This is a genomic window from Oceanisphaera ostreae, assembly GCF_042676125.1.
GTDB classification, from domain to species: domain Bacteria; phylum Pseudomonadota; class Gammaproteobacteria; order Enterobacterales; family Aeromonadaceae; genus Oceanimonas; species Oceanimonas ostreae.
In genome coordinates this window covers 264-115606 of record NZ_JBHTJS010000014.1, presented here as the reverse complement: position 1 = coordinate 115606, position 115343 = coordinate 264, and the positions used below count along the sequence as shown (strand labels likewise).

86 protein-coding genes and 5 tRNA genes (1 of these 91 only partly in view) are annotated in these 115343 nt (G+C 48.7%); 37 read left to right on the top strand and 54 right to left on the bottom strand.

Features of this window, described 5'->3' with window-relative positions; genetic code table 11:
* The 3 genes from add to glnL all read right to left on the bottom strand — a co-directional run.
* Window positions 1-156 carry the 5' end (the start) of an adenosine deaminase gene (gene add, locus ACFQ1C_RS05155; protein ID WP_379557463.1) on the bottom strand. It extends 840 nt beyond the left edge of the window, so the window shows 156 of its 996 coding nt (coding positions 1-156); it begins with the start codon at window positions 154-156; its stop codon lies beyond the left edge, outside the window.
* 88 nt (window positions 157-244) lie between these two features.
* Window positions 245-1663: a nitrogen regulation protein NR(I) gene (gene glnG, locus ACFQ1C_RS05150; protein ID WP_379557462.1), complete on the bottom strand. Its 1419-nt coding sequence runs from the start codon at window positions 1661-1663 to the stop codon at window positions 245-247.
* Between the two features lie 9 nt (window positions 1664-1672).
* Entirely contained in the window at window positions 1673-2752 is a 1080-nt protein-coding gene (glnL, locus tag ACFQ1C_RS05145) for a nitrogen regulation protein NR(II) (protein WP_379557460.1), read from the bottom strand.
* Window positions 2753-3018: 266 nt separating this feature from the next.
* On the opposite strand from glnL, the gene slyA reads away from it, so the two are divergent.
* From slyA to ACFQ1C_RS05130, 3 genes are read left to right on the top strand one after another with little or no spacing between them, the layout of a single operon-like run.
* Window positions 3019-3447: a transcriptional regulator SlyA gene (gene slyA / locus ACFQ1C_RS05140; RefSeq protein ID WP_379557459.1), complete on the top strand. Its 429-nt coding sequence runs from the start codon at window positions 3019-3021 to the stop codon at window positions 3445-3447.
* A 21-nt stretch (window positions 3448-3468) separates the two neighbouring features.
* Window positions 3469-4518 carry an HlyD family secretion protein gene (locus ACFQ1C_RS05135; RefSeq protein ID WP_379557457.1) on the top strand — a complete coding sequence of 350 codons (1050 nt, stop codon included), beginning with the start codon at window positions 3469-3471 and terminating at the stop codon, window positions 4516-4518.
* Between the two features lie 21 nt (window positions 4519-4539).
* A complete protein-coding gene (locus ACFQ1C_RS05130) occupies window positions 4540-5556 on the top strand; it encodes a DUF2955 domain-containing protein (RefSeq protein ID WP_379557456.1) in 1017 nt (338 codons plus the stop codon).
* A gap of 150 nt (window positions 5557-5706) precedes the next feature.
* On the opposite strand, the gene glnA is transcribed toward ACFQ1C_RS05130, so the two are convergent.
* Window positions 5707-7116 carry a glutamate--ammonia ligase gene (gene glnA, locus ACFQ1C_RS05125; protein ID WP_449290060.1) on the bottom strand — a complete coding sequence of 470 codons (1410 nt, stop codon included), beginning with the start codon at window positions 7114-7116 and terminating at the stop codon, window positions 5707-5709.
* A gap of 389 nt (window positions 7117-7505) precedes the next feature.
* Between glnA and typA the strand changes: the two genes are divergently transcribed.
* The 5 genes from typA to ACFQ1C_RS05100 all read left to right on the top strand — a co-directional run bounded on the left by typA (window position 7506) and on the right by ACFQ1C_RS05100 (window position 12869).
* Window positions 7506-9332 carry a translational GTPase TypA gene (gene typA / locus ACFQ1C_RS05120; RefSeq protein WP_379557455.1) on the top strand — a complete coding sequence of 609 codons (1827 nt, stop codon included), beginning with the start codon at window positions 7506-7508 and terminating at the stop codon, window positions 9330-9332.
* A 255-nt stretch (window positions 9333-9587) separates the two neighbouring features.
* Window positions 9588-10487 (top strand): virulence factor BrkB family protein, encoded by a 900-nt coding sequence (locus tag ACFQ1C_RS05115; RefSeq protein WP_379557454.1) that lies wholly within the window; start codon window positions 9588-9590, stop codon window positions 10485-10487.
* Window positions 10487-11446, top strand: a complete 960-nt coding sequence (gene pip / locus ACFQ1C_RS05110; protein WP_379557453.1) for a prolyl aminopeptidase — start codon at window positions 10487-10489, stop codon at window positions 11444-11446. The genes ACFQ1C_RS05115 and pip overlap by 1 nt, the downstream gene beginning before the upstream one ends.
* The gene (gene dtd / locus ACFQ1C_RS05105; protein ID WP_379557452.1) at window positions 11443-11880 is read left to right on the top strand and encodes a D-aminoacyl-tRNA deacylase; all 438 of its coding nucleotides are present in this window, start codon (window positions 11443-11445) and stop codon (window positions 11878-11880) included. Before pip ends, dtd begins: the two co-directional genes overlap by 4 nt.
* A 98-nt stretch (window positions 11881-11978) precedes the next feature.
* Entirely contained in the window at window positions 11979-12869 is an 891-nt protein-coding gene (locus ACFQ1C_RS05100) for a bifunctional GNAT family N-acetyltransferase/hotdog fold thioesterase (protein ID WP_379557451.1), read from the top strand.
* 179 nt (window positions 12870-13048) lie between these two features.
* Here the strand turns inward: ACFQ1C_RS05100 and ACFQ1C_RS05095 are convergent, their stop codons facing one another.
* Entirely contained in the window at window positions 13049-15076 is a 2028-nt protein-coding gene (locus tag ACFQ1C_RS05095; RefSeq protein WP_379557450.1) for a hypothetical protein, read from the bottom strand.
* Window positions 15077-16087: 1011 nt separating this feature from the next.
* On the opposite strand from ACFQ1C_RS05095, the gene ACFQ1C_RS05090 reads away from it, so the two are divergent.
* The gene (locus ACFQ1C_RS05090; protein ID WP_379557449.1) at window positions 16088-17911 is read left to right on the top strand and encodes a putative bifunctional diguanylate cyclase/phosphodiesterase; all 1824 of its coding nucleotides are present in this window, start codon (window positions 16088-16090) and stop codon (window positions 17909-17911) included.
* Between the two features lie 1092 nt (window positions 17912-19003).
* Here ACFQ1C_RS05090 and recG read toward each other — a convergent pair.
* The 8 genes from recG to ACFQ1C_RS05050 all read right to left on the bottom strand — a co-directional run bounded on the left by recG (window position 19004) and on the right by ACFQ1C_RS05050 (window position 31157).
* Complete coding sequence (recG, locus tag ACFQ1C_RS05085; RefSeq protein ID WP_379557448.1) at window positions 19004-21076, bottom strand: ATP-dependent DNA helicase RecG; 2073 nt, start codon at window positions 21074-21076, stop codon at window positions 19004-19006.
* A 182-nt stretch (window positions 21077-21258) separates the two neighbouring features.
* Window positions 21259-22608: a CDP-diacylglycerol--serine O-phosphatidyltransferase gene (gene pssA / locus ACFQ1C_RS05080; RefSeq protein WP_379557447.1), complete on the bottom strand. Its 1350-nt coding sequence runs from the start codon at window positions 22606-22608 to the stop codon at window positions 21259-21261.
* Between the two features lie 120 nt (window positions 22609-22728).
* A complete protein-coding gene (locus ACFQ1C_RS05075; protein ID WP_379557446.1) occupies window positions 22729-24519 on the bottom strand; it encodes an aminopeptidase P family protein in 1791 nt (596 codons plus the stop codon).
* A 306-nt stretch (window positions 24520-24825) separates the two neighbouring features.
* Window positions 24826-25719 carry a DMT family transporter gene (locus ACFQ1C_RS05070; protein WP_379557445.1) on the bottom strand — a complete coding sequence of 298 codons (894 nt, stop codon included), beginning with the start codon at window positions 25717-25719 and terminating at the stop codon, window positions 24826-24828.
* A gap of 138 nt (window positions 25720-25857) precedes the next feature.
* The gene (locus ACFQ1C_RS05065) at window positions 25858-26055 is read right to left on the bottom strand and encodes a hypothetical protein (protein WP_379557444.1); all 198 of its coding nucleotides are present in this window, start codon (window positions 26053-26055) and stop codon (window positions 25858-25860) included.
* A 281-nt stretch (window positions 26056-26336) separates the two neighbouring features.
* Window positions 26337-29411, bottom strand: a complete 3075-nt coding sequence (locus tag ACFQ1C_RS05060) for a multidrug efflux RND transporter permease subunit (RefSeq protein ID WP_379557443.1) — start codon at window positions 29409-29411, stop codon at window positions 26337-26339.
* 12 nt (window positions 29412-29423) lie between these two features.
* The gene (locus ACFQ1C_RS05055; protein ID WP_379557442.1) at window positions 29424-30563 is read right to left on the bottom strand and encodes an efflux RND transporter periplasmic adaptor subunit; all 1140 of its coding nucleotides are present in this window, start codon (window positions 30561-30563) and stop codon (window positions 29424-29426) included.
* 27 nt (window positions 30564-30590) lie between these two features.
* Entirely contained in the window at window positions 30591-31157 is a 567-nt protein-coding gene (locus ACFQ1C_RS05050; protein ID WP_379557441.1) for a TetR/AcrR family transcriptional regulator, read from the bottom strand.
* A 224-nt stretch (window positions 31158-31381) separates the two neighbouring features.
* On the opposite strand from ACFQ1C_RS05050, the gene ACFQ1C_RS05045 reads away from it, so the two are divergent.
* The 6 genes from ACFQ1C_RS05045 (at window position 31382) to ACFQ1C_RS05020 (ending at window position 33401) form a co-directional block, all read left to right on the top strand.
* A tRNA-Arg gene (locus ACFQ1C_RS05045) sits at window positions 31382-31458 on the top strand.
* A gap of 47 nt (window positions 31459-31505) precedes the next feature.
* A tRNA-His gene (locus tag ACFQ1C_RS05040) sits at window positions 31506-31581 on the top strand.
* 36 nt (window positions 31582-31617) lie between these two features.
* A tRNA-Leu gene (locus ACFQ1C_RS05035) sits at window positions 31618-31702 on the top strand.
* Between the two features lie 86 nt (window positions 31703-31788).
* Window positions 31789-31865: transfer RNA gene (locus ACFQ1C_RS05030), tRNA-Pro, on the top strand.
* Window positions 31866-31909: 44 nt separating this feature from the next.
* Window positions 31910-31986 (top strand) — tRNA-Pro (locus ACFQ1C_RS05025).
* A gap of 581 nt (window positions 31987-32567) precedes the next feature.
* Window positions 32568-33401: an IclR family transcriptional regulator gene (locus ACFQ1C_RS05020; RefSeq protein WP_379557440.1), complete on the top strand. Its 834-nt coding sequence runs from the start codon at window positions 32568-32570 to the stop codon at window positions 33399-33401.
* 242 nt (window positions 33402-33643) lie between these two features.
* On the opposite strand, the gene ACFQ1C_RS05015 is transcribed toward ACFQ1C_RS05020, so the two are convergent.
* From ACFQ1C_RS05015 to gcl, 8 genes are all read right to left on the bottom strand, one after another.
* A complete protein-coding gene (locus ACFQ1C_RS05015) occupies window positions 33644-35512 on the bottom strand; it encodes an Lnb N-terminal periplasmic domain-containing protein (protein WP_379557439.1) in 1869 nt (622 codons plus the stop codon).
* A 122-nt stretch (window positions 35513-35634) separates the two neighbouring features.
* Entirely contained in the window at window positions 35635-36120 is a 486-nt protein-coding gene (locus tag ACFQ1C_RS05010) for a DUF3015 domain-containing protein (RefSeq protein ID WP_379557438.1), read from the bottom strand.
* 463 nt (window positions 36121-36583) lie between these two features.
* Window positions 36584-37825, bottom strand: a complete 1242-nt coding sequence (locus tag ACFQ1C_RS05005) for a saccharopine dehydrogenase family protein (protein ID WP_379557437.1) — start codon at window positions 37823-37825, stop codon at window positions 36584-36586.
* Between the two features lie 55 nt (window positions 37826-37880).
* On the bottom strand, window positions 37881-38984 hold the full coding sequence (locus ACFQ1C_RS05000) for a carboxynorspermidine decarboxylase (RefSeq protein ID WP_379557436.1): 1104 nt from the start codon (window positions 38982-38984) through the stop codon (window positions 37881-37883).
* A 272-nt stretch (window positions 38985-39256) separates the two neighbouring features.
* Window positions 39257-40711: a YfcC family protein gene (locus ACFQ1C_RS04995; RefSeq protein WP_379557435.1), complete on the bottom strand. Its 1455-nt coding sequence runs from the start codon at window positions 40709-40711 to the stop codon at window positions 39257-39259.
* A 576-nt stretch (window positions 40712-41287) separates the two neighbouring features.
* Window positions 41288-42205, bottom strand: coding sequence for a 2-hydroxy-3-oxopropionate reductase (gene glxR, locus ACFQ1C_RS04990; protein ID WP_379557466.1), 918 nt, complete (start codon window positions 42203-42205; stop codon window positions 41288-41290).
* A gap of 81 nt (window positions 42206-42286) precedes the next feature.
* Complete coding sequence (hyi, locus tag ACFQ1C_RS04985) at window positions 42287-43072, bottom strand: hydroxypyruvate isomerase (protein WP_379557434.1); 786 nt, start codon at window positions 43070-43072, stop codon at window positions 42287-42289.
* Between the two features lie 67 nt (window positions 43073-43139).
* Entirely contained in the window at window positions 43140-44918 is a 1779-nt protein-coding gene (gene gcl / locus ACFQ1C_RS04980; protein WP_379557433.1) for a glyoxylate carboligase, read from the bottom strand.
* An 806-nt stretch (window positions 44919-45724) separates the two neighbouring features.
* On the opposite strand from gcl, the gene phaP reads away from it, so the two are divergent.
* Window positions 45725-46363 carry a TIGR01841 family phasin gene (gene phaP, locus ACFQ1C_RS04975; protein ID WP_379557432.1) on the top strand — a complete coding sequence of 213 codons (639 nt, stop codon included), beginning with the start codon at window positions 45725-45727 and terminating at the stop codon, window positions 46361-46363.
* Between the two features lie 41 nt (window positions 46364-46404).
* Here phaP and phaR read toward each other — a convergent pair whose 3' ends face one another.
* The gene (gene phaR, locus ACFQ1C_RS04970; protein WP_379557431.1) at window positions 46405-46986 is read right to left on the bottom strand and encodes a polyhydroxyalkanoate synthesis repressor PhaR; all 582 of its coding nucleotides are present in this window, start codon (window positions 46984-46986) and stop codon (window positions 46405-46407) included.
* A 269-nt stretch (window positions 46987-47255) separates the two neighbouring features.
* Here phaR and ACFQ1C_RS04965 point away from each other — a divergent pair, with 269 nt between their 5' ends.
* Window positions 47256-47738 carry an FKBP-type peptidyl-prolyl cis-trans isomerase gene (locus tag ACFQ1C_RS04965; RefSeq protein ID WP_379557430.1) on the top strand — a complete coding sequence of 161 codons (483 nt, stop codon included), beginning with the start codon at window positions 47256-47258 and terminating at the stop codon, window positions 47736-47738.
* Window positions 47739-47841: 103 nt separating this feature from the next.
* Here ACFQ1C_RS04965 and ACFQ1C_RS04960 read toward each other — a convergent pair whose 3' ends face one another.
* The 5 genes from ACFQ1C_RS04960 to gorA all read right to left on the bottom strand — a co-directional run bounded on the left by ACFQ1C_RS04960 (window position 47842) and on the right by gorA (window position 55248).
* Window positions 47842-48297 carry an aminoacyl-tRNA deacylase gene (locus ACFQ1C_RS04960; RefSeq protein ID WP_379557429.1) on the bottom strand — a complete coding sequence of 152 codons (456 nt, stop codon included), beginning with the start codon at window positions 48295-48297 and terminating at the stop codon, window positions 47842-47844.
* An 830-nt stretch (window positions 48298-49127) separates the two neighbouring features.
* Window positions 49128-50156 (bottom strand): hypothetical protein, encoded by a 1029-nt coding sequence (locus ACFQ1C_RS04955; protein ID WP_379557428.1) that lies wholly within the window; start codon window positions 50154-50156, stop codon window positions 49128-49130.
* 609 nt (window positions 50157-50765) lie between these two features.
* A complete protein-coding gene (locus tag ACFQ1C_RS04950) occupies window positions 50766-52154 on the bottom strand; it encodes a DUF3482 domain-containing protein (protein WP_379557427.1) in 1389 nt (462 codons plus the stop codon).
* Window positions 52154-53554 (bottom strand): DUF2868 domain-containing protein, encoded by a 1401-nt coding sequence (locus tag ACFQ1C_RS04945; protein ID WP_379557426.1) that lies wholly within the window; start codon window positions 53552-53554, stop codon window positions 52154-52156. The genes ACFQ1C_RS04950 and ACFQ1C_RS04945 overlap by 1 nt, the downstream gene beginning before the upstream one ends.
* A gap of 341 nt (window positions 53555-53895) precedes the next feature.
* Window positions 53896-55248, bottom strand: coding sequence for a glutathione-disulfide reductase (gene gorA, locus ACFQ1C_RS04940; RefSeq protein ID WP_379557425.1), 1353 nt, complete (start codon window positions 55246-55248; stop codon window positions 53896-53898).
* Between the two features lie 509 nt (window positions 55249-55757).
* Between gorA and prlC the strand changes: the two genes are divergently transcribed.
* The 3 genes from prlC (at window position 55758) to ACFQ1C_RS04925 (ending at window position 59754) form a co-directional block, all read left to right on the top strand.
* On the top strand, window positions 55758-57800 hold the full coding sequence (gene prlC / locus ACFQ1C_RS04935; RefSeq protein ID WP_379557424.1) for an oligopeptidase A: 2043 nt from the start codon (window positions 55758-55760) through the stop codon (window positions 57798-57800).
* A gap of 251 nt (window positions 57801-58051) precedes the next feature.
* The gene (locus ACFQ1C_RS04930) at window positions 58052-58741 is read left to right on the top strand and encodes a class I SAM-dependent methyltransferase (protein ID WP_379557465.1); all 690 of its coding nucleotides are present in this window, start codon (window positions 58052-58054) and stop codon (window positions 58739-58741) included.
* Between the two features lie 122 nt (window positions 58742-58863).
* Window positions 58864-59754 carry an MBL fold metallo-hydrolase gene (locus tag ACFQ1C_RS04925; RefSeq protein WP_379557423.1) on the top strand — a complete coding sequence of 297 codons (891 nt, stop codon included), beginning with the start codon at window positions 58864-58866 and terminating at the stop codon, window positions 59752-59754.
* Between the two features lie 161 nt (window positions 59755-59915).
* Here ACFQ1C_RS04925 and ACFQ1C_RS04920 read toward each other — a convergent pair whose 3' ends face one another.
* The 4 genes from ACFQ1C_RS04920 to ACFQ1C_RS04905 all read right to left on the bottom strand — a co-directional run bounded on the left by ACFQ1C_RS04920 (window position 59916) and on the right by ACFQ1C_RS04905 (window position 65266).
* The gene (locus ACFQ1C_RS04920) at window positions 59916-61871 is read right to left on the bottom strand and encodes a methyl-accepting chemotaxis protein (protein WP_379557422.1); all 1956 of its coding nucleotides are present in this window, start codon (window positions 61869-61871) and stop codon (window positions 59916-59918) included.
* A gap of 179 nt (window positions 61872-62050) precedes the next feature.
* Window positions 62051-63076 (bottom strand): CobW family GTP-binding protein, encoded by a 1026-nt coding sequence (locus ACFQ1C_RS04915; protein ID WP_379557421.1) that lies wholly within the window; start codon window positions 63074-63076, stop codon window positions 62051-62053.
* Between the two features lie 170 nt (window positions 63077-63246).
* Window positions 63247-64221 carry an acrylyl-CoA reductase (NADPH) gene (gene acuI, locus ACFQ1C_RS04910; protein WP_379557420.1) on the bottom strand — a complete coding sequence of 325 codons (975 nt, stop codon included), beginning with the start codon at window positions 64219-64221 and terminating at the stop codon, window positions 63247-63249.
* A 181-nt stretch (window positions 64222-64402) separates the two neighbouring features.
* Complete coding sequence (locus ACFQ1C_RS04905; RefSeq protein ID WP_379557419.1) at window positions 64403-65266, bottom strand: carboxylate/amino acid/amine transporter; 864 nt, start codon at window positions 65264-65266, stop codon at window positions 64403-64405.
* Window positions 65267-66276: 1010 nt separating this feature from the next.
* Between ACFQ1C_RS04905 and ACFQ1C_RS04900 the strand changes: the two genes are divergently transcribed.
* Window positions 66277-67200, top strand: a complete 924-nt coding sequence (locus tag ACFQ1C_RS04900) for a LysR family transcriptional regulator (RefSeq protein ID WP_379557418.1) — start codon at window positions 66277-66279, stop codon at window positions 67198-67200.
* A gap of 42 nt (window positions 67201-67242) precedes the next feature.
* Here ACFQ1C_RS04900 and ACFQ1C_RS04895 read toward each other — a convergent pair whose 3' ends face one another.
* The 3 genes from ACFQ1C_RS04895 to ACFQ1C_RS04885 all read right to left on the bottom strand — a co-directional run bounded on the left by ACFQ1C_RS04895 (window position 67243) and on the right by ACFQ1C_RS04885 (window position 69915).
* Complete coding sequence (locus ACFQ1C_RS04895) at window positions 67243-67683, bottom strand: universal stress protein (RefSeq protein ID WP_379557417.1); 441 nt, start codon at window positions 67681-67683, stop codon at window positions 67243-67245.
* Between the two features lie 232 nt (window positions 67684-67915).
* Window positions 67916-68704 (bottom strand): potassium channel family protein, encoded by a 789-nt coding sequence (locus ACFQ1C_RS04890; RefSeq protein WP_379557416.1) that lies wholly within the window; start codon window positions 68702-68704, stop codon window positions 67916-67918.
* Between the two features lie 38 nt (window positions 68705-68742).
* Window positions 68743-69915, bottom strand: coding sequence for a methyltransferase (locus ACFQ1C_RS04885; protein ID WP_379557415.1), 1173 nt, complete (start codon window positions 69913-69915; stop codon window positions 68743-68745).
* Between the two features lie 257 nt (window positions 69916-70172).
* Here ACFQ1C_RS04885 and ACFQ1C_RS04880 point away from each other — a divergent pair, with 257 nt between their 5' ends.
* The 6 genes from ACFQ1C_RS04880 (at window position 70173) to ACFQ1C_RS04855 (ending at window position 78473) form a co-directional block, all read left to right on the top strand.
* Window positions 70173-71360: a BaiN/RdsA family NAD(P)/FAD-dependent oxidoreductase gene (locus ACFQ1C_RS04880; protein ID WP_379557414.1), complete on the top strand. Its 1188-nt coding sequence runs from the start codon at window positions 70173-70175 to the stop codon at window positions 71358-71360.
* 124 nt (window positions 71361-71484) lie between these two features.
* Window positions 71485-72306 carry a TnsA endonuclease N-terminal domain-containing protein gene (locus ACFQ1C_RS04875; protein WP_379557413.1) on the top strand — a complete coding sequence of 274 codons (822 nt, stop codon included), beginning with the start codon at window positions 71485-71487 and terminating at the stop codon, window positions 72304-72306.
* On the top strand, window positions 72296-74443 hold the full coding sequence (locus ACFQ1C_RS04870) for a transposase (protein WP_379557412.1): 2148 nt from the start codon (window positions 72296-72298) through the stop codon (window positions 74441-74443). Before ACFQ1C_RS04875 ends, ACFQ1C_RS04870 begins: the two co-directional genes overlap by 11 nt.
* Window positions 74440-75888 (top strand): ATP-binding protein, encoded by a 1449-nt coding sequence (locus tag ACFQ1C_RS04865; RefSeq protein ID WP_379557411.1) that lies wholly within the window; start codon window positions 74440-74442, stop codon window positions 75886-75888. The genes ACFQ1C_RS04870 and ACFQ1C_RS04865 overlap by 4 nt, the downstream gene beginning before the upstream one ends.
* Window positions 75889-75906: 18 nt before the next feature.
* A complete protein-coding gene (locus ACFQ1C_RS04860; protein ID WP_379557410.1) occupies window positions 75907-77319 on the top strand; it encodes a TnsD family Tn7-like transposition protein in 1413 nt (470 codons plus the stop codon).
* Window positions 77320-77348: 29 nt separating this feature from the next.
* Window positions 77349-78473 carry a hypothetical protein gene (locus tag ACFQ1C_RS04855; protein WP_379557409.1) on the top strand — a complete coding sequence of 375 codons (1125 nt, stop codon included), beginning with the start codon at window positions 77349-77351 and terminating at the stop codon, window positions 78471-78473.
* 141 nt (window positions 78474-78614) lie between these two features.
* On the opposite strand, the gene ACFQ1C_RS04850 is transcribed toward ACFQ1C_RS04855, so the two are convergent.
* The 6 genes from ACFQ1C_RS04850 to ACFQ1C_RS04825 form a co-directional block, all read right to left on the bottom strand.
* Window positions 78615-79745 carry an ISAs1 family transposase gene (locus tag ACFQ1C_RS04850; RefSeq protein WP_379557464.1) on the bottom strand — a complete coding sequence of 377 codons (1131 nt, stop codon included), beginning with the start codon at window positions 79743-79745 and terminating at the stop codon, window positions 78615-78617.
* A 380-nt stretch (window positions 79746-80125) separates the two neighbouring features.
* Entirely contained in the window at window positions 80126-80473 is a 348-nt protein-coding gene (locus tag ACFQ1C_RS04845) for a hypothetical protein (protein WP_379557408.1), read from the bottom strand.
* Window positions 80474-80569: 96 nt separating this feature from the next.
* Window positions 80570-80989 (bottom strand): hypothetical protein, encoded by a 420-nt coding sequence (locus ACFQ1C_RS04840; RefSeq protein WP_179806617.1) that lies wholly within the window; start codon window positions 80987-80989, stop codon window positions 80570-80572.
* 141 nt (window positions 80990-81130) lie between these two features.
* Window positions 81131-81394: a hypothetical protein gene (locus ACFQ1C_RS04835; RefSeq protein ID WP_379557407.1), complete on the bottom strand. Its 264-nt coding sequence runs from the start codon at window positions 81392-81394 to the stop codon at window positions 81131-81133.
* On the bottom strand, window positions 81367-81627 hold the full coding sequence (locus ACFQ1C_RS04830) for a hypothetical protein (protein ID WP_379557406.1): 261 nt from the start codon (window positions 81625-81627) through the stop codon (window positions 81367-81369). Before ACFQ1C_RS04830 ends, ACFQ1C_RS04835 begins: the two co-directional genes overlap by 28 nt.
* Before the next feature lie 631 nt (window positions 81628-82258).
* Window positions 82259-82483, bottom strand: a complete 225-nt coding sequence (locus ACFQ1C_RS04825; RefSeq protein WP_379557405.1) for a helix-turn-helix domain-containing protein — start codon at window positions 82481-82483, stop codon at window positions 82259-82261.
* Between the two features lie 108 nt (window positions 82484-82591).
* Between ACFQ1C_RS04825 and ACFQ1C_RS04820 the strand changes: the two genes are divergently transcribed.
* The 6 genes from ACFQ1C_RS04820 (at window position 82592) to ACFQ1C_RS04795 (ending at window position 89892) form a co-directional block, all read left to right on the top strand.
* Window positions 82592-83170: a hypothetical protein gene (locus ACFQ1C_RS04820; RefSeq protein WP_379557403.1), complete on the top strand. Its 579-nt coding sequence runs from the start codon at window positions 82592-82594 to the stop codon at window positions 83168-83170.
* Window positions 83167-84549 (top strand): DEAD/DEAH box helicase, encoded by a 1383-nt coding sequence (locus ACFQ1C_RS04815; protein ID WP_379557402.1) that lies wholly within the window; start codon window positions 83167-83169, stop codon window positions 84547-84549. Before ACFQ1C_RS04820 ends, ACFQ1C_RS04815 begins: the two co-directional genes overlap by 4 nt.
* 703 nt (window positions 84550-85252) lie before the next feature.
* Complete coding sequence (locus ACFQ1C_RS04810; protein WP_379557401.1) at window positions 85253-85378, top strand: hypothetical protein; 126 nt, start codon at window positions 85253-85255, stop codon at window positions 85376-85378.
* Between the two features lie 202 nt (window positions 85379-85580).
* Window positions 85581-86510, top strand: coding sequence for an ABC transporter substrate-binding protein (locus tag ACFQ1C_RS04805; RefSeq protein WP_379557400.1), 930 nt, complete (start codon window positions 85581-85583; stop codon window positions 86508-86510).
* Between the two features lie 251 nt (window positions 86511-86761).
* Window positions 86762-87832, top strand: coding sequence for a quaternary amine ABC transporter ATP-binding protein (locus tag ACFQ1C_RS04800; RefSeq protein WP_379557399.1), 1071 nt, complete (start codon window positions 86762-86764; stop codon window positions 87830-87832).
* On the top strand, window positions 87832-89892 hold the full coding sequence (locus tag ACFQ1C_RS04795) for an ABC transporter permease (RefSeq protein WP_379557398.1): 2061 nt from the start codon (window positions 87832-87834) through the stop codon (window positions 89890-89892). Before ACFQ1C_RS04800 ends, ACFQ1C_RS04795 begins: the two co-directional genes overlap by 1 nt.
* A 21-nt stretch (window positions 89893-89913) precedes the next feature.
* On the opposite strand, the gene ACFQ1C_RS04790 is transcribed toward ACFQ1C_RS04795, so the two are convergent.
* Complete coding sequence (locus tag ACFQ1C_RS04790; protein ID WP_379557397.1) at window positions 89914-90789, bottom strand: aldo/keto reductase; 876 nt, start codon at window positions 90787-90789, stop codon at window positions 89914-89916.
* A 175-nt stretch (window positions 90790-90964) separates the two neighbouring features.
* Here ACFQ1C_RS04790 and ACFQ1C_RS04785 point away from each other — a divergent pair, with 175 nt between their 5' ends.
* Window positions 90965-91282 (top strand): hypothetical protein, encoded by a 318-nt coding sequence (locus ACFQ1C_RS04785; protein WP_379557396.1) that lies wholly within the window; start codon window positions 90965-90967, stop codon window positions 91280-91282.
* Between the two features lie 186 nt (window positions 91283-91468).
* Here ACFQ1C_RS04785 and murQ read toward each other — a convergent pair whose 3' ends face one another.
* Window positions 91469-92389, bottom strand: a complete 921-nt coding sequence (gene murQ, locus ACFQ1C_RS04780) for an N-acetylmuramic acid 6-phosphate etherase (protein ID WP_379557395.1) — start codon at window positions 92387-92389, stop codon at window positions 91469-91471.
* Window positions 92390-92868: 479 nt separating this feature from the next.
* Entirely contained in the window at window positions 92869-93960 is a 1092-nt protein-coding gene (locus ACFQ1C_RS04775) for an anhydro-N-acetylmuramic acid kinase (RefSeq protein WP_379557394.1), read from the bottom strand.
* Between the two features lie 54 nt (window positions 93961-94014).
* Here ACFQ1C_RS04775 and ACFQ1C_RS04770 point away from each other — a divergent pair, with 54 nt between their 5' ends.
* Complete coding sequence (locus ACFQ1C_RS04770; protein ID WP_379557393.1) at window positions 94015-94146, top strand: hypothetical protein; 132 nt, start codon at window positions 94015-94017, stop codon at window positions 94144-94146.
* A 154-nt stretch (window positions 94147-94300) separates the two neighbouring features.
* Here ACFQ1C_RS04770 and ACFQ1C_RS04765 read toward each other — a convergent pair whose 3' ends face one another.
* The 4 genes from ACFQ1C_RS04765 to gmk all read right to left on the bottom strand — a co-directional run bounded on the left by ACFQ1C_RS04765 (window position 94301) and on the right by gmk (window position 98626).
* Window positions 94301-95356 (bottom strand): alpha/beta fold hydrolase, encoded by a 1056-nt coding sequence (locus tag ACFQ1C_RS04765; RefSeq protein WP_379557392.1) that lies wholly within the window; start codon window positions 95354-95356, stop codon window positions 94301-94303.
* 114 nt (window positions 95357-95470) lie between these two features.
* Window positions 95471-97588 (bottom strand): bifunctional GTP diphosphokinase/guanosine-3',5'-bis pyrophosphate 3'-pyrophosphohydrolase, encoded by a 2118-nt coding sequence (gene spoT / locus ACFQ1C_RS04760; RefSeq protein WP_379557391.1) that lies wholly within the window; start codon window positions 97586-97588, stop codon window positions 95471-95473.
* Between the two features lie 83 nt (window positions 97589-97671).
* Entirely contained in the window at window positions 97672-97947 is a 276-nt protein-coding gene (gene rpoZ, locus ACFQ1C_RS04755) for a DNA-directed RNA polymerase subunit omega (RefSeq protein ID WP_379557390.1), read from the bottom strand.
* Between the two features lie 49 nt (window positions 97948-97996).
* Window positions 97997-98626, bottom strand: a complete 630-nt coding sequence (gene gmk / locus ACFQ1C_RS04750; protein WP_379557389.1) for a guanylate kinase — start codon at window positions 98624-98626, stop codon at window positions 97997-97999.
* A 449-nt stretch (window positions 98627-99075) separates the two neighbouring features.
* Here gmk and ACFQ1C_RS04745 point away from each other — a divergent pair, with 449 nt between their 5' ends.
* Window positions 99076-100857, top strand: a complete 1782-nt coding sequence (locus tag ACFQ1C_RS04745; protein ID WP_379557388.1) for a hypothetical protein — start codon at window positions 99076-99078, stop codon at window positions 100855-100857.
* Window positions 100858-101142: 285 nt separating this feature from the next.
* Here ACFQ1C_RS04745 and ACFQ1C_RS04740 read toward each other — a convergent pair whose 3' ends face one another.
* The 7 genes from ACFQ1C_RS04740 to ACFQ1C_RS04710 all read right to left on the bottom strand — a co-directional run bounded on the left by ACFQ1C_RS04740 (window position 101143) and on the right by ACFQ1C_RS04710 (window position 113892).
* Window positions 101143-104331 (bottom strand): DEAD/DEAH box helicase, encoded by a 3189-nt coding sequence (locus ACFQ1C_RS04740; protein ID WP_379557387.1) that lies wholly within the window; start codon window positions 104329-104331, stop codon window positions 101143-101145.
* Window positions 104332-105168: 837 nt separating this feature from the next.
* Window positions 105169-106356, bottom strand: a complete 1188-nt coding sequence (locus ACFQ1C_RS04735) for a Wadjet anti-phage system protein JetD domain-containing protein (protein WP_379557386.1) — start codon at window positions 106354-106356, stop codon at window positions 105169-105171.
* A 4-nt stretch (window positions 106357-106360) separates the two neighbouring features.
* Window positions 106361-109798 carry an ATP-binding protein gene (locus tag ACFQ1C_RS04730; RefSeq protein ID WP_379557385.1) on the bottom strand — a complete coding sequence of 1146 codons (3438 nt, stop codon included), beginning with the start codon at window positions 109796-109798 and terminating at the stop codon, window positions 106361-106363.
* Window positions 109791-110396 carry a DUF4194 domain-containing protein gene (locus ACFQ1C_RS04725; protein WP_379557384.1) on the bottom strand — a complete coding sequence of 202 codons (606 nt, stop codon included), beginning with the start codon at window positions 110394-110396 and terminating at the stop codon, window positions 109791-109793. The genes ACFQ1C_RS04730 and ACFQ1C_RS04725 overlap by 8 nt, the downstream gene beginning before the upstream one ends.
* Before the next feature lies 1 nt (window position 110397).
* Window positions 110398-111870, bottom strand: coding sequence for a DUF3375 domain-containing protein (locus ACFQ1C_RS04720; RefSeq protein ID WP_379557383.1), 1473 nt, complete (start codon window positions 111868-111870; stop codon window positions 110398-110400).
* The gene (locus tag ACFQ1C_RS04715) at window positions 111867-112760 is read right to left on the bottom strand and encodes a WYL domain-containing protein (RefSeq protein ID WP_379557382.1); all 894 of its coding nucleotides are present in this window, start codon (window positions 112758-112760) and stop codon (window positions 111867-111869) included. The genes ACFQ1C_RS04720 and ACFQ1C_RS04715 overlap by 4 nt, the downstream gene beginning before the upstream one ends.
* Window positions 112761-113022: 262 nt before the next feature.
* On the bottom strand, window positions 113023-113892 hold the full coding sequence (locus tag ACFQ1C_RS04710) for a LysR substrate-binding domain-containing protein (RefSeq protein ID WP_379557381.1): 870 nt from the start codon (window positions 113890-113892) through the stop codon (window positions 113023-113025).
* Window positions 113893-114330: 438 nt separating this feature from the next.
* On the opposite strand from ACFQ1C_RS04710, the gene ACFQ1C_RS04705 reads away from it, so the two are divergent.
* A complete protein-coding gene (locus ACFQ1C_RS04705; protein WP_379557380.1) occupies window positions 114331-115176 on the top strand; it encodes a bifunctional allantoicase/(S)-ureidoglycine aminohydrolase in 846 nt (281 codons plus the stop codon).
* Window positions 115177-115343: the final 167 nt, after the last annotated feature.

Genomic DNA, 115343 nt, shown 5'->3' with positions numbered 1-115343 from the left:
ATTATCTAGCACCTGGACATGGGGGCGCAGCGATTCTAAATTAGTGCCAGGCAGTGACATATTAAATTGCTGCCCTAAGTCTAATATAGTGGCGGGGCGAATATTACCATCGAGATGACGATGCAGATCGAGCAGTGGCAAGCGTGAGTCGATCATAATGGCATGCTCCTGATTAAATACAGTGAGGGATGATCCCTTCTAGTATTGGTACACGTTTAGCTTATAACTCTACAAGTATCACAGCTTAGGTCTTAAGTTCCTTAAGCTTGCGCGTTAGGGTATTTCTGCCCCAGCCTAACAGTCTGGCCGCTTCTTGTTTATGTCCTTGGCTATGAGCCATGGCGCAGTCGAGCAAGATATGCTCGACTGCGGGTAAAATATCGGCAAGTAAGTCTTGCCTACCGTTAGCCAGCTGCTGCTCGGCCCAAGATGCTAACGCCTGTTGCCAGCTATTCCCGCTGTCGCTGTGCTCGCTATTAACTGCTGAGGGCGGCAGCTCGAGTATTAGCTCGGGCGGTAAGTCACCGATTAGCACGACTTGGCCTGATGCCATTACGGTCAGCCAGCGGCATAGGTTTTCTAATTGGCGTACATTGCCTGGCCAAGGTAAAGACTGTAGATAGTATTCGGTGTCCGGATGCAGGCTCTTGGCATCCACGCTAAGTTCTTGGGCGGTTTGTGCCAAAAAATGCTGGGCGAGCTTGGGGATATCTTCGCGCCTATCCTTTAAGCTCGGCATTAAAATACGGATCACGTTTAGCCGATGAAACAAATCCTCCCTAAAATCACCACTGGTAACGCTCAGCTCTAGATTTTGGTGAGTGGCGGCAATAATCCGCACATCTACCTTTAATGGCTGATGACCTCCCACGCGATAAAACTGTCCATCAGATAACACCCTTAATAGTCGAGTTTGAACATCGAGGGGCATATCACCAATTTCATCCAGAAATAGCGTTCCGCCGTTTGCCTGTTCAAACCGACCTTGGCGAATGCTGTTAGCACCGGTAAAAGCCCCCTTTTCATGCCCAAACAATTCAGACTCAATAAGGTCTTTAGGGATCGCCGCCATGTTGAGTGCAATAAAGGGCCGGTCCGCGCGAGGACTGTGCTTGTGCAACGCTTGGGCAACGAGTTCTTTACCGGTGCCGCTTTGGCCATTAATCAGCACCGAGATAGAAGATCGAGCGAGACGACCTATGGCACGAAATACTTCCTGCATAGCCGGTGCTTCGCCAATGATCTCGGGGGTATTGATCGTCGCGGAGTCGACAGGTTTTGTTGTCGGTCTGGTTTGTGCAAAATGCGCGACTGCTCTTTGCACCAGAGCTACTGCGTCGTCAATATCAAAGGGCTTGGGCAGGTATTCAAAGGCACCATGACGATAAGCGTTTACCGCACTGTCTAAATCAGAATGTGCGGTCATAATAATAACTGGTAGCGTCGGTATTTGCTCATGAATGGCGCTCAGCAAGGTGAGGCCATCTATTTCTCCCATCCGAATATCGGATACCACTGCTTTGGGCTGACCGTGGGGTAGCGCGGCCAGTAAGCTTTCTGCGTTAGCAAAGCTCTGGCAGTCGAAGCCGGCCTGAGCCAATGCTCGTTCTAGCACCCAACGAATGGAGCTATCGTCGTCCACTATCCATACTTGTTTGCTCATAAGACTTTCCTAACGCCGTAACGGCAGGTAAATAATAAATTCGGTACGCCCCGGGCGGCTCTGGATCTCTATGCGGCCCTGATGTTGGTGAATTAAATCTTGGGCGATAGATAAACCCAATCCAGTACCACCTTCTCGTCCTGTCACCATGGGGTAAAATAAGGTGTCGCGTAGTGACTCGGGAATGCCGGGGCCGCTATCAATAATGCGAATTTCGGCAGCAAGTCGATAGCGGTGGCCTTGTAGCATCACCTGAAAAGCGGTGCGAGTTTTTAATATAATATGACCGCGCCCCTGCTCATGGCGCTGTAACGCTTCGATGGCATTGCGCACTATGTTGATCAAGGCTTGTTGTAACTGTTCAGGGGCAATCTCAAACTCGGGAATACTGGGATCATAATCTCGCTCTAGACGAATATCCGACGGAAGGTCTATCGCCACCAAACGACGTACCTGTTCAAGTACCGAGTGTAGATTGGTTATCTGACGCTCGCCTAAGCGCTGTGGGCCTAGTAGTCGGTCTACTAGATTACGTAAGCGGTCTGCCTGAGCAATAATTAACTGAGTAAATTCTTTTAGCTCGGCACGAGGCAGCTCCCGCTCTAGTAACTGAGCGGCACCGCGCAAGCCTCCCAGTGGATTTTTTATTTCGTGGGCTAAGCCCCGTACTAACTCTCGAGCTGCTTGCTGTTGTGTACGCTGGTGCAATTCTTGGCTAATTTTTTTTTGCTGGTCAATGAGCCTTAATTCAATAAGTGCTTGAGTATGGCTCGACGCTGCTGCCGCTAAAGACAGAGTAATAGGAGTAACGCTAACTTCAACCCAGCGAGGGGTACCATCAATAACTAAGCGTACTTCACTATCAGTAAACCCTTGTTCGGTTGCAATGCACAGCTTGATACGGTTCATATCCAGCGAAATATCTTCGTCTGCTAGGTTGAGCGGTATGGCTTGTAGTCGGCGTTTACTAAGGGGCAGCAACTGTTCGGCGGCGGTATTTGCAAAATGTACGTGCAGATCGGCGTCAACGACTAGTACCGCAGTTAGCAAACTATCAATAATAGCGTGTGCGTTAGGTTGAGATCCCATGCTTTTAGCCGTCCCCTCTTATCTGTATTTGCACCATTGTAGTGCATTGCGCGGATGTTTCATTTGTTTCCTTAAGTGGCTCTGGGCTGTAGAAGCAAGGCCCACTGGCGTTAGCGCACGATGCATAAATATTTTCATCTATCTCCTAAATAGAAGAATGCAAAAAGCGTGCAATAAATTAACGAGGAGAGAAAAAACAGTAAAATTATTGCGAGGTATAGTTAGCAGGAATATAATTAGCTTGCTAACTAATTTGAGAGGTAGCAATGAAGACCTTGGGAATGACCTTATCTTATCTAGTTCGACAATGGCGTTGGATCAACGATGAACGCCTTAAGCCCTTGAAATTGACGCAAAGTCGCTGGATTACGCTCAGTCACCTAAAATATGAAGACGGCATGCAACAGCATCAATTGGCTCGGCTGATTGGGGTAGAAAGCCCGTCACTGGTACGCACCTTAGATGGCCTTGAGCAACTAGGATTAGTGGAACGTCGACCTTGTCCTAATGACAGGCGTGGTAAGACGGTACATCTGACGCCTAATGTACGCACGTTGATAACCGAGATGGACACTGTGTTGGACCATACACGAGATCAGGTGCTGGCGGGATTAAGTGAGCAGGACATTAAAGAATTCAGTCGAGTGGCAGAGCATATTAGTCAAAATTTGCACCAACTTTGCGAACACAAATAATCATCCCCCTTTGAGGTACCAATGACGCCAGAGCAGAGCTTTAATCGCTGGGTAAAAATTGCGCTTAGCGCTTTTTTTCTACTATTCACTTATTTTGTAATTGCCGATAATTACATGCCGATGACCACGGAAGCGCGTATTCAGCGCTATGTGGTACCGGTATCGGCGCGAGTGTCAGGCCAAGTGAGCAAGGTGTTCGTCGTTAACAACCAAGCAGTTGAACCTAATCAGGTATTGTTTGCACTAGATGATAGTGATTATGTCTTAGCCGTAACCCGTAGTGAGTTAGCACAGGGCCAGGCGCGTACCGAGGAGAAAAAGGCCAACTCTGTATTGGTGGAAGTAAAAGCCGAGTTGCATAAAAGTGAGTTGCAGGCGAAAGAGCAAGAGCGAGAAGCGGCGCGCATTGCGCGATTGCATCGCCAAGGGCACATGTCACTGCAGCAACTAGAGCAAGCTAATACTCAAGTCAGCCTCGCGCGTGAAGCTAGTGCTGTGGCACGAGCTCGCCGGCAAGAAGTCGAGCAGGGGGTCGCTGTGGCGGGAATTATGGTGCAACAAGCTGAAGTTGCACTGCGCCAGGCACGCATAGACTTAGAGCGTACTCAGGTACGGGCAGAAAGTGCCGGACGTATTGGTAACCTGCAGCTACGGCAAGGACAGCATGCCACCGCAGGCCAGCCATTATTAGCGCTTATTTCTAATCAGGGCTGGGTGAGCGCAGATTTACGAGAAAAGAGCCTGCGCCATGTTACCGCCGGTACTCCCGTTGACATTGTATTTGATGCTTTACCCGGCCAGGTATTTGAAGGTCATGTGACTAGCATTGATAGCGGGGTAAGAGAGGGGCAGCAGGCGGCCGATGGCTTGTTGGCACAGCCGGTTAACTCAGATCGCTGGGTGCGCGATGCCCAACGTCTGCGTACACACATAGCGCTAGATGAAGAATGGCCGTTGTTAGCGACGGGTGCCAAAGCCACGGTACAGTTGTATCCTGTTGATAATCCTATTTTTTATGGTTTAGCCGTGATGCAGGCGCGTGTAGTGAGTTTGCTGCGTTATTTGTACTAAGCGCGGGCTGAGGAACAAACTATGGAGTTAACATCGGATCGATTGCGGATTTGTTTTCGCATTGCCTTTGCCAGTGCTGCCGGTTTATTGATTAGCAAACTCATGAACTGGAACTTTGGCGTCTTTTTTACCGTCTACCCCATGTTATTGCTAGGCATGGTGCCGGTGTTAAATCGCTTTATCACTTTGCAATTTATTGGCTCGTCTTTGGTCACTTCACTGGAGATCATGGTGCTTCCGGGCTTGCTGCATAACTGGCCCCCCGCCTTTACCATCATCGTATTTTGCTTGTTTTTAGGCCGTTTTATGTTGATGGCCAAAGGACCGCTTATGCTATTTGGTGCATCAGGGTGTGTCAGTCTGAGCATAATGCTGCATTTCTCCAGCTATGAGCATTTTGATCTCGCCGATATGGCCATGAGTAATATAATGGCTTCTGTGTTGGCGGTGGCACTGGCGTATATTGCCTATGCTTTCTTGCCTAACAAAGAGGCGCCCGTTGCCCGAGCGTTACCTGCCAAGAGTGATAATATGATCCGCCATCAGGCGCTGTTGGGTGCCATCGTGGCCACTTTAAGCTTTACGGTGTTTCAAACACTAGATCTGGTGGACTCGCTTTCTGCTCAGGCGGCCACCGTACTGGTGTTGTTTCCCATGAGCTTTATGGGGGCGGTTCAATCGGGCCGACAGCGTTGCGTGGGTACCTTGCTAGGTTGTGCGCTGGGTTTGCTAACCCAACTGTTTTTATACAGTCACTATCACAACCTAGTGTTGTTGGGTTTGTCATTTTGGCTGTGTGTGATGGTGTTTGCGCGCTTGCATGTCAAAGAAGGGGCGCCCGGAGTGGGCTTTGCCGGCTTGACCACGGTGGGCATTCTCTTTGGCCAGTACGTGTCGGCGGAGCATGACTTAGTCTATAGCGCTCTATATCGAATGAGCTCAATGACCCTCGCCATCATGATCACCCTGTGCTGTGTTTATTTAGTACACAAGCTACTCAACCTTTTTCCTTCCACCCGCCACGAAATTATTGGTTGAGAGAGCGTCTAGCGAGATACCGGAGCAAGTCCGGCATGACGGCAAAGGATGATCAGCAACCAAATAAAAAACCCCGAGCTTTTGGCTCGAGGTTTGTTTTGTTTCAGCACTTTCTTTAACTAATGGCTGATAGCTTACCGCTGACAGCTCTTACACAGAATAGTACAGATCGTATTCTAGCGGGTGAGTCGCCATGTTAATGGTCTGAGCTTCAACACGCTTGTACTTGATGAAAGCGTCAATGAACTCGTCGCTGAATACGCCACCGCGGGTTAAAAACTCGCGGTCTTCATTTAGGCAATCCAGTGCGTTATCTAACGACACCGCTACCGTTGGAATTTCGGCCGCTTCTTCTGGTGGCAAATCGTACAAGTCTTTATCCATGGCATCGCCTGGGTGGATCTTGTTCTGAATGCCGTCAAGGCCGGCCATCAGTAAGGCAGCAAAGCACAGGTACGGGTTAGCTGCTGGATCAGGAAAGCGCGTTTCAATACGGCGTGCCTTAGGCGAGCTGACCAGCGGAATACGAATAGACGCCGAGCGGTTACGGGCCGAGTAGGCCAGCATTACAGGAGCTTCAAAGCCTGGCACCAGGCGCTTATAAGAATTGGTGGCTGGGTTGGTGATGGCGTTAAGCGCCCGCGCATGCTTGATAATACCGCCAATGTAGAACAGCGCTATTTCAGACAGGCCGCCATACAAGTCACCGGCAAACAGGTTTTCGCCGTTTTTAACTAACGACTGATGCACATGCATACCCGAGCCGTTATCACCAACGAGTGGCTTGGGCATAAAGGTGGCGGTTTTATTAAACGCATGAGCGACGTTGTGTACCACATACTTATAAATCTGAATTTCATCAGCTTTTAAGGTCAGGGTATTAAATTTACAGGCAATTTCATTTTGACCGGCGGTGGCCACCTCGTGGTGATGAGCTTCAACAGTCAGACCCATTTCTTCCATCACCAAGCACATGGCGGCACGAATGTCTTGGGAGGAGTCGATAGGAGCAACTGGGAAGTAACCGCCTTTTACGCCGGGTCTGTGACCTTTATTGCCTTCGGCATATTCACGACCTGAATTCCACTTAGCTTCAGCATCATCAATTTTAAAGAAGCTGCCGGCCATATCGGTGTGAAAGCGCACATCGTCAAACAAGAAGAACTCTGGCTCAGGGCCAATCAGCACGTTATCGGCAATACCGGTTGCGGCAAGGTATTCTTCGGAGCGACGAGCAATCGAGCGCGGGTCTCGATCGTAGCCTTGCATGGTGTTAGGCTCTAGAATGTCACAGCGAATGTTAAGTGTGGCATCTTCGGTAAAGGGATCCAGCACGGCAGTGGTGGGATCGGGCATCAATACCATGTCGGACTCATGAATGGTTTTCCAGGCGGTCATGGAAGAACCGTCGAACATTTTCCCTTCTTCAAAGAAGTCGTCGTTTACCTGATTGACCGGAAAACTGATATGCTGTTCCTTACCCTTGATGTCGGTAAAGCGCAAATCGATGAATTTAACATCGTGTTCCTTTATCATGTCCATTACGTTGTCTATTGACATGGATTTCGACCTCCAAAAATAATCATATTATGATTTGATAAGGGGTTGGAACAACCCACTCATCAGTTGCCAGCTATTAAAGCTAAACGAAATTTAAAGCACAACTTAGAGCATAACCAAAGCAAAGCGAAATCCGTGCCACAATGCTAAATGCTCGACACTATGATGTTTACTCTGGTGTTCGAGAACCAAAGCGGCTCTTTTGCACTAATTTGGTGCAATTGCGGATCCTATTGGTGCATTAGGTTGTGGTGCAAGATCATCATGGTGCATTCGGTGCCACTTGGAAAGCTAGCCTACAGTAATTTTCAATACTTCTAGGTAGATCCGTTGTGGCCGAGTAAAATGACCGACTACTTTTTACCCACCCCCGGTATTTTGAGGCAGGAATGTTAGAAAACTTACGTAATATCGCAATCATAGCTCACGTTGACCACGGTAAGACTACTCTGGTAGACAAGCTGTTGCAGCAATCTGGTACATTAGAAAGCCGCGGCGAAGCAGAAGACAGAGTCATGGACTCCAACGACATCGAGCGGGAGCGCGGCATTACCATTCTTGCCAAAAACACCGCTATTCGTTGGACTTCTCCTGACGAGCAAGAATACCGCATCAACATCGTAGACACCCCAGGACACGCCGACTTCGGCGGCGAAGTGGAGCGTGTAATGTCGATGGTTGACTCAGTATTATTGCTGGTTGATGCGCAAGAAGGCCCAATGCCGCAAACGCGTTTTGTAACGCAAAAAGCCTTTGCTCAAGGTCTTAAGCCCATCGTTGTTATCAACAAAGTTGATAAGCCAGGCGCACGTCCTGACTGGGTATTGGACCAAATATTTGACTTGTTCGATAACTTAGGTGCTTCCGACGACCAGCTCGACTTCCAAGTCATTTATGCATCAGGTATCAATGGTTGGGCTTCCTTAGACGTGGACGCGCCAGAGCCAGACATGACCACCTTGTTCCAAACCATCGTTGACCAAGTCCCGGTTCCTGATGCTAACCAAGATGGCACGCTGCAGATGCAGATCTCTCAGATCGATTACTCCTCTTATGTAGGCGTTATCGGCATTGGTCGTATCAAGCGCGGTACCGTTAAGCCTAACCAGCAAGTCACCATTATTGGTGCCGATGGTAATACTCGTAACGGTAAAGTGGGTCTGGTAATGGGCTACTTAGGCCTGCAACGTACCGAAACGAGCGAAGGCTCAGCCGGTGACATCATCGCTATTACTGGTCTTGGCGAGCTGAAAATCTCTGACACCGTGTGTGCTCAAGGTGCTGTTGAAGCTCTGCCACCACTGTCGGTTGATGAACCTACCGTAACCATGACCTTCCAAGTAAACAACTCACCGTTTGCTGGCCTAGACGGCAAGTATGTTACCTCACGTAACATCATGGAGCGCTTGAACTCTGAGCTAGTACACAACGTTGCATTGCGCGTTGAGCAAGGTTCAGACCCAGATAAGTTCCGTGTATCTGGCCGTGGTGAGCTGCACTTAGGTATCTTGATTGAAAACATGCGTCGTGAAGGCTTCGAGCTTGCGGTATCACGCCCAGAAGTTATCTTGAAAACAGAAGACGGCGTTAAGCTGGAACCTTTCGAGAACCTGACCGTAGATATCGAAGAGTCTAGCCAAGGCTCCATCATGGAGAAGCTGGGCGAGCGTAAAGCTGAAATGACCGACATGGTGCCAGACGGTAAGGGTCGCGTACGTATCGACTTTATTATCCCTGCACGCGGTTTGATCGGTTTCCAAACCGAGTTTATGACCCTGACCTCAGGTTCTGGTTTGATGAACCATAGCTTTGACCATTACGGCCCGCACAAAGGCGGCACTATCGGTGCACGTACTAACGGCGTACTGATTTCTAATGGTAAAGGTAAGGCTTCAGCCTACTCGCTGTTTAACATTCAGGAACGTGGCCGTTTGTTTATCGACCACGCGACCGAAGTGTACGAAGGCATGGTAATCGGTATTCATAGCCGTGCTAACGACCTGACAGTTAACTGCATTAAGGGTAAGCAGCTGACCAACGTGCGTGCTTCAGGTACGGATGAAGCACTGACCCTGGTTACGCCTATCAAGATGACCCTTGAGCAATCACTAGAATTCATCGGTGACGATGAACTGGTTGAGGTGACGCCGAATTTCTTACGTATTCGTAAGCGCGGCTTGACTGAGAATGAGCGTAAGCGTTCTGGTCGCGATTAATCTCGACTTGCTAAGCTAAAATATAAAGGGCGCCTAAGGGCGCCTTTTTTTATGGGTAACGTAAGGTGTGAATGGTGAGGAGTGAGGAGTGAGGCGTTAAATAATATAAACAGCTCATTTCAGATTTGGCTTGGCCTTACCCCTCACTTTTTACCCATCACCCCTCACATTTAATGCAGGCAAAGCATATCCGACTGGCACTGAGGTAGGGTAATTTGCCACAATAGAAATATTTAGGGATGAAGCGAGGTCGTTATGAATCAGGTTATTGCGCAACTTTTCCACAGACTACACTTCATTCGCAATCATGGTGGGGACTTTTCCCGCTTTTTGCTTGCGCGAATACAAAACGATCGACTCAAAGTAACAGCGGGTTATTTGGCCTACATTACCTTGCTGTCGTTGGTACCTATGCTGGCGGTTATTTTTGCCATGATGTCGGCTTTCCCCATGTTTGCCGAGTTAAGAGAAACTATTCAGCACTTTGTGTTTGCTAACTTTGTGCCTGCCGCAGGCGATGTGGTGCAAGAAAAAATTCAAAGCTTTGTTGATAACGCCTCTAAAACTACGGCCGTTGGGGTAGTCGCACTGGCGTTTACCGCCATGCTATTGATTTCAGCGATTGATCAGAACTTCAACTATATTTGGCGAGCCACTGAGAAGCGGCGGCTGTCAGTGGCCTTTGCCACTTACTGGATGATACTGACCCTAGGGCCGATTTTAGTGGGTGCTAGTTTAGTGCTTACTTCCTATATCACCACCATAAGGGTGTTTGATAACGATGTGCTGGGGCTCGGCGGTCAGCTGTTATCCATCTTCCCCTTCATACTATCTACCTTGATGTTTGTGGTGTTTTACATGGTGGTACCCAATACTCGAGTTAAATTTAGTCACGCCATTTGTGGCGCTTTGGTCGCGGGGGTATTATTTGAAATAGCCAAACGAGGTTTCGCATTTTATATTGTGAAATTTCCTTCTTACGAAGCCATTTACGGCACGCTAGCGACCATTCCGATTATTTTTGTATGGGTATATCTCAGTTGGATGGTGGCCTTACTGGGCGCCGAAATTACGGCAGGATTAGGCGAGTATGAAAGCCTGCGCGGTGAACGTTTTGAAGACATAAACCCGGATGCTGAAGAGGAGATTGATTAATGCGCACCTTGTATCCCAGTATTACTGCTTATAAGCAGCAGCGGTTGTCAGTAACCGAGCGCCACCAATTATATGTAGAAGAAAGTGGTAACCCGCTGGGTATCCCCGTTGTTGTGCTTCATGGTGGCCCAGGAGCAGGTATTAGTGACGAGCATCGGCGCTTTTTTGATCCGGAAATCTATCGCATTATCCTTTTTGACCAGCGTGGTGCGGGTCAGTCGACGCCTCATGCAGAGTTGGCAGATAATCATACCCAAGCACTCATTGCCGATATAGAGCTTGTTCGTGAGGCGCTGGGTGTAGAGTCTTGGCTGGTATTTGGTGGCTCTTGGGGATCGACCTTGGCACTGTGTTATGCCATTGAGCATACCGAGCGGGTGCGAGGTTTGGTACTGCGTGGGCTGTTTTTGGCGAGGCAACAAGATTTACATTGGCTGTATCAGCCTGACGGCGGGGCAGCCCAGCTGTTTCCTGATTACTATCGAGACTTTATAGCCCCCTTAGAAGGTGACACTCGTCATTTGCTCAATCACTATTATCGCCTATTAACCAGCAGCAATGAGCTGGCGCGATTAAACGCGGCCCGCGCTTGGGCTATTTGGGAGGGACGTATTTCTACTTTACTCCCCAGAGTCGACGCCCAAGAGTATTACGGCGAGACGCACGGCGCATTAGCGTTGGCCAGAATTGAGTGTCATTACTTTATAAATAATTGTTTTATAGAAGAAAATTATATTGTTCGCCAAATTAACAAGCTGCGACAGCTACCAGCCGTGTTGGTACATGGTCGTTACGACGCTATTTGTAAGCCTGCGGCCGCCACCGAGCTGGCCGCGCACTGGCCAGAATTAATGCTGCAAATAGTGCCGGGTGCCGGACATTCAGCCTTCGAACCGCGTATTATAGACGCCTTGGTTAAAGCGACCGATCAGATGGCGAAGGAGTTAGCACAACCATGATTGCCCTGATCCAACGAGTCAGCTCGGCGTCGGTTATGGTCGCCGATGAGACGGTGGGCGCGATAGGCCCCGGTTTGTTAGTACTGTTAGGCGTAGAGCGCAACGATAGCCAAGCCAATGCCGATAAGCTACTGCGTAAGGTACTGGGTTATCGGATATTTAGCGATGAAGCCGGCAAAATGAACCTTAATGTCGGTCAAGCTGGCGGTAGTCTATTGGTCGTCTCGCAATTTACCCTGGCCGCCGATACCAATAGCGGTTTACGGCCCAGCTTTTCTAGTGCCGGAGCGCCTGCAGAGGCCGAAGCTTGGTATCACTATTTTGTAAAGGCCGCCGAGGAGCAGGGCATTACTACGGCCTCTGGCCGTTTTGCCGCCGATATGCAGGTTAGCCTAGTGAACGACGGTCCAGTGACCTTCTGGCTACAAGCCTGATTTTATATTGCAACCCAGCTGCCGGTCTTGCTCAGGCATGACTACCTTTACCTGCCCGTCTGGGCAGGTCTTTAAAATAATAATAATAGGAGCAGACCATGTATCGTGTGGTCACCCCGCAAACGGAAGCGGAACTTGAATCTTACTACCAACTGCGCTGGCAATTATTGCGCAAGTCTTGGCAGCAGCCTAGGGGCTCGGAGCGAGACGAGTTTGATGAGTATGCCCTGCATCGCATGATGGTGGATAACACCGGCAAACTAGTCGCCGTCGGGCGTCTTTATGTGAGTGGCGACGAAGCACAAATCCGCTTTATGGCAGTCGTACCCGAATGTCGCGACTTTGGCTTAGGTACGCGCATGGTGCAGGCCCTAGAGCAAGTTGCCCGCCAGCAAGGTGTGCGCCGATTAGTGATGAATGCTCGCGAAGAGGCAGTCGCATTTTATGGCCGCTGTGGCTTTACTGTGGTCGGCGAAGGCCCCATCAGCTTTGGTAAAATACCCCATCGACAGATGATTAAAGCGCTTACGTCCATCCATCAAATCCGCCACTGCCCAGAGCTGTGCGACGATCTGCAAAGCCAATGGCACAGCCGCATTCCCGTTAGCGAAAAAATGGGCATTAAAATCATTCAGTACACCGGCAGTCGTTTTAAAACTAAGGCTAATCTTACGGCTAACCTCAACATGCATGAGTCTATGTTTGCGGGCAGTATTTATAGTCAATGCGTGCTGACCGGCTGGGGGCTTATTTGGCTACAAATGAAGGAGTTCGGTCTTAATGGCGACATTGTGCAGGGCAGTGGTGATATTAAATATTTAAAGCCGGTGTGGGATGAACCCACAGCCGAAGTAACAGGCCGACTGCGCGAGCAACTGATGCCACTACAAGCCGGCGAGCGCGTACGAGTCGACCTTGAAGTAATCCTCTACAGCGGCGAGCAAAAATCCGCCATCTTCAACGGCCGCTACGTGATTTTGCCGCACTAGCGTCCGAAAGTCCGAAGGGCAGCTTTAAGCCGTCAGCGATCAGCTATAGATAGACACCGCTCTCTGCCGTCTTACCGGGCTTGCCCCGGTATCTTTCTTTGGTTCTATGTTTTATCTGGCGGCTTACGAGCCCAATGGCTACCCTTAATGGACTGCGTAAAGCGTACGGCCTAGACCTCTTACTCCCCAAGCTTTCTTACTGCATCGATCAATGGGCCAGATAAGCCGCCGTTAGGATAGAGCACGTCGCCGCTATACCAAGGCTTGCAGGGCGTGGCCAGTTTGGGCTGATGCAAGGTGAGCTGTGGCGTGCGCCAGGTGTCAGTGAGATCAATCGCTAACTCACGACAGCCGGCATCGTTAATCGCCCCTAACTGTAATTGCCAGCCCCCCGCAAAGTCCACGTTACCGCGTAGGGCGAGTAAATGGCGCACACTTTGTAATGCGCTGCCATCTAGCTGCCAACGGCCTTGGGTTACGGGGCCCGCCAGCTTTACCTGATAAATAAAGCCATCGCTTTGAGTTAAATCCAGCGCCGCCAAGGCGGGGTCCACGGTGCGTGCACGAGCATAATCTTCCGCTAATCGTGATTTAAGCCAGCTATCCAGCCCGACCTTTTCAATAAAAATATCTTGGCCATCTATTGCTAACTGACCCTGCCAACTTTTGGCTTGCTGCAAGTCACCATCCAGTGCGGCACTGATATTGACGGTGCCCGAAAATCCGCGGTCGCCATTTATCCAGCGGCTTAGTGGCCGTAATGCCAGCGCTTGGCCTTCCAGCAGTAATTTGCCAGGGTGTGGTGCATAGCGGCCAAGGTGGCCGCTTACCGACAGCTGGCCGTCTAATGCTTCAGTGGTGAGCTGTTCTATAGTGAGTTCGGTATCATCCAGCCGCGCCTTGGCTTGCCCTTGGCGGGCAACTAGGTTGCTGAACGCAACTTCATTCCAGCTGGCTTCTAATCGTGCTTGCTCGCTTAGCGGCCGCCATTGGCCAGCAGACCATGCCAAGTCAGATATAAATAGATCAGCACCCAATATGGATAATGCCAGCTCACTATCCAGAGATAACAGCTCGGCTTGGCTGATATTAAGTTTATGCAGACGTACATCGGGTGTAGGCCAATATAAACCCGGCTGCCAAATAAGTTTATTGCCCTGTAACGCTAGGCTGTCTATATCTAGCCGCGCTTGCTGTGGAATCCAACGTAGCTCGCTGTTAAAGGCACCTTCATAGGCTTGGCCGTTAATGCTCAGCCCTAGTTGCTCGCGGCTGCTCAGTAGCTCGCCGCTGTGTTTGTCGAGGCGCAGCCAGTCTAGCACTGCCTCATCGGCTTGCCATTGGCCACGGGCGTCGGGTAGGCCACCTGCTTGCCACTCAAGATAGCGAATGTCGCCCTTGATACCGTTACTGGTCAGTTTTGGGCTAGTAATGCTGACATCGGTGAATTGAGCGCGACTCAGCAGCAGCGTCCAGTCGGAAGCCAATTGCGGTAACTCATCGAATTGCACGCGGTTATGGCTAAACGCTGGCGCCGTTAAGGTAATTTCTTGCCTGGGGATATCTAGTGTGAGACCTGAGTCAAACAAGCCGTCAAACAGGCGGCTTTGAATACGCTCTAACTGTAATTGTTGCTGCGTTACCTGGCCATGAAAACTAATTTGTGCCATGGCTAGTGCGGGGTGGGTTAGCTGGCGCAGTTGACCATTAAGTGTAAAGTCAGACCACCACTGCCAAGCGCCATCTTGCCTAGGTTGCCAGTGTTTAATGGTGATATCGGTGCCTTTGGCCTCCCAGCCTTGCCAGTTTAGGCTTAAATTGGTGCTAGTGAGTTCATCAAGGGTGATATTGGCTAAATTATCGGGCAGCGTCAGCTCGGTGGCGTTATCCAGATCTATGTTGGCGTCAATAATATCGAGGGTGGCAATGCGTGTGTGTCCCGAAAGTGGCGATAGGCTGGCCAGCTGTACATACACTTTGCGAGCGCTAAACCAATCACCTAGCTGCACATCTTCGGCCAGCAGGGTGTAAGGGTGCAGCGGATTAAACTCTAGGTTGCCTACCGTGAGCTCAATATCGGTGTGTTCGTTAAGCCAGCCTAACACCGGCTTTTTCAATTGGTTAGCATCAAATACGCTCAGCAGCAGCCAGCCGGCTAGCAGCAGTATCAGCACTAACCCCAACAAATATTTGGCCAGCTTCTTCATCGCACTATCCCTTAATTATCCGAGACTTACATCATACATAGCCCATAGGCCGGTGGGAAACAAAGCCGTGACTAGAAATAGCGGTAAAGCGTGTGAAGGGTAAACATAACACCAGTACCAAAAACGTAGAGACTAAATATTTTTGCCACGGAATATACGGAAGTAGAGCTAGTTAAAATACGACAAAGAAAAAATATTTGTATGTAAAATCTTACAGAAATCAGTGCAAGCGCCAAGCTAAACAAAGAGCGGTACTTGTCGCGGATCTAGAAAGGCCGAAAAAGGGTCCACTTCACCGACACGCTTAATTCGCATCCGAAGCACTTAGCTTAGATGACCAAAAGTCAGTCTATGCGATTCTAAAAGAGTTGCTAGTCTAACTAAAAATGCCTGTGATCGCTGGCTGAGCTAGCTCTGCTGTCTGGGGGCATTCGTAAAAGGCCGAACAAAGGGCCTACCCCATCGACACGCTTAACCCGCATCCATGCGGCGCTCAAACACATGACGTCCCTGTCATGTGATGGTCGGTGAAGCAGGCTCCTTCATCCGACCCTATGCTACGGAGTTACCTGTTAGCATGGCTTACAAACAACAGCCGTACTTGGTCAACGCGCATAATGGGTTTTCATCTGTGCAAATTTAAGATTTGAGGTGTCAGGGTAGGGGAGAAGCGGGTTTTTGTCAGCGCACTAGGGCCTAGTGCGCTGTTTGAACATAACGCCGTATTGTCAGAAGTGCACTTGCTGGCAATCTTTGTTGGGTTATGGATCGAATATACCGTGAATATCCCCCTCTAGAGTAGACAGTGTTTGGCTGGCAAAACCAATAAAACCGGACTCACGAATTATATCGTTTGGTATGTTCAGCTGATAGTTATGGGCAGCGTTATCGTCTCAGGTTCTTAATCTCAGGCCACAATGAATTTATATTTATTTCATACTCTTATCGTTTAGGATGCAGATCGTGAAGCAGGAAGTTTCTGTATCTTTTTTATAATGGATTCAAGTTTTTATGAAACAAGAACTCCACGCTCTTGCCGCGCAACAGAGCATTCATAACCAAATAGCCCACCGTGCCCCCTTTGGCGATATCCTGTCGGCCACTATCGATATGGTGACTCAACAACTGCCCGATGCACTGGTGTCCTTCATGCGGCTGGATCCTGAGGATAATACCCTCAGTATCGTGGCCAGTAACGGCCTGTCCGACTCTTACCACCAGAGAATCCAGAAAGTACCGGTCGGCCCCACTTCTGGAACCTGCGGGGTGAGCGCCTATCGTAGAGAGATAGTGATCACCGATGACATCGAGCAGGATATCAACTGGATTCCTTTTGTTGAATATGCCCGCCTGGAAGGATTGGTTTCCTGCTGGTCGGCCCCGGTGCTGACCGCCGATGGCGAACTGTTGGGCACGTTTGCTACCTATTATCGCTATCCCAGAATGCCGACGCACAAAGAGCAAACCAGACTAATTCAGGCTGCAGGACTGCTGGCCCTAGCCATTGCGCATCAACGCGACCTGCAACAACTGAACTTTCAGCGCACTCACGATCAGTTGACCGGCCTGCTGAACCGAACGGCCTTTGAAACGCAGCTGGCATATAATTATCAGCTGTTTAGCCATCAGTCCCGGCGCATTACGGTGCTGGTGATTAATCTGGACGGATTCAAGAGTGTCAACGACGGTCTCGGCCATCATATTGGCGACCGTTTGCTGCAGGCCGTTGCCGAGCGGCTGCTCGCCTGGCTGCAACCCCAAGATATGGTTGCCCGGCTAGGCGGCGACGATTTTGGCCTGCTACTGCTAGACCGAGAGCAAGAAGATATTATTCAAGCGGCGGAGAGCCTACTCACCCTGTTGTCTCGGCCCTTTACTATTGACGAACACCAACTACATATCAGCGTCAGTATTGGCATTACGACCAGTGGCGAGTCAAGTCGGGAGAGTTGGGTCTTTATTCAGCACGCCCACTTTGCCATGCGCGAAGCCAAACTTCAGGGACGCAATACTTGGCAGTTTTACAGCGGCGACATCCGCTCGCAGATTTGCGATCATATTGCCCTGCGTCGGGAAATACTGGAAGCGATAGAAGGCGAGCAGTTCGTTGTTTACTATCAGCCATTGGTGGATGCACGTACCGGTAAGGTGCGAAGCATCGAGGCTTTGGTGCGCTGGGATCATCCGCAGCGGGGCATGGTGCCACCCAATGATTTCATTCCCCTAGCGGAGCAGACTGGGCAAATCATCGGCATCGATCGGTGGGTATTACGTCAGGCCTGTCTGGATACTGTGGATATTAACGCCAGCCGGCCAGCATCCCTACGGATTGGGGTGGCGGTCAATATCTCCCCAGTACACTTTCGCCGTGCCGGATTTTTTCTGGAAGTACAGCGAGTGCTGGAAGAAACAGGTTTGGAGCCATACCTGTTGGAGCTAGAAGTGACCGAAGGGGTGCTGATGTCGGGTGCCGATAAGGCTATCGAACAACTGAAAGCTCTGCGCCACCTTGGCGTGCTGGTGACTATCGATGACTTTGGTACTGGTTTTTCCAGCCTCAGCTATCTGCGTAAGCTACCGATTAACAAGGTCAAGCTGGATCGTAGCTTCATCCAGAGTATCGACCATAATCGAGATAATGCCGCTATCGTCCAAGGCGTTATCACCATGGCGCACCACTTAGGTCTGCAGGTAGTGGCGGAAGGAGTGGAAACCGTGGCCGAACAGGAGTATTTGATAAAGCGTGGCTGCGATCTGTTGCAAGGTTTTCATTTCTCTAGGCCGGTGCCGCTGGCTGAATTTATGGCACTACCCGCCATACTGACAGCCGAGTAATGCTCCCACAAACTACCATTATGTGAGGGGTAATAGTTGGAGTTCTGGCTCCAAATTAAAAGGAATAAATCTGACTTTAAAGGCGGCTCTAAGCGGTAACACCATTCAGTTAAGCGTGTTTAGACCGAATGGTGTATCTCGTTTTTGACATTCGAACGGTTGTAGTGCTCGCACCTCGTCAGAAGTTTTAACTCCCTCGGCTGCACATTGGGACTTGATGGCCCGAGCAGGCTTTCAGAGATATCAATAGTTAGGTGTTTAGTTACTTGAGGGTATCACAGCCGTTTATTCTTTGGTGTTGGCTTCGTCATAATTTAAGCCTAAGACGTAAGTCGAGAACACTCCTACTTAAAAAAGTTGTCAACAAAACACCGGCAACTCAGATGTTGACGGGGAAGGTAGAGGGCGTCTGCTCAGCCGACCATCTGCGCCAAGGATGGCGCGGTTGAGCCTACATGGAGGTATTCACGGCGAGTCGGAGGAGTAGTGCCCTCTGCCCGACTATTGCTACCTATTCCAACAAACACTCCCCCTTCGGTATCGGTAAGACTGCTGAAAACTTGGTGTTTTTCCTTAGCTGATCGCTGATCGCTGACGGCTTCAAGCTTAACTCTGCCCGAAGGGCCCGCTCTTACCATCAAGATCCCTTTCAGATCTGATCGCTATTTTTCCGTGTATTCCGTGGCGAGAGAGTCTTTAAGTTTTTGTTCCGCCTTCGGCGTAATGCGAGAGCAAGCGTGCGCCTACAAGTGCCAAAGCCAAGAGCAGATACCGGAGCAAGTCCGGCAAGACGGCATAGAGATAACGCCAAGCTCAACAAAGGGTAAGATACCGGGGCTGTCATGCCGGTACTGAATCAAGTTCAGCATGACGAAGCCCCGATACCGGTAAGGCGGCCTAAAGATTACACCCAAACCAGCCTAGATATTCAGTCTCTTTTTCGCCTGTCACTTTTGCTTAGGTCTAATCCCAGCTCTTACCACCATCAAGATCCCTTTCAGATCTGATCGCTATTTTTCCGTGTTCTTCCGTGTATTCCGTGGCGAAAGGGTCTTTAGGTTTTTCTTCCAGCTTCTAGCTTACCGCTGTGTTTTAAACCTTCCCATAATGATCTCGCTCGCCTAGCCAGCGGCGAATGAGCGGTGCGACTACTTGGGGGTGGGCGTCTACCAGGTATCGGGCCAAGCGTTGTACTTCGGGTAATAGATGTTGGTCGCGTATGAGGTCGGCGATTTTTAGATCTGCCAAGCCGGTTTGCTTGGTGCCGAGCAGTTCGCCGGGGCCGCGAATTTCTAAGTCTTTTTGCGCAATAATAAAGCCGTCGTTAGTATCGCGCAGCACACCGAGGCGCTGGCTGGCGGTTTTGGTTAGTGGCGCGTGATACAACAATACGCAATGTGATGCCACCGCCCCTCGGCCGACGCGGCCACGTAATTGGTGTAACTGAGCTAGGCCTAAACGCTCGGGGTTTTCGATAATCATTAACGAGGCATTAGGCACATCCACGCCCACTTCTATTACGGTGGTGGCTACCAGCAAGTCTAACTTGCCGGACTTAAAGTCCGCCATTACCGCCTGCTTTTCTGCCGCCTTCATCCGCCCGTGAACTAAGCCAACGGCCAGCTCGGGTAATTGCGCGGTAAGTTCGGTGGCAGTATCTTCTGCCGCTTGGCATTCCAATACTTCAGACTCATCAATTAGAGTACATACCCAATAGGCTTGGCGGCCTTGTTCGCGACATACCTCGCGTACTCGGGCCACTATATCTTCGCGGCGAGTGTCGGGCATGGCGACCGTCGTGACGGGGGTGCGGCCCGGTGGTAGCTCGTCGATAATAGAGGTGTCGAGATCCGCATAAGCGGTCATGGCCAAGGTGCGTGGAATAGGGGTCGCCGTCATAATCAGCTGATGCGGATAAAACTCCCCTTGGCTGCCTTTTTCGCGCAAGGCCAAGCGCTGATGCACGCCAAAGCGGTGTTGCTCATCGATGATCACCAGCTCTAGCGCATTAAACTTTACTTGTTCTTGAAATAGCGCGTGAGTGCCGACGATCATGCCCACTTCACCGCTGGCCAAGCGCTCTAGCTGCTCGAGGCGCGCTTTGCCTTTTACCTTGCCCGCCAGCCAGCCTACCTGAATGCCTAACGGTGCCAGCCAAGCAGCAAAGTTATTGGCATGTTGTTCGGCAAGCAGTTCGGTGGGAGCCATTAATGCCACTTGACCCTGATTACCAATCACCTGCAAGGCCGCCAGTGCCGCCACTAGTGTTTTACCTGAGCCCACATCCCCTTGTACGAGCCGCATCATGGGCACATTTTTTTGTAAGTCGGCGTTAATCTCGCTTACTACCCTGTGCTGGGCTCCGGTAGGGGTAAAAGGTAGCTGTGCTAGAAAGTCATCAATTAATGCTTTGGGATAGTTTAAGCCGCGGGCTTGGTGCGCCTGACTGTGTTCGCGTACCTTGAGTACCGACAGGTTATGAGCCAGCAGTTCTTCCATTACCAAGCGTTGTTGGGCGGGGTGCGTGCCTTGTTCAAGCTCAAACAGCACCACATCAGCCGGTGGCCGATGTAACAATCGCACCGCGTTATTGAGGCTCATTTGCCGATCGTACAAGCCATCGGGTAACCACTCTTGCAAAGGCGTTTGCTCTAGCAAAGCGAGCGCTTGATCGGTGAGCTGGCGCAGGGTGATTTGGCGCAAACCTTCGGTGGCGCCGTAAACCGGAGTGAAGCAGGTTTCGCTGGCAACCGGCAACTCACCTTGCTGCAAGCTGTACTCTGGATGGATGATTTCTAGACCGTGTTGGCCGGGGCGTATTTCGCCAAAAGCACGAATTTGCGTGCCCGCAGTGAGGCCGTTTTTTTGAATAGCAGAAAAGTTGAAAAAGCGCAGTGTCAGGCTACCGGTGTTATCGCGCATGCGGCACAGCAGCATCCGTTTGCGGCCATAGCTAATATTGCTATCGACTATTTCACCGATCACCGATACATGCATGCCGGGCATGAGCCCTGCAATGGGATAAACCTGCGTGCGATCTTCGTAGCGCAATGGCAGATGAAACAACAAGTCTTGCACGGTTTCTAAACCCAACCGTTGCAATTTTTCCAGCATCTTGTCGCCCACGCCCTTGAGCAAACTCAGGGACATCTTGTCCAGATTCATAACGGCCCCACCCTGTAAATATATACAGAGAATAGCAAAGCCCGGAATAAAAAGGGAGCAAGAGCCGCGGTAAGCCTTCAGCTGTCAGCGATCAGTTAAAGAGAAAACACCAAACTCGCAGAGATTGGTGTTTTTAGTTTGGTTTTATCTGACGGCTTAAAGCTTACCGCTTATAGCTGTCTTTAAAGCAGCCTTTTAAGCAACACATTGGCTCGGGTGCGTTGTACGCGTTTCAGTAGGCGCTGTACTGGGGCGGGATAGTCGGCTATTTCTTCAATCTCTGAGAAATGTTCAACGCGCTGGCAGTGTTCAAGGATATTGGCTTTTTCTGCCATAAAGCTGGGCTGCAATAGGTGCTCGGGATCTTGCAGCAAGAGGCCATTTTCCAAATCCAGCCCCCACGCGCGCGGGTTAAGGTTATTGCCGGTAATCACCGCCAAATCGTCATCCACAAACAGCCCTTTAAGGTGGTACGAGTTGCGATCGTGACGCCACAGCATAATGTTCAGCTTACCCTGATAAATTGAGGTTTGGTGAGCGCGGGCAAAACGACGCAAGTTAGTTTCATATAAATAGGGCAGGCCGCCTATAGTACGAAATGGCTCTTCGGGCGCAATATAAAAGTCGTTGGCGGTCTTATCACCAATGACTATCGTTACTGCTACCCCTTTCTTAAGCAGGCCGCGAATATCTTTCGCTAGCGGTTTAGGCAAGTTGAAATAAGGAGTGCATACAAATAACTGCTGTTTTGCGCTGCGTAAGGTAGTACGAATAGCGCGATTGAGGCGATTGCCAATTTTTCCTAAACCTGCCAGCGGCGTCACCGAAACCTGACCTGAGTGTCGCGTTTCGCTGGTAAATTGATACTGGGCACGCTTCATTTGTTGCTTAAACTGGCGAATAACGGGGCGTAGCTGGCGCGCGGTAGGAATGGGCTCAGCAGTGAGTAGTGGTACCGCCGGATTATCGAGAAACAGACGCGCCATGTAGTCGACCATGGTATCGGCTAATTTAGCGTCGTTAAACTGATGATAGCGATCAAAGCGGTAGCGGTCTTGCTGGTGCAGGTAAATATCGTTGAGGCTGGCGCCGGAATAGAGCAGCGTATCATCAAACACGAATCCCTTGAGGTGCAAAATACCCAACACTTCTCGGCCTTTTACCGGTACACCGTAAATATCAATGGGTTCGGCATAGCGCTCGCTAAATTCTTGGTACATTTTGTGGTTGCCGCCTTGGCCTTTATGGCCAATTAAACCGCGTTGTGCCCGATGAAAATCGACAAACAAGCAAATTTCCAATGCTGGATTCGCCTGTTTCGCCTCATAAAGAGCAGTCAAAATTTCCCGACCGGCGGCGTCATCTTGCAAATATAGGGCAACCAGATAAATGCGCTGTTGAGCGGCACTAATCAGTTCTAGCAATCGCTGTTTAAAGCCGAGGGCTGAATGCAGAATGCCCATTTGCTCGGCATTGATGGCCAGCGCAGGTAAACGCTGTAGCAAGGCTCGGTAGTTATGAACTAGTGGCATAAATCAATCCGGTTAATAAGTTGTCGCCCAAGACCATACTTAAGCGACAATATTTGCAGGCAGTTTACCGAATTTTAGCGGGGGGCGGCAAATTACCGTCGTTCTGGCTATAATCCTGCCTTAAATAGGGCGGGTAGCCTGTTCTAACCAGGCTAAATCATCACCTTCAAGTTGTGGGCTAATGTTTTCCCATACTTGGGCGTGATATTGGTTAAGCCATTGAATGTGCTTGTCTTCTAGCCAGTGGTTATCAATTAAACGTCGGTCGAAGGGGACAAAGGTGAGCGTTTCAAATTCAAACACCGGAATATCGCCGCCCAAGTCTGCGGGCTGCACCACCTGCAGGTTTTCACAGCGAATACCAAAACCATCTTCGCGATAATAACCTGGCTCGTTAGACACTATCATGCCCGTTGTTAAAGGGACTATGCTGCCTTTAGGCGAAATACGCTGCGGACCTTCATGCACGCTTAAATAATGACCTACACCATGACCGGTGCCATGATCGAAGTTGTAGCCTTGTTGCCACAGTGGCATACGAGCCAAGGCATCCAGCTGCTGGCCACCGGTTCCCGCTGGAAAACGTGCATCGGCCAAGTCGATATGGCCGCGCATTACCAAGGTAAACAGCTTCTGCATTTCGGCATCGGGCTCGCCCACCGCCACCGTGCGCGTGATATCTGTGGTGCCGTCTAAGTACTGACCGCCAGAGTCGACTAAATAGATAGCATCTTGGCCCAAGGTGCGGGGCGTACCGTTAAGGTGATGGTAGTGACACATGGCTGCATTGGGGCCTAATGCCGAAATAGTACTAAAGCTGGGTTCAACAAATTCGCTGTTAGCAGCGCGAAAACCTTCTAGCTTATCGGCCAATGTACCTTCGTGTTCTAGCTCGGGGTTGGCTTGATTTATACGTCTATCTAACCAGGCTAAAAAACGGCTTACGGCGGCACCGTCACGCAGATGGGCGGTGCGACTGCCGTTTACTTCTACAGGATTTTTGCAGGCTTTAGGCAGCATACAAGGATCATCGTCATAGACCAGTTCGGCACCGGCTTCGCTTAATACCAGTGCGCTCCATGCGTTGGCCGTAGTTGGGTCGAGCTGTACTCGCGCGCCTTGTTTACCCAATGCTTGCAAGGCCGTCGCCAATTCATTAACCGGCAACAGACTCACGTTGTTGCCACTGTGCGCCTGCAAGTCTAAACCAGCAAACTTGGCAGGATCGGCAAATAATTGCACGCTGCCATCTTGATGTAATAGGGCGAAGCTCAGCACCACCGGCAAGCAGCTAATGTCGCGGCCGCGAATATTCAACAACCAGTTAATGGGCTCGGCTTGAGTAAGTAACTGAACATCTACCTGCAAGGCTGCCAAGTCTTGTGCAATACGGCTGCGTTTAGCTTCACTATGTTGGCCGCTGTAATCTTGGCTTAGCAATAGCGCAGCATGACAATCAGGCACGGGACGGTCGTGCCACTGTTCGTCAATCAAGTTATTACTCACCGGCACTAGCGTAATATGGTGTGCCGCCAGCTTTTCCTCGGCATTCTGATACCAGCTCTGACTGTGCAGGTGCGGGTCAAAGCCCACCTTATCGCCGGCGTTTAGCTCAGTTAGCAGCCAATCTAGATAAGGTTCGCTAATGAGGTGATGGTAACCAAACAGTGTCGCATCGCACTGCTGGCGAACTTGTACCGTGTAACGCCCATCCACAAACACCGCCGCCTTGTCGGTTAGCACCACGGCGGCACCGGCGGAGCCAGTAAAGCCGCTTATCCAAGCCAACCGTTCGGCATAAGGCGGAATATACTCCCCTAAATGCTCGTCGTCGTGGGGCACAATAAAAGCGTTAATGCTGTTTTCGGCCATAGCGCAACGAACGGCCGCTAGACGATTGGCGTGGGACATGGGGGCTCCTTAACGAGAATAAATACTGCGGTCAGCTACAGACTATACCAAAATATAAAAAATATTTTTGCCACGAAATCCACGGAACTGTGAAGAGAAAAGAAAGCGGTACGTCTTACGCTATACGCTAAAGACAAAACCAAACTCACCTGCATATTTAGTTTCTACTTCGTCTGTCACTGTTGCTTATGTCTAGTATCAGCTTTTACCATCAAGATCCCTTGCCGGTTTGATCACTATTTTTCCGCGGTTTTCGTTGCGAAATATGTTTTGGCCTGCTGTGGCTGATCGCTTAAAGCTGAAAGCTTACCGCTTTATCTTCAGCTGCTGGATTAGCAGCGCGGCGACTATCATCGATAGGCCGACTAGGGTGGCGGGGTAAATTTCTTCGCCTACCAAAAAGTACAGCAGCAAGAGCGACACGAAAGGCGAGATAAAAATAAGATTCGAGAGACGTGCAGTGTGCTCGGCATAACGCATGGCCAGCAGCCACAATACGAAGGCGAAGCCCATCTCGAAGAACCCAATATAAATGGCGCCCACCCAACCTTGCCACGCGGTTAACTGGAAATCAGACCACAGGGCGGTGGCGATAACGACTAACGGCAAGGCCAGTAAGAAGCTTAAGGTGAGGGTAACCAGCGGATCGCCTTGATGGCGGGCATTTAGAATCCAATAACCGGCCCACAGCAAGGTGGAAAATAACGCCAGCGCCACGCCGAACGGGTCTTCAAAATTTAAACTCAGCAAGTCGCCTTTGGTGGCGATCACCATGGCTCCTAAATAGCCCAGCAATATGGCTATCCAGTCTTGCTTGCGAATGGTCTGCCCTAAAAATGGCACCGCTAATAAGGTGAGGGTAATTGCCCACGTATAATTCAGTGTTTGTGCCTGTTGCGCCGGTAATCGGTCGTAAGCCTGAAACAACACCAAATAATACAGCGTAGGATTTATCATCCCCAGCAGCAGATAATAACGGGGATGTGCTTTAAAACTCTGGACTAATAAGACCAATTTTCTTTGCCACGCCAAAATACTCAGCAATAACAGGGCTGAAGTTACGGTGGCCACCAGTAATAACTGTGCCGGTGAAAAATAGCCCAGCGATAGCTTAAAAGCGGTGGCGACGGTAGACCAACAAGCCACGGCACCTAAGCCGTAAATATAGGCTTTTCTTTGATTTTTTATCTGCTGCTTCATTTGCTGCTTCATTAACTGAGAGTAGGCCCGCGCAAGGGCAAAAGAGCAGTCTAGGTAGTGCGGCTAGCAGGATCAAGCCCAGTGCTCTTAACCTGAGGAGTAAAGCGTGAGATGTGATGGGTGTTTACTGCAACATGGTTATTTGAGGTCATTAAACGGACGTTGTTTTTCTTTTTCCAGTACCAACTCTTCTAATACCTGCACTCGCTCGCGTAGCTGAAAATTCTGAGTCTCTAATTGCTGTACCCGCAGTGTTATCTCGGTGTGGCCACGCCCTTGGTTAACTACCAAGAGTACGGCGCCGATGGCTAACCCCAATAATAATATTCCCAGCATCGCTTTCTCCTCGGTTATTTTTATCTCCTAGCTAAATTAAGCTAGCACACCGCCTTCCACGATACGCCATAACCCCATTCTGCTCCACAGGAACGCCAGCTAAAGCGACGGGCTACAAAGGGTTTCTGTTATCTATAATGTTTCCAACCGACGGCTTAGGTGCCTCTGACTCGACTGCAAGGTTGTGGTTAAAGGATAGGCTTACCGATATCCCTAAATCCTATCCAATAAAAAGGGCTGCGTTAGCAGCCCTTTATTCATGTTATGGCATATAAACCAGATTAGTGGTTGTCTACCATCTTAGGTGCTTGGTCTTCATCAAACACCGGCAGTGGCTTGTGTTTTGATGCCAAGAAGGTGTAAATAACCGGCAACACAAACAACGTAAACAAGGTACCAATACTCAAGCCAGACACAATAACAATGCCCATGCCAAAGCGTGAAATCGCACCAGCACCTACAGCAAATAGTAGCGGTACTAAGCCTGCTACCATGGCTGCGGTGGTCATCAAGATTGCGCGCAGACGAATACGAGCCGCGATGCGGATTGAATCGGTGCGGCTGGCGCCGGCAAGCTGCTCTTCTTTTGCCACTTCACACATCAAGATACCGTGCTTGGTAATGACCCCCACCAGCGTAATTAGCCCCACCTGAGTATAAATGTTCATGGTGGCTAGTCCCCACGCCAAGGCAATTAAGGCGCCAGAAATAGCCAACGGCACCGACACCATGATAACCAAGGGGTCACGCACACTTTCAAACTGCGATGCCAACACCAAGAAGATGATGAACAAAGCCAACAAGAAGGTCATGTACAGCGCGTTACCTTCAGTAACAAACTGGCGAGCACCACCTAAGTAGTCGTGGCTATAGCCTTTGGGTAAGTTGGCTGACACATCTTGCTCTAAGAAGTTAATCGCATCACCCATCGATATCCCCGGCGTAAGCACGGCACCAATGGTTGCCGAGTTCAGCTGGTTGTAATGGGGCAGGGAGCGAGGCTGAGCTTCCATAGTAATAGAAACGAGGTTAGACAACGGCACCATGTCGCCATTGCCCGCACGCACATAGTAATCTCTGATAGAGTCCGGGTTGAGTCGATCTTTACGATAAACCTGTGGGATCACCTCATAGCTGCGGCCATCTAAGTCCACGCGGTTAACGTAGCCATCACTCATCATGGTCGACAAGGTCGTGGCAATATCTTGCATAGTGATACCATAAGCACCGGCTTTATCGCGGTTTACCTTAATTTTCATGGTGCCCGAGTCAAAGGCCAAGTCCAGCTCGCTATACACGAACATCGGGCTTTGACTGACTTTTTTCAGCACATCGGCCGCCACTTCATATAGGCTTTCAAACGAGTTAGGCGTAGTCAGTACATATTGCACCGGCAAACCACTAGAAGCGCCGGGCAACTCAGGGAACTCAAAGGCGCTGATCGCCACCGATGGGATGGCCTTCAGTTGTGGCGTAAGGCGGTCGATAACCGCTTTTTGGCCATCACGCTGGCTCCACGGTTTAAGCACCGCGACCGCTAGGCCTTGGTTGGCGTTAGGCACACCGGCAATGGTCAGAGAAGTGGCTAGGCCATCTTCTTTATCCAATACCTCAACCGCTTTACGCATGTTGTTTTCGATGTAATCGAGGTTGGCTGAGTTAGGGGCTTTAGCCATCATCAAGAAGGCACCCTTATCTTCACTCGGAGCCAATTCGCTGGGGATAAAGCTAAACAGCACCGGCATAGAGGCAAACACCAATACTGCAAAGGCAATCACCACGGGGCGTTTCGCCAATACCGCATCCAACATACGAGAATAGTTGTGGGTCAGCTTATCGAGCGTGTTTTCTACGCCGCGTTCAAAACGGTTGGGATTGGTGTGCGGCTTAAGCAGCTTAGAGCACATCATAGGTGACAGCGTAAGCGCTACTATGCCTGAGATAAACACCGCACCGGCCAGTGTTAACGCAAACTCTTTAAACAAAGAGCCAGTAATGCCGTCCATCAGGGCAATAGGCGCATACACCGCCGCCAAGGTGATGGTCATGGTAATGACCGGCACCGCAATTTCACGGGTGCCAATAATGGCCGCTCGATAGGGTTCTTCGCCCGCTTTAATATGCCGGTCGACGTTCTCTACCACCACGATGGCGTCATCCACCACCAAACCGATAGCCAATACCATGGCGAGCAACGTCATGAGGTTGATACTAAAACCAAATGCGCTCATTAGTATCGCGACACCAATCAGTGACAGAGGAATAGTAATAATCGGGATTAATACTGCACGAAACGAGCCCAAGAACAGCGTGATCACGATAACTACGATTAACGACGCTTCTAGTATGGTTTTAATAACCTCACTAATAGACTCGTTAATGGCATCGGTCGCATCGTAAAGCAGTTGCATCTTGATGGTGTCAGGCATGTTGCTTTCTAGCTCAGGCAACATGTTACGCACGTTTTCAGCCACACTTAACGGGTTAGCCGAAGGCGTAGGATCCACACCAATCACCACGGCGGGTTGACCATCGGCCAGCGCACGCACTACGTCATGACTTTTTTCTAGTGACACTTGAGCAATATCGCGCAAACGCACTACCGCATCATCACGGGTGGCCACCACCAAAGATTCTAGTTGTTCGGGGTTCTCTATCTGGGTGTTGATATCACTGTTATACACCATGAAATAGCCAGTCGCCTGGCCGGCTGCTGCTTGGTAGTTGTTAGCTTGTAATACTGACAGTACCTCGGCGGCGGTGAGCTTGTGCGCCGCCATGCGCAGCGGATCTATCCAAATGCGTAGCGCAAACTTAGCGCCACCAAATAGGTTGATCTTGGCCACGCCATCTACCGAGTAAAACTGCGGCCGTATTACGCGCTCTAAGTAGTCGTTGATCTGCGGGGCACTTAGCTCGTCACTACTAAAAGCGATATACATGATGGACGTTGAAGCACCTGTGGTCATCTCTAGGCTGGGATCTTCGGCTTCTTGAGGTAGCTGCGAGCGCACCGAGTTGACCCGAGCCAAAATATCGGACAGGGCGGCATTAGAGTCGGTATTCAACTTCATTTGCACGGTAATGCTTGAGCTGCCGTTACTACTGTTGGAGCTCATAAAGTCGATATTATCAGCCTGTGCTATGGCCTGCTCTAAGGGTTGAGTAATAAAGCCCTGAATGAGGTCGGAACTAGCACCGTAATAGCCGGTACTGACCGTGATCACGGTATTGGTCATTTCTGGGTATTCACGCACCTGCATTTTTTGCAGTGCTTGTAAGCCGAGCAGCACGATCAGTAAACTGATCGAAATGGCTAACACCGGCCGTTTAATAAAAATATCAGTAAAACGCATCAGATTCTCCGCTTACAGCTGGGGCGCTGACTCAGGGGTGTCTAGCGCATCGTTTTCTACCGGCTTCACATGACTGCCGTTAGATAAACGTACCTGACCCGAAGTCACGATAATTTCGCCGAGCTTTAGGCCCTTTACTACGCGCGCATAATCATCTTCGCGTTCGGCGACCTCAATCACTCTTTGCGTTGCCACCAGCACGGATTCATCGTCTGCTTTCGCTTTACCTTCTTCTGGCTGTTGCTCTTCAACTACATATACAGTTTGGCCATAAAGCGTGAAGTTAATCGCATGCTGCGGTACTAATATTTGCTCAGTTTGAGTGGGTAACTGCACATCTAACTTAGCAAACATGCCAGAGCGTAGCTTACCGTCTTTATTAGGAATGCTGGCTTGTACCTGTACTACGCCTGAACCTGGATTGACCTGCGGTTCAATCGCGGTGATCTCGCCTTCAAATGGCGTAGTTGGGTAGGCATCAACAAAAATATTTAACGACTGTCCCACTGCTATATCGGCAATACGCGTTTGCGCAATGGTAAAGCGAATACGGAACTGGCTGATGTCTTCTAAGCGTGCAATATCGCTACCCGCGTTCAAATATTGACCCAAAAAGGCGTTACGAATACCCATTACACCGTCAAACGGTGCACGAATAGTGCGACGCGCTATGGTGGCTTTTAACGAGTCAACCTGACCTATCAACTCTTGATAGTTAGCTTGGGCTTCATCAAGTTGGCCTTTAGACACAGAGCCACGAGTAAATAGCTGGCGCATCCGTTTCAAATTAGCTTCTACCGCAGGCACTCGACCTTGAGCACTGCGCAAGTTGGCCTTTTCTACATCGGCGTCTAATTCCAGCAGGGTGTCACCGGTTTTTACTTGTTGGCCAGATTCAAAGTGAATCACCCTAACAATGCCAGCGGATTCATTGCTTACATTAATGCCTTGAATAGGCTCAATAAAACCAATGGCAGCAATGCGGGGAGTCCAATCCTTGGGTGTTATCTCGGTGGTGGTGACCGGAAAGCTAGGTACCGGCATATTAGCGAAGTATTCGCCCATCATCTTTTGTTTAAACAAGTTAAAGCCGATGACGCTGCCGAAGATGAGAATCACCAGCAACAACATGGACAGAGTCCATTTTTTCATTAGTTTACTCCCGCAACTTTATAATAATTAACGTTTAAGAATAGCGTTCCAGCTGGCATCAAGCAGTTGCTGATACATAGCATCATCAAGCTCAATACAGCCTTTAGTGCACTTTTGTGTAAGTAACATCAAATTTTCGAGGGCCAAAAAAACCAATAACTCGGCTGGTATATCACGGAATAAACCGCTGATACGACCGCACTCAAAAAACTCATGCACCGGTTTAAAATAGCGTTCATCCATTTTCCGCTCTTCTTCTCGGTTGAACAGAGGAGAGGCTTCATACTGCACCCGATAGCACAGGCCATCGGGACTGGCTTGCAAATAATGCATAGTGTTAAACCAAAGCGTACAAAATTGCTCATAGTTTGGCTGTTCGGCATTCACACCTTGCAAGATAGCAACCGAGGCACCGCGCAGTCGCTCTTCATGCAGGCAGCGCAATAGCGTTTCTTTATCAGCGAAATAACGATAAATAGTGCCGGTGGCCACTTTGGCTTGCTTTGCGACTTGTTGCATCGAGATGCCATGAAAACCCCGGCGAGCGATAAGAGCCTCGGCCGAGCTTAAAATACGTTCACGTTTATCTGGCATAACTTTACCGCCATCAGTGTAAAAGACCTGTGAATGAACGTTCATTCATTTTGTGGGATTTTAGGTGTTTTCACCTATAAGTCAATTACCCAACAAGGGGACAACATGTCTACCAGGCAAAAAAACAGCACTTTGCTGGCAAAGTGACCAGGTGAGCATTTATTATAAAATAGTGCTGGACAAGAAGGTGGCTGGGTCTTAATATTCGCCTCGTCCAAATGCGAGCGCCCGTAGCTCAGCTGGATAGAGCGCTGCCCTCCGGAGGCAGAGGTCACAGGTTCAAATCCTGTCGGGCGCGCCATCTAGTGTATGAGGACAAGCTTAGTAACATAAGCAATAGTAATAATGGTGATTGTAGCTCAGTTGGTAGAGTCCCGGATTGTGATTCCGGTTGTCGCGGGTTCGAGCCCCGTCAGTCACCCCAGTTTCAGGTTACGGCCTGGAAGTAGTAAAGAAATGTGCGAGGGTGGCGGAATTGGTAGACGCGCTAGCTTCAGGTGTTAGTGCCTTCGGGTGTGGGGGTTCAAGTCCCCCCCTTCGCACCACTACTTCAATAAGTTGTAATTGTACTCTAACGGAGTACAATGCAGAGCGGTGAAAAGGCTTAGGCCTTAAGAATAAAGAAGTATTTCGGCGTTTAGCGCAGCTTGGTAGCGCATCTGGTTTGGGACCAGAGGGTCGCAGGTTCGAATCCTGCAACGCCGACCAATTCCAAAACTAGCGTAGCTAGTTTGAAAGTAGTAAAAGTTTTACGGCGTTTAGCGCAGCTTGGTAGCGCATCTGGTTTGGGACCAGAGGGTCGCAGGTTCGAATCCTGCAACGCCGACCAATTAAGAAGCCAGCTCATGTAGCTGGCTTTTTTCTGTCTAAAATTCAGTAAACACGAGACACCTTAGCGCAGCTTGGTAGCGCATCTCATCCCTTAGGAATAAGTTGGACCAGAGAGGGTGTTTTCGCAGGTTCGAATCTTTTAAGTGATGTGAGGGGTAAAAACAACCCATCGAATGCCACCAGAATAAACACCGCCCTTTGCCGTCTTACCGGACTGGCTCCGGTATCTCGCACTTATATCATTCTGTAAAATTAACTGGTTAGATTTAGCCACTTTTGGGAGCTCATGTGTGTTGTGAATAAGAAATAGGAGCATCCAAGACCTAAACCCAACCAGCGCAGTCTTTTGTAGTGTGCCGCTTTAGCTGGCTCTCCCGTCTCAGCGGGAATGTTTAAACTATCCAGCCTCGCAGGACCCACAGCTAAAGCGTGGGACTACAAGTGCGGTGCCTACCTTTATAGCTCGCTGGAATATACTCTGGTTTCCCCTCACGCCTCACCGTCCTTTAAACACAAACAGGACTTAGCGGCTAAATAGCCATACAATGGTCATAAGTCTCTGTAGATCATGGCAATATCATGACCAAAGAAGTAATGCCTAAAACAACAAAAGCCACCAAACCAACTAGCGCCACCCAAGTGCAGTCGCTTTCGCGTGCCTTATTGCTACTGGAGTGCTTGGCCGCCTCGGATATGGGAATGTCACTCACCGAAGTCGCCAATAGCCTAGGGCTAGCACCTTCCACGACGCACCGCTTACTGAACAGCTTGCGCAGCCACGACTTTGTAGATGTGGATGACACCCAAGGCTTGTGGAGCATCGGCGTAAAAGCCTTTGCGGTAGGTAACGCCTATCTGAAAAAGCGTGATGTAATTGCCCAGTCACGGCCCTTTATGAAGCGTTTAGTGGCCGACACCGGTGAAACCTCTAACCTCGCTATTTTAGAGCAAGGCAGAGTCGTCTATGTTGGGCAGGTGGAGTCACCGCAAACCATGCGCATGGTAGTGTCATTGGGTAGCAGCTCACCGTTGCATGCCTCTGGCGTGGGCAAGGCGCTGTTATCGGTCGTGCCGCTTAAAGATGCTATGGCGTTAATTAAACAAACCAATATGGTAGCGTTTACCGAGCACACCATTACCAGCGCCGACCAGTTTGCGAGCGAGTTGCAGCATATCAAGCAACAAGGTTACTCGTTAGACGACGAAGAGCAATTTGAAGGCCTGCGTTGCATTGCCGCCAATATTTATAACGAATATGGTGAGGCCGTAGCGGCTATTTCTATTTCTGGCCCCGCCGTCCGCGTAAAGCGCGAACGCTTAGTGCCGTTGAGCCAGTTAGTAATGGATGCAGCAAAAGAAGTGACCTTAGTGATTGGTGGGAAGCAGCCTGCTTCGCGGAATGTTGAATGCTGAATTGTTAATGTTGAATAAATAGCAGTATAAAAAGGGGTCGTTCATCACCTAGACCTGTGGTGGCAACCTATTGTGCAACCCAGTAACTTACCGCATTTATTGATGCTAAATTTACTGTCAGTATGGCGGAGTTTAGTGGGTAATCAGTAATCAGTAATCAGGTACGTCTTACTCGGTTGCTAAATAGGTTTGGTTGTTAGGCTCTGTCGTCCTCATTACCCTCAACGCCTCATCAAGCGCCGTTAATAATAAAAATACGCGGTGAGTTTTGCTGCCATATCTTCCGTATACCAGTGTTGGTATTGAACTTGGCTACGCAGTGCTAAGTTGCGATTAAAGGTCCAGTGCCAGCTTACCGTCATTGATGAATCTTGACTGGCCTGCGCATCAATTAGCGCTAGATATTGCCCTTGTATACCGACACGGTGCTGGTCCGCCACTTGATAGATCAAACCTGCCTCTGCACCTAAGGCTAAAGTAATGTCATGATCCGTCAGCTCACCGTGACTTACTGCAGTAGAAAATAATGAATAAACATGAAGAGTATCCGCACTGCCCCAGGCTTTTCCGGTGCCACCTTGAGCAAACCAACGACCGGCTTGTTTTTCGGCCATTGGTTTTCGATCAAAACCTGCTCTTATATTCCAGGCGAGACTATTAAACACCTGATTACTCGGTGCTAACGCCATCGTATCTAAGAAATAGAGACGATCAAGCTGAGCATGACGATCGCTATCCATGCTCAATTGAGTATCTAAAAAACTGATCTGAGCGCCAGGAATAAAGCCCGCTTGCGAATCCAGCACATCATGGTAGGTCGCTCGCCATTCTAGGGTCATTTTATCAGGCGAATTTTTATTCGTTTGTAGCCCCGTACCTATTCTAGCCGAAGCATGCCCTTGCTCAGGTGATACTTTAGGAACAGGAACCGGTGAGAAAGGAGACTCTACGGTGATTTTACTGCGCTGAAGCAGTAACTGAGTTAAGCGCTTTGCCGTGCTGTCTCGCTCTAACGCCTGATCGTACAGCTCGAAGTTGAGCCACTCATAAGCAAGCTCCAAAATAGCGGCACGTTGGGTGGGTGTAAACTCGTCCGCAGCAGGATAATTTCCCTGCTTTGCTTTTATTGCCGCATCAAACAGTGCCGGTTCTATTTCATGGGCTTGATGCAATAATCGCGTTCCAAAAGCGGCGCGATACTTTGGTGCTTCTAATAGACCATTTTTTTCCAGCGTCTCAACGGTATCGGATGGAATGGCTTGTAGAGGAAAATCCTTTATAAGAGATAAATCATCTCTTGCTAACTCAAGTAGAGCGAGCAATTGATAAGAGCAGTTTTCATCTAAAAAATAATAATCAAATTCAGCATGGCGCATTTCCCATAAATGCAATAATACACGGTTAACTTCGTCTTCACTTAGGTTAAGTTGATATTCCCAAATATCTCGCGACTCCATATCATTATACTCGCGAACCTTTCGATAATAAGGCATCACCGTGAACCGACCTGGATAGCTGCCTATTAACCCTTTGAGCGCAAATAAAGCGGGGGTGTCCTGCTGGTCGGGTTCGGCTGCAAAGTTAATCGCAAAGGCCACCAGCTCTTTATTACGAGTTTGATCTTTTGCGTCCACCCTTAGCAAAGTATGGCCAAACATGGATGAGGGGTTATTCATAAATGCGGTTGGAAACACCAGCGTCATTCCCTCCGGATCCAATGCGTCGCGCCATTTTTCTAATTCAGGACAGTCGAGCTCTACGCTTCGGCCATGTAATGATTCTAACCAAGCGTAGCGTGCAGGATATTGACACTGAGTGATTTGAGCGACCGCAATATCTGGGTTGTACAACTTATTAATGGTCGTGACAAGCTCTGAATGTGGATCCACCTTTCCATCGGGTGAGAGAAAAAAGTCGCCTTGCCTGACGGTGCTAACAGAGCCACGTAACGGTTTTGCAAGGTAATGTCCCAGCTTAATCCAGTAGGGGCTTTGGGATAGCTCTACAACACTAAACTTATCATGATTAAAGGTTGAGGCACCGATTGCGAGAGGAGAAAAAGCAGAGCACAAACTGATAATGGAAATGAAACCGACCGTTGAAAACTTCATGAGATACCGTTATTTTTATACTCTTTATATTTAATCAGTCAATTGACACTAATTAAATATAAAGAGAGTTACAAAAAAGTGCCCCCGAAGGAGCACTTTAGACGTTACTCGATATCTTTATATTAGATACTGTAACCAGTCAGTGTTGCGTCTTGTGCGAGCAACGTATTTAAGCTAACCAATACTTCTTGAGACGTCACATTTTCTGAACCAAAAATATCTGCAAAGTTTGCTTGAGCAACAGCATTAAACTCTGATTTGTCTGCTTGTTGGATTCCCCAAACTTCAGAAAGAGTTGCCAGAGTTTCGCCTTCGCCCTTTGCCATATCGCGAGCCAAGTTATCCATGTTGCCATCGATGAACATAGCCAGTTTCTCTGATGAAGTCACAGGGCCGGTACCGTCACAACCTAGAGTACCAAAAGTGATACCAAAGGTTTGGTTACCAGAAGAGCCATTGGTTGTTGCCCCAAGAACTTTAGAGACTTTGCCAGAGTTTCCAGCAAATACCATAGAGCCTAGACCACAACCAATATCTTGGTCGGCTAGTGCAACATTAGATAAAGGAAGGGCGACAACCAATGTTACTACTGCAAGAATTTTTTTCATCATATGTCCTTATAATCATTAAGGCCGTAAATTAGCCAGTTGCAGTGTATCTCATATGGGAAGATAAATTAATATTCACTATGGCTATTTTATTTATATGAAAATAAAACATTCAGTTTTTTATGATGTAACGCAATGTTTTTGGTTAAATAGTGATCATTAAGTCTATGCAGCATTACTTACCAATAAGGTTTTTTGAACTTTTCGTTCTTATCTCAGTTTAGTTTTTCCGTGTTCTTCTGTGGCTAGCTTATCTTTATCGTCGCCCTCGCGAAGGCGGGGGCCAGTGCCTTTGCAACCACATCTGTTAAGCGGCATTACTTAGAATAAAGTGTAGTGCGAAGCTTATTTCTCAACGACATACAGCCGCTTTTCAGCCATAAATAAGGCCAGTCCGTGGGACTGGCCTTATTAGCTTTCGCTTATTATTTATGCTTAAACGACTTGGCTTAGAGGCTCGAGCTTAAAAGCTTAGCGGGCGATCGCCTTGCTCGTCTTTAATGCGCGTTGGCAAACCCATTTCATTCAACAGATTAATGAACGGGCGATGCGGTAGCTCTTCTACGTTAACCATGTGCGACACATCCCACTCGCCACTAGCGATGAGCAGGGCGGCAGCAACCGGTGGCACGCCAGCAGTATAAGAAATACCTTGGCTGCCTACTTCGGCATAAGCTTCTTCGTGATCGGCTACGTTATAGATAAAAATTTCTTTATCTTGACCGTCTTTCTGGCCTTTTACCAAGTCACCGATACAGGTTTTTCCGGTGTAGTTAGGCGCCAGTGAAGACGGATCAGGCAGTATCGCTTTAACAACTTTAAGCGGCACCACTTCTTGGCCTTCAGCGGTTAGCACTGGTTGCTCAGACAACAAACCTAAACTATTAAGCACGGTAAACACATTAATGTAGTGTTCACCAAAGCCCATCCAGAAACGCACGTTAGGCACATCTAAGTTATGTGACAAAGAGTGTATTTCGTCGTGGCCAGTCATGTAGCTAGTTTGGCTGCCTACTACCGGTAGATCGTCGGTGCGCTTCACCTCAAACATCTTGTTTTTCACCCAGGCATTGTTCTGCCAAGACCAAACACGACCCGTAAACTCACGGAAATTAATTTCTGGATCGAAGTTGGTGGCAAAATAATGGCCGTGGCTACCGGCATTAATGTCGATGATGTCGATGGACTCAACGCGGTCAAAGTAGTCTTCTTTTACTGCGGCGGCAGCATAGGTATTCACCATGCCCGGATCAAAACCAACACCTAGAATGGCGGTAATGCCTTTATCGGCACAGCGCTGCTTGCGCTTCCACTCGTAGTTGGCGTACCAAGGTGGGGTTTCGCAGATTTTTTCTGGATCTTCGTGAATGGCGGTATCTAGATAAGCTACACCCATTTGTATACAGGCTTCTAATACCGACATATTAATGAAAGGAGAACCAACATTGATCACCATTTGCGACTGTGTTTTGTCAATTAACGTCTTGGTGGCTTCAACATCTAGCGCATCCAATGCGTGAGCTTGCAATTCACCAGCAGTTTTCAAACTGCCTTTTTCCCGTACGCTGTCGACAATTTGCTGACACTTTTCGACAGTGCGTGAAGCGATGTGGATGTTACCCAGAACATCATTATGCTGTGCGCATTTGTGTGCAACAACTTGGGCGACACCACCGGCACCAATAATTAGAACATTTCTTTTCATCAATACATATCCTGTCATCGCCCGTTAAATAGCGACATATGGGTAAGTTAATGCCTCAGGAGAGGCTGTTTACAAAGTCGTCGAAACCGAATTCCTTAACCAGCTCTACGCTGCCGTCGAGCTGACGTATAGCAATGGCGGGCATCTTGACCCCATTGAACCAATTCTTTTTCACCATGGTGTAACCTGCCGCGTCAATAAAAGAGAGGCGATCCCCAACCTTAAGCTCTTGTTCAAAGTTGAATTCACCAAAAATATCACCTGCCAAGCAAGACTTTCCGCATACCATATACTCAAACTCCCCCTCGTTGGGTGCCATTCTCGCCGTCTCGCGATAAATCAGCAAATCCAGCATATGTGCTTCAATGGAACTGTCGACAATAGCCAACTGCTTACCATTATAGAGGGTATCCAGCACGGTGACTTCGAGTGAGGTGGTCATGGTAATAGACGCTTCACCCGGCTCAAGATAAACCTGCACGCCGTAGCGCTCAGCAAAGGCTTTAAGGCGGGCGCAAAAGTGGTCTATTGGGTAGCCGTCACCGGTAAAGTGAATACCGCCGCCTAAACTGACCCAAGTGATATTAGAGTGTGTTAATAAATCACCAAACTTGGTTTCTATGTCACTGAGCATCTGATCGAACAGCGAAAAGTCGTTGTTCTCACAGTTATTGTGGATCATAAAACCCGAAATTTGATCGATAACGTCGGTTACCTTACCGGCATCCCACTCGCCTAAGCGGCTAAAGGGACGCGAAGGGTCGGCAATTAAAAATGCCGAGCTAGACACGCCGGGATTTAAACGCAAACCACGCACATGATGAGCGGATGCATCGGCAAAACGATTAAGCTGGCCCACAGAGTTAAAGATAACTTTATCGGAGTGCGCCAAAACCTCTGCCATTTCGTCATCGGCATAGGCCACGCTGTAAGCATGAGTTTCGCCGCCAAACTTGAGCTTACCCAGCTTCACTTCGTTAAGTGAAGACGAGGTAGTCCCGTCCATGTATTGACTCATTAAGTCGAACACCGACCAAGTGGCAAAGCATTTTAGTGCCAGCAGCGCCTTAGCGCCCGAGTGTTCGCGCACATAGGCAATCTTTTCCATATTGCGCAAAAGTGCGGCTTTATCGATGAGATAGTACGGCGTTTTAATCACTGGAGTGAGACCTTCTTACTCGGTTTAACCACCCGATTGGATCACGGGAAATTTGAAGCGCATAATTATAGTAGAAATGGCGGAAGGCTTCGAGCAAAAATTAACCTTAGGGAGCCGTAAGCGTTAAGCCGTCAACGGTCAGTCAAGATCAAGCACTTAAATTCAGTGCAGGGGAGAAGAAAAAAGTGAAGGATAAAAGAAGGGGGGCCAGCGGCCTATTATGAAACAGGCTTCCCGAAGGAAGCCTGTTGTCGTTCTAATGGTGAATACGGTTAACCAACCCACTGGGTGACTTGAGCAAAAATCAGAAAGCCCATGGCAATGCTAATCCAGACGGCGAACAGGGGTAAGAAAAACTTGATCCACTTATTCCAAGATACGCCAGCCAAGGCCAGAGTTGCCATAAAGTAACCAGAGGTGGGGTACAAGATGTTGCCGAGTCCGTCACCTAGCTGGAAGGCCAACACGGCGGTCTGGCGGGTTACACCAACCAAGTCAGACAGTGGCGCCATGATGGGCATGGTAACCAATGCCTGGCCGCTGCCCGATGGGATCACAAAGTTGAAACCCAGTTGGGCGAAGAACATGCCAATAGCCGAGAACATGGCCGGAAAGCCACCCACCAGGTTACCCAGGTTATACACCAGCGTATCCATGATCTGGCCATCTTCCAATATCACGGCCACCGCTCGGGCGATACCGCAGATCATGGCGCCGACCAGCACGTCTCGGAAACCTTCGTTGAAGCCTTCACTGATCTCTTCGGTTTTAAGACCAGCAATCAGACCGACCACCACACCCATGATGATAAATAGACCGGCCATTTCCATCATGAACCAGCCACGGGTCATTACCCCCCACACCAGCAGAGCAAAGAAGCCGAACGCTGCGAGAGATGCCCATTTCTGGCGCGTGGTGGCAGTAAGAGCCGCCTCGCTGGCACTGTGCAGGTAACGCGCCCGCTTGTCATTTTCCTTGGCGTCATCGGCCATCAGGCTTAACGCCGGATTATTACGCACCTTGAGCGCATAGCGGGTAACGTAGAAGATGCCGACCAGCAAAATGGCAGCGAACGCCAGCACCCGCAGCATCAGCCCGGAATAGATCGGCAAGTCGGCCAACTGTTGGCCCAGACCGGTATTAATGGGGTTAAGTACCCCTGCGGTAAAACCGGCAGTGGTGGCACATAGTGCAACGGCGGCGGCGGTCATGGAGTCGAAGCGCAGAGCTATCATCAGCGGCAGTATCACGGGCACATAGACCAGTGCCAGTTCCTGGGTGCCGATAAGCGTGGCGATCACCGCGAACGTGGTCATCAATACCGGAATGATCACTATGGTGTTATTGGCAAAACGGCGGGTTAACTTGTCGACGCCGATTTCGATGATGCCAGTACGGCGCAGCACCATAAACATGCCACCGATCATAAAGGTGAAGAATACCACTGCGCCCGCATCCATCAATCCCTTGGGAATGGATGTCATAAAATCGACCAGTCCGACAGGGGTGGACTCGATCACCTGGTAGGAGCTGGGGTCTATGGTAGTACGGCCGCTGGGCCCTGGCACTCGATCATATTGGCCGGCGGGTACTATATAGGTAAGCACGGCGGCAATAGCGCTGAATACAAACAAGATTACGTAAATATGCGGCATTTCGAATGATTTTTTACTCTTGGCGCCGGTTTTTATCGACTGCTGATCTATCTGAGAAGTGGGTATCGTCATAGTATTTTTCCCTGCATTAAGCGCAGTAGTAAGCCTGTTTAGCGTTAAGAAGGCTGCTAAAAATCATCATCCTTAACTCATCCATCAGCGAACATGGTTCCCATGTACGCTGACTCGCGAGCCTTTATAATGTTTTGTTAACAATAGTTCAACGGTTCTGCGACTTTTATTTATATTTTACAATCAAGGTTGTATATCTAAATATGAGCCGTGGTGTTATAGGGAGATCTATGCCGGAGAAAAAAGAGATCAAGCGTTTAAATAACAAACCTTTCTTGTCGTTAATGTCAGGTATACAGCGGATTTGGGGTGATAGCAGTAAGTTGAGTTCTGTTTGAATCTTGGCGTTGCTTGAGAGGTAGAGCAGTAATAAAGTGGGGGTATAACGAGGGTAGTACGAGGTGAGAATATGTTAACTAACAGCTGAATGCTGCGCTTTGATGCTTCTAGCGGTGGGGCAGCACAAGCGATAATTAAGATCTAACACAAAGCCCCCTGAGTGAAAGCTCGTACTTATCGTTGGCTGCCCCAATTATTAACAGCCCGCCACCCTTAGGTTAACGGGCTGGCAGCGTGTCACTCGCCGCGAATGTTGTGGTTTGCCAGGTGTTCAAGCGCCTTGATCAAACCAGAGTGGTCCCAACCAGCACCGCCCAGAGCGTTACAAGTGTTGAATAACTCTTGTGCGCCAGCAGTGTTAGGCAGAGAAACACCCAGTTCACGTGCGCCAGTTAGAGCCAAATTTAGGTCTTTCTGGTGTAAAGCAATACGGAAACCTGGGTCAAAAGTACCCTTAACCATACGCTCGCCGTGTACTTCTAAGATCTTAGAAGAAGCGAAACCGCCCATCAGAGCTTCACGCACCTTGGCAGGATCGGCACCGGCTTTAGAAGCAAATACCAACGCTTCTGCAACGGCTTCAATGTTCAGAGCAACAATGATCTGGTTAGCTACTTTAGTAGTCTGACCGTCACCGTTACCGCCTACCAGAGTAATGTTTTTACCCATGATTTCGAACAGTGGGTTGATCTTGTCGAATACAGACTGCTCGCCGCCAACCATGATGGTCAGAGTCGCGTTTACTGCACCCACTTCGCCGCCAGATACTGGAGCGTCTAAGTAGTCAGCGCCAGTTTCGTTAACGCGCTTAGCAATAACTTTGGTAGCAATCGGAGAGATAGAAGACATATCTACTACGATTTTGCCAGCAGATAGGCCTTCAGCTATGCCGTTTTCACCAAACAGTACGTCTTCAACCTGTGGGGTATCGGGCACCATGGTAATGATAACGTCGGCAGCTTCAGCAACTGCTTTAGGCGTTGCTAGAGCAATACCTTTGTCACCCAACAAATCGGCAGGTGCCTTGTTGTAGTGCTCAGAGAAATACAGAGTGTAACCTGCTTTTTGCAGGTTCGCCGCCATGGGCTTGCCCATGATACCGGTACCGATAAAACCTATTTTCATCGTATGTTCCTTTTTAGCTTGTGGGGACAGCAGATGTTTTTGCCACTTAATAGGGCGACACCTACGACCTTAAAGATATATCAATGCTGCTTAATGCAACATCGTCCGGATTTAGCCTAGGTTGGCGTAGTTCTTCAACCAAGTAAGACCCGCTTCGGTGGTAGTGGCTGGCTTATATTCGCAACCAATCCAACCGTTGTAGCCTACTTCGTCCAGGTACTTAAACAAGAACTCGTAGTTGATCTCACCGGTGCCTGGCTCGTTACGACCTGGGTTATCAGCCAACTGTACGTGGTTGATGTTGCCTAGGTTGTTTTTAATGGTACGAGCCAAGTCGCCTTCCATGATCTGCATGTGATAAATATCATATTGCAGATACAAGTTAGCGCTACCCACTTTTTCTCGAATAGACTGAGCTTGCTTGGTGTTGTTCAAAAAGAAGCCAGGGATGTCCAAGGTGTTAATCGCTTCCATTACCAGCTTAATGCCGGCTGCTTCTAACTTATCAACAGCAAATTTCAAGTTAGCAACAAAGGTCGCTTCAGCTTCGTCATAAGACACGCCCGCAGGCTGAACACCAGCCAAGCAGTTTACTTGGCTATTGCCCAGTACTTTGGCATATTCGATGGCCTTATCAACACCGGCTTGAAACTCTTCAACACGGTCAGGATGGCAGGCAATGCCGCGCTCGCCGCCGTCCCAGTTACCGGCTGGCAGGTTAAATAACACCTGGGTCAGACCATTGGCATCCAGTTTGGCTTTAATATCTTGTGCAGTTTCAGCATAAGGGAATAAATATTCTACACCCTTAAAGCCAGCTTTAGCGGCGGCTTCAAAGCGGTCCATAAAGGCCACTTCGGTAAACAGCATAGACAAGTTGGCAGCTAATTTAGGCATAACAATGTCCTTCATTAATTTGGGGCACAAATAAGCCCAGCCGAGTGGCTGGGCCTTAAGGTATTAATTAATCAAGTAGAGAGATAGTAGCAGTAGGGGCATCAACGCCTTTCTCTGCCAGTTCTTCAAACTCGTTAACTGCGTCAATTTCAACGCCCATAGAAACGTTGGTTACACGCTCAAGAATCACTTCAACTACTACTGGTACAGAGAATTCAGCCATCAACTTCTTAGCTTGTTCCAGTGCAGGAGCGATTTCTTCTGGCTTGTAAACACGGATTGCTTTACAACCGAGGCCTTCAACAACTTTCACGTGGTCAACGCCGTACTCGCCCAGCTCAGGAGAGTTGATGTTTTCGAACGACAACTGAACACAGAAGTCCATGTCGAAGCCACGCTGTGCCTGACGGATCAGACCCAGATAAGAGTTGTTTACCAGTACGTGGATGTACGGCAGTTTAAACTGTGCGCCAACGGCCAATTCTTCAATCATGAACTGGAAGTCGTAGTCACCAGAGATAGCTACCACGTTGCGAGACTTGTCTGCAGCAACCACACCCAGAGCAGCAGGGATAGTCCAACCCAGAGGGCCAGCCTGACCACAGTTGATCCAGTTACGTGCACTGTATACGTGTAGGAACTGAGCCGCAGCAATTTGTGACAAACCAATGGTAGATACATAAGTAGTATCGCGACCAAAGACTTTGTTCATTTCCTGGTAAACACGCTGTGGTTTAACTGGAACGTTGTCGAAGTTGGTCTTACGCTGCATGGTGCTCTTGCGTTCTTTACATTCAGCAACCCAAGCAGAACGATCTTTCAGCTTGCCGGCAGCTTTCCATTCTTTAGCAACTTCTAAGAACAGATCCAAAGCAGCGCCGGCGCAAGATACGATACCCAGATCTGGGCAGAATACGCGACCAATCTGAGTAGGCTCGATATCTACGTGGACGAACTTACGACCCTTGGTGTAAACCTCAACCGAACCGGTGTGACGGTTAGCAAAGCGGTTACCAATACCCAACACGAAGTCAGATGCCAGCATGTTAGCGTTACCGTAACGGTGTGAAGTCTGTAGACCACACATACCCGCCATCAACTCGTGGTCGTCAGCAATTGTGCCCCAACCCATCAGAGTAGGAATTACTGGTACGTTTACCAGCTCAGCAAACTCAGTCAGCTGCTTGTCTGCGTTGGCGTTAATAACACCACCACCAGATACCAACAGCGGCTTCTCTGACTCATTCAGCATAGTCAGCGCTTTCTCGATTTGGATACGAGTAGCCGCTGGCTTGTACGGGATCATTGGAACGTATGCTTCAGCGTCAAATTCAATCTCAGCCATCTGTACGTCGAACGGCATGTCGATAAGAACTGGGCCAGGACGGCCAGAACGCATAATGTGGAATGCCTGCTGGAAAGTACCGATCAACTGAGCGGGCTCCATTACGCAAATAGCCCACTTAGTTACTGGCTTAGCGATAGCTTCAATGTCTACCGCTTGGAAGTCTTCTTTATGCATGCGAGCACGTGGCGCTTGGCCAGTGATGCACAAAATTGGAATCGAGTCAGCCATCGCTGAGTACAAACCAGTGATCATATCGGTACCGGCAGGGCCAGAAGTACCAATACACAGGCCGATATTGCCTGGGTTTGCACGAGTGTAGCCTTCAGCCATATGTGACGCGCCTTCAACGTGGCGCGCGAGTACGTGTTCAATTGAACCTAAGCCACGCAATGCTGCGTAGAAAGGGTTAATTGCGGCGCCGGGAACGCCAAAGGCTTTAGTTACACCTTCAAGCTCAAGGATTTTGGCAACTGCCTCGATTGCTTTCATTTTAGCCATAATCGGTATCCATTCATCTGAGGTGCTCTCGGCACCATTATAGTTTATCTAGGGGTAATGGTTACTGGTCCCGTCTGGTGAGAACGGTTAACAACCAGGTAACCATTATCGTGATCATACAAAAAATACTGTGGCGATCAACCAGTTTTTGGAAATCATTTTTACCATGTGGAAACTGCGAAAACGAAATAACGGGCGATCAGTCCGATTTGTAGCATTTTTTGTTTTGTAATTTAGAGTTGGCTGCTGTGGTATCGGTTTTGCTCAATTTGTAAAAGTTGCACACGCCTTTTTATCGTTGTTAGTACAAAAATAATGGTAGTTAGCAACCCCATAAGTGTGACCTGACGCACATATGATAACAACAATATGACAAAATAAACATTCGGTACAGTGTTGATTACACTCATGCGCACAGTTTGCTTACATTTGTTAAGGGTAAATGACAGCAATAACCCCCCTAGAACAGCGCTAAGCCGCTAGTCTTAAGCTGTCGGTTATCGATCACACTCACATATGAATTTTTTGTTGGCACGGCTTTAAACGCGCCAGTTTTGTGCAGTGAAATGTCTTGGTGTCTGTTCTGCTCCATTGATGTGGTGTTTTTGCTTCACAACTCACATGCGTTTTGCTGGCTTACATAGAGTCGGTAAACGATCTTTATTGTGCACTGCACAAAAAAGAACTTGTCAAAACGTTTTGTGCAGTGCAGTATTAGATGTGCGCCGATGCTAAGAAACGAAAAGATGATGTTTTTCTTGCTGGCGTACTAGGCCAAGAGCCCCTCATTCTTCAGGAGATATATAATGTCATTATTCGATTTTTCAAAACTGCAAACTATTCAGCAAACCAACTTGAACTTGCTGCAAGGTCTTACTAGCAACCTGTTTGCCGGCGCCACCAAGCTGGGCCAGTTACAACAGAGTGCGTTGACCGAACTGAGCAGCACTCAGGTTGAATACACCAACAAACTGTTGGCCGTACGCGATGTTACGGAATTCTTTGCATTGCAAAGTGCTTTCTTCAGCCCAAGCGCGCTGTTAGAAAGTCAGCTTGGCTTTAATCGTGAAGTGGTTGCAGTATTAGCTGATAGCCAGCAGCAGATTAGCCAGTTTGCAGAGCAGCAGATTGCTACTGGCAATCAGCAGTTAAATGAAGTTATTGAGCAGTTGGCAGGTCATGCACCTGCGGGCAGCGAGTCAGCAGTAACCGCATTAAAAACAGCGGTTACCAGCGCTAACGAAGCATATGAGCAAGCACAAAAAGCGGCTAAAAACGCCACTGAAGTTGCAGAAAGTGCAGTAAAGCAGGCAGCAGAGCAGTCTGAAAAAGCCGCTCGTGAGTTAGTGCAAACAACTGAAAAGAACATTGCTACTGCTACTACTAAAGCAGCAGAGCAGACTCAGACCCAAGCTAAAGGCCGTAACGCGACCAAAGCTAACTAATAACCTCCAATAATAGCGGTTATTTATTTAGGCGATAAGGATTATTCCTTATCGCCTTTTTTTTCGTCGCCAGTTTCTTGTTCTTCACCAGACAGGGGGTCGGCATCGGACTTAGATTTGGCCTTATCTTGTTCTTTGGTCTGGGTACTAAAGCCGCCAAACATACCAAACATGTTTTGCGTGTTCATATAAAGATCACGGGATTGTTCGACATATTGGCGCATCATGTCTTGCATCATGGGCGCTTGGCCGTGCATAAATTCGGTCCAGGCGTGTGAAGATTTCGATCCGGTTTGCGTTTGAATGTCGATAACCGACTGAATGCTTTCATCTAGGTAGCTGCCAAGCACGCCTTGAAAAGGCCCATAAAAGCAGATGATGTTTTTTAGCATGGTGCTAGAAAAAATCGGATTGCCGTCGCTTTCGGCTTCTTGAATAATCTGTAACAGAATGCTGCGCGTGATGTCTTCGCCGCTTTTGGCATCAACTACCTGAAACGGCTCTTGTTCTTGCACTAACCGGCGAATGTCCGCAAGCGTGACATGGCTACTGGTAAAGCTGTCGTACAGCCGACGATTGGGATATTTCTTGATAATACGGATACTGTCTTGAGCTTTTGACATACTACATCGATTCTCGGCCAACTATTGTTACAGCCAGTGTATCCCAAACCCCTACCTTTTGTAGAGGCCACTGCCACTGGTCGGATTTTGCGTAGCAAAAGAAGCCCTTCGGGCCGCCGTACGCTGTAAGCCAAAAAAGACGGCGTTTGTCTCTAACTTACGGCGTAAAGCGTATGGCTTACAGCTGTGTTCCGGTTCAAGCCGTGAACCGTGCGGTGCCATCTGTTATTATTCCCCTCTATTTTATTTAAGCGATAACGGGATCTCCGATGCAAGTTGCAGACAACACAGTGGTACAGTTTAACTACACTCTTAAAAATGAAGACGGTGATACGTTGGACACCAACGTAGACAACGCACCGCTGGCTTATTTGCACGGTCATAAGGGTATGTTGGAAGGTATTGAGAATGCAATGACCGGCAAAGATGAGGGCGAGAGCTTTAGCATCACTTTGACTCCTGAAGAAGGTTACGGCGAGCGTAAAGACGACATGATCCAGCGCGTACCGGTTAAGCATTTGCAAGGTGCTAAGAAGTGGAAGGCGGGCATGATGGCTACGGTACACACTGAGCAAGGTGAGCGTCAGGTGACGTTAGCGAAGGTAGGTAAGTTTATGGCTGACGTAGACATGAACCATCCTTTAGCCGGTTTGACGCTGATTTTTGATCTAGAAGTAGTCAGCGTACGTGCCGCAACTGAAGAAGAAATTGCCCACGGTCACGCCCACGGCGAAGGCGGTCACCAGCACTAAGACAGCTGTACGCTATAAGCCGTACGCTGTAAGTTAAAGATTAAAAAAGGCCGAGCAACTGCTCGGCCTTTTTTGTGCGCTGCGGGATGAGCACACGCTTGGGCTAGTCGGCAAACTGTTTGGGCTGAACCAGTCTCAGGTAGTCTTTGACGGGCAGGCTAAACAGTTCTCGGTAGCTGCCGGCACTGAAGACTATTTCTTGTTGGTGGGCGAGTTCGGTGTCGATATACACTGGCATTTGATAGAGGTTGCCAAAGGGGGGCAGGGCGCCGATTTGGCAGTCGGGAAACTTCTCGCGAAAGTCGTGTTCATGCAGAAGGGTCACTTTCTGTGCCGACAGGGCTTGGGCGAGGGTGTCGGTATGGATCATTTTGGGGGCGGGTACGACGATCATGGTCATTTGGCCATCTAGGGTCACGATCACTACTTTGGCCATTACGCTGCCCGGTATGTGGGCGACTTCGGCCACATCTTGTGCGGTAAAAGCCGGCGAGTGGGTAATCACCCGATATTTGACTCCCTGTTGATTTAGGTATTTTTGTAGTCGTTGGGCCGGCATAACACGTCCTCCTAATTGATACGAAATATCAGTTGAAGTATAGGATCCCAGCCGGAAGCGGTAAGCTTGAAGCTGTAAGAAAAAGGCTAAATAAGCTAAAGGCAGGCATTGTTTTTGGCTTGGTGAATGTATAGAGAGGCGACTGGGCAACCTCCTCCGACCCGCTCAAGTACCTCCCTGTAACGCTCAAACACATGACATCCCTGTCATGTGATGGTCGGCTGAGGTTATCCCAGCCGCCGCTCTCGTCGGTACGGTGTTGTTGGTGGAATCTAAAAACAAAGGCCGAGCAGATGCTCGGCCTTTTTATACCTGACGGCGTCTGCTGGTGTGGCGTATGTATAAAGAGGCAGCAGGGTTACTTACACCGACGCGCTTAACCCGCATCCATGCGGCGCTCGGCAAATGCCGTCCCTGGCATTTGACGGTCGGCTCCAGCAATCCCTACTACCTCTCTCGTCGATTTGGTGTTGCTGGCGGAAAATGCGAATAAAAAGGCCGAGAGCAAAAAGCAAGACCTGCCCCCATGACCTTTGACCGCATAACTTTCTGCTGAAACGGCTTATCGTCAATTCAGCTTCGCCAGGATTATCGCTGTTAAAGCCGCGAAAAATGCAGATGTTTGGTTTTGCCCGGTGGTGACAGCGATAAGCCAGCGGGCGATGCAAAAAATAGAGCATCATCTCGATTGGGCTTTCCAATATTTACGACGAAACGCTCAACCATCGCAGCAAAGTAATTCCAAGCAGGGTAAGGGGTTACGTGTCATTTACGATTTTTTAATGCTTAAGTACTTGGCTATGCGTCTGAATTAGTTGTGTATAGAAAACTTACGCTTTCATTCGAGCAATTTTTTTTCTAACCGCCAAAATTTGCTTTGCAAACAACTGTGCATCAAGGAAGTAGCTAGGATACGCCTTTTTTAAAGAAGCTATAGACTTGGATGTAACAAGAACAACTTGTAAGTTCTCACCCTGACTAACTAATTCTTCTATTTCTGAATAATCGATATTTGCTTTGTATGCATCTCTTTTAGTATAAGATTTTATTTTTGCTCTTCGCGTATCGAGATTTAAAATTATAAGGTGATAATGCCCATTTACTTTATCACTTTCAATGTGTTTGGCCGCAACTCGAAATCCTGATAATTTGCTAATGACATCGAGTTCCTTTTCTTTTTTTAATAGCATATCAAAAATTTCATATTCACTATAATTATTATGTTCCGGAACTCTTGGTGTACTTTCAAGTATTGAAAATGCCGAACTTGCCAAAACAAAAAATCTAAGCCATTCATCAGGGCCTTCACTAGATTTTAAAGAATGGTTTAGAAAAGTCCCCATCGTTTCAACAGCAGTAGCCCATGCGTGTTGTATTATTGTTCTAATTTGTAGCTCGATAGAAAATCCACTTTTACATTGGAATATCATATGAACACTTCGATAACCGGAGTCTTTAGGATAATTTATGTAATCTTTTCCACCTTTAACGATTGAGAAAACTTTTGTTCCTTTTGTATACTCCGATTGAATTTTTCTAACATTAGACATGTCTTTAACTACTGAGCGAATACCTCCAACATCTTGCATTCGTGCTAATTTCATTCCAGGATTTCTTTTTAGCTTAGCAAGTATTGAGGGCATTCGTTTTAATCGCTGAGAGACGAGAGCTTCATTGTCGATTTTTGACAGCTTTCTTCTTAACGAAGATTGAAAACTATTTAGAGGAGCGACATGACAAGTTCGCCAATTATCGAGGGCCTTCTTAGCCCCATCATGGTCTTCTTTAACCCCCGCAAGCAATGCGACACCGGCTCTATTCACTGCACTTTTGGAATACTCAAATTCAATTTTTGCCATTGGTGTCTATATTTCCTTTTTCCCGATTGATCTCGAAACTCAACTCTATACATAACGCCGCCAATCACAAAGCTAGTTTATTGGCATTGTGGGCGACCTTACTTTTCTCTGTTATTGGCGTTTGTTCGTCAGTATCAGATAAACCTTATATGAATCTTTCGCATTATAGGCAGCGCAGGTTGCAAATAGGAAGGGTGGTCAAGGTGTGTTGATCTCATTTTGGTGAAATAAATGGGTTAACAAGGCACCGAATCGCCAGCGGATAGCACTAACAGGCCATTCCTAAACATCAAGGAGGATGGATCGGGCCCTTTATCCGACTTTTACCGTGCAATCACATAAATCAGCAGTTTAATCGCTTTAGGTAAACAAACGGCCGAGCAACAGCTCGGCCGTTTTTTCGCGGTTTTTCACCATTAACCACTGGCAATGCCATAGCATCGAGGAGGATGAAGGGATCTGCTCAGCCGGCCATCACATGACAGGGATGTCATGTGTTTGAGCGCCGCATGGATGCGGGTTAAGCGAGTCGGGGGAGCGGGCCCTTTATCCGACCTTTACCGTGCAACCACATTAATCCGCTGTTTTAATCACCCTAATCCCTAATCCCTAATCCCTAGCATCTTGTCTCGCCAAACTGGCGGCCAGACTTTCGATGGTGCTGGTGCGCTCGTGATCTTGGCGGGGTTTGCGGCCGTTTAGGCTGGACCATGCTGGGTAGGCTCGGGCGGTTGTTAGTTGGGGGGCTAGTTCGCCTTTGCGCCATTGTTGCTCGAGCGGCGTGTCCATTTGAATTCGCTCTTGGGCTGCGTGGCCGCGTAGTTCTAAAGCATTAAGTAAGCGCTGCTGGCGAATAGCTAATAAGCGTAGCGTGGCGTCATTAACCGTGAGCTCGCGTTCGCCGCGCCATTTGCCCTTGATGCGTTCGCCGTAGCTGCGAAAAGTCTGAGTGAAGCCGCCGACTGCGGCGCCCAGTAAGGTGGCGGCACCTAGGCTTAGCCCACCGGTAAACAAGTCGATGCCTGCACCGGTGGCGGCGCCTGCCGCCATGCCGCCGCCGACTTTTACGCCTAACTGCTTCATAGTGGCCGGGTTAAACAAGTCATCGCCCCAGCGACCTTCTTCTAATGGTAAGTCTTGTGCCTCGGCGTCGTCTTTGCGAAACGCATAGAGCTTTAATAATGCCTCAACACATTGCTGTTCCCGTTGGCGTACGTCGCTGTGCAGCTCTTTAATCGCTTCGTCTAACAAGTCGGGGTGTACGCTGCGCCGACCGGCGGCTATATCAATTAACAGCTCGGCGATTAATCGGTGACCGGCTTTGCGCCGCACCTGTACTTGGGCAAGGTTGTGGTCAATTAAGCGTTGTAGGCGCGGGCGCTGGCTATCCAAAACAAGGCTTAAATTTTCATAAAGCCGCTGTTCACCATCGGCGGGCGGGGCCACGCTGTCGAAGCGTACTACCGCATGCAAGCCTAGGCGGGCTAGCACTTCTCGCCAGGCGGCTTCGCGCTGCTCGGGGGCGTTCACAAAGTTCAGCACCGGCAATAACGGTTTGCCGCACATGGCTAAAATGGCCAGCTCATCCCGATATTTCGCCAACACCGGCTCGCGTGAGTCAATCACATAAAAACCCGCATCCGATTGCAGTAATTGGCGTAATACCTTGGCTTCTTGCTCGAAACGCTGAGCCGCTTCACTGCTGTTAAGAAACCGCTGCACTTGTTCTGGGCCATCTAAGCGCTGCTCGGTTTGGGGCAGTTGCTCGATGTATTCATATAGCGCAATGGCATCTTCGAAGCCTGGGGTGTCGTAAAGCTCAATTAACGCTTCGCCATCTACCGACAGCCGCGCGCCCTCTACGTGGCGCGTGGTGCTGGGGCGATGCGAGATAGCACCAAAACCCACATCTCGGGTGAGGGTGCGCAGTAAGGAGGTTTTACCCACATTGGTGTGGCCGACTACCGCCAGGGTTAACGGCGTTGCTTGTTCAGTCATCAGCTTGCTCCAACCTCTTTTTCCGGCTCTTGTTCTAACCAGGCCCAGGGGGCAGTACGACTATGGACTATTTTTAGCTCATCCAGTTGTTCTTGCCAGTTAGTTAAGCGCTCTTTAGGCGCATCAATATCCAGTAACCAGACGCGCGTTTGCGTGGCAGTGCGGGAGAGCTCGGCAATTAAATGCAAGGTGCCCCGATCTGCCGAACGCTGCGGGTTACAGGCAATTAGCAGCCGTGCCGGTGGATGAGCGCTCAGTTGATCGAGCATGTGGCGCCGTTGCTCGCGGGTATCGATCATTCCAGCATCTAGTACGTTTGCTGGGTGCTCTGATGTTAAGTGCTCGGGCGGCCAGCTGATGCTGTCATCCAGTTCAATGGCCAACAATACCGCGGCGTGTCCTGCCAACTGTGAGCCTGTCGTGGTGTGGTGAAGGGCGGAGGGCGCGGCATCCACTACGCCTAGGCGCTCGCTACTTGGCTGTACGCGCTCATGCAGGGGCTGCCAGACGGGATCGTTGGCATTAAATGTTAAGTGCTTAACGCCGCGGCGCCAGCGCCATTCACACAATAAGCTGCAGACTAAGCGCGGCAGAACGCCGTAAATTAACAGCGTGCCCAGCAGCCAGCTGGCCCACACTTGCCGTGCAGGTTCGCCAGCCAAGGCGTGCAGGCTGCTTTGCTGAATTAGCTCGCTGGTGGGTACGGAAAAGCCAAGCCAGGCGGCAGGTATACCCAGATAATGAACCAGCAGCACGAAGGAATCGCTGGCCACTATGGTGGACTCCCACACAAAGCCATAACGACGGGTGGCTAACAGCGCAATTAAGCTGACTAGGGCGCTACTTAAGGTAATTAGCCACCAGCCGTGTAATAAGCGGCCTAAGCCCCAACGCAACAAGTTATGGCGTTGTAATAGCACTAATAATGCCGGTGCTAGCTGTGCCGCCTTGGCATCGCGCGCCAGTTTATTGCTAAGCCAAAGCCAAAGGTGGCTCAGCGGTGAGCTAGTTTGTTTGGCAAATATCATGCCTAAACACCACGCCAGTAAGCTCAGCAGGTTTAAGCCGATTAAGCCAGACAAGGCCCAAAAGATATTAATGGCCTCTGAGTTACCACTGAGTGCGGTTTTCGCCAATACTACGCCAGATAAAATCGCGCTAAAAATCAGCAGCCATAAGGCGAACTTGGCACCTTGCAGCCAGTGTTGCAGTGCAGTGATTAGCCCATCTCGCTTGGCGAGAAACAGCCCGCGCACCTGTAAACGCTCGGCAAGTGAACCTTGCGAGCCACGAGCTTTACGGCAGGCTTCGCTGTCTTCCAGCTGGCCGGTGTGCTCTTCGCGTAACCGCACGGTTTCGCAGAGCCAGAGTGTTTGTAAATGGGAGGTTGAGTCAGTCACAAGCATTCCATTAATCGTAGTAATAGCTCTATTGTGCCTGATAATGGCTGTTGAATAACATTAATGGTGCGCAAATTATTAAAGACTCAAGACTTTTTCGCCACGGAATCCACTGAGCTCACGGAAAAATTAAGATTAAGACCAAAACGAACATTGACTTGGTAAGACCTTACAAGAGATATGCTCTTGACTTGTTGCTCTTCGTCCGTAGTTTTTGTGGATTCCGTGGCAAAAATAGCTTTAGGGGTTGGCTTGTTTCTTTACCGTATAGGCTTGGAGTAAATAAAAAAAGCCGAGCATTTGCTCGGCCTTTTACTATTTCTAGCTATGCGTTATGCGCATCATGTCATGGTAACGAATTCTTCTGCGCCGGTAGGATGTATGGCTACACAGGCGTCGAAGTCTTCTTTGGTGGCGCCCATTTTAACGGCGACCGCGAAGCCTTGTAGAATTTCGTCCATACCAAAACCGATGCCGTGTACGCCAACCACTTTCTCGTTGTCACCCACACACACCAACTTCATCTTGCAGGGCTGGCGGTGTTTGGTCACGGCGGTGTACATAGAGGTAAAGGTAGAGGTGTATACCTTCACTTGGTCGTCGCCATATTCTGCGCGCGCTTCTGGCTCAGACAAACCAAGGGTGCCGATTGGTGGGTGGCTGAATACTACGGTTGGGATCAGTTTATAATCCATTTTAGCGTTGGTTTTGCCGTTGAATAAACGCTCAGATAACTGACGACCCGCTTTAACCGCAACCGGCGTTAGCTCAACGTAGCCGATGTTATCGCCAACCGCATATACGCCATCGGCGCTGGTGTTCTGAAACTCATCAACCTTGATGTAGCCACGCTCATCCGTTGCTACGCCAGCGGCTGCTAAGTTCAGGTTTGCCGTTAGTGGGCGACGGCCGATAGCCCAAATTAAGCAATCTACTTCAAGCTGCTCACCACTTTCTAATGTCAGCAATAAGCTGCCGTCAGCTTGTTTTTTGACGCTTTTCGGTGTCGATTGCGTATGAAGTTTAGGACCTTCGGTAGCCATGGCTTCAACGAGAGTATCGGTAAGAATGGGGTCGAAGTTGCGCAGTGGTGCGTGCTTGCGCACCAGCAAATGGGTGTCTGAACCCAGCGCATTCATCACGCCTGCTAATTCAACGGCAATATAACCCGCGCCCACTACCGCAACGCGCTTAGGCTGCTCGGTAAGCTCGAAGAAACCGTCAGAGTTGATGCCGTGCTCGGCTCCGGGGATCTGCGGAATAACCGGCTCGCCACCGGTGGCAATGGTAATATGATCGGCAGTATATTCTTCGCCGTTTACTACCACGGTGTGGGCATCTTTAAAGCTGGCAAAGCCTTTGATCACGGTAATTTTATTGTTGCCCAGCACCCGGTCGTAAGATTGATGAATGCGGCCAATGTAGGCTTGGCGGCTTTCAACTAGCTTGGTCCAGCTGTGGCCTTTAAGGTCTACATCAAAGCCGTAGTCTTGCGCATACAGCTTAATCGCATCGGCTACTTGGGCGCCGTACCACATTACTTTTTTAGGTACGCAGCCCACGTTTACACAGGTTCCGCCCAAGTCTTTGGCTTCAATTAAAGCCACTTTTTTGCCGTGCATGGCGGCGCGGTTAGCCGATGCAATGCCGCCGCTGCCGCCACCGATAGCGATATAATCAAAATGCTGTGCCATATATAGGCTCCTAACAGAGAAGGTGGGGTGAATATGAGCAAAGAATGGAATACAGCCTAAGCCATCGGCGATTGTACACCAAGCTTGACGCAACAATATGCTCACTAACTGAGCGTTTCCGCCAAGAATTGCTCTTAATAGCCAGTAAAAGCTTGAACATTGCTGCCGCTATCACCATCTTATTAGGGTCTGTTGACCTTTCGAGATTACTTTTGCTGCGGTTTATAGGGCCTTTATATTAAAGCATCGTTTGTGCCATATCGTTATTCTCTGTAAATAAGCAATAACGCAGTAGAAAAGCACCATAAACGCAGCCCTTCGGGTTAGGCTAAACAGGCTTTTCTCTTTGTTGAGAGGATTTTGCTTAGAATGACTAGGCTACAACCCTCTCGCCGCGATAAAAACGTGTCTAGCTCGAACAAAATTTAACCGCGAAAGGTCAACAGACCCTAGTTTCCCCTCGATTGTGTTTGTACCAGTCGATGGCCTAAATACGAAGAGGTATCAAGATGACTAACCCGCTACTGACCATGGATGGCTTACCGCCGTTTAGCCAGATAAAACCAGAACAAGTAAAACCGGCGCTAGAGCACGCCATTAGCGATTGCAAAAAACGGGTAGAAACCGTGTTGGCTCGCGATGAAGATTTTACTTGGGATAACCTGGTTGCGCCATTAGAAGAAGTGGGCGATCGCTTATCCCGCATTTGGTCGCCGGTGAGTCACCTTAACAGCGTATTAAACAGCGATGAACTGCGCTTAGCCTATGAAGAGTGTCTGCCGATGCTGTCTGAATACAGCACGTGGATGGGCCAACACCAAGGCTTGTTTGAGGCGTATCAAAGCTTAGCCAAACGCGATAACTTTAAAAAATTAAGCTTAGCCCAGCAAAAAGAGGTGAATAACACGCTACGTGATTTTCGCCTGTCGGGCATCGCGCTAGAACCCGCACAAAAGCAGCGCTTTGGTGCCATTAAGTCACGGCTATCAGACTTAGGCTCGCGCTTTTCTAACCAAGTGTTAGACGCCACTCAAGCCTGGATTAAACAGGTAACAGACGAAGCACAGTTGGCCGGTTTACCCGAGTCCGCCCAAGCCGCCGCCAAAGCTCAGGCCGAAACTCGCGAGCTAGAAGGCTGGGTATTTACCCTCGATATTCCTTCTTATTTGCCGGTAATGATGTATGCCGATGACGCCAGCCTGCGTGAAGAGCTGTATCGCGCTTATTGCACTCGCGCCTCGGATCAAGGCCCCAATGCCGGTGAGTTTGATAACACCGCCGTTATTGAAGAAACCGTGGCCCTCAAGCAAGAGCTGGCCCAGTTGCTGGGTTATGAAAATTATGCCCAGTTGTCACTGACCACTAAAATGGCCCAGAGCGAACAGCAAGTGTTGGACTTTCTCGACCAGCTAGCCGAACGCTCTTACCCACAAGGTAAGGCTGAGCTTAGTGAACTTACTGAGTTTGCTCGTGAGCACCACGAAGTCGCGCAGTTAAATGCGTGGGACGTGAGCTATTACGGCGAGAAGCTAAAACAGCATAAATACACCATTTCTGATGAAGAACTGCGCCCGTACTTTCCGGCTAACAAGGTGATTCACGGCTTGTTTGAAACCGTAAAGCGTTTGTTTGGCGTTAAGGTTACCGAGCGTTTTGGCGTAGAAGTGTGGCATCCCGATGTGCGCTTCTTCGATATTTGTGGCGAAGACGGCGAGCTGCGCGGCAGTTTCTATCTCGACCTTTATGCCCGCGCTAATAAGCGTGGCGGCGCTTGGATGGATGACTGCATGGGTCGTCGTTACCGTGAAGACGGCAGCTTGCAAAAGCCGGTGGCCTACCTTACGTGTAACTTTAACGGCCCAGTTGGTGACCAACCCGCGTTGTTTACCCATGGCGAAGTAGAAACCCTGTTCCACGAATTTGGTCATGGCATTCACCACATGCTGACCAAGGTTGATGTGGCGGGCGTGGCCGGTATTAATGGCGTGGCATGGGATGCGGTTGAGCTACCCAGCCAGTTTTTAGAAAACTGGTGCTGGCAGCCAGAGGCGCTGGCTTTTATTTCTGGCCACTTTGAAACGGGCGAACCGCTGCCCGCCGATTTGTTAGAGCGTATGTTGGCGGCCCGTAACTTCCATTCGTCGTTGATGATGCTGCGCCAATTAGAGTTCTCACTGTTTGATTTCCGTCTACACATGGCGAAAGACGGTGCAGAACCTGGCCAAGTGCAGGCGATCTTGGATAAGGTGCGCGAGTCGGTGTCGGTATTGCCACCGCCAAGCTTTAACCGTTTTCAGCACGGTTTTTCCCACATTTTTGCCGGCGGTTATGCCGCAGGTTATTACAGCTATAAATGGGCAGAAGTATTGTCGAGCGATGCGTTTTCGCGCTTCGAAGAAGAAGGTATTTTTTGTGCCAAAACGGGCCGTGATTTCTTGCATGCCATTTTGGAGCAAGGCGGTTCTAAAGAGCCCATGGAGCTGTTTAAGCAATTCCGTGGCCGCGAGCCAAAGATAGATGCCTTGTTACGCCACACGGGCATCACGGCTTAACTGATTAGCTGTAAGCTCAAGAAAAGATCCAAGCTTTTCTGGCTCTACGGAGCTGGGGACTTTAGTTTTTGAGTTTAACTTACAGCTGACAGCTTACCGCTGCCCGAAGGGCCCAATTGAACGCTTATAACGGCTGGCCTAGTGTCGGCCGTTTTTAATGGTAATGCAGGATGACCGAACATTTGTTCCCGTTACAGATAGAGTGCGTTGACGAAAGCTTGCAGCGCGAGGCTGAACAACTTCAAGTGGCTATGCAAGGCGTGAGCGCCATGGCGCCCTTTGCCTTGGTATTAACCGAAGGGCGGCTAGAGCTGCGCAAGTTAGATGAGCCCAAGCTGGGTGGTGTGTATGTAGACTTAGCCGAGGGTGCTGCGGCGCATCGGCGCAAGTTTGGTGGCGGTCGCGGCCAGTCTATTGCTAAAGCCATAGGCTTAAAAAAAGGTCATAACCCCAGCGTGGTCGATGGCACGGCGGGATTAGGGCGAGATGCCTTTGTGCTGGCCTCGTTGGGTTGCAAGGTAACCTTGTGCGAGCGCCATCCCGTGGTGCATGCACTGCTGGCGGATGGTTTGCGCCGCGCGGCGCTAGATGCCGACATTGGAGATTGGGTGAGCGAACGGATGCAGCTGTTACCGTTTGGCAAGATATTGGCTGATATTACCGAGCAGCCGGATGTGGTTTATCTGGACCCTATGTTTCCCCATAAGAAAAAAGCGGCCTTGGTAAAAAAAGAAATGCGGGTGTTTCACTCATTAGTGGGGCCAGATTTGGATGCAGATGTACTGCTGCCACAAGCGCTACAATTAGCCCGTGCACGGGTGGTGGTTAAGCGTCCTGGCTATGCCGGTTTTTTGAATGAGATGTCACCGTCGGCACAAATAGAGACTAAAGGTAACCGCTTCGATTTGTACGTGAAGCAAGCTTTAAGCAACAAAGAGTAAGCCCTTCGGGCAGCCTTAAGCGATCAGCAAAAAACAGGGCGGCGAACGATCCTTGTCATACATGCGCAATAGTTAATTTAGTATATACTAATGTTTTGTGGTGACGTCGAGAGGTAAATATCATGGCACAGACACTTAAGCCCCAAGTACTTATGCCTCAGATCAGGGCATTTTTGGACGACAGCAGCGAAACCTTCAGTTATGTGGTATTCGACCAAGCCGGCGGCCACGGGGTGATTATCGACCCGGTATTAAACTTTGATTATGCCTCGGGTCGCACTAGCACTAAGCTTGCCCAGCAGCAGCTGGACTTTGTGGCGGAACAACAACTCACCATCGAATGGATTTTGGAGACGCACGCTCATGCGGATCATCTGTCGGCGGCGCCATTTTTGCGTGATCAGTTGCATGCCAAAATTGGCATTGGCGCACAAATAACCCAGGTACAGAGCATTTTTCGTGAGGTATTTGCCCTCGAGCCAGAATTTAAAGCCGATGGCAGTCAGTTTGATGGCTTGTTTAGCGATGGTGATACGTTAACCGTGGGTCAGTTGCAGATTAGCGTGTTACATAGCCCCGGACATACTCCTGCCGATATAGCTTATCTAATTAATGATCAGGCGGTGTTTGTGGGCGACACCTTGTTTATGCCCGATTTAGGCACCGCGCGATGTGATTTTCCCGGTGGTAGCAGCCAGCAGCTTTATCACTCAATTCAACGCCTGCTAGCCTTGCCACAAGAGACGAATATTTATGTGTGTCACGATTACCCCAAAGAAGGGCGTGAGCATGAATGTCGCACCACGGTGGCCGAGCAACGCGCCAATAATATTCATGTGCGCGATGGCATAGACGAAGCCAGTTTTGTCGCCATGCGTGATAAACGAGATGCCACACTGGGCATGCCGCGACTGATTTTGCCGTCCATTCAAGTCAATATTCGCGCTGGCGAAATGCCCCCCGCCGATAAGCAAGGCAAGGTGTTTCTTAAACTGCCAATAAATGCGTTGTAAACACAGCTGTCAGCGTTAAGCCGTCAGCGATCAGCCTAAAAATATATACAGTACCCTGTAGGCCTGCGTTTGAGCTGCACTGCAGGCTCGTTTGTTGTGGCCCTGTACTGACAGCGTACGGTTGTCAGTTTTGTAGTGGCTTTTATCTGACCGCTTAAAGCTTACGGCTTATAGCTCCCCGAAGGGGTTAGCATATCGGTAATGGTGCTGGCTTGGCCGCGAATGCGCTCTACTACTTGTCCTGCGCGCTGTGATACTTGGGTTGATTGTAATTTAAGCTCATCCATCAGGCTCATAAAGCGATTGAGCTCGGCGGCTTGACTGTCTGCGTGGCCCGCGCCTTGTTCGGCTACCAAAGTAGTGGCCTCAGACGTGGTGCGCACTTGTTCGGTGACGGCCATTAGCGTTTGCGCCTGATCGTGTTGCGTTTCGGCGGCATGCATCATGTTACTAATGGTGTGATTAAGCTCGTCGCTGGCCAAGCGCAGTCGGCCCATAATATTGCTGATTTCGCTAAGCGATCCTTGAGTATTACCAGATAGCTTGCGTACCTCATCGGCCACCACGGCAAACCCTCGACCTTGCTCACCGGCCCGTGCTGCTTCAATGGCGGCATTCAATGCCAGCAAATTAGTTTGTTCGGCAATTTGCTGTATCACCCCAATAATGGCTGAGGCATCTTTCACCGAGGTGGCTAAACTATCCAGCGCCCGCTGGCCCGTGCTGGCCGCTTCTTGGCTTTGTTGGGCGGTGCATACTAGTTGTTCTACTTTTTCTTTGCTCACGCCCATGGCCTGCAAGTTATCGCGCGCCGTAAGGGCTATCTCGTCGGTGGCTTGGCGCATTTGCTGTGCAAGGTGATTTAGCTCATCCACCATGTGCACGCTGCCACTCATGGTGTGATCGGTGGTTTGGGTGTGCTGCTGAATATCCAGCACTTCTTCTACCATGTGCTCTAGCGCCGTAGATACATGCCTAAGCTGCTCAGACCGAGCCTGTTGTTGATGTTGTAACTGTTGGATCAGGCCATTAAAGCTGGTGGCAATTTGTCCTAGCTCGCTATTGGGGTGCGTTATGGTTAATGGGGTAAGTTGACCGGTTTGCAGCAAGCGGGCAAAGGCATCACCCAGCTGATGCAGGCGCTTAACGACTAATTGGCGCTGAAAGCCATAGCTGAGTAACGCAAACAGCAGCAGGGTGAGGCACAGACCAAACAGCAGAGCAGTTAATTGCTGGTAGTGGGCTACACGTGTGGTTTCTTGCTGTGCGACCAGCTGGTCTAGCTCTTGCTCTATAGCAATAAGGCTGGTGTTGAGTGCGTTGGCGGCTTGGCTGCGTAACGCCAAGTTATCTTCGGTATTGCTTAGCTCTTTAGGGTAGCGGCGCAGAAGGCTTTGTACTTCTCGCTTTGGGCCGTCGCCTATTTCTATCGGTTTGGGTTTGCGCAGCGCAAATTCGTCGGCTTCGGGTTGCTGATAAATACTCAGTAGTGGCAGATCGTTAAGCTGAGCGGCCTGCAGGTTGAGTTCGTTAAGCTGAAAGTCGAGAGCGGCTTTTAGGCTGGATCCGTCGTTATTGGCATGGCTATTAATATAGTTCTGGCGCAAGTGAATTAGTTTGGGCAGGGCGGCCAGCATGGCGGTTGCTGTCCCTTGGTACTGAGTGGCTAGCTGATGCCGACTGTCGGTATAAGGTAGGTCGGCATAACGGATCAGGGTTCTTAGGTTGTCGGCTAGCTCTTGCTCGGCGTATTGCAATAGTTGTTGGCTGTTACCGGATAGTTTGCCTGCTGCGCGAAAGTCGAGGCGCAATTGCTGCTCAAGATGAGCCACCGCCTGTTGAGCCGAATCGGCATCGGGGTAAGATGCCAGCACCGTGTTAATGGTGGTGAGCTGTTGCTCGGCAGTGGTCAGCAGGCTGTTATCGCCGGTGGTTAAATAGGCGGTAATGGTGCGGTACAAGTCAAGGTTTGCGGTACGGCGCAGTTGCTCTACTTCGGCTCGAGAGTGCTCACCTTGGCGTAACCGTTGATCTGCCAAATAGAGGCTAGCGGCAAGAATAAGCGCCAGCGCCATTAATAGCAGCGAAGATAACCACGAAAACACAGATACTTTCATTAGCCAAACCCCAATAACTTCTTATGTTGGGCAGAGTAAGGCAATTAGGTGACAGTTTTATGATAGGAGCCGCTGTCAGGGGTAAGCCGTAAGCTGTCAGCCAAGGATAAACAATAAACACCATACCCTGTAGCCTAGCGCGATCGCTGCGGGTGCTGTGAAGCAGAATGGTTTGATAGTTACCTGAACTGACAGCTGACAGCTGACAGCTGTGTTACAGTTTTTATCAGTTCTTTATGCAGTTGCTGTGCGTACAGGGGGGCGGTGTCGATAAGTTCGATCCGTCCCTCTTTCTGGGCGGCGATGCGATATATCGTTAGTTGCTCGTCCACCTTATTAAAAGCGCGCCAGCCATCTGCGGTGCGTAATACCGCTTTTAAGCGGGCGACGTTTTGCGCTCGGCAAAATGCTTCTACGGCGCTTAAATCAAAACACACTTCATCTAAAAAACGCCAACCAATGGAATAGTGATCTTGGCCCAGATTGCTGTAACGCCGCCAAGGTTGGGCGCGACTGAGCCGTGGTTCCGGACTGGCAATAAGCGGCCGCGGGCTATTAGCGGCATGGGCTGCTGGCGCGGCGGCCTTACGCGCTTGGCTATGAGTGGCGTGCAACCAGTTAAGGTCGAGCTGACCTTGGCTAACGGTGACCGATTGTTGCGCGGGTTGGCCATTAAACAAGCCCTGTTTAATGGCCTCTTGTAAGTGGCTCACTTGCTCTGGCGTACTGACATCTGCTTTATTAATGACAATGACATCGGCGAGCGCGAGCTGATCTTGATAAGTGTCGTGTTCTTGATAACGAGCTTGTGCAAACTGGCGCGGATCGACCACACAAAACGTGGCACCTAGCTGTAATACATCTTGGTAATGTTCTGCGGTGAGGGTCTTTAAAATTTGGCTGGGATGGCCCAACCCGCTGGGTTCAATAAATAACCGATCTGGTTTGGCTTTATGCAGTAGCGCATTAAGGCCAATTTGAAACGGTAAACCAGACACACAGCACAAGCAACCGCCTGGCACTTCTTTGATCATGGCGCCTTGTTCGGTTAACAAGGCACCGTCGATACCCACTTCACCAAATTCATTCACCAAAATGGCCCAGCGCTCATGCTCCGGTTTATTGGCTAATAAATGGCGCAGCAGCGTGGTTTTGCCAGTACCCAAAAAGCCCATCACAAGGTGGGTGGTTACAGGAGAGGTCATAGTGGAGTCCGCGAATGAGTTTTTGTTATCTTATAACAATATCGGCGGGGTTGTCATACAAAACGAAGGGCAGAGGAAGACAGCTGTAAGTTATACGCCGTACGCTTTACGTAAAAACCAACACGGGAACATCCTGTTTTTTAACGTAGGGCGTACAGCGTAATACTTGGTTACGGCTGAATAAGCAGTCGGCCTTTAAGCTTGCCAGCCAGTAGGTCGTGGGCGGCCTGAATGCTTTGTTCTAAGGTGTACACTTCGCTTTGTTCTTCAAAGTCTAGCGGTAGGCTGTCTTGCAGACGTTGCCACGCTTCGATGCGGGTGGCGGTTGATGCATAAACAGAGTCGATACCCAACAATTGCACACCGCGCAAAATAAAGGGCATGACCGTGGTATTTAACGCAACGCCACCTGCTAGGCCACAGGCTGTTACGGCACCGTTCATCTTGGTTTGGCTTAAAATTCTGGACAGGGTACGACCACCGACCGCATCTATGGCACCGGCCCAGCGTTGAGATTCTAGTGCCGCTGGCTCTTTATCAAACTCGGCACGGTCGATAACTTCGCTGGCTCCAAGCTGTCGCAGCCAATCGCAGTGCTGGCGCCGGCCAGTTTCGGCATGCACCTCAAAACCGGCCTTGGCCAGCAGCCGTACGGCAATGGAGCCCACGCCACCGGTGGCACCGGTCACTAAGATAGGGCCTTGGTCTGGCTTAATGCCAGCGCGTTCTAGTGCCATAAATGACAACATGGCGGTGAGGCCGGCGGTACCAATGGCCATGGCACGCTTAGCGCTCATGGTGCCGGGTAAGGGCACCAGCCATTCGCCTTTCACACAGGCCTTTTCTGCTATGCCGCCCCAATATTTTTCACCTACGCCCCAACCGGTAAGAATCACTTCATCCCCAACCTGATGGTTGGGATGGTCTGACGCCAACACAGTACCGGCAAAATCGATGCCGGGCACCATGGGCCATTGGCGAACGATTTTGCCCTTGCCAGTAATGGCCATGGCATCTTTGTAGTTAAGGCTGGAATAGTCCACCTTCACTAACACATCACCAGTGGTAAGCTGATTTTCGTTAAGGCGCTGCACGCTGGCCTTAGTCTCTTTACCTAACTCTTCTAATAGCAGGGCATTAAACATTATATTTCTCCTGGCACGGTTTCCTGTCAACCAGTGTAAAGGGCGTTTTGCCGATTGCTATGGCCCAAGTCGGCAAAATTGTGATTCTGTGAGCTTGGCAAGGCTACAATGGTGATAGGTAATACGTGAAGTGTGAGCTGTAGCAGATAACTCCCCACCAGCACTCCAAGTTCCATACATTTTACCGCTCACTTTTATGTTTATGCCCCAACCATTTTTCATTTAGCCATAGCGAGGCGATAATCATTAGCCCTCCTATCCCTAGCCTTAGCAGGTCGGCGTCTCGGTTCCAAATAACTAAATTAACCAGCAAGCCTGCGGGCACCAAGGCGTTATTCATAATGGCCAAGGCGCCTGCGTTAACCAACGTGGCGCCTTTGTTCCACAAGAAATAACCCGCTCCCGAAGCGCCGACACCCAGCCATAATAAAATGCTCCATTGCAGACCGGATGTTGGGTATTTTTCACCACCAAGCAGCAACCAAGCGGGCAACACGACCGCCAGTGCGCCAAGGTAAAAATAACCAAATAACCGATGTTGCGGCGAGTGGTGTGGGTGGCGCTCCATTAGCACCTTGTAACCGACTTGGCCTAAGGCAAAGCACAGGTTAGCGCCCTGTACTACGGCAAAGCCCAGCCAATAATCATGAGATAAGCCGTTAAAGCGAATAACCAGCGCCCCCACCACAGCCAAGCCAGCCGTGAGTAAGTAGCCTGGGTTAAAGCGTCGGTGCAGCAGGTCGTAAATAAGGGTGACGTAAATGGGGGTAAGTACGGTGAAAATGAGTACTTCTGGCACCGTTAGCAGCAAAAATGACTGATAGTAGAATAGATACATCAGCCCCAGTTGCAGGGCGCCACACGCCATTAGCCCTAAGGCTAGACGAGGAGGCTGGCGCCAGTGCATAAAGGGCATAAATAGCAAAGTTGCCATTAAAATGCGGCTAAATACCGAGAAGTAGCTATCAACGGCACCGGCAAGGTATACGCCAATTAAGCTAAAAGAAAAGGCCCATAGCAGGGTTACGGCAACTAAATAAGGCATGAGAAATAGGCTGAAGTGAGTAAAGATGGGCGCGATAATAGCAAAAAAGACTTAGAACAGCTGTAAGCCGTCAGCTTTCAGCGATCAGTTAAGGGCCATTGCCAAACCGACAAAATAAAACATAAGGGCATTTTTGCCACGGAATCCACGGAAAAATAGAGATAAGAGCAGAAAGTGGCAAAGCCTGATAAAAGACTCTTATTGGTAAAAGCTAAATACCAGTTCATCAAAGAGCGAGCTCTTACCAATAGTAAGCCTTTATCCCTGTTACTTGTCGATCTTATCTCATCTTAATTTTTCCGCGTCTTCCGCGTTCTTCCGTTGCCAAAATAGCTCTGGCTCTTAGGTCTAAAAAGTTTAAGACTAATCTGCAACGGAATCCACTGAACCCACGGAAAATAGTGATCAGATCTGAAAGGGATCACTAATGGTAAGAGCCAAAACAGAACATCAGAGATCGAGCTCGTACCATTAATAAATCTTTGTCGCTTGTGAGCTCTTCCGTGAGTTTTGTGGCAAAAAATATTTAGTCTTTAAAGCCAGACTGTTAATGCAAGGCTGCGTTTGTCTTTAGCGGATCGCGTACGGCGTAAAGCTTACAGCGACTTTCAAGAGGTAGGCATAAAAAAAGCCGGTGCAATGCACCGGCTTGGGACCAATTTCAGGTTTGTCATAAAGGAGAGCATGACGTCCCTAAACAAGGTGGTTAACACCACACGCAGAACTTTAAGGCTTGATGCCTGTAAAGAGGTTGTCAGCGTGATTACTGACGCCGTCAGGTCGAAAATATTCTGTTGGTATTGCCACCGCCGAATTACCTCGAATAATTCGTTAGCAACAATAGACAGGTAGTACCCCCCATGATGCCACCATGCCCAGAACCTTGTTGACCCGACAGCCAGATACATTACTGCTTCACGCCGACGATAAACTTGTCTATGAGGGGCATTCTATGGTCTGATCACTTATGTAAAAAATGAATTATCAACATAAAGCTATGGTTAATATCGATGAATAACCTGTATCAACGGCTCGATCTGAATTTACTGCGCGTATTCGACGTGCTTATGCATAGCCGCAATGTTACGCGTGCCGCAGAGCAACTTAACTTATCTCAGTCTACCGTTAGTCATGCGCTGGCTAGGCTGCGCCAAGCACTGGACGATCCGCTGTTTGTGATGACCCGCAAAGAAATGCGGCCAACCCAACGTGCGCTAGCGTTAGCGGCCCCCGTGCGCCAAGCACTTGCGCTGCTTGAGCAAGGGGTGCGGCAGTCAGCAAGTTTTGACCCCGCCATATCGGCGCGTACCTTTCGGATCGCGGTGCCGTCTTCTATTGAACATGGGGCGGTGCCACAGTTGGTGGAGTTGCTGCATCAGCGTGCCCCCAGTTGCCGATTAGCGGTAACCGAGCTAATACACTCTGACTACGAAGATAGCCTATCGCGGGGGGGAATGGATTTGGTGGTGGCGTTTGCCGACGGCGCTCACCTTTCGTCTCGGTTGCGCGTTGATCCTTGGTTTGATAATCCCATGGTTTGTTTATCGGCCCAAGGCAGTGGTTTGCCGGAATGCTTGTCTGCGGAGCAGCTAGTAAGCTGGAGCCATGTATCTACATCGACGTGGGGTCACAACCAAACGTTGGTAGAGCAGTGGCTGAAAGGAAAAGGATTAGAAAGACATATTGCGGTATGGGTCCCAAGCTTTGAGGCGTTGCCTAAGCTGCTGGCCACGGGACGTTATTTAGCCATGGTGCCTGAGCTGATAGCCCGAGATTTTTGTCACTATTATCCGTTGCAACAACATAGCTTAAGCGAGTCGTTGCGCAGTACTTACATATTGGCCCAGCACCCGTTAACCGAGTTTGATCCGGCACTTAGCTGGTTTCGCCAGTTGCTGGCAGAAGTGGGCGACCGGCTACGCCAATCGCCCTAAAGGACCGTTATTTTTAGACTGCGGCGCTGTTATTAAGCAACGCTACTTTTTAGGTAAAGGCACTACCAGCAAATCGCAGGGTACGGTATTCATCAGCTGGCGAGCAGAAGAGGTTAGTAGACTCCAAAAACTCTGCTCGTGGCCACAAATCAGTAGGTCAACGCCGTGCTGCTCAACGGCTTCGTTTACCTTAAGCGTGAGATCACCACAAATTACCAGCTTCTTCTCGATGGGGTAATCAATGTTTCCGATATACTCTTCGAGTCGCTGCTTAGCGTCGGCCACTACCTGATCCTGAATATTGTCGATATCGATGTCGATCATCTCGGTATACAGGTCTTTAAGATCCACATCCACATGAATGACGGACAGTTTGGCGTTGTTAGCCCGTGCGCGATCGACGGCCTTGGCAATCACTTTGCGATTGCTTTCGGACATGTCGACCGCCGCCAGTATGTGTTGATATTGGTAGGGTTCGTTCATGGCACCTCTCCTTTTTTTAAAGTTTATCAATCCATTACTAGATAAACCGTGAGCTGTATGGAATTTCATAACCTTCGCAGCATAGGCTAAAAAACGGTTGCTAGACAAGGGCCATCGCGTAGTCCAATAGTCTGATAAGGGAGCGCCGTACGCTTTACGTCGTACGCTATCAGTAAAAACGGCGGTGTTTGCTTTTAACGTATGGCGTACGACGTAAAGCGTATAGCTGTATTTATTCCTTACGCTGTTGTAGCAGTGTGCTAAGCGAAGCTATTTCTGCGCGTAGGTCGGCCACTTCTTGATGCAAGCTATTTAGGTGAGTGGTGACCTCTAGGCGATATTGGTTATCGTTGGCCTTTTGTTGTTTTTCTGTTTCTTTGGCTTTGGGTGTTAATAGCGTTGACGCCACTAGGCCCGAGATACCAGCAAAAATCGACACACCGGTAAAAATAACGACCGCAGAAATGACTCTTCCTGCGGTGCTGATTGGGTAATAGTCGCCGTAGCCGACGGTGGATATGGTGACCAGCGCCCACCAAATAGCATCTTCGGCGGTTTCTATATTTGACCCTTCATGGCCAGCTTCGGTCATAAGAATAGCGATGGCACTACCGCCTAGTACTATCAGTAGAATCAACAGCATAGACGCTAGCATGGTGCTTTCGCTGTGCTTTAATAGATGGCGAATGACTTGATTCGCTACCCGCAACATACGCAACACCCGCAACACCTGAAAAATTCGTCCATAACGGAAGATATCTACGGCGGGAATAGACGCAATAAAATCAATCCAGTGGATACTCAAAAACTGCTTTTTATTTTTCGCACTAAATAAGCCATAAAAAAAATGACTCAGTAATATCAAGCAGATACCGGTATCAAGCTTAAGCAGTAACTCTTTTTCCGACTCAGAAAACGGGCCAAACTGGTGCAGTACGATGATCACCACCGAAATAATGGATAACACCATCATCACTAAATCGAAGGCATTGGGCGGTAAAACGCGTACTTTGGTTTCCACGAGCGATCCTATTCGTTGTTAATTGTTATAGAGGGATATCAAAGCTCGGCCCGCAACAAATATCGTCGTGGCGTATGCTCAATAGCCGTAAAGGTCCCTAAGTTTACGCGATAACCTTGCTCTTCTAAAAATAAAGCGCGGTCTAGCAACAGCCATAGTTCCAACAAATAGCGATAACGGTGGCGTACTAGCTCAATGCGTTTTACTAGCAAACGACGCTGGTCGGCCAATGCCAGCCAATGTTGACTATCAATCGCCTTAGGCATGGTTAGGCCTTTTTGTGTGCCAGCAAAGTGCGCAAATTCGGCAAAATCACCACTCAGTAAGCGCTTAGGGAAGGTGGGCAAAGGTAAGTAGTGTGGCTGCCCGCTAAGGTGTTGCTGCAGCTCATCGAACGCTAACCGCCACGTTAGCTCAATGTGGCGCAGGCGACGCACTCGCTCTCCGCCAGTTACCTGCTGTTGCAAAGGCAGGCGTAGGCTGTGGCGATCCAGCTTTAAGTCTTGCTGCTGACCGGCCTGCGACAGCGGGCGATAAACATCACTCTCAATAAGATGGTAGCAACAAGGCGACAGCGCTAATTGTTGAGTGCCGGCCTGTGCGGCGTGGCGTAAAAAACGCAAGTGTAGCTCGCCGCAGGCATGTAAGGCCACCGCCAGCTGTTGTGGTTGAAATAACTCGGCGGCGTCGGTATCCAGTGCGTTAGCACAGTGAAAGTGGTGTTTAAGGCCCAGCTGTAAGGCAAGTTGCTCGCCCTGAATGCATAAATCTGCGCTCCACTCTAGGCTGGTTACAGAAGGCGCCCCTTGTTGGGCCAGCAAACGGCCTAAGTGCCCCTTGCCCGCACACCATTCTAAAACGGGGTGGGTGTCTCTGGGCACATTGGCGGCAAAGTCCTTTATTTGTGCCCATTTTCGCCCACCAATGCCATTACTCCAGCGCGGTGTGGCGTAATCCGTTGCGCGTTCTAGCTCGGGCAAGCTCAAGGCGTGGGCCGCTGCCGTGTGTGGCCGCATGGGCGCTAACCAGGCAAGGGCGGCGGCATCGTCTTGGTCTAGGGCGTCTATCTGCGCTTCATCTAGCGCCATTAGCATGGGGGCTAGCTCGGGCCAAGGTAGCTCGGTGCAGCTAAAAGGGGTGTGCTGCCAGTCGCCGCGGGCTTGATGCAACAGGGTGCTTAGTTGTTGAAATTGTTCGGCAAGAATACTCATGGCGCGGATTATAACCTTGGGGCACAGTCTTACGCCATACGCCATACGCCATACGTTCTGCGTCTTACGCTGTACGCCTTACGTTTACAGACAAACGCTGGCCTTTTGTTCAGCTTGGCGCTGACTTTGTCGTTACGCCTAGCGTCTTACGACGTACAGCGTGAGCGTATGACGTAAAGCTTTGTGTTCGCGGCATAGCCGTGGGGCGGTGCGACCGTTAGAATAGCGCTTTGTCGATAATAACAGTGTGGAAATCAATGAAAGCGTGGGATGTAATTGTCATTGGTGCCGGAGCCGCCGGTTTGATGTGTGCCGCCGAGGCAGGTAAGCGGGGCCGTCGTGTGCTGCTGCTTGATCACGGCAAACGTATTGGTCGTAAAATTATTATGTCGGGCGGCGGTCGTTGTAACTTCACCAATTATTTCATCGAACCCAGCGCTTTTTTATGTGAAAACCCGCACTTTGTTAAGTCGGCACTGGCTCGCTACACCCAGTGGGACTTTATTGCCTTAGTTGAAAAACACGGCATTGCCTATCACGAAAAAACCTTAGGTCAGCTATTTTGTGACGACTCGGCGCAGAACATCGTCGATATGCTGATAAAAGAGTGCGAAACCGCCGGCGTTACTATCAAGTTACGTAGCAATATAGACAGTGTGGATCAGTTAGGAGCAGGGTTTTCTGTAACTACCAATGATGATCAGTACAGCTGTCAGTCGTTAGTGGTGGCTAGCGGTGGGTTGTCGATGCCTAAAATTGGTGCTTCGGCCTTTGGTTATAAACTGGCAGAACAATTTGGCTTAAAAGTACTACCTACTCGCGCCGGTTTGGTGCCTTTCACCTTGCAGCCAGAAGACAAAGCGACCCTAGAGCCGCTAGCGGGCGTGTCTTTACCGGTGGTAGCCGAAAGTGAAGACGGTACTCGCTTTAGTGAAAACTTATTGTTTACGCACCGCGGCGTGTCTGGGCCGGCGGTGCTACAAATTTCCTCTTATTGGCAAGCGGGCGAACCGGTGCGGTTCGAGCTGTTACCGGCCGGTCGACTCGCGCAAGGTATTAGCGATCACCCTAACCAAGAGCTAAAAACTTGGCTGGGACATCAGTTGCCTAAACGGCTGGTTGAGGCCTTGTTGGCTAGAGAGGAATGGACGCGCGCTAACATCACCAATAAACCGCTAAAGCAATATGTGCCGAAAGAAGTCGCAGTCATCGAGCAATTGCTAAGTGCGTGGCCGCTAAAGCCCGGTGGCACCGAGGGCTATCGCACCGCCGAAGTCACCTTAGGTGGGGTGGATACAGACGAGTTGTCCTCTAAGACTATGATGGCCAAGAAAGTGCCTAATTTGTACTTTATCGGTGAAGTGGTCGACGTAACCGGTTGGCTAGGGGGCTACAATTTTCAGTGGTCTTGGAGCGCCGGCTGGAGCGCTGGGCAAGTGGTTTAAATGTGCACTAACAATAAAGTTTGTACATTAAAGAAAAAGTTTGTACATAAAGCGATTTTGTGACAATAAAGTTTGTACACTGTTCTATACTTAGCTCCAATATGGCACAACGGAGCTAAGCGTCTTGGCTGGACGAAGAAAACTACAAACAACGGAAGACTTTAAACGTGCACTCAAAAACCGCTATGGTTTGAGTGAGGGAGACAGTTACAAGCCTTGGATACGGGTGCAGGATGTTGCATCACAAGGTAATAGCGCTAAGATTCAAGGGCTTAAAGTTAACCGAGAGCATCATACTCTCTCTGAACACGAGAGTTGCTTCTTCTATTTAGCTGAGTTTTCTGACTCAGTTGTTGATATTCGTGAACAGTTTCCTCTTTTACCGTTAGATTTATCAGTAAGAATCTCCAGTGTGTTGGGTGTAAAACATCCCATCGTCCCCGGTACTAAAACTCCCAACGTCATGACTACAGATTTTCTACTTACCTGCTCCGATGGCGTAAGAACATGGTATGAAGCTGTAAGTGTTAAACCTGAAGCTCAACTTAATAATAAACGTGCTGCCGAGAAGCTTGATATAGAAAGAGTCTGGTGGGAGTTACAAGGGATAACTTTTCATCTTTTTACTATGACGAATAAAAATAAAATACAGTCAAAAAATATTCAATGGGCAACTTCCCCTGTTAGGCAAGGGCGAAAATTTGATAGTGATCTTCTTTTTTCGGCGTTAAATTTTATGAATGAAGGTCTAACTTTTATTGAGCCGCTGTGCAACGCCTTTGTTAATGAGCTGGGTGTTGACCATGATGATGCTTTGGTAATAGTAAAAGTGCTGATTGAAAAAAAGATGCTGTTGGTAGACTTTAATAATCCGATCGCAGATACAGGTATACTGAATGTTATAGGTATTAATAAGCACGCAGGAGGTGAACTGTATGCAATTTGAGATAAACAGTACCTGGGATGTGAAAGATGTTGATGGTCTGGATGATGGGCTATATCGCCTTCTAGCTAGCTATAAAGGTGATGATTTATTTATATTGTTCAATATGTCAAGTAATAAAAAGTTACAGAGGCCGGTTGGGGTAAGTATTAAGCTGTTCTCGAAAATGTTTAAAAGAGAAGGAATAAAATCATCTGTATTCGATCTGCCATTTTACCAGCTGGTTAGTGAAAGCGATATACCAAAAGCATACATTGAAAAACGAAACGAGCACTTTGATTTAATTAAAGAGTTGGTTTTAGAGCCTGATTTTTTATTTAATATAGTGCTAAATCAGCGTTGTGGAATATTGCCTGCTCATGCTAAGAGCAAGGGTACTTACGTACAAAAAATTTATCGGGTACTTAATCAATACTGGCGTTATGGTCAGGATATTAACGCACTGGTACCGGCTTATAAGAATTCTGGTGGTCCGGGAGAGCCTCGTTTGGCAGGGGTTAAAAAGCGTGGTGCACCAGTCCATTTATCGACACTTGGTATGATACCACCCTCAGGGAAAAACACGACGGAAGATGATAAGAAAAAATTTCTTAAGGCTATTAAAAAATATGGGCTGAAAGGTCGTCCTACAGCTATTAGCCGTGTTTATGACAAGATGCTCAATGAGCTTTACGCTGATGAAATATTACAGGCAGAACAAGAAAACAGAGCTCCTATAGTCCCCAATTTAAGCGTGTTTAGATACTGGATAAAAAAGCTGGTGCCTGAGTCAGAAATGATAAGAAAAAGAACGAATAAAGGCGACTTTCAGCGAAATAAACGTGGTCTTCGTGGCGCTGCTACAGATCATTCTGAAGTGCCTGGAAGTTACTTTGAGTTGGATGCAACCGTCCTGGATGTTCATATTGTTTCTGAGTTTAATCGGAACCAGGTTATTGGAAGACCAACACTATACTATGTTGTTGATAAAGAAAGTAAAATGGTTGTAGGTATTCATGTTTCAATGGAATATGCATCGTGGAGAGCTGGTCGTCAGGCATTAGTTAACAGTTTCACTTCAAAAAAAACATTTTGTGCGCACTATGATATTGAAATAAACGATGAAGACTGGCCTTGCTACCATATACCACAACGTCTGTTATGTGACCGCGGAGAATTTATTTGTAAAAAGGCAGAAGAACTTGCTGTTCCATTGATTGGGCATCTAAGTTTTGCTTCACCATACAGCGCAGATAAAAAAGGAATAGTAGAACATAAGTTCCATACTTTAAATGAAGAGTTAATTCATGATTTAATGGGCACTACGAGAGGTATAAATTATATACGTGGTGATAAAGACCCAAGGATGGAGGCGGTACACACTTTGAAAGAAGTGTACAAAATGATCATCGAAGATGTACTAAAACAAAACAACAGAGTTCTTGATGCGCTTGCTGTTCAAACTACATTGTTAATTGAGTCAGAACTTAGCCCTACGCCTCTTAACTACTGGACTGTCCATCTTAAAAAACATTTGCATGCACTTAATAAAGCTGATGAAGCTGAAATTAGAGCAAAATTGTTACCTGCTATATATGTTTCTATGACTAGTAAGGGTATCAGGCTTAGTGACGATATGTATTACGAGTGCGACCGCTCTGAGTTTGAAGACTGGAAGACTATTGCGCGTAATAACGGACGTTGGAAGATGGAGTCTCGGATTGACAGTGATGATGCTTCTTTCATTTATGTACGTTTACAGCCTTATGAAGGCTTCACCAGATGTAAGATAATGCCGAGATCATCAATCTTTGAAGGACGTCATAGAGCAGATGTTTTGTACTTTGAAGACTGGAAGAAAATTGAAAAAAACAAGCCGAAAGTATCGAGTAGTTCTATTGAAGTTAATAATAGAAGAAATTCAATAATTGATAACGCAAAGCGAGAAGTTAAAGAGTTACCTAAACCGATTAAAAAAATAGACAGAATTCGTGATATGAAGACTAGAAGAAGAAATTTTATATTAGATGCCAGAGTTTATGAAAATATTGTTTGCGACGATAATTTAATGGCAAACGACACTTCCGTCAATCAAGTATCAGAATTACGTAAGAAAAAAGTCGTTTCTATCCTTAAAAGAAAGAAGGATTCTGATAAATGAGACATGAAGAAGCGAAATATAATTCAGCTATACTTCCTGAACATCGTGGTAATCCATTAATTGAAGCTTTGCCGATTAAACTGAGTGATGATGACTTAGTCCATGCGCTCAGCTTCTACCCACCGCATTCTTCAGAAGAAATGAAGTTAGAACCTTCTCATAGATTAGAATATTTAACTAGGTTGAAAGCACTAAGGCAACCACTTCCTATATATTTTGACTGTTTCAGAGCTATCGAAATTGCTATAAAGGAAGGTTATTCTGCAAAAAACCCTCTATCACCTACAACTATGAACTATTTGCATTATCCTGTGAGTGAGCTTACAGGTGTAGCACCTAGAACGGGATATTTTCAAGCAAAGGGTTGTGGTATTACCGTTATTGGAGAAAGTGGTGTAGGAAAAACCTGCATGCTGGAACAAATACTTAGTCATTTTCCAGATAGTATTATGCACATTCGTTATAGCGGTATGCCTATCCCTCTTCGCCAGGTCGTGTGGATAAAAGTGGATTGCCCAGAGGACTCCAGTGTTAGAGCTTTGTGCCATAAAATTATTAGAGAGTTGGATTTTAAAATGGGGATTGAGCCTACTGTGAAAGCTCGAACCATCCCTCTTCTAATTGATCAAATAGAGGCGCGTATTAAATCAAGCTTTCTGGGTGTTTTGATTATAGATGAGATGCAGAACCTTAACCTTGCTAAAACAGGAGGCGCCGATCGACTTCTTGCTTTCATTCATAATCTTGTCAATAACCTTGGAATTCCAATACTTTTTTGTGCAAACCCTCCTTTTAATCAATTGTTGAGTAAGACACTTAAAACCGCAAGAAGAGCTGAGAGTAACGGATATTTCGACTTTGATTTGATGGAAAATGATGAAGTTTGGGCTCTGTTTATTGACGAGTTATGGGAGCTACAATGGACTAACGTCAAAACGTCACTGACTTCTAGTCTGAACAACAAACTATACGAACTATCAGTAGGTAATATGGATTTGGCTGTCAGGATTTTTCGTGAGGCCCAGCGCTATATTATTGGTACTGAAGATGAACGGATTACGTCAGCGGTACTTGAACATGCAGCAACTATTGCCGTTAAAGCTTCAAAGAATATTGCTGATGAGATAAGAAGAGAGCTAGCTGTTTCTGTTCTTAAGAGAAAAAAACCAGAAGTTGCAACACCAAAGCTCGCCGATGAAAGCGCTTCTAAACAAGATATGTTGTTGAACAACGCCGGAACCCTTCTGGCCATTCCTGGAGACTTAACTAGGCCACACCACCCAGAGTTTCTTTTTACAATCAATAAATTGCAAAAAACTGAAGATCTCTATCCACTTATTGAAGATATGGATTTATTTCAACGTGCAGCTACTGAAGATGATCCATTAGAGATGTTGAGAGCTAAAATGGTACTTTGTGAAGATCCGTTAGAAAAATTTTCTTAGTGTCGCGGTGGTGAATATATGAAAGTCCCGAAGCCATTTCCAGATGAACTTTTACTTAGTCGGCTTAACCGTTACGTGACAATGTACGGTGTACACATAGTTGAGTTCACGGAAAAGGCTTTTGGAAAGGACAGGGTATCAGTACATCCTTTTCTGCCAGCAGGTATTGAGCAGCTAGCCGCACTGATTGATGAAAATAAAGACAGAATTATTAATGAGCAAACACTTGCTCCACTTTTTTTTCTGTTCATGCCCAAGCATGCTGCTCAGCTAAAGCGGTTGATGCTGGCTTGCGAAGGTGCGAAAGCGTTCAGATACAGCCAGCTTGCCTCTTTTAGCTCCAGACATACGCTTTGTCTGAAATGGTGCCCAGTCTGTGCCGGTAAAGAGTTGAAGGAGCTTGGTGTGGCATATTGGCATAGGACTCATCAAATCCCTGGATTAACAGCCTGTCCGTTCCATCCCGTGTTGCTACACAGAATGCTCTTGGTGAGTCGGCAGAGAGTGATGGCAGGATGCCTGCCTTCGCATACAGATGCGGTAGTTCCGGCAGCAGAAGTGGAGGTGCGGGTAGCCCGCTTTGCTTATGAACTGTTACAGCTCAACAGCAGAGATATGGGCCAATTAGATCTTGCATCGGTATACAGGCATAGGCTGTCTGAATTGGGGTTTATCACAGCACATGGCAGAGTTCGTCGTGAGGGAGTTATGAAGGAATTTATGGCGGTTGCAGGTTTGTATCGGCCAGCCTTTGATACCGATCTTCCCCGTAATGACCGGGATTATCGTTATATTTCTCAGCTACTGGAGCCAGAAAGCAGCCGTCATCCATTCCGGCACCTGCTCTTTTCATGCTGGCTTTATAATCAGCCGCAAGACCTGTTTAAACGTACACACTCTTCTTCGAGTGCTTCTGAAAGCAATAAACTTAAGAGTTCAAAGAAACTACGGATTGTTGAGCTTAAGTGTCTGGCGTTACTAAGAGAAAGCCACTCCCTAGCCGAAATTTATCGTATTACCGGAAAGAGTCGTTGTTATCTGAAACGCCTAGCTCTGCTTAACGCTATTCCAATAGAAACTAAACCTCGGGCTCTGACCGATGAATGCAAGCACTGTATACTGCGCCTAGCTCATGCAGGCGTGCACAGAAAAGCGATTTCAAAGCGCTGCGGTATTGGTATAGGCTCGGTTGAACAAGTGATTTCCAGTACGCACGGTATGGTGGATCGCCGTAAATTGTGCCACTGGGAGTCTAAACGCCGCCGTTGTCGAGTTAAAATATTAAGATATCGTCAGAGTTATCCTAAAGCTATACGGCAACAGATAAAGGTACAATGTAATGCTGAGTTTTTTTGGTTATATCTAAATGATAGAGGCTGGCTAGAGGCAGTTCTGCCGAAGTCGAAAAAACCTATAGGTAGAACTAGATAAATTAATATAAAATAAAGATGAAATTTTTTATGAATATAATTACGGAAGTAGAAGTCGAAGATAACGCACCATACGATGAGTCATTACACGGTTTTTTATTACGGAATCAACTATTATACTCCCCAAGTTCTAAGCCTTTCGGGGTGATTAGCTTAAAAGGAGGTTGGGTTGATTCCCCATTCGTGAATAAAGAGGCGGAGCATATTTTTAGAACGCTGCCTGATCATGAGTTATTAGAAATCATAGATATAAAAGAAGTAGTTAATAATGTAGGGAATCAACTATTTGATTGTGCTACAAGTTATACAAATAAAATATCAAATGTGTTTTTTTCAAATCGTAATTCCACTGGAACGTATAAGACTTCAGGGCCAATTGTATTCTGTGAACTTTGTATTAAAGAAAGTATTAAGAGGTTTGGTTATGGATATTTTAAAAATATCTGGTCTTTCTATTCATACTGTATAATACACAATGAGCCTCTAAAGGAACTTCCTCTTAAAGGCTTTTATAGTAGTTTAAGTTGGGTGGCTGATGTAATGGGAGGGAATACACCAGAGGCTTCTTTTCAAGTTCAAGATACAAAAAAACCAAGTTTTTTATCATGGGATGATCCCTTTGCTGCTTATTTTTTTCCTATTAAAGCCAGTCAATGTGTTTTTAATTTTTTTGCTAAGTGGGTTTCAACTAATGAGTCCTCTTTTAATAATGACTTATATCGAGTAATTTCTAGAAAAGAAATGTTGAAATATTGTAGGTTTGTCTCTGTTAAAAAAGACTTTTCTTCCAAATCTAAATATTATTTAACTAAAGTTTATATGCTCTTGAAACATTTTAATCAAAATTTACTTGATAAATTCTTTGAACAGCACGTCGAAGTAGTTAAAGTGCAGATTGGACCTAGAAAGCAGGGAGTCCTACGGGAACTAATTACAAAAAGAAAAGAAGAGTCTTGTTCTATTTGTAAATTTAAATCTTGTAGTTTAAGAGGGCGTAAAGATTTAGAGGTTATAGAGAATTATGATCGGAATATAAAATATTTAGTAAGTAATTCATATTCATTATTAAGAATAGTTTTGCAGCAAGACCCACTGAGTCCGTTCGGTAGTGACTTATGGAGTCCAATGGAGCTTGAAGTTATAAGTAAAGACTAGAAAAATAAATTAGGAGTAGTTTAACGCAGCGGTTTTGATCTTTATGGTGTTATTGAACAGTGTCCTACATCTTTTCACCAAGAAATACAGTTGTAGCAAGGCTTCGCAAGAACCAGGGTAGGGGCAGGCCGCAGGGCAAGATTACGAAACCCCTTGCCCCATAAGGACTCGCGCTAGGTAGTCACTATTTCGACCCGCCCGTTTTTGCTTACGTTTGAGGCCGGCTTTAAAACTAGTGTCGGAATTCAGTAAGTTAAATGCGATATGGCGGATCGCAGCAAAGTTCTCGCCTGCTTCATCACGTCTGATCCGACAATTGTCTTCGCTCATCCCAACATCAAGTCGCCAGTGCAGTTGAGATTCGATGGACCAATGTGCTCGGCTCGCTTCCAACAGCTGCTTGGACGTTAATTTTGCTGAGCTAATATAGTAACGAATGGAGATGTCCGTCGCCGGCTGGCCTTTCTCTTGGCGTATCGCAGCCACAATGCCCATCGTCTTTAACTCCGGCCATTCAAACTCAAGGTCACCTAGCACTGAGAGGTCGTCATTAACCAGGCATAATCTCGTTTCTACTCGCCCATGCCCTTGCTCTTTTGTGCTGTAAGTATCACCTTCATCACTCTGCAGCATCTCTAGTTTAAAGTAATTATCAAACGCGGCTTCCAGGCTTGGCTGGTTGCTTTTGACCGACAGCAGGTAGTCTGCATCTTTATTTAGCACCTTCTTGGCGATGGCTTTCTGGCAACCCATTGCATCGATGGTGACTAAGCAACCTCTGATATTCAGCAGCTCTAGCAGCTTTGGAATGGCAGTGATCTCATTACTTTTCTCTGCCGTTTTAACTTGTCCCAGCACCACCTGATTAGCGGCACTAAAGGCACTCACCATGTGGATCATTCCTTGCCTGCGCCCCTTGTCGTAAGTACCACGCAAGGTTTTACCGTCGATAGCAATCACTTCACCTTCGGTCGCTATATGGCAGTCTCTCATCCACGTAGCAAAGCTCTTTTGTAACTGTTTAGCTGAGATCATGTCCATCACACGAGCGATGGTATCGTGCACGGGAATACCATTGTCGAAATCACCGTACTGTTGCAACCAGTCAAAATGATCAACACCAAAATCTTGGATTTCTTCCCAGCCTTCCGCTCCACCTATCACCGCAACAATAGCGAGAAAGAGAATATTCGACAGCTTATGCTCTACTTTCCACTGCTGGCGAGGGTCATGGATGATTGAGAGGTGGTCCAACAGGCTGAGTCCATTCATGGTGATAATCTCACATTGAAAAGACAGTATATGATCACAGCTAGAGTTGATCGTCAAAGCGATCATTTAATTCGCTCATTTATCTGTAATCAATAGCCATAATAGGGTACAAAGTGGCCGCTACTTTAAAAAATAGTAGCGCGCTAAGCCCCGTCATATAAGGGTTCTTCATGATCTTGCCCTGTAAGAACAACTCTCTTTCGAAATCGGTCTTTAACAGTTTTTCAAACTCAATTATGAAAGAGTGATTCAGTAACTTTTTTAACTTCATGGGTTAGATAAAACACCTCAGGGCATTTAACGCCCACATAAAAGGCGGCGCGTTAGCGACGTCCAGCCCACAGGGCGATTTTTAATGTGCTTGTTATGTTTTAACATTTTTACTCGGGTAACAACGGCATAAAAGTTCGTAAGAGTAAGACAAATAATATTGACAGCGCCAAGACAATATATGAATTAATCTTATAATTAGGCATAAATTTATCAGCGACAAAAACTCTCAAATTAAACGCCACAAGCGAAAATAAAAGTGCAATAGGAACCTCTATAACCTGACTTAAGCTTTGGTGCCCGTAACCTGATGCCGTAACTGCAATCCACTCACCAACTACAACTATGGGAAGAGCAAGATCACTCCAGTAAATAGCGTTCCGTCTTCTAGCGAAAATATAGGCTACCGCAGCCAAGGCGAAATACAATAATATACAAATTAAAAATAGTGCAATCATGCAAACTCTCTCAATGAAACATAACGCCTGCCAGCAGGGGCGAGTGAAACGAGTCCAGCCAGCTTGCTGGCGACACTGGCTGGCTTTGTTAGGTGTTTACCAATCTTCATCGAAGTCATCAACACCGTGGGCACTATGTCCAACCATATACCATTTGTCGTTTATCTTTCTGAATATATGGCTGTATGTATTTTTAGCACCATTCGTAGATTGCTCTGATATAAGCTCCACGTTCCCCTTCTTTGCCCAAAGTGGAACTTCAGACAATGCGCCGCCTAGTTCTAGGTCTTTTTCATAGACTTTTCTTTCAATGACTTTATATGCAGATTCTTCTAGAACCTTGTCTGAAAAGTGAAACGATTTAAGCTCCCAGTAGATTGTTTTTAGCGAGTCTACATCTTTGGCTCTAGTATATTCACCGTAGCACTCTAATGTTTGCTCGGGCGTATTCATCGAACACTCATCCGCTTCAACAGATAATGCAACAAGAGCCAAAAGGGATAGCAATATTTTCATCGAGCTAATATACTCCTAATTTTCATCGAGCTAATATACACCTAACGCCGCCAGAATGCGCAGCTTTGCAGTTGATTTTTTTGTGGCAGTCTTTTTCGCCACAAAAAAAGCGACGAAAAAGCTGTCGTATTGCTGGCTTTGTTATAACCTTGCAGAAGTCACTTTTTTGTATTGAGATTTTACAAACCACCACATGGTAGCCCCCCAAAAAAGCCCACCAACTGAAAATAAAACCAGAGATAAAGCAACGATATTTATAGTTTGAGGGGTACCAGTAAAATGCTGAATTATAGAAAATAGAATAGCAGTCGGTATTCCCCAACCCAACACTCCAATAACGAGAACAAATCTCAACATCCCCTTTTGTACTGTAAGCCCTAGCTTATCTTGTTTTCGACTATCCATCGATGATCTCTCCTTACGTTATAACGCCCTTGGCTGCGGCTGGAGCGAAGCGACAGTCCAGCGAAGCGATGCAGACCAAACTTGTTATGCGCAGTTTGGACGTTTGTTAATTTTGAAAACAGCATACCCGAAAAGCCGAGCCAATAAAAAGCTGCCAGCGATAAAAGTTGCTTGGGGTTTTGCCAGAGCTTGAGGCTGGAACTGAAAAGTTTGTTAGTTGAAATCTTGTTCATTCGTGAAGTCCATTTCGGTTTTACCTAAAGGTTGTAAGGCGCATAACGCTAATTCAACGACAAATGACATCTATGCAAAAAGCATTTATTCCGCTGAGGCACAAATATCATCATAAAAATTTTATTTTTATCAAAAGCTTAAGGCACCATAAAGTGGTGACTCGGGGAATAAGCGTCAAATGTCGTTTTCCACGCAAGATGTCTGCTCGCTTAACCATTTTACACTCACATCAACTATTCTATATTTTTCAGTGCTTTGTAAGCTTTGTAGATCCAAAATCATACCGTTCTGCGACAACTGTCGTATAGTTCCGCTTTCATCAAAATGTAAATATCACAGCCAGGCTCGAAAATACTGTTTTTTCACCAGGCTACAATCAGCAGCATTTTCCTGTAACAGACACGCTACCGCCCGAGCCTTGTGGACGACCTTGCCTCTTATCTTCCCTGTTTTGAGGCTGGTCTATATCACCCAGCTAGAATCATATGAAACCGCTCTATTATGACGCTGCAGGCTGCCGAATGGAAGAAGAGCCCCAGCATGAACTACTACATGCCGCAGCTGAAATATATAAATAAAGGTAAGTAAGTGGATATAAGGCCGGTTTGCATCTCGTTTAACGAGCGTTTATCAATCAAGTGATGACAACGATGGTAGTAAGGAAGCTGGTTCGCATGCAAGTGTGCTTGCCAACCGGTACAGTTTCTCAACAGTGATGTTGACTTCTCCTCGCTCAATACGCCCCATATAGCTCCTATCTACTCCACACACGAGTGCTAAGGCATCTTGAGAAAAACCTTTCTCTTTCCTCTGCGCTCGAATGTTTTTCCCCAACGCTTTTGCCAGCTTTTCCATAACCGCCTCGATTCTTGTGAGGCGGCACTATCCAATGTTTGCGGATGCATGAGCCACGGATTATAATCCGCAACTGTCTATTCCACGTATATTTCTACAGGTACTCGCATGAAATCGAATTTGTATCCTTTTGACAAGCGGCTGTATGAGCTGTTTCAGCGAGAGGAATATAGGAAATTTACTACTCGCGAGCTACGCGACGGTTATGCACAGTATCTGAGTGAGAAAAGCTTTCTTCTGACAGATGTACGTAGATATGTATATGAACAGATACGCCGTATGCTGCGTTTAGGGTGGCTGACTCTCGATGAGGAGAGAAAAAGATTTGGGCAGGTTTATCACTTACGACCAATGCCAAATAGTCTAAAGCTTCGTCTTGTAGACAACGGATTTGAGAGCAATTTCAACATTGATCCTGAGCAGGAGCAGGCTGTCCACCCACCACTGCCAGAAACTCACTTCACTGTTACTGCTCGACAGTTAGAAAGACGGCTCAAGGAAACCCGGCTAGACTTCCTTTCTTCGGTAGGGGAAGCAGAGGGTTACAAGCTTATCCTTGATGATATGCCACAGCTCAAGAACCAGATTGAAGACGACTACCTAGAAGCAAGAGATCGCAGTTCCCGACTTTTGGGGCATGTGCGCGCCATTGAAAAAACGCTAAAAAACCTTGAGATATTAGCGTGAAAAGCCCCCTGAGAGATTGGCAAAAGCGTTGTATTGAAGCTGCTTTACAACAATATGCTCAGACGCAACATTTCTTTTGCCAAGCCACTCCTGGTGCGGGTAAAACTCGGATGGCTGCGGAATTAGCCCGAGAGCTGCTGTTGCAAGATAAGATAGATCTTGTGCTTTGTTTTGCACCATCGTGTCAAGTTGTGGATGGGTTCCGTTCCACTTTTTCGACGGTTCTTGGTAAAAGACTGGATGGTTTGATTGGTGCTGTTGGTGCTGCCTGTACTTACCAAGCTATGGAGCACCTAGACGATTCCTTCTGGGGGCTATTAGATGATTGCCGTGTATTTGCTGTATTCGATGAAATTCATCATTGTGCTGGTCATGATCTGGTTTTTAGCAATGCTTGGGGTAAGCAGATTCTTCAGAAAATACAGGAGAAAGCAGCCTTTACACTGGCGTTATCTGGTACTCCATGGCGTTCAGATGATAGAGCTATTGCATTGGCTCGTTACTCAACGCCGGAGGGGCGTTTGATCTGTGATTATCGTTATGGACTGAAAGAGGCCATAGCAGATAGTGTTTGCCGGTCTCCTCGAATTGTTCTTCTTGATAACCAAATGATGAAAGTAACGGAAACACTTGAGAACGATAGTACAGTCAAGATGTTCCCCAGTATTGCACAGCTTTTGCGTGGTTCTTCGGTGTCTTATGAAGATCTACTTTGTCACGATGATGTGCTTAATCAGCTGCTTAGTTTAGGGTGTGCGAAGCTCGACGAAGTTAGAAAGTACAAAGCTGATGCAGCCGGATTGATAGTCGCTACTAACATAGAGCATGCGCATAAAGTTGCATGTGTACTCCAGACTATGGGAGAAAGCTTTCGAGTCGTCACGAATAAAACTCCGAATGCTCAGCAGGTAATCAATGAGTTTAGAGCTAGCGAGTGTCGCTGGATTGTTGCTGTCGGAATGATCAGTGAAGGAACAGACATTCCTCGTTTACAGGTTTGCTGTTATTTCAGTCGTATTCGCACAGAGTTGCATTATCGGCAGGTGCTAGGGAGGATTCTGCGGCGTGTAGGAAAGGCTGATAATCAAGCATGGCTGTTTGTCTTAGCTGAGCCTGTTCTCAAACGATTCTCTCAGCGTATCGCAGAGGATCTTCCCGATGACCTAGCGGTCCTAAGTTACGTTCAAGAACCGGAGGTATCTTCTGATATCGGGGTTGGCAAGTTGGGGATTATTGGCGGCATTGTAGATAAAAATACTTTAAGGAATTCTATAGAAGTTGGTGCAGGAAGTGGATTACCGTTGAATGAAGTATCTTCAACTACCTATCAAATAAGCTTTTCACAGTATTATCGCCAGAAATTACTCGCTATTTATTGAGCAGTTTCTGGCGACAAAGGCAGTTTGATAAAGTCATCTTAATCAGTTTTTGTGACTCTACTAGATAGAGTCTCAAAGTTTCCATCGGTCACATCATTACGTTTTTAGTGTACAAACTTTATTGTCACAAATGGAGTTAGTGTACAAACTTTATTGTCAGTGCACATAAATTGTGAATTTTGAGTGTTTAGTTAAAAAAACTCCAAACGAAGGGTGTAGAGAGCACCTCTTTTAGGTCCGCCAACTCGGATAATACCAACTAGTTGGTGGCGGCTTAATCGTCGATATTGCAAAAGACACGGTTTCGAGTGATTGAGCCGTTCAGCGGTTCGAATTGCTCCGATCCAACCGAGCGGCCTTAGGTCTCAAAAAGCGCTGACAGCTGAGATGTGTTACTGTGTCGGTTCTGGCATACGAGTTACCAAGTATTTTTCTTCTGCTTAACCAGTTCGAGCGCTTCCTTCAAGTGTTTTCTCGAGACCTCGCGCTTCACCGGTAGCCTGTCTACCTTGGCCTTCTGTTTTATCTACAGATGTAGCCATCATCATATTGCGCCATAGGTAAATTCTACCTTAGTTGGCGTCACTACAGAGCTTGATAGTTCGACCGTTATCGGGACGAGCTGCACTCTTTTTCGCGTTTAATCGTCGTGAGGGCAAAACTAGCCTGACGCTCGATATATCGCCTGAAAATAGGAGTCATTATGAGCTTTAACGTTGCCATTCTAGGCGCAGGCCCGAGCGGCCAGATTCAATTACGTACTTTTAATCAACATCTGAAAACCTTCCTTCAGGAAGAGCAATACCAGCCGGCACAGGAGTGCGCATGAGTCAGGCGTGTTTGTGCTTCACCTCGCGTCACACTGCACACTGACTAACCTATCTTGGCGCCGCCGTCCGATATGCTCGCCGTCGCCGTCATTATCGTGCTCATTGGCTTTGTCCTGTACCAAGCACGCACCTTTGTAACTAAGCTTTAAACGCAAGGTAATAATGATTACCTGCTGATAACAAGACCATCCGGAGATGTAGATGAAATTTTTAAACACACTCGCGACTGCTGCGCTAGCGAGTTCACTCTTGCTTGGCGCTACGCTAGCCCAAGCAGACTCTAAAGAGCCTATTGTAATACCTACCCATAACTGGACCAGCCAAATCACAATGGCGTATGTGATTGGTGGTATTTTTGAAAGCATTGGCAACAATGTTTCTTACGTACCCGCTGATAGCCAAGCGGTCTATGAATCAATTCGTAACGGTGACGTCACTATTTCTCACGAAGTGTGGGAGTCCACTTTTGGTAAATCGTTTAATAACGCGTTAGACGCGGGCGGCATCATTGATGTGGGCATGCACGCGGCAAAGACTCAAGAAGAGTGGTGGTATCCTGCGTATGTAGGCGAACTATGCCCAGGCTTACCTTCTTGGGAAGCCCTAAACGGTTGTGCCGATCTGTTCGCAACCGCAGGTAGTGGCGGCAAAGGCCGTTATCTAGACGGCCCGATGGACTGGCATGGTCAAGAAACCCTAGACCGTATCGAAGCTCTGGATATGAACTTTACCGCTAAGTTTGCCGGATCTTCTGGTGCACTTTGGGCCGAACTAGCGTCCGCCGCTAAAGATAAGCGTGCCGTGGTGGTATTTAACTGGTCACCTAACTTCACTGATGCCGGTGACGGTGGCAGCTTCGTTGAATTCCCCAAGTACAGTGATGGCTGTAAGAAGTCCGATGGCGGTGATGGCAAGTGTGGTTCTCCACCAGCAGGTTGGTTGAAGAAGGCGGCTTATTATCAAATGCCTAAAAAATGGCCAGCAGCTTACAAGGTCTTTAACAACATCTCCTTTACTAAAAGCGATATCGGCAATATGGCGGCATTGGTTGACATCGATGGCATGAGCCACGAAGCAGCCGCTGCTAAATGGCTAGCTGACAACGAAGCAACGTGGAAAAGCTGGCTGTAAGCCAACTCCCCTCACTTGAGTTATTCGTATTCAAGTGAGGCCTTTTGGGTCGTTATTTAACACAACAACAGAGACCTTGATGCTGCCTTTAGCCAAGGTCTCTATTTATTTGGTCTGTTCTTTCACAGTGACAGCAGAGTAGATAACTCAGTGACCCAATAATCTATTGTGCTTGTTAGTCCGACATATCCATTGATCTAGTGCCAAAAAACACATTGTTTTAGCACCTCTTTTTTTACAAGGATTTAATTATGTCAACACCACCTCAGCCGGTCATTAAGTGTGAGTCTGTTTATAAAATTTTTGGCACCAACGCGGTAAAAATGTTGAAACAGTCAGGCGGAAAAGTAGAAACCGCATCATTATTAAAAGCAGGATGTGTCATTGGCGTTAATAATGCCTCTTTTGAAGTGCACAAAGGTGAAATGCTGGTCGTCATGGGCCTATCAGGCTCTGGGAAATCGACCCTCTTGCGTTGCATTGCACGACTCATCGACACCACTGCAGGCGATATTTTTATTGATGGCGAAGACCTGCTTGCCATGAATGAAAAAGAACTCATCAATATTCGTCGTAATAAGATGGGCATGGTATTCCAAAGCTTTGCCCTTCAGCCTCACAAAACCGTGCTAGAAAACATTGCCTTTCCATTAGAAGTGAAAGGTATTAGCACTAGCGACAGCATGAATCGTGCGCTAGATATGGTCAGCTTAGTCGGCCTCACCGGTCGCGAAAATTACTTTCCGCGCCAGCTCTCTGGCGGACAGCAACAACGAGTCGGCATTGCTCGCTCATTGGCTGTTGAGCCTGATATTTGGTTCCTCGATGAGCCATTTTCAGCTCTAGACCCTTTGATCCGTAAAGAAATGCAAGACGAGTTCTTACGTTTACAAAGTGTATTAAATAAAACCATCTTATTCGTCACTCACGATTTTGACGAAGCGCTACGCCTTGCCGACCGCATCGCGATTATGAAAGACGGCGCTATCGTACAAATAGACACTCCCGCCAATATCATACTCAACCCCGCCACGGAATACGTCGCCAAATTCACCCGTGAAGTGCCACGCGAGCGTGTGCTCTCTTGCCAAACCATCATGGAAAAATATGATGCCGCTGCAGAGGTGAGTGACATTATGGTATCTCAAGATGCCATTATCGACACCGTAGCCGAATTCGTGCTAACCGAGCAAAAGCCGATAGCCGTCACTGATGCCCAAGGCAAGATTGTTGGCGTATTAAATAGCAAGGCCATAATACAAGTTTTGTTTGGTGACGCTAACAGCACGCCAGTTAATAACGAAGTCGTGAGTCAAGCCTAATGCAATATTTTACCGAACATAAATGGACTCAGTTCGTCGCCTTATTTGCGGTATTTTTTGCCCTTATAATGGTCATTGATCCGGCCACCGGTGGCAACTTATGGCGCCTACAAGAAACGCAGTTTTGGCGGTTGCCCGACGTGATTAATGACGGACTTAAGTTCCTCATCAATGACTGGTGGGTGGTGGATATTTACGATGCTGAGTTAGATCTAACCGAAGAATCGACCATGATGACAGAGTTTACTCGCGGCTTGTCTGGCGTGATCCTCTTTAGCATTAATTTGATTCGTGAACTGCTATTAGGTGGCGTGAAAACCGTGGTGGCTTTTACTAGTTGGGACTTTATTAGCGAACACGAGTGGGCTCGGATCCCAGCACTGCCGTGGACTGCAGTGGCTGCTGGTACCTTTTTACTCGGCCATTATCTTGGTGGTCGTAAGCTGGCCATTTTAGCGGGTGCCAGCACCATTTATATTGCTGTATTTGGTCAGTGGACACCCGCCATGCAAACCTTATCCTTTGTCTTGGTGGCGGTGCCGTTATCGGTTTTTCTGGGGTTAGCGTTAGGTATTATTGCCTTTAAGAACAAAACTTTTGAGGCCTTCTTGGCGCCACTATTAAACGTGGCTCAATCTATGCCACACTTCTCTTACTTAATCCCAGTGGTGGTATTCTTTGGCATTGGTGACCATGCGGGTGCTATTTCAACGGTTATTTTTGCCACCCCCCCCATGATTCGCTTAACTATTTTAGGCCTTAAAAAAGTCTCTCCAGAAGTGTTGGAGGCCGGCATGATGAGTGGCTGCAGCTCACGCCAACTGATGTTTAGAGTGCTTATTCCTACGGCACGCCATGACATTTTGATCGGTATTAACCAGGTCATCATGCAATGTTTGGCCATGGCCGTAATTGCCTCTTTTATTGGCGCAAGAGGGTTGGGCTACGACTTGCTGGTGTCATTGAACATGCTCAAGATAGGCCAGGCCCTAGAGCTGGGTGTGTCTATTGTATTGATTGCGGTGGTATTGGATAAGTTATCCATGGCCTGGGCTAAAAAGCAGGTTGATTACTTTGCTGACTTGCCCTTTCATTTGCGACACAAGCATTCGCTAGCCTTCTTAGGGATTTTGATCTTCACCTCGGTTATTGCCTATGGTGCGTCAATGGTTTTCCCAGACAAGGCTAACTACCTCTACTTCATTCATGAATCACAGGGGTTAACGACCGGAACATTTTGGGACTTTATTGTTGACTGGATAATCACCAACACTTATGACAGTGTGCAAAGCTTTAGCTTTTTTATGACCACTTCAATTTTGATGCCGATGAAAGAGGCTTATTTGTCGATGCCTGTCGCTGCTACCTTGTTCCTGGTTGCAGGCACCGGTTACATCGTTGGCGGCCTGCGCTCTGCGGTGGTGGTCACGGCTTTTATTGGCTTTATTGCGTTAACACCTTGGTGGGATCGTGCTCTTATTACCGCCTATATGGCTACCTTTGCCGTGATCGTGTCCGTTATTATTGGGTGCAGTGTGGGCATCTTATGCTCTCGAAGCCCTCGAGCCACTAAAGCTATTTTGTTGGTGTGTGACACCTTTCAAACATTTCCCTCGTTCGTTTACTTAATTCCGGTGATCATGTTGTTTGGTGTGAGTGACTTATCCGTGCTAATTGCGGTGATTGTATACGCTACTATCCCAGCTACACGTTATACGGTAGAAGGCTTGAGTAACGTACCCCAAACCTTGCAAGAAGCAGGTTCCATGTCTGGGGTTAATCGCACACAGCGCTTATTAAAAATTGAGCTACCGTTGGCGTTCCCACACATTATGTTGGGTATAAACCAAACTGTCATTTTTTCGTTGTTTATGATTATCATCGGCGCCTTTATTGGCACCGACGACTTAGGTCAGTTGATCATGCAGTCGTTGTCACAAGCCAACGGTATGGGCCAAGGGATTGTGCTCGGCTTATGCGTTGCCTTTATTGGCTTGGCAGTCGACCATTTGATTCATACGTGGGCAGAGCAGCGTAAGAAAGTGTTAGGGGTCGCTTAACAGCAAGTGTGCCGGGCGCTATTAAACAATATCCAGTGATGTTTTGCGGCTGGGCGCAGGAAAGACGGCATCCAGTCGGGCTAGGGCATCGTCGTTTAGCAAAATGTTGAGTGCTTCGGCATTTTGCTGTACATGCAGTGGCTGCACGGCTTTAGGGATGGCAATTAAGTCGCGTTGGCCGTCGACGGGGCGAATGGCCCAGGCTAGTAGTAATTGCGGCACACTGATCTTTAGCTCACTGGCCACAGCTTGCAGCTCGGGGTGGGAGAGCAAACCCTGGCGCAGGCTGCCACCTTGCGCTAACGGGCAGTAACCCATGGTGACAACATCTTGCTGACGCTGCCAAGGGCGTAGCGAATGCTCGATGCCACGAGAGCCTAGGTGATACAGCACTTGGTTAACGGCGGTGTCTTGGCCGCTTAAGGCATGCCACTCTTGGGCTTCATCTAAGTCAAAATTAGAAATGCCAAAGCGTTTTATTTTGCCATCGGCGCGTAGCTGTTCAAAGGCGGCTAGGGTTTCTTCTAGCGCGATACTGCCGGGCCAGTGCAGCAGATACATATCTAGGTAGTCGGTACCTAAGCGCTGCAAACTGGCTTCACAGGCTTGAATAGCACTGCGTTTACCCGCATTCCACGGATACACCTTAGAGACTAAAAATGCCTGCTCGCGTCGGCCTTTTAGTGCATCACCCACCACTTCTTCGGCCCCACCGTCGGCATACATCTCGGCGGTATCCACCAAGGTCAGCCCCAAGTCTAGCCCTTGCTGAATGGCGCGCACCTCATCGCGGTGTGGGGCCAGTCCCTCGCCCATATACCAAGATCCCTGCCCAATGGCGGGTAACGTAACGGCAGGCTCGGTAGTGGTTGCTTTAAGCGTAACGGTAGCGACCATGATGACCTCTTAAAATGTTGTAGATGATTTTGTGTGTGTACTAAGCCAATATGTTGACTGAGCAGACTACGCATTGCAACGCCGAGGCTTGGGCTTTCACATGGGGTTAGCCATAGTTAGACTCACCGTTTTCACTAAAATAAAAAGTAAGTAAAAAGCACGCAAGGAGCAGAAAATGACTACATCGGGTAATGATGACCATGCCGAGCTTGTTCCGGTAAGGCGACGCTTACGGTTAGATAATCTTAATCAGCTACAAATAGAGTTGCTGGCCAAAGAGTTTAATAGCGAAGTCGGCGTGTCTAAAGTGGTGGTGCGCAAGCAGTGGTTAGAAATTGAATACGACGCGGCGGTGTTGACCCTAGATCGGGTGATTGAGCTACTTGAAGCCTACGGCGGCGAGCTGTCGCAAGATTGGTGGACGACATTTAAAGCCAATTGGTATTTGCGCCGCGAAGAAAAACTGCGTGCCCAGCTTAGCGAAGATCCTTAAAAGACAGCGGTAAGCTTTAAGCCGTAAGCTGACAGAACAACACCAACACTGGCCCTTCGGGCAGCGACTTTCCCATTGTGCTGGCTTGCGCATGCACCCCGAATAAGATCCTGACTTTCGTCAGGGTGACGGCTGGTTTTATGTTGGGCAAGGCGCTTGGTGTTATTGTTATCTTTAACTGCTAGCTTATGGCTGACGGCTTACAGCTTTGCTTAATACCCCTTGGTGCTGCGCTAATTGCGCCTGTGCGGTGGTTTTATCTAACCCAGACAGCTGCATTAATATTGCCAGTTTTACGTTGTTATCTGCCGCCGCCAAAGCTTCGGCTGCTTGGGTTTCGTTTGTCTCGGTGGCCTGCATTACAATGCGTTGCGCGCGGGCTTGCAGCTTTAAGTTGCTGGCATTTAAGTCCACCATTAGGTTTTGATAGACCTTACCAATGCGGATCATGCTGGCGGTACTTAGCATATTGAGCACCAGCTTTTGCGCGGTGCCAGACTTCAACCGTGTAGAGCCGGTAATCACTTCTGGGCCCACTTGTGGCTCAATGGCAATGTCTGCCGCCATGCCGATGGCCGAGCCACTGTTGCAAGCCAGCGCTACCGTGGTTGCGCCGACACTTCGAGCATAGTGCAGGCCGCCCAGCACGTAGGGGGTGCGGCCACTGGCGGCAATGCCGACCACTACATCTTTGTCTGTGAGTGCCAGCTGTCGTAAGTCGTCTGCGCCTAATTGTGTATTATCTTCGGCCCCTTCTTGAGCCCGAAACATCGCCTCTGGCCCACCAGCAATTAAGGCGACCACCATGTCTGCTGGCACACTAAACGTGGGCGGACATTCAGAGGCGTCCAACACGCCCAACCGCCCACTGGTACCCGCACCCATATAAATAAGTCGCCCCCCTTGCTGAAATGCCACCACTATTTTATCAACCGCAGTGGCAATGGCGGGCAGCACACGGGCAATCGCTTCTGGCACCTGCTTATCTTGGTTATTAATGGTGGTCAGCATGTCGAGTGTAGACTGGCGGTCGATATGCAGGGTGTCGGGATTACGCCCTTCGGAGGCAAGTTTGGCCAAGTCGTTCAGTAAGCTTGAGGTGGGCATTTAATGCTCCTTAAAAGGGCGTGAAGAATGAAGCGTAAAGAGGACGAGATAACACTAAACCTCAAGCCTAAAGATGTTCTCGCCACGGAATCCACGGAAGAACACGGAAAAATTAAGCTGAGATAATAGCGAAAAGTGCCAAGAGATCTTATTGGTAAGAGCTAAAACAGAGCTTTAAGCCACCAGCTGTAAACGATCAGTTCAGACAAACACCGATCTCTGTAGGGTCCAATTCATTGGACCAAGAACTAAGGCACAATTCAAAAGGGGTATAATGCTCTTGCCTAAAGCATGAAACCTTACAAAACAGCATAGATAGATCTTACTAATATAATATCTTTTCAGATCTGATCCCTATTTTTCCGTGGGTTCTGCGACTCTCGCAACAAAGAAGCGTGGCGAAATAGGTTTTATGTTTGTTCATGTTTTTCAGTGGCCCTCAGCTTATAGCGTACGGCTTAGCGCTCTCCTAAGGGGATTCAACCCGGTAAATGAATGGCGCCTAAAATAGCGGGGCGACTGGCGCCGGTGACGGCGGGGAGGTTGCCTGGCAGGCCATGCCATGTTTGATGGGCCAGCCACGCGAAGGCCATGGCTTCCATGGCGTCCATGTCTACCCCTGCACTGTTGGTGGTGTCTACACGCCAATTGGGTAGCAGGGCACTTAAACGACGCATTAATAACGGATTATGACCGCCACCGCCACATACCAGTAGCTCGCCGGCGGGCCACTTAGCAACCTCGTTGGCAATGGCACAGGCACTAAATTCGGCCAAGGTAGCCTGTACATCTGCTGCCGATATAGCGGCGGGTAGGCGGGCGACTAACCAAGCCTCGTCAAACAGCTCGCGACCGGTACTTTTAGGGGCGGGCAATGCCAGCCAAGGCTCGGTCAGCAAGTTGGCCAACAGGGCTGAGTTAACCTGACCTTGCAGACCAAAAGCGGCGTCTTTATCAAAAGCTTGACCACGGTGCTGCTTGCACCACAGGTCCATTAGCATATTGCCGGGGCCTACGTCGTAACCAAGTGCCGCTTGTCCGGGGGCCAGCACCGTAATGTTGGCGATGCCGCCAATATTGACCACAATGCGCATATGTTTAGTGTTGCCTAACACCTGTTGATGAAAGGCCGGCACCAGAGGCGCCCCTTGGCCACCTAAGGCCATGTCTTTACGGCGAAAATCGTTAATCGCCACTATGCCAGTTTGCGCGGCCAGTCGATTTGCATCACCCAGCTGCAGTGAAAACGGCAGCTGGCCGAGGGGTTGGTGCCACACGGTTTGACCATGGCAGCCAATAGCGCGCACCTGTGTGGCTGAGATGCCAGACTCTGCCAATAGTTGTAGCACTATATCGGCATAGGCTTGGCCCAGTTCGGTATCTAGCTCGCCCCATTGCTTGGCGGTAATGGCGTGGCCTGCGGCTAAATTTAGCAGCCGCTGGCGCAGATTTTCGGCAAACGGGCGGCTAGTGCTGGCTTTGAGTTCAGCTTGTTGGCCGTTGGTGGCGACCAACACGGCATCTATGCCATCTAGGCTGGTGCCCGACATAATGCCAATAAATAATTCCATATTTGAACCTTGCACTACCAGTCACTCGGCAAAGGTTGGATGGAGTGCTCTGGCATGCTAATGGCCTCATTCTTCGGTGGCTCAGGCTTAGGAGCGGGCACCGTTACTGGCATGGGCTTAGGTGGCGCTGGGGGAGTACTACAGGCGGTTAAGGTGAGAACTAAACCTAATAAAGAGAACAAATAACATGAAGTACGACGCATGAGGTATGGCTCCATAAATAAGAAGGCGGCAACACAAGCCCTTTGGGCAGCTGTAAACCACCGATAACACCAAAGCCCAGACCTTGTCGAAAGTCAGAGTCTTGGTATTCAGCTTAGTGTTGTTTTTAACTGACGGCTTACGGCTTACCGCTGTTTTTTTCGTATTGTTCGAAGAAAGATAAGGTCGCCTCTAGTGCAGGCTGACGCAAGTTATCGCGCTCAATAAATAGCTCGTGCGACGCTTTGTTAATGACCTTAGGTTGCCCGCCATTACAATGAGCCAAGGCCTGACAAAAGACATTTTGTGCGCTGTTATCCACCACCACATCGTTACCTGCCTGCAATACCAACAGCGGAATAGTGATGCGCCCAGCCTGCGCTATCGCCTTATCACCTGCTAATAAAGCCTGTTTTAACCAGTGAATACTCACGCCGCCCAGCTGTACTTGAGGCTGCTGCTGATATAAATCCCGAAACAGTTGATAGCGACCTTCGCTGTGAGTAAGCACGTTATCTTTAAACAGCACGTTTTCATAATCGGCTTGGCCCGGAGCGTAACAAGCAGTATGACCTAGCCAGCGGCAGCCGTTATCAAATAAAGAGAGTAGGCCACTAACCAGCCAGCGAGGCAGCGGCTTGTGGTAAATGCCCATCATGGGGGATGACAGCGCGGCGGCTTGTAGTCGCACATGCGTTTGGCTAAGCCACAGCGCCGAAATAGTGCCGCCCATAGAGTGAGACAGTAAATAGAGGCTATCTACATGGTCTTGCAATACCACTTGCTGCACAAATTGCTCTAAATCTTGCACGTAGTCGTCAAAGTCGGCCACATAACCTATTTGGGTATCTTGTAGTAGCCGAGGTGCCAGCCCTTGGCCGCGGTGATCATAAAGGTACACGTTATAGCCGTTATTGAATAAATCTCGCGCCAGTTCTTGATATTTCAGGTAGGTTTCGGTGCGACCATTCACCAATATAATGGCTTTTTGATGCTGGCTGTTAATGAGCTTAGCGTAGGGGAGGGCTAAGCCGTCGAAGCCATTAAATATGCCTTGTTCTGCTTGTTGCTGCCAATAGGCATCAAGCCCAGATAGCCCTAGGTCGCTAAGTTCAGATTCAGTCGTCAGGGAGGGGGAGGCAGTGGCAACATTCATCAGCAGGCACATTCCGATCAGTAACAGGCGGGCAAGCATATAAGGCTCCGAACGGTTTACTCTTCAATTATATAGTAGCCAGTGCCGAGCTAAATTGATGAGATGTACTCGGCAAGCGTTGAGCACCGGGGAATGCCCAACGCATAATGGCATTTATTTACGCAGGCGATACACCTTGAGCACGTTAGGCGTAACGCGAATTTTGCGCATAATATTAGCCAGATGAACACGGCTCTTAGTGGTGATCAGCAGTTCGACTAAATAGACTCGACCGTCTTTTTCTTCGGTGGCAATGTTGTGAATATTCGCGCCAGTGGCGGAAATGACATTAGCTAGGCCCGCTAGTGCACCTTGATGGTTGATAATTTCGATGCCAATTTCGGTTTTAAAATCAAAATCAAAATCTTGATCCATATCCCACTGTACCGGCAAATATTTATCCTGCTCTTTGCCGTAGCCACGAATGTTTTTACAGGACTCTAAATGCACGACTAAGCCGCGCCCTGGGCTAATGTGCGCCATTATCGGATCCCCAGGAATGGGGCGACAGCAGTTAGCAAAATTAAGCAGCATGTCGTCGGCACCCCGAATCGGCATCTTCTTCAGTGCTTTACTGCGTTCGACAGGCACTTCGTCTGCTTCGCTTAACAGACGACGCGCTATCACCATACTCATGGCATTACCTAGACCGATATCGGCTAGCAAACTATTAACGGAGCTGTGCTTGGTATCTTTTAATACCTGCTCGACGCGCTCTACCGAAATATCTTCTAGGTTTTTAGCACCCAAGGCATGATTTAACAGCCGCTTACCCAGTAACACCGATTCTTCGGTACGCAAGTTTTTCAGAAATTGACGAATATTGGTGCGCGCGCGCGAGGTAACCACAAAATTAAGCCAAGCGGCGTTAGGGCGCGCGCTGGGGGCGGTAATAATTTCTATGGTTTGGCCTGAATGTAGCTGTTGGCTGAGCGGGTAAGGCTGGCGATCGACGCGAGCTCCCACGCAGGCATGGCCAATGTCGGTATGTACTGCATAGGCAAAATCGACCGGTGTGGCGCCCGATGGCAGCTCTAAAATGCGCCCCTCAGGAGTAAACACATATATCTCGTCTGGGAAGAGGTCAGTTTTAACCCCTTCAATAAACTCAAACGATGAACCGGCACTTTGTTGTAGCTCAACTAAGCTTTGCATCCAACGCTCGGCGCGAACCTGAGCGGTGGTGTTGGACTTTTCTGAGTCTTGTTTATACGCCCAGTGTGCTGCCACCCCTTTATCGGCCATTTGATCCATGTATTCGGTACGGATCTGCACTTCTACCGGCACGCCATGAGGCCCCACCAGTGAAGTATGTAGCGACTGATAACCGTTGGTTTTAGGAATGGCAATATAGTCTTTAAAGCGCCCCGGCCGCGGCTTATACAAGGTATGCATTTGGCCTAGCACGCGATAACAGGTATCAATGTCTTTTACGATGACGCGAAAGGCATAAATATCCATTACTTCGTGAAATTGCAGTTCTTTTTTCACCATCTTGTTATAGATGGAGAACATGTTTTTTTCACGACCCGCAACCGACGCGTCTATATGTACGTCGTCTAAGCGGCCGCTAATTTGTTCGAGTATCGACTGAATAATTTCGTGTCGATTGCCGCGCGCACGGCGAACCGACGCACGCAACACACGAGTGCGCATGGGATACAGGGCTTCTAGGCCTAGCTCTTCCAGCTCATTTTTTATGGTGTGAATGCCAAGACGATTGGCAATAGGGGCATGAATTTCGAGGGTTTCTCGGGCAATACGACGGCGTTTATCGGGTCGTAACGCGCCAAGAGTGCGCATGTTATGAGTACGGTCGGCTAATTTAATTAAGATGACCCGAATATCTTGGGTCATGGCCAGTACCATTTTTCGGAAGTTTTCGGTTTGCGCTTCCTTATGGTCCCGGAACTTAATTTTCTCGAGTTTAGATACCCCTTCTACCAACTCTGCAACGGCGTCGCCAAACTGCTTGGCCAGCACCTTTTTGGTAACAGGAGTATCTTCTATTACGTCGTGTAACAACGCGGCCATTAAGGTTTCATGATCGAGATGCATCTCTCCCAAAATACGCGCCACCGCCACCGGATGGGTGATATAGGGCTCGCCACTAGAGCGAGTTTGTCCCTGATGCGCGTCTCTGGCGACCAAATAAGCGGCCTGAAGTTGCTCTACCTGCTCGGGGGGCAGATAGCTATTGGCAAGTTCTTTAAGAGATTCAAATAGATACAATCAATACCTCGATAAACGATGTCTTTAATACGCAACTCAGAGGTTAAGCCCGTTTAGCGCTAAACGGGCTTATTGGTACAACCTTACAGGCGGCCTTCAGAAATAGCGGCCACGGCTGCCATTTCGGCGGCATCCATTTCTTGCTGCTCTTGGCGATCTTGAACATCCATCATTGCATGGTTAACTAAACCTTGTTCAATTTCGCGCAGTGCAACAACAGTCGGCTTGTCATTTTCAAGCGGAACCAAGGCATCTTTGCCCTGAGTCGCCAGTTGGCGAGCGCGACGGGAAGCAACCAAAACTAAATCAAAACGGTTGCCAACCTGTTCAACAGCATCTTCAACAGTAACGCGTGCCATAATGGACTCCAGTGATTAAAAAAGGTGCAAAATTCTAAAGGATCTTAACTTATTCCGCCAGTAGGCCAGAAAGTAAGTTTTGGTAACGTATCGCTTGTTTGTCAGTATTGGCCCGCTCGGCCTCTATAATGGCACTTAGGCGATTTAATGCTTGGTCAAAATCATCATTAACCAGCAAATAATCGTATTCATCGTAATGGGACATCTCAGAAACCGCTTTATCCATTCGGCCCTTAATAACGGCGGCGCTGTCTTGTTGGCGTGCATTAAGGCGACGCTCTAGCTCTATACGGCTAGGGGGCAGAATAAATATCGATTTAGCGCTAGGAGATTGTTCGCGAATTTGACGGGCACCTTGCCAGTCGATATCCAGCAAAATATCGATGCCTTTCGCTAGCTGCTCGTCAATCCATTCGCGCGAGGTGCCGTAGTAGTTGTCGAACACTTCGGCCCACTCATAAAAGGCACCACGCTTAATCAGCGCTTTAAACTCGGGCTGATCAATAAAGTGGTAGTGAATGCCATCCTCTTCACCTGGCCGTTCGGCGCGGGTGGTATGAGAAACAGAAACCTGTAGCTTGCCGTCGGCGCTGGGACGCTCTAGCAGTGCTCGGATCAGGCTGGATTTACCTGCGCCGCTAGGAGAAGAAATTATAAATAAGGTACCGCAGTGCGCCATAGTGTTTTTGCCGTTTGGGATTATCTGCCAGCGCCGAGCATTTAGCTGGAACCAAGGGCGACCAAGTTTACCAGAAGATCGGGAATAAAAAAATGGCCGTTGTAAATACAACGACCAATCAAAAGTAACTATAGCTTGCTGCGGAAGTGCCCTCCACGCAAATTTCATTATGATCAGGTCGTGGCTTCGGCTCTATCAGTTTTTTCCTGATAAATAACTCGGTAAAACCGAGGTGTTGCTCGAGCAAATCTCTCTGACCGGAGCACGTGGTATTTTAGCTTTCCGGTGGGCTTTTTCGGATCACATCAACCTTGTGCTGCTTCGTGATCCACTTGCCCTTATGTTAAGTCGTAGAGTTAAAGCCCCGTTTATTTTAATATTTCCACCCTGCAGACGGCTCTCTGGCTGACTACAGCGATGGCATCACCTTCACTAAAAGGAGCTTCTTCGTGCCGGCTAACAATAACGACCAGGCCTTTCTGGATATTCTAAACCTACTGACTGTGGATCAGCTCAAGCCCCGTTTTAAATCCTGCCTGGCCGCAGGCACGGCACCGACCCGCAAGGCGGATCTGGTAAGTGCCATCAAGGCCTGGCTGTCCGGAGGTGGGCTGGCATTGGTTTGGCAGTCGCTTTCGCCGTTAGAGCAGCAGGCGGTACGCACCAGCCTTTACCGCAGCGATGGTTGGTTTGACGAGCGCCGCTTTACGGCCGAATTTGGCGTGTTGCCAGCGTGGTTTACTGAGTGTTATCACTATTACCACACCCCGGCCGAGCAGTATAAATTGGGCTGGTTTTTCTATCCGCCGGGACGTTACCAAGATGGCCAGCGCATTCCGGATTGGCTGCAGGATCGGCTTAAATTATTGGTCTCGGCTCCCGATATAGCAGAATTGTCACCCGTTGAACTGCCAACCCCGCTGCCCGAGCATATGGTGATAGTGGAACGAGATAAGGCGGCGACCAGAGAGCTGCGGTTGATGCTGGCATTGCTGCAAGAGGGAGAGCTTAAAGTCAGCGACAAAACAGCTCTGCCAAGCAAGGCGTTGCTGCAAAAGGTCTCGACCCGACTGGAGGAATATTACTCAGGTGTTTCCGACGAAGATGCGCCGGGTGTGGGACACATCAAGGCCTTTGGCTGGGTTATGCTGTTACAGGCTTCTCGTTGGGTACAGCGAAAATCCGGTCGCTTGATACTGACTTCCGAGGGGCTTAGGCAACTGTCGGCGCCATTGCATCAGACTTTAAGGACGGTATGGCAGGACTGGCTCGATAACGTCTCGCAGGACGAGTTTGCTCGCATCGAGATAGTTAAAGGTCAAACTGGCAAGGGGGCACAATATTTGACCTCGGTGCCGGATCGCCGATATGCGATTGAAGCGGCGCTAACCGAGAGCCCAGCAGGCGGCTGGGTGTCTTATCCGGATTTTTCCCGTTTTATGCTGACCGCAGGCCATGAATTTGAGGTAACCGAGGATGTGAGTGCCCTTTATATGTTCGACCGCCATTATGGTACGCTTCATAATGCCAACTGGGAGATGTTGCAAGGGCGATATCTGCGCTGCGTGTTGCTGGAATACGCAGCCACCCTAGGGTTGATTGATGTGGTGTTGGCACCGCCCCAGCAGCCGGAGCCTGACTATGACAATATATGGTGCGGCGAGGATGTCGAATGTCTCAGCCGCTACGATGGCCTGCTTTATATACGGCTAAATGCGCTAGGAGCCTATTGTTTGGGTCTGACCAAAAGCTATGAAGACTCGTCGGTCAGTCAGCAAACGCCCTTGACCCTGTATAAGAATGGGCGGCTTGGCTTCAGTCAGCCGCCGAGTGAAGCCGAGCTATTGCTGATTGAAGGCTATGCGGACGGCCTGGACTACCATAACTGGCGGCTGTCGCAAGAAAAAATGCTGACCTTGCTGGAAAATGGCGGCAGCCTAGCGCCATTGCGCGATTTTATTGCCAAGCGAGACTCTCAGCCTTTTCTACCGCAAGACGCCGAACGGCTGTTGGCCAACTGTGAGTCTAATGCCGGAGCTGTGACGCCGGCAGGAACTGTGCTGCTATTGCACTGCCGGGACGAACAGACGGCGGCGGCGATTGGCGCTCATCCGTTGACCGCCAGTTTATGTCAGTCGGCGGGCGATAACCGTCTGTTGATCGAGCCAAGCCGAGAGCCAGACTTCCGCCAAGCTCTGCATCAAGCCGGTTATGGTCTGGCTGTGCGGTAGTTGACTAAAGCGTCGTAAAGAGTGAGAGGTGAGCTCCGTGGTAGATTCGCCTCTCATCTTTAATAGCCAAGTGAATATCTGCAACGGAAGAACGCGGAAGGCACGGAAAAATTTAGCTGAGATAAGATCAACAAAGAGAGTTAATGGTTAGAGCTCTTCTAGTTCAAGTTTGGGTGGTTGGCTCTTACCATAAAAGTGTTTTTCAGATTTGAGCACTATTGTTCCGTGTTCTTCAGTGGATTCGGTTGCAAGAATAGGTGCTGGTGTGATTTTTAATCGGCTCAATTAGCTCAGCAGTGCCAATAAGCTGTCTGAGTCTGCGGGTAGACCTGCGCTGCCGGCGTCGCTAAACAGGGCATCGGCGAGGGCCTGCTTTTGTTGCTGCATCTGCTGAATGCGCTCTTCTACCGTATCGGCGGCCACTAGCTTATATACGAACACCGGCTTGTCTTGCCCGATACGATGGGCGCGGTCGGTAGCCTGGTTTTCCACCGCCGGATTCCACCAAGGGTCGACGTGAATGACCACGTCCGCTGCCGTTAGATTCAAGCCGCTGCCGCCGGCCTTAAGGCTGATTAAAAATACCCGTACTTCGCCTTGCTGAAAGCGGTCGATGGCCTCTTGGCGCTTGCGGGTTTTTCCGGTGAGTTTGCTGTAAGCAATATTTTGTTGCTTGAGATCAGCTTCGATCAGGCCCAATACCTCGGTAAACTGAGAGAACACCAGCAGATGACGGCCTTCTTCGATCATCCGAGGAATGGCGTCCGCCAGCCAGTCTAGCTTGGCATGCTCCTTGATATTGGCGGCTTTTTCTAGCTTAACCAGTCGCGGATCGATACAGGCTTGACGCAACTTAAGCAGGGCATCGAGAAACTCGATATGACTGCGTGCCATACCTTTTTGCGCCACCAGAGTGCGCAGTCGTTTTTCCATGCTGACCCGAATGCTTTCGTACAGGGCACGTTGTTTGCCTTGTAACTCTACATATTGCGTGATTTCGGTTTTTTTCGGTAACTCTGTTGCCACTTCGGCCTTGGTCCGGCGCAGCATAAAAGGGGCCAACCGCTGGCCCAGCTCTTGCTGACGCTGCCGATTACCGTCGTTTTCGATGGGCTGGCGATAACTGTGGTTGAAGCGGCTGCGGCCACCAAGCAGACCGGGCAACACGAAATCCATTAGCGACCAGAGCTCACCTAAGTGATTTTCCAGTGGTGTACCACTCAGGCACAGATGCAAACCGCCCTTGAGCTCGCGTACCTGTTGGGCGACTTTGGTCGTGGGGTTCTTGATGGCCTGAGCTTCGTCTAATACCAGCACGCTAAAATGGTGCTGTGCGTAGTGCTCGTGGTCTCGTAGCAATAATGGGTAGGTGGTGATCACCAGGTCATGGTCGTTAATCTGTTCGAAGGCGGCATGCCGCTGGGGGCCGTGAATGACTAACACTTTGAGGTCGGGTGTAAAACGCGCGGCTTCATGCTGCCAGTTACCGACTAGGCTGGTGGGTGCCAAGATCATGGCCGGTTGCTGTAGTTGGTTAGTTTCTTTGAGATGCTGGAGCAGCGCCAGCGCTTGCAAGGTTTTGCCCAAGCCCATGTCGTCGGCAAGAATGCCACCGAAGCCATAACGATGCAGAAAGACCAGCCAGTCTAACCCCTGCTGTTGATAGGGGCGCAACTCGGCGCGCAGTCCGGCAGGCACCGGCACTGGTTGCAGGCCGGTGAAGTCTTGCAGCTGCGCCATCATGGCCCGGGTGAGTGGTGCTTGGCGATCATCTAGTTCTAGGTGCTGAAATTGGGCTGCCTGAAAGGCGGGCAGAGTCACGGCTTGGCCGAGCAATTTCTGGTCGAACAGCTCCATCAGTAAGTCGCGAATGGCCCATAACGGCTGGGTATCCACCCGTAGCCAATCGTCGCCGATCGGCAGCAGCAGCTCGGCCGGCATGTCTGCTTGCAGCCAGGCGCCGATTACTTCCATGGTGTCGAGCTTGATGTCGCCCAGCTGTAGCCCGAGCGAGAAGTCGAACCAGCTGTTGTGCTGGTCTTGCAGTTCGATGTCGAAGCGGGCGTCATGGATCTCGAATTGGTAATCTGGTGCCTCACTAATACGCCAACCTTTGCGCTCTAATTCTGGCAGCTCTTGTTTTGTGAACTGCTGCCATTGTTGCATGGACTGCGCAGGATCATGGGTGTCGGCTGTCCAAAAATGGCTGGGGTCAATATCCTCGAGTACGGTGCTTGGCCAAAACTCCAATTTATGCAGTTGTAATGCGTAGCCGTACTCGGCTGGTGCATTACGTTCTATCTGGTAGGTGTGGCCATTATGCTCTTGTAATAAAGAGAGTGGGCGCGGTGGAACGTTAGGAAGAAGCGAGCCGTTGCAAGGCACGGCTATGGGCCCATAATCGAAATGTAGTCGCATACCAAATAGAGAATGGCCGTTTGTTCCTTGCTCTATGGCTAGCGTTAGATGCGGTATGGGGGTGGTTTCTCTGAACAGCTCCGGCTCTTGGGCTAGCGGCAGCTGCTTAGGCGTAAACACCTGACGCAGATGGGCGGCAGTGACCGCCATCTGTTCATTTGGCACTGGCGGCATAGTATATAGGTGGGCAAGCTGAGAGCCAGCTAGGGGAGTTGCTATCTCACCGATGGTGGCGTTATCTCTGTCTAGGTAGTAGGGGGGAGTGACCGCAATCGGCTCCCAGTGAGTTAGCCCCTCTAGCTTAGACGTCAGGCGCTGTGCGGTGCCTGATGCTTGCCACTCCCAGTGTAATGTGTGCCGTTGGCCCGCTTGTAGTGTTCGGTCGTCTGCTAATATTAGGCGTTGGCTGAGCAACAACTGATCTAATATTTGTGCGCCTACCGGGCCGGTTAATGGCAACTCGTGGACGGACTGCAGTCCTGGTAATTGCATTTGCTGCATTATGCTGCTGTCTTGCGGTAAATAAAAATCCGGTAAATTCCACGTCGCATAATAAGGAGCGGCATAGGGTTTACGTTGGCTCCATTCGCTATTTTTTTTCAGATAAGCCTTGTACAGCACCAGTCGATGCTGGCCCTGATGTGACTCCAACTGATACAGCATATAGTGCCGACCAGGCTCTAATACCGTTTCTGGCTGATGGTGCTCAACTTCGGTAGAGAGCTGAGTTAGCCATTGGCTTAGGCTGCAATTGGCCTGATCTTGAGATACTTCTTTATCCGCTGGTCGAGCCCTAAGCCACTGCAATGCCGTCGCCACGCCATGCTTGCAGTTGTATCCCACCGGGCAGCTACAGTCCGAGATCAGCGACTGGCCTTCCCAAAACAGGAACACTTCATAAGGATGAGGCTCGTTACCCTGTACCTCGGCAATAATTTGCTTATGCACTTCGTCCAGCTTGGTATACATCACCTTGTGCTGGTGAAAATAGATCTGGCCCCGTTTGAAAGCTGCGGGGCTGGTCATCTGCTGGATATCGTCGAGGGTGAAGTGCATGGGTCGTTGCTCTTGTTTAAAATAAGGTGTTCGGAATTAGGGCAGGAGTTACTTTAATCGCATAGAGGGCGGCAGGCAAACAGCACTCTGCCGCGGTGATGTACATAAATGCTAAGCAGTCCGGCATAATTTATGTGAATTCAGGGGCTAGCTTATCTTTATCGTCACCCTCGCGAAGGCGGGGGTCCAGTGTCTTTTCAGGCAGCTCTCTGGCTGACATCTCTGCGCCACAAGCCCTGGATTCCCGTCCCCGCCTACGCGAGGATGACGTTCCTTCGGGAATGGCGGCAGAACCACACATGTTATGGTCGATTACTTATTAATAGCGAACCGCTATTGGGCGGCAGTTTCCGATAATAATTCTGCAAACTCGCTCGCTTTACCTGCAAACCTTACCAATCCCCTCATATGAACCGCGCCACACCTGAGTTTGAGAGCAATAGTGGTAAGAAATGACGAAACTCTACTGTGGTACTGCGTAACTTAGAAAATGCCCTATCCCTAGGCACAATGCGGTCTCAGCTGATTCCGGGGGTAGTGCATATTTAGATTGTGCGGCTAACATGACGCGATCTGCTATTAAAATGAGGGGATTACTAAGGCTAAATGCTGTGAAAAACTGGCGTAAGGTAGCGACTAAGCTTGGCATCAGTCGTAGTGAACAGCTGATGAAATAAGCCGCTTTTAATATATAAGCAATTCGATACGCACAGCGTACCGAATTGAACTAAGCCGGATGTAAGCTGATTTTCTTAGCTTTAATCGAATGTAAAGCAGCTTTAAGTGGGACTATATTACCATCTTGCGGTCATTAATAGGATTACAGTCCTAGTTTGTTCAAGGCAAACTAGCCAGTGCGGCTTGCAGTAATGAGAAGGGCACTCTTTCTTGTTCTAGACGCAGGTTGGGTTGCCAGTGATGTTGCTTAAGCTGTTGATAAAGCACTTGCTCAGGCTCGTTTAGGCGCGGCAATTGCACCGCCGCATGGGGCTTGGTTTCGGTTCCCCATAATGGGCGACAGTGCAGTAGGGTGTCGCTGTCCATCAGCAGTGATTGTGCCTGAGGAAAGTAGCTGCGTAATTGCGAGAGCATGGCGAAGCCATGGCTGTCGATATCTCCCCAATAATGCAGGCGACAACTGGCCAGCCAAGGCACCTTTTGTAGCATTTGCACGCCATAGCCTAAGCCGTAGATCACTAAGGCGTTGCGTACGGCCGGAAAGGCTAGGCCGTTCACTTTGTTTTCGGTAATAAATACCCGGTCGAGTAGCAGATCCAGTTTGCTAAAGGTGCTTAGCGGAATACTCAGCTCGTTGAGTCCGCCCAACTCGGCGGCAAGCGCGGGATCAAGTAGGCGAAAACTCACAGTAGGCTGTTCGTAATTAAGGCCGTAGCGTTTCTCGAAACCGTGCTCTCTTAGGCCATTAAAATATTCATCAATCGCCGTTGCGGGCAGTAGTTGGTCGAGCAGCGTTTTAAGGATTGGCTTGTGGGCTTCAATAAATTTGCTGTCGACACCACTGATATCAAGCTGGCGGATATACAGCCCCGGCCGAGGCTGGTTTACTAGATAACGACACACCGCCAGTAATTGCGGCCAGCAACCGACATATTTACCTATGGTAGCGGCGGCTTGCGGTAACCAAGGCCTAAGTTCGGGGAAACTATCGCTAATCAGCGTGCAGTCGGCAACAAAATGTCGCCAAGCTTGTAGTTGACCCAAAAAACGCGCCAATGCTTCCATATTGGCAAATTCTATGGCCACTGGTAAGCGCTGGCGACCCATGGTTGAGAATTGAAACTCTTGTTCAATGAGTGTCACCTCTTTTACCTTTGCTAGATCATTGCGCAGTTGCAGCAGTTGGCGTTGATATAAGGCAAAGTCATGCAACAGTTGCTTGTCACTTAGGCGGGGGAGCTTGGTCTGGTAGGGAAAGCTGAGCGTCTCCTTCAGCCAAGCGTGGTGCCAGCCTAAGCGCTGCCACTGTTTAGTTAGCTTGTTGCGAATGGCCTTAACATCCAACATAGAACTAGTTTATCTCCCGGATCATCTGGTTATAGGGCTGTAATTGCGGTGGTTGCTGCTGGTGATGGTGATCTAGGCGTTGGCGGTATTCGGCTATGGTCATATTGAGCACGATAGAGCGATTTTGCTGCTGATCGACAAAGTGCACATGCTGCACATAATGCTCGATGATATCGAGCTTTTGTAATGGCGTGACCAGCAACAATTGCAGGCCCAGTTTTTTAAATAACTCTAGGCCAAAACGGGTGCTGTCTTTCGACCCACGGGCGAAGGCTTCGTCGATCACCACCAGGTTAAAGCGGCGGCGCTGCTGCTGACCTTCTTGGCCAACTAGCCGGTATTGCAGCAAGATGGCGGCGGCCAGAATAGAGTAGGCGAGCTTTTCTTTTTGGCCGCCTGATTTACCACCGGAATCTGAGTAGCATTCTTTTTCGCTATTATCTTCACGATAGCGCTCAATCACGTTAAATAGCTGCCAATAACGCACATCTACCACTTTTTTGGTCCACTTTGGCTCATTGCGCATTTGTTCAATCAGGCTTTTAACCTGTTCAAACTTTTGCTCCGAATACAGGTTGTCGTCGGTGGCATATTCCACGCATTGCTTTAGTCGTTGCTTAAATTCACGGATCTCTATATCTGGTGACGCGACACCATCCACTTCGATATAGGTGCCATCTTGATAATCCAGCGCGTGTAGCGACTGGTTGATTAAGCGAATACGTGCGGCTATGTCTTCTTCTTGACGGTCGAGTTGGCTGCGAAATAACGCCATGGCGCGAATGGTGTCTTGATTGAGCATCTCTTTAAAGCGCTTCTCGTGGCGCGGTAAATCTTCTTGCTGCAACTGGCTCAATAAGGCCTGATATTCCGCTAACGCCGCTAAACTTTGGTCTAACTCGGTGACATCGTTAGGGAAGGCGTGGCCAAATTGCCCCATGGCCTTGATCATCTGGCTTTCTTTGCGACCGCGCTTTTCTTCTAGATGCTGAATTTTATCGTTTAACTTGCCGCGTAATAAGCTGCCTTGGGTGGCGAGCATCTCTATGCGCAAATTATCGTGGGCGCAGTGTTGGCGAAATAAAGCACTAAGGCTGGAAAAATACAACTCTTTAGTGGCCTGGGGTAAGGCCTGTAACTGGACCTCACTTGTTGCTAGTTCTTGACTGAAATGTTCGATTTCATTGTGTAGTTTACCTTGTTCGGTGAGCCGTTGATCTCGTTGCTCTTGTAGTTGGCTGCGGCTTGCTTTGGCCGCTTGCAAGGTATGTTGTAGCGCTTGCAGCTGATCTGAAGATTGTTCGAGTTGCTGATATTCTTGTTTTAACTGCTCAATTTGTGCCGTCAATTGCGGCCAGTTGAGCTGTTCAAAGTCGAGATCAAACTCTGCCAGATTCAAGGCTTGGCGGCGAACTTCATCCAGCTGTTCGCGTTGTTGTTGATGCTGTGTCAGTTGCACGTGTAGCGAGGTGATCGCTTGTTGCAGTTGCTGATGCTGGGCGGTTAACAGCTGTATTTTTTGTTTATTGCTCCAGCCCAGCACATAACGACTTTGGTCGTTAATAGCGTAGCGGTCGTCTTTTTCATGCCGAGAAGGGCCAGATTTTATCTGCCCTTGGGCGGTGAGGCTTTTGTTGCTACGGCGAAAATCGTCTAAATTAGCACAGCAGTGATAATTAAAGCGCTGTGCCAGTTCTTTATCTAACCAAGCATAGAGCGGGCTATCGGGTTTGATCTCCACCTTATCGGGCAACTGGCCTAGCTCGGGTTTAATGGGTAGATAATCGGTGAGTGGCTTCACTTTGTGATAAACCAAGCGCGAACCCAGTTTGGTTTGCTCAATAAAATTGCTGACCGAAACATATAAGTGTTCGGGCACCAGCAGGCTAAGCGCAAAATTATGCAGCACCCGTTCGATAGCGCCTTGCCAAGCCTGTTCGTGGGGTTTGATCTGCAATAACTCGCCGACGAAGGGCAGCTCGGTTTCCGGCACATTTAATGCGGCGCTGAGTTGCTCACGGATCTTGAGCTGGCGTAGGGGAATATTAGACTGGCGTTTTTTTAGCGCGATTAGCTCATCGTTAATGGCACCTTGTTGAGACTGCTGTTGGCTTAAGTCGTGCTTTAGGGTGTCTCTTTGTTGTTCTTGCTGCTCTTGTTGCTGACTAATGTGCTCAACATGCTCTTTGGCTTGGGCTAAGTTGCTAACAAAGGTGTCGGTTGTTAGCTGCTCATTCAAGCCTAAGGCGCGCACCAGCTGTTGATAACGATGGGCGTTGCCTTGGCGTTGATCTCGCTCTTTGCCGAGGCGTTGTATATCGGTGGTTAATTGCTGTAAACGACCGCCACCTTGGCTATAAATGTCTTCGTTCAGCTGCTCAATTTGCAAGAAGTGCTGGTTTAGCTGTTCGGTGAGCTGTTGTAAGTTGAGATTGGCTTTATCTTGGTCTTGGCGTTTTTGCTGTAGCCGTTTCTGATACAAGGGCACGGCGAGGCTGGCCATAAACACCTCGCTGAGATCGCGACTTTGATTGAAATGATCTTTTTCTTGTGCGGCACCAAGTGCGTCATTGCCCAACTGGCTTACGGGTTCCAGCAGGGCCACTTTTTGTCGTGCCGCCACCACTGCATCATGTACGCGTTTAAGGGCATCGTAATTGCTCTCTAGCTCAACAATTTGTTTTTCTATCTCGGGGGCGGTCAGCATATTTAGCCGCACAAAGTCAGTTACCGAGCCTACCGATTTCATGGAGATCGTTTGGTTGAACAGCTCCAGAGCACGCCCATCGCTGCCTAAACCTAATAGCTTGCTAAAACACTGCTGGTAGGGCGCAAAGCTATCGAAAATCTCGATGCCTGCCTGTTTGCGTAGGCTTTTGCGAAGATCGGTAATTTTGCTGCCAAAATTAGCGAACTGGCTGGCTAAATCCAGCGTAGTAGGGGCGACCACAAACAGTCGGCAAACTTTACGCTCGCCGGGTTTTAGCCAAAATACTTGGGCTAAGGTTACGTCTTGCGTCAATGCCGAGGAATGAAATTGCGCCAGTAACACGCTGTAATGATCCGCTCCGCGTAAGCCCACGGCTTTGGCTTTGCCATAGTCATCTTGCTGGGAGGTGTAATAACCGTGAAAGTAAGATTCAAGTGAGCGTTCTTTATCATCGGCCCCTGCCGCCTTATTAAAGGCGACCTTGCGCGGCGGCACCAGCAGGGTAGTGAGTCCATCGACCAGTGTAGACTTGCCACTACCAATGTTGCCGGTTAGTAGGCTGTTATTGCCGGCGAGGTTAAGCTGCCAAATTTTCTGATCGAAGGTGCCCCAATTCAGCACTTCAAATTGCTGCAATCGAAAGCCATTTAATGCGCCGATATTAGCATCAACATCAACATCAACATCAACATCAGTATCAGTGCTGGCATGAGTCATTTGGGTGTCAGTCATCTTTTTGCTCCTGCTGTGGCGTTAGCAATTGGCTAAATTCGGCAATTTGTTCGGCATTAACAAAGGCCTTGATGATGCGCTGAACTTCGAAGTCGTCGGGGTGGTTGGTGATGCTGCTGAGAAACCCCATTTCGATGACTTTTTTGATCAAAGCATCGTATTCACGCTGTTGTTTTAGCTCGTTGCTCACCTCTGGGCTATAAGGCTGTAACCATTGATATATTTCTTGGCGGCTAACGATAAGGCGTGGCGCACTTTCTTCATCGTCGTGCTCGGCTAATCGCTTGCGCAGCGCAACCAACAACAGGGTTTGTGCCAAGGTTAGGCTGCGTCTGGAGATGAGGCGTGGTAATTCGGCATCGTCATTCTCAAACTGCAGTTGTGCCATAAAGGCATAGCCTTCGGCTTCATCCAGCGTTAGCCCTAGGCCAAGGTGTTGAAAGTAATCTCGAATAGACTGTTGATCACGCAGCAGTTGTTCCCACAAATCCCGATGACGAGCGCGATATACCGGACCTTTAAGCAGTTTTATCAACAATGTTGACTGGTCGCGCTGCGCTTGTTCTGAAAAAGCATGGCTAGTTAAAGTGTCTGACATATCAGCGACTCCGAATAAAGGTGATGGCGGGTATTTGAATGGTGCGAGTGAGTTCAGGCTCGGGCTGCCAGCTAATGGTTTGTTCTTGTGCGTCGTCAACATGAGCCGGCAATACTTGCTCGCAGGCGAGCTTAATATAGGTCAGCAGCTCATCTAGGCCATAGCGCAGCGGATAGCGTTCGATCACTTGTGCCAAGGTGGTTTGACCGTCGTTATCGAGTAAGCATTGGCTAATTTGTCGTTGTAGCTGTAGCTCATCGATGTGACTGATGGCGAGCAACGGAGTGAGGTCGACCTGATCGGTGGCGTCGCCTAGCTCTGGCTGCGAGTTAAGGTGCTCGCTGCCTTTATCTTGATAAAGCTGGCGGCTAAAAATAGCATTAATGGCTGCTTGGGTGCCCGGCAGCGTGGTCAGCTCGGCTTTAAGCGCAAGTGGTTGTTCGGCATTATATTGGTGGGAAAGGGCTTCAAATTCGTGAATAAGCTCGATAATGCGGCGATTATCTTGAGATTGTTCCTGAATATAACGGCGCAGCTGGTCGGTAATTTGCTGACGAGTGCCATGGACTTTGGCGCCGGCTTCCAGCAAGTAGCTGTAAAGATGGCTCAGCAGCGAGTCTTGCTGCACCAATATTCGACCTTGCTCTTGGTTGAGTAACTGTTGCAAGTTATGGCGCATGCTGTCGCGTAGCTGTGGTGTCATTAGTAACTCAAAAAACGCGCTAAACGATTGTCCTTCGTCGGAGTCATCAATCACATCTTGATGGCTAAAGATATGATCTAACACCTCTCCTTTATGGCCACCGCGCAAGCTAATGGTTTTGCGGGTTTCTTTGTCGAGGCTGCGAAAGTTGGCCTCTACTTGGCGAAAATCCCCCAGCAATTGTCGTGACATATTGGCGAGCAAGAACAATCGTTCACGTATTTGTGTGTCGGAGAAGCCGCTGTCTTGGCCCAGTTCGACGGCGATGATTTCTTGTTCTATTTCGGCCTTGCGCGCTTGCAGGGTACGCAGCTTGGCTTCGCTATCTTCACTGGTGCCTTGCACCAGTTCGCCGATGAGTTCGAGCAGCATCTTTAGTCGTGATTCTGTACCCACAAACTGTCGACCCTGTATTTCCTCTAACCAGCGCAGTACTTTTTCGACTTCTGGCAACAAGTCGCACTCTGGCTCATCGGCCTGCTGCGGTAGGTATTTGCGTAAATAGCCGCCTTTGGCATTAATCCAATCATCAATATAGGCCCGTGCCGACTTGGGATATCTTTCTTCGCCGTAGCTGTCGGTAATATTAAATAGGTGCTGCTCTAGCATCGACACTAATTCTAAATAAGGAATGCTGCGTCTGTTAGTAGCAATAAAAGCATGATGAAAAAAACTGGCCAACAAGGCGAAGTGCTGAGAGCGCAACAATCGCAAAGCTAGACTGTGCTCTTTAAACTGCTCAAGCTGGTCGTAATTTAGGGCGGTGTTCATAAGCTGGCTCCGGGCAACAAGGCCTTATTAGTGATGGCATTCAGCTGCTGATGATCCGCGAGTGCCAGCGGATATTGAGCCGGGTTGAGTTGGTAATCGGCTGAGCAGTCGACTAGCCACTGTTGCATCACATAGCCGAGTAAGGCTTCGCGCACCGCTAGCGTGAGCCGGGCCGTACCTTTTTCTATCTCCATGCCATAGTCGAGTTCGATAGCCTGTGGGTGTGGCAATTTAGGGTGTGCCATTAAGGTGAGCGGCAAAATATGGTGCCAACTTGTGTCTTGTGCTTGTTGCTCACCTACAATTATCGGTAGCGTGAGCGGCTGGATGCGGGTAAATCGCGTTAGCACGAAGTCTCGAAAGCTCTGGCTGCGTCGGTCAAAGGCGCGCACATGCCAACGACGGCCATTATTCACTAGGGTGTGAGGCACTAACTCGCGGCTTTGCTGGCCAGAAGACAAAGAGACATAGTCACAGCTAATGGCTTGGCGTTGGCTAATGGCTAATAGCAGTGGCGCTAAGATGTTGTCGGCAGGCATAATTGTGGGCACCGCGTCCAAGCAGATACCGCTGAGGTTCGGGCCCATAGTGAGCCCCTGCCAAGCATACTTGTTCAGTTTGTCGAGTATCAGTTGGGGATCATGTTCGAACAATGGAGTGAAAGTGGCAGTGCGGTAATACAGCTTGGTGTCGTGGCGTAGCGTCAGGTTGTTGGGGGCCAATTCTCGATAAAGGGCTAAGTCACGAGTGCCCGATGCCAGTCCGGTTTGAAAGGTTTGTAACAAGTCGGTACGCGCCACTTGGCCGAAATAATGCAAACAGCAGTCGATAAAGCGCAGTCGCTCACGCTGGGCATGAGGGTAAGCAGTAAGATCGAGTGTCTGGGACATAAGAGCTTGAGTCATAGAAGCTTGAGACATAGCAGTCAGCCAATAACGAAGATTGACTGAATCATAATGATTCGATCGCCATGATGCAATCATTATGATTAGTTGTTGATGATCCAGCTCAAGCCCTAAGGCGAGATCCTGAGCTGCGTCAGGAAGACGACTGAAATATATGCCAATAACAAAACATAATATTATGCGCATTGCGCCGACTCTTGCAGGAGGCGCTTCTAACTTCTAGCGATGCGTTATTTAGGCATAAGGATCACTGCCTACAAATCTCATTGCAGGCGCTGATCAGTTGCTCGGCGAGCATTTTGCTGTGGGTCGAGAGTTTGTCTTGGGCGTGTAGGGTTAGCTCTAGGTCTGGCACCGGTGGCAGGCCATCTTGTTCGGTTAAAATCCGGTGCTCGGGTGTGACTAGGCGTCTTGGTAATAAAGAAATGCCAAAGCCGGCCTCAACTGCACAACACACGCCAGAGAGGCTGGTGCTTACATAGGCGAGTCGCCAGCTGCGCCCTAGACGGTCGAAGGTGTGGGCCATTTCGCTGCGATATAGGCCGCCAATGGGAAAGGTGACCAAAGGCACCGGCTGATTGTTAAGGTTGTTGCTGTGCAGGCTATCAATCCAGCATAAAGGCTCGGGCCAGCTGGCTAACCCGGGTGCGCTGCCTTGGCGTTGTTTAACTAAGGCTAAGTCCATGTCGCCCCGTTGAAATTCGCGCCAAATATCGCTGCATAAGCCACTTTTTACTTCTAGCCGAATGCCGGGGTATTCATTAGAAAATGCGGCAAGCGTCGGCATAATGGCATGGGTGGCAAAGTCTTCAGGTACGCCTAAACGGATTTTTTGTTGCTCGGCGCTAACGCTGGTTTGGGCCACGGCTTCGTTCATCATCTGCAAAATGCGCCGCGCATAGTTTAATACTCGCTCGCCTTCTAGGGTGGGCGTGATGTAGCGGCCCTTGCGATGCAGTAACTCGCAGCCAAATTGGGCTTCTAACTTACGAACCTGTTGGCTCACAGTAGACTGGGTAAGATGTGTGCTGTCGGCGGCACGGGTAAAGCTGCCGGTATCCGCCACCGCAATAAAGCTGCGTAGTAAGATCGGATCCAGCGTAACGTTTAAGTTCATGTGATCCTCGAAGGGCTGCTAAGGGTAAAGTGTAAAGAGGACGAGATAACACCGAGACTGCAAAAATGACACCACATCCGAAGGAAAAATAGGTTATGCCTGCGGCATAATGCGAGAACAAGTGTTCGCCTACCAGACATCACTCTTTTTGCCGAGGTGCTTCCCTATATCGTCCGTGCTTCTCGTAGCAAAGAGTCGTTGCAGATATAGGTTTGGTGTGAGTATTTTGATCTTATGTCTTCCTCTTCACTCTTTACCGATAACTCTTCACGCACTAGCCAGTCAGTGGCAATGCCACTAGTTGCCATTAAATTATTTAATTTATAAATCAAACGGCTTTGCTCTACAATAGTTGGGTTCACAATTTATATCGCTATGCCGTTCGGCGTGGCTTTTGTTGGCTTAAAGCCGACCTTCTCGTATTAAAGGACAGAAATCATGGCCCGTAATACCTATTATGCTCCTAAAGGTGGTTTGCCGCCTCAGACTCAGCTGATCCACGATCGTGCTGTGTTTACCGAAGCTTATGTCGTTATCCCTAAGGGTGTAATGAGCGACATCGTTACTAGCTTCCTGCCTTTCTGGGATGAAACTCGTCTGTGGGTTATCGCACGTCCGTTAAGCGGCTTCGCTGAAACCTTCTCACACTACATCATGGAAGTTTCTCCTAACGGTGGTAGTGATAAGCCTGAACTGGACAAGGGCGCCGAAGGCGTATTGTTCGTAGTTGAAGGCGAAATGACCCTGACTCTGGAAGGCAAAGAGCACCAGATGGACTTAGGCGGTTACGCTTTCCTGCCAGCCGGTTCTAACTGGAGTGTACGCAACAACAGCGACGCGCCAGTACGTTTCCATTGGGTACGTAAAGCATACCAATTTGTTGATGGTATCGATGCACCTGAAGCCTTCGTAACTAACGAGAATGACATTGCGCCTACAGCAATGCCAAACACTAACGATGCATGGGCAACCACTCGCTTCACAGATCCAACGGATCTGCGTCACGACATGCACGTAAACATCGTTACGTTCCAGCCAGGCGGCGTTATTCCATTCGACGAAACTCACGTTATGGAACACGGCCTGTATGTATTAGAAGGTAAAGCAGTTTACCACTTGAACCAAGATTGGGTTGAAGTTGAAGCCGGCGACTACATGTGGTTGCGCGCCTTCTGCCCACAAGCTTGCTACGCAAGTGGCCCAACTCGCTTCCGTTACTTGCTGTACAAAGACGTTAACCGCCACATGCTGTTAAACGCGTCACCTGCTTATCGCGGCCGATAAGCCACAAGTAAGCAGCAGCACTTAAAACAGTAAGTGATGATAAAAGGGCTGCCCACGGGCTAACACCATTCAGTTAAGCGTGTTTAGAGCGAATGGTGTACCGAGTTTTTGATATCCGAACGGTCCTACTCTTGGGCCGTTTTCTTTTTTCAGGCAAAATATAGCGC

Coding starts and splice junctions, on each gene's coding strand:
- glnG (WP_379557462.1), bottom strand. CDS start 1,663: ATGAGCAAACAAGTATGGATAGTGGACGACGATAGCTCCATTCGTTGG.
- glnL (WP_379557460.1), bottom strand. CDS start 2,752: ATGGGATCTCAACCTAACGCACACGCTATTATTGATAGTTTGCTAACT.
- slyA (WP_379557459.1), top strand. CDS start 3,019: ATGAAGACCTTGGGAATGACCTTATCTTATCTAGTTCGACAATGGCGT.
- ACFQ1C_RS05135 (WP_379557457.1), top strand. CDS start 3,469: ATGACGCCAGAGCAGAGCTTTAATCGCTGGGTAAAAATTGCGCTTAGC.
- ACFQ1C_RS05130 (WP_379557456.1), top strand. CDS start 4,540: ATGGAGTTAACATCGGATCGATTGCGGATTTGTTTTCGCATTGCCTTT.
- glnA (WP_449290060.1), bottom strand. CDS start 7,116: ATGTCAATAGACAACGTAATGGACATGATAAAGGAACACGATGTTAAA.
- typA (WP_379557455.1), top strand. CDS start 7,506: ATGTTAGAAAACTTACGTAATATCGCAATCATAGCTCACGTTGACCAC.
- ACFQ1C_RS05115 (WP_379557454.1), top strand. CDS start 9,588: ATGAATCAGGTTATTGCGCAACTTTTCCACAGACTACACTTCATTCGC.
- pip (WP_379557453.1), top strand. CDS start 10,487: ATGCGCACCTTGTATCCCAGTATTACTGCTTATAAGCAGCAGCGGTTG.
- dtd (WP_379557452.1), top strand. CDS start 11,443: ATGATTGCCCTGATCCAACGAGTCAGCTCGGCGTCGGTTATGGTCGCC.
- ACFQ1C_RS05100 (WP_379557451.1), top strand. CDS start 11,979: ATGTATCGTGTGGTCACCCCGCAAACGGAAGCGGAACTTGAATCTTAC.
- ACFQ1C_RS05095 (WP_379557450.1), bottom strand. CDS start 15,076: ATGAAGAAGCTGGCCAAATATTTGTTGGGGTTAGTGCTGATACTGCTG.
- ACFQ1C_RS05090 (WP_379557449.1), top strand. CDS start 16,088: ATGAAACAAGAACTCCACGCTCTTGCCGCGCAACAGAGCATTCATAAC.
- recG (WP_379557448.1), bottom strand. CDS start 21,076: ATGAATCTGGACAAGATGTCCCTGAGTTTGCTCAAGGGCGTGGGCGAC.
- pssA (WP_379557447.1), bottom strand. CDS start 22,608: ATGCCACTAGTTCATAACTACCGAGCCTTGCTACAGCGTTTACCTGCG.
- ACFQ1C_RS05075 (WP_379557446.1), bottom strand. CDS start 24,519: ATGTCCCACGCCAATCGTCTAGCGGCCGTTCGTTGCGCTATGGCCGAA.
- ACFQ1C_RS05070 (WP_379557445.1), bottom strand. CDS start 25,719: ATGAAGCAGCAGATAAAAAATCAAAGAAAAGCCTATATTTACGGCTTA.
- ACFQ1C_RS05065 (WP_379557444.1), bottom strand. CDS start 26,055: ATGCTGGGAATATTATTATTGGGGTTAGCCATCGGCGCCGTACTCTTG.
- ACFQ1C_RS05060 (WP_379557443.1), bottom strand. CDS start 29,411: ATGCGTTTTACTGATATTTTTATTAAACGGCCGGTGTTAGCCATTTCG.
- ACFQ1C_RS05055 (WP_379557442.1), bottom strand. CDS start 30,563: ATGAAAAAATGGACTCTGTCCATGTTGTTGCTGGTGATTCTCATCTTC.
- ACFQ1C_RS05050 (WP_379557441.1), bottom strand. CDS start 31,157: ATGCCAGATAAACGTGAACGTATTTTAAGCTCGGCCGAGGCTCTTATC.
- ACFQ1C_RS05020 (WP_379557440.1), top strand. CDS start 32,568: ATGACCAAAGAAGTAATGCCTAAAACAACAAAAGCCACCAAACCAACT.
- ACFQ1C_RS05015 (WP_379557439.1), bottom strand. CDS start 35,512: ATGAAGTTTTCAACGGTCGGTTTCATTTCCATTATCAGTTTGTGCTCT.
- ACFQ1C_RS05010 (WP_379557438.1), bottom strand. CDS start 36,120: ATGAAAAAAATTCTTGCAGTAGTAACATTGGTTGTCGCCCTTCCTTTA.
- ACFQ1C_RS05005 (WP_379557437.1), bottom strand. CDS start 37,825: ATGAAAAGAAATGTTCTAATTATTGGTGCCGGTGGTGTCGCCCAAGTT.
- ACFQ1C_RS04995 (WP_379557435.1), bottom strand. CDS start 40,711: ATGACGATACCCACTTCTCAGATAGATCAGCAGTCGATAAAAACCGGC.
- hyi (WP_379557434.1), bottom strand. CDS start 43,072: ATGCCTAAATTAGCTGCCAACTTGTCTATGCTGTTTACCGAAGTGGCC.
- gcl (WP_379557433.1), bottom strand. CDS start 44,918: ATGGCTAAAATGAAAGCAATCGAGGCAGTTGCCAAAATCCTTGAGCTT.
- phaP (WP_379557432.1), top strand. CDS start 45,725: ATGTCATTATTCGATTTTTCAAAACTGCAAACTATTCAGCAAACCAAC.
- phaR (WP_379557431.1), bottom strand. CDS start 46,986: ATGTCAAAAGCTCAAGACAGTATCCGTATTATCAAGAAATATCCCAAT.
- ACFQ1C_RS04965 (WP_379557430.1), top strand. CDS start 47,256: ATGCAAGTTGCAGACAACACAGTGGTACAGTTTAACTACACTCTTAAA.
- ACFQ1C_RS04960 (WP_379557429.1), bottom strand. CDS start 48,297: ATGCCGGCCCAACGACTACAAAAATACCTAAATCAACAGGGAGTCAAA.
- ACFQ1C_RS04955 (WP_379557428.1), bottom strand. CDS start 50,156: ATGGCAAAAATTGAATTTGAGTATTCCAAAAGTGCAGTGAATAGAGCC.
- ACFQ1C_RS04950 (WP_379557427.1), bottom strand. CDS start 52,154: ATGACTGAACAAGCAACGCCGTTAACCCTGGCGGTAGTCGGCCACACC.
- gorA (WP_379557425.1), bottom strand. CDS start 55,248: ATGGCACAGCATTTTGATTATATCGCTATCGGTGGCGGCAGCGGCGGC.
- prlC (WP_379557424.1), top strand. CDS start 55,758: ATGACTAACCCGCTACTGACCATGGATGGCTTACCGCCGTTTAGCCAG.
- ACFQ1C_RS04930 (WP_379557465.1), top strand. CDS start 58,052: ATGCAAGGCGTGAGCGCCATGGCGCCCTTTGCCTTGGTATTAACCGAA.
- ACFQ1C_RS04925 (WP_379557423.1), top strand. CDS start 58,864: ATGGCACAGACACTTAAGCCCCAAGTACTTATGCCTCAGATCAGGGCA.
- ACFQ1C_RS04920 (WP_379557422.1), bottom strand. CDS start 61,871: ATGAAAGTATCTGTGTTTTCGTGGTTATCTTCGCTGCTATTAATGGCG.
- ACFQ1C_RS04915 (WP_379557421.1), bottom strand. CDS start 63,076: ATGACCTCTCCTGTAACCACCCACCTTGTGATGGGCTTTTTGGGTACT.
- acuI (WP_379557420.1), bottom strand. CDS start 64,221: ATGTTTAATGCCCTGCTATTAGAAGAGTTAGGTAAAGAGACTAAGGCC.
- ACFQ1C_RS04905 (WP_379557419.1), bottom strand. CDS start 65,266: ATGCCTTATTTAGTTGCCGTAACCCTGCTATGGGCCTTTTCTTTTAGC.
- ACFQ1C_RS04900 (WP_379557418.1), top strand. CDS start 66,277: ATGAATAACCTGTATCAACGGCTCGATCTGAATTTACTGCGCGTATTC.
- ACFQ1C_RS04895 (WP_379557417.1), bottom strand. CDS start 67,683: ATGAACGAACCCTACCAATATCAACACATACTGGCGGCGGTCGACATG.
- ACFQ1C_RS04885 (WP_379557415.1), bottom strand. CDS start 69,915: ATGAGTATTCTTGCCGAACAATTTCAACAACTAAGCACCCTGTTGCAT.
- ACFQ1C_RS04880 (WP_379557414.1), top strand. CDS start 70,173: ATGAAAGCGTGGGATGTAATTGTCATTGGTGCCGGAGCCGCCGGTTTG.
- ACFQ1C_RS04870 (WP_379557412.1), top strand. CDS start 72,296: ATGCAATTTGAGATAAACAGTACCTGGGATGTGAAAGATGTTGATGGT.
- ACFQ1C_RS04865 (WP_379557411.1), top strand. CDS start 74,440: ATGAGACATGAAGAAGCGAAATATAATTCAGCTATACTTCCTGAACAT.
- ACFQ1C_RS04860 (WP_379557410.1), top strand. CDS start 75,907: ATGAAAGTCCCGAAGCCATTTCCAGATGAACTTTTACTTAGTCGGCTT.
- ACFQ1C_RS04855 (WP_379557409.1), top strand. CDS start 77,349: ATGAATATAATTACGGAAGTAGAAGTCGAAGATAACGCACCATACGAT.
- ACFQ1C_RS04850 (WP_379557464.1), bottom strand. CDS start 79,745: ATGAATGGACTCAGCCTGTTGGACCACCTCTCAATCATCCATGACCCT.
- ACFQ1C_RS04845 (WP_379557408.1), bottom strand. CDS start 80,473: ATGATTGCACTATTTTTAATTTGTATATTATTGTATTTCGCCTTGGCT.
- ACFQ1C_RS04840 (WP_179806617.1), bottom strand. CDS start 80,989: ATGAAAATATTGCTATCCCTTTTGGCTCTTGTTGCATTATCTGTTGAA.
- ACFQ1C_RS04835 (WP_379557407.1), bottom strand. CDS start 81,394: ATGGATAGTCGAAAACAAGATAAGCTAGGGCTTACAGTACAAAAGGGG.
- ACFQ1C_RS04830 (WP_379557406.1), bottom strand. CDS start 81,627: ATGAACAAGATTTCAACTAACAAACTTTTCAGTTCCAGCCTCAAGCTC.
- ACFQ1C_RS04825 (WP_379557405.1), bottom strand. CDS start 82,483: ATGGAAAAGCTGGCAAAAGCGTTGGGGAAAAACATTCGAGCGCAGAGG.
- ACFQ1C_RS04820 (WP_379557403.1), top strand. CDS start 82,592: ATGAAATCGAATTTGTATCCTTTTGACAAGCGGCTGTATGAGCTGTTT.
- ACFQ1C_RS04810 (WP_379557401.1), top strand. CDS start 85,253: ATGAGCTTTAACGTTGCCATTCTAGGCGCAGGCCCGAGCGGCCAGATT.
- ACFQ1C_RS04805 (WP_379557400.1), top strand. CDS start 85,581: ATGAAATTTTTAAACACACTCGCGACTGCTGCGCTAGCGAGTTCACTC.
- ACFQ1C_RS04800 (WP_379557399.1), top strand. CDS start 86,762: ATGTCAACACCACCTCAGCCGGTCATTAAGTGTGAGTCTGTTTATAAA.
- ACFQ1C_RS04795 (WP_379557398.1), top strand. CDS start 87,832: ATGCAATATTTTACCGAACATAAATGGACTCAGTTCGTCGCCTTATTT.
- ACFQ1C_RS04790 (WP_379557397.1), bottom strand. CDS start 90,789: ATGGTCGCTACCGTTACGCTTAAAGCAACCACTACCGAGCCTGCCGTT.
- ACFQ1C_RS04785 (WP_379557396.1), top strand. CDS start 90,965: ATGACTACATCGGGTAATGATGACCATGCCGAGCTTGTTCCGGTAAGG.
- murQ (WP_379557395.1), bottom strand. CDS start 92,389: ATGCCCACCTCAAGCTTACTGAACGACTTGGCCAAACTTGCCTCCGAA.
- ACFQ1C_RS04775 (WP_379557394.1), bottom strand. CDS start 93,960: ATGGAATTATTTATTGGCATTATGTCGGGCACCAGCCTAGATGGCATA.
- ACFQ1C_RS04770 (WP_379557393.1), top strand. CDS start 94,015: ATGCTAATGGCCTCATTCTTCGGTGGCTCAGGCTTAGGAGCGGGCACC.
- ACFQ1C_RS04765 (WP_379557392.1), bottom strand. CDS start 95,356: ATGCTTGCCCGCCTGTTACTGATCGGAATGTGCCTGCTGATGAATGTT.
- rpoZ (WP_379557390.1), bottom strand. CDS start 97,947: ATGGCACGCGTTACTGTTGAAGATGCTGTTGAACAGGTTGGCAACCGT.
- gmk (WP_379557389.1), bottom strand. CDS start 98,626: ATGGCGCACTGCGGTACCTTATTTATAATTTCTTCTCCTAGCGGCGCA.
- ACFQ1C_RS04740 (WP_379557387.1), bottom strand. CDS start 104,331: ATGCACTTCACCCTCGACGATATCCAGCAGATGACCAGCCCCGCAGCT.
- ACFQ1C_RS04735 (WP_379557386.1), bottom strand. CDS start 106,356: ATGTTGGATGTTAAGGCCATTCGCAACAAGCTAACTAAACAGTGGCAG.
- ACFQ1C_RS04730 (WP_379557385.1), bottom strand. CDS start 109,798: ATGACTGACACCCAAATGACTCATGCCAGCACTGATACTGATGTTGAT.
- ACFQ1C_RS04725 (WP_379557384.1), bottom strand. CDS start 110,396: ATGTCAGACACTTTAACTAGCCATGCTTTTTCAGAACAAGCGCAGCGC.
- ACFQ1C_RS04720 (WP_379557383.1), bottom strand. CDS start 111,870: ATGAACACCGCCCTAAATTACGACCAGCTTGAGCAGTTTAAAGAGCAC.
- ACFQ1C_RS04715 (WP_379557382.1), bottom strand. CDS start 112,760: ATGTCCCAGACACTCGATCTTACTGCTTACCCTCATGCCCAGCGTGAG.
- ACFQ1C_RS04710 (WP_379557381.1), bottom strand. CDS start 113,892: ATGAACTTAAACGTTACGCTGGATCCGATCTTACTACGCAGCTTTATT.
- ACFQ1C_RS04705 (WP_379557380.1), top strand. CDS start 114,331: ATGGCCCGTAATACCTATTATGCTCCTAAAGGTGGTTTGCCGCCTCAG.